Here is a 115,343-nt window from a genome sequence, read left to right on the forward strand (position 1 = left end):
ATTTTAATATTTCAAATGGCATTAACAAAATGGGACTGATAAGTGTTGCTATTGGTATTGGTATGGCAATATGGTGGAATCCCGTCGGTTGGGTAGCGATTTCAGCAACAGCACTCGGCTTGATTTTTAGTTTTGTTAAATCTGTGTGGGGATTTTTCTCTAGTGATTACAAAAAATCCCAGCAAAAGAAAAATGTTGATAGCAATCTACCAAAAGTCACTAAGCAAATGGAAAAAGGAGTTAGTAAGAATATTCAACAAATAACTCAAAATTTGATACAGGAAAACCAACAAATAAAGCAACAATTTGATAGTATTGTTGCTAATATTAAATCAGTCAATAAAAATTTAGAATCATCAATTCTTTCACTAACCAGACTATCTGCCAAACTAGATATTAACTAATCGGAGTGCTATCATGAATGACACTATTCAACTATATCATCAAAGACAACAAGCTTTGGGTAAATTAACAGAGAAACTAGCGAACTTTATTCAAAAAGGTCAGCAATTTGGTTTACAACCACCCAACAGTCTTAAAGAAAAAATTAAGGCTTCGGTTGATTTGAAACAAAATGAAAAACTAAAGATTGCCTTGATTGGTGGATTTTCTGAAGGTAAAACATCGATTGCTGCCGCTTGGCTTGGCAAAATTGATAAATCAACAATGAAAATTAGCGCCTCAGAATCATCAAACGAAGTAACGATTTATGAGATTGACGATGATTGTGTACTAATTGACACACCTGGCTTGTACGGCTACAAAGAGCAAAAAAGTTCTGATAATGAAGTTGAAAGATATAAGGACATTACCAAAAAGTATGTCAGTGAAGCACATATTGTGTTATATGTAATGAATTCAAGTAATCCAATTAAAGAAAGCCATAAGGAAGACTTAATTTGGCTATTTAGAGAATTGAATTTATTATCAAGAACTGTGTTCGTGTTAAGTCGTTTTGATGAAGTGGCTGATGTTGAAGATGAGACAGACTATCAAAACAGTTTAAAAATAAAAAGAGATGATGTTACTAAGCGTTTAAACGATTTTTTAAATTTATCTATTGAAGAAAAAAATGCGTTACATATTGTTGCGGTATCCGCTAATCCTTTTGATGAAGGTGTGGAGTATTGGCTTGAGAATCTAGAAGAATTTCGCCAATTATCACATATTGATACTTTGCAACAAGCCACTAAGGATATTGTTGTACAAAACGGTGGGCTCGATAATGTCGTAGTACAGACTCAAAAGTCAATTATTAACGATATTTTATTGCAAGAAGTGCCAAAGATTGAAGAAAAAAATCATGAGTTGGTAAAAATAGGTAATGAGTTAAATGATTTATACGATTTAAAGTATAATAAACTTCAGCTTTTAAGCAAAAAAATTCAGCAAGCACGTGTGAATATTAAAAGTAGCTTAAGAAATTTATTTGATGATATTTTCATACAAGCCGATGGCGTTAGTATAGAAACAGCACAAAATTTTTATAATCTAAATTTTGGCAAAGATGGCTGTTTAGTGCAAAGTGCTATCAATCAAGTTTTGCTGAATGAAACAGCGAGTATTACCAATGAACTGAACGATCAGGTAATTAAATTCAACGCTGATATTGATAATATTGACAGTGCTGTGAATAAAATGGCAAAGCAAGGACTAAACCACCTTGTAAAAAATGTAAAAATAAATAATGCTCACGTTTTGGCAGTCAGAGATGGTATTCGCTCTATGGCTAGTATGGCAGGTCTTGATTTTTCCAAGGCATTAAAATTTAAGCCTTATGGAGCAGTTAAGTTTGCAAAAAACCTAAATGGTGCCATTGCAATTTTAGGCGTTGCAATGGAATTTTATGATTCGTATAAAAAACAAAAAGCAGAAGAAGCATTTCAGCTTGCAATGGAGGCCCTAAGAGATGATTTGCAGTCACAACAAAAAGATTTATTGGCTTTTATTGATAGCAATAAATTTATTCCGATGTTTTTTGATGGATTTTTTGATTTGGATAAGGCGGTGAATAGCTTAAAGCAAGAGCAGGACAATATTGTGAATCAACAAGCCAATTTCAATCAGTGGAAACAAGAAGGTGAGATTATTGAAGGTGAGTTCCGTGAGCTATGAAAATATCTACACCCAATTTACCAATGACAAACCCAACCGTCCCGACAACCTAAACCTACGCCTGCATCGTGCTCTAAGCTGGCTACAAAAAGCAGAAAACAGCCAAGATGATTTGGACATACAGTTCATCAGTCTTTGGGTCAGCTTTAATGCTATTTATGCCAGAGAACTTGGCACACATAGCTCTGATAGGTATAATTTTGTAGAATTTTTGCGTCATGTCTGCCAGTTGGATAAAGATAAAAATATTTATCAGCTCATCTGGCAAAAATTCTCTCAAAGTATTCGTACCATGCTAAACAATCGGTATGTCTTTCAGCCATTTTGGGATCATCATAATGGCAAAATTAGTCAGGCGGCATGGCAGGAAGATTTTACAAAATCCAACAAAAAAGCCTATCAAGCCTTGTCTAATAAAGATACTGATGCAATGATGATTGTGATTTTTGATAGGCTTTACACCCTAAGAAATCAAATCGTTCATGGTGGTGCGACCTATGACAGCAGTATTAATCGCAAACAGCTCCAAGATGCCTGCCAAATTCTAAAGAGCATCATTCCAATCGTCATACAGATCATTCTGGACAATCCACACAGAAATTGGGGCAAACCATTTTACCCTGTGGTTATTGATTAGCCACTTGATAAACCAATCCCCTTTTGGTAATTTTCACCAAAGGGGGGGGTTTATGATTGATACAATCAATTTCTATCAGGCAAATACTTTGTCCGCCGTCGCTTTAAACCGTGCAATTGTTCCATCAACATCGGTCAGCTTATCAAGCCCAAATAGCCCAATGCGAAAACTCTGATAACCTTCAGGCTCACCCACTTGTAGTGGCGTACCTGCAGCAATCTGCAATCCCTGCTCAGCAAATGCCACACCCTTATGCACCGCCTCGTTTGGTGCATGGCACACAACCACGCCACTTGCTTGATAGTCTGGGTGAGCAACACTGCTGATGCCTTTATCATTTAGTACCTTTAAAATACCCTGACCCAGCTTGATTTGGGCGGATTTTAGGACATCATAACCAACCACCCTTGCTTCAAAAAGAGCATCTCTTAGCTGTCTTAGCCCATCAGTAGGCATGGTTGCATGATAGGCATGACCGCCCTTTTCATAGGCCATCATGATATTTAGCCATGCTTTTAAATCCAGAGCAAAACTGCTTGGCACACTTGCCAAAACCATTTCACAAGCCGTTTCATTCATCATCACAAGACCAGCACATGGTGTGCTAGACAGACCCTTTTGGGGTGCACTAATCAGCACATCAACCCCAAGTGCCTGCATGTCCAGCCACATACAACCTGAGGCAATACAATCAATCACTAAGACACCACCCACTTCATGTATCGCCTTGCCTAATGCCTTGATATAATCATCTGTCAGCATCATGCCAGATGCAGTCTCAACATGTGGAGCAAATACCGCTTGTGGCCTGTGCTTACCAATAAATGCCACCACCTCATCAATATCAGCAGGAGCAAATACCGCTTGTTCGGCCTTGTCATGGCTGGCACAAAACGCCTTGCTTGACTTTGCCACGCCCGCTACCTCCAAAATCTGCGTCCAGCGATAACTAAACCAGCCATTGCGGATAATCACAACATCTTTATCCTTAGCAAAGACCCTCGCCACCGCTTCCATGCCAGAAGTTCCAGAACCAGGCACAATGGCAACCGACTGAGCATTGTATAGTGATTTTAACTCACTTGATAAATCACACATGACAGCTTGAAATGCCTTGGACATATGATTTAAAGCACGGTCCGTATAAACCACAGAGTACTCAAGCAATCCATTTGGGTCAATATCTTTTCTTAAAGCAGGCATCATCTTCTCCTAAAATAATCAAGCCGTCTTGTCAGTCAATTTATCAATCTTATGGACAAAAATCAACCATCAAATCAGGCAAATGCCAAATTTGCACAAAATCTTGATCATTTATTAGATGAATGACCGCTCAATAAAAGATTTAAAAAAATCAATCACGATAGGCGTGGTTTAGCGTGTGCGTTATCATATCAAGCACATCAGGTTCGGCGGTTTGAGCGGTATGGCGAATCAGCTTAGATGGAGCGTGCACAAGTGTCTGTGTGAGAGTGCGCGCCAACTCCGTCATCACTTCGGTGGCATCATCACCATCAGCCAATCGAGCTAAGGCGATGTTCAGTAGGCGTTTTTTGTGATTTTCGGCGGTTTGGCGATAGCTGGCGATCTGCGTGCGTGAAGTCCGCACCTGCATTTGATGCTCAATATCAAGCACAAGCTGACTGACCAAAAGCTCCGCCTCTACTGCTGCTTGCTTTCGCTCTTCTAGGTTGCCTGCGATGACATGTTGCAAATCATCAACTGAATACAAATACACATCATCAAACTCACCCACAGATGGCTCAATGTCTCGTGGCACGGCCAAATCCACCATCAACATAGGCCGATGGCGACGGGTCTTTAAGGCGGATTTTACCATCTGATGCGTGATGAGTGCATTCATGCTGCCGCTACAACTGCTCACCACATCTGCCTGAGGCAAATAATCATCAAGTTGATTGAGTGGCACAAGCTCAATCTGCATGGTGCGATTGGCATTTTTTGCCATATTCGCCAATTCCATCGCTAGATTTTCAGCACGCTCACGACTACGATTGGCAATGATAACACGGCCCACGCCAAGTGATGCCACATTGTGTGCCACCAGACGATTCATCTCACCTGCTGCAACCAGCATGAAAGTCAGTTGATTTGGCTCATCAAAAATTTGTGTAACCAACTTGGCGGTAGCAAAACCCAATGTTACCGCCTGTGCCCCCACCTTGGTATCACGGCGAACCGTGCGTGCAGCAGCAAAGATTTGCTGAGTCAGCCAATCAAAACCCTGCCCCATGCCCCCATACTCACGAGACAAAGCAACCGCTTGACGAATTTGCCCCAAAATCTGTGGTTCGCCCAAAATCATCGAATCAAGTCCTGCTGCTACGCGTAGCCAATGATTTAAAGCTCGGTTGTTTTCATAAATGTATAAAAATGGTGCAATCTCATCAAGGCTCAAGCCTTTAAAATCCGCCAGCCAATGGCGTAACTTTTGTACAGCTTCGCTCATCAAATATGCATCATCATCGTCCTCACCAACCGTATTTGCATCACTGGGCAGTTTGGCATAAATTTCGCTACGGTTACAGGTTGAGACAATGACCACACCGTCTGTCAGTGCTTTTAGCTCATCAATCGCACACGGCAAATCCTGCCCAAACGACAACTTCTCACGAAGCTCGACAGGTGCGGTTTTGTGATTGACTCCGATGACGGCTAATTTCATCTCATTACTTTACTTTTGACTTGATTAAATTGATGGCAGACGGCAATTTTTGCCAAAAAACAATAAAATAACAATAAAACCGCTATTATAACAGCTTTTGGGCAATTTGTGATAAGATTGATGGTAATCACTGATAAAAGCATGGATTTGGCGAAATAAAACCAAAACAAACCACCATGCAATAAACATCATTTCCCCTTGCACTTATTAAAAATCCTCTTATAATAGATGAGTCAAAAAGCCCACTCTTTTGTTGCAATGTCAAGCACCAACCAAATAAAGCCCTAAACCACAATGAAATTACAATTCTGGCAGCATCTTTACCCCACCAAAAAAGACAGTCAACCACCGTCTTTGGGTGCCTTATTTGCCAAAACAAAACGCTCAAAAAGCGTGGTTACTGCCATATTTTGTTGTGCCATACTGCTACCAAACATCACACCTGTATATGCAGGCGTATTTGACCCATTATTAAAGATTTTATTGCCACTTTATAAAAAAAATAATCAAAACGATAAAGATGATGATTTGGCAGAAGAAGAGCCAGTTCAGCTCATTGATGATGGTAAAGATGATGACTATGTACCTGCACACCACAGCCTAACTGACTTGCTGGCTGATGATATCTCAACCAAAGAAGATGTGCCAACGCTGGATACGCCAGACTTATATGCACTGTTGATGGCAGAGTTTGCTGTTGACCGTGGCAATATTGAGCAGGCTTTGGCGATTTATAAAGCCGAATCATTCAAAGCCAATGCCACCGCAGTTTTTGAGCGAGCACTCAGCCTATCTATTGAATATGAGCAACCACAAGAATCTCTTGTCTTTGCAAATACTTGGCAGGCCAAAAATCCTGATCACATTCCTGCATGGTTTTATATAACACATCTGGCATTAAAGGCATATGATTATAATCAAGCAGCAAGAATGCTTACGATGATTTTAAAATACGACCCCAAAGCAGATTTGACACAGATTTTTGGTAGCATTTTTCCCAACGAGCCCACAGACCAACAAGCACTTTTGCACGCTTTGCGGGAGATTGACAGCAAGAACACTTCGGTGGCAGCACTACGCTCAGGTCTGCTGATGCGACTTGGCGAGTATGAATTATCACTGTTTCATATTAACAATGCTTTAAAAGCTGAGCCGAATAATCTGGCTTTCATCAACCTAAAAATTGACATCTTAAACATCGCAAAACGCAAAGATGAGCTGTGGCAATTTTTGCACGCCAAACGCAAAGCCCTACCCCAAGAAACATCGCTGTACTTGTACGAAATTCGTCATTTCATCAGCCAAGGCAACCTACAAGACGCTTGGCGGTTACTATTGACTGCCAATAAAAACACCCAAAACCCTGATGTTACGCTCTTAGCAGGGCTTGTAGGGCTTGACATCGGCAAACACAAACAAGCCATAGAACTGCTCACACCATTGACCAAAAATCCTGACTTTGCCAGTCAGGCACACTATTATCTGGGCATTGGTTATGAGCGATTGGGTGATGCCCTGCACGCACGACAGCATTATGAAAAAGTTAAAAATGACGATAATGTCCTAGAAGCACGCACCAAAGTTGTAGGTTTTTATTTGCTTGACAACAATGTTGAGGCCGCCATGTCTACACTCGTGCGTCTGCGTGATGAATACGAAATTTATGCCACCGACAGCTACATCTTGCAAGCTGAAATCCGTTTACGCCAAGGCGATACTGAGTCTGCCAAGGACATCTTAACCACAGCAAACCGCCAATACCCCAATGATGACCGCTTACTTTTTGCCAGCTATCAATTGCTTGAAAACGAACTTGGCGATGATGAAAAGCAAGACATCATCGCCAAGTTGGTCAAATTAGACCCACACAATCTGGCCTATCAGCTTTCTTTGGCCAAGCTGAATTTACACGCCAATCCAAACGATGAAAACGCCCTTGCTATCGCCAAAGCCATCAGCCAGACTCGTGCTGACGATCCTTTGTATGACAAAGATTTGCAACTAAACGCACTCATTTTACTGAGTGAAAACGCCCTATTAAACAACGACTATCAAGCCATCATCAGCCACCTACAAGCACCTTATGAAGTGTCGCTTGATTTGAATGCAGGGATTTTGCTATTGCGTGCCTATCAGGGCTTGGGCAATGAGGACATGGTTCAAAAAATATTAGCAGAGTTGCAAGCCAAATACGACTTTAACAACCCAAACGATAATAACCCAAACAATCGGCCCAACACCAATATTACCCAACTTTATTGACAAGATGGGCAAATGATCTGCTCACTAATATTACAGGACATTCAAAAAATATTCATGAACAACACCAAAAAACCCCATCGCTTGTTTGCCCCATTGTGTGTGGGCATTTTATTTGTCAGCACAGTATTTTTGGCAGGTTGTCAAACAATTCTGACCCCTTTGCCCCCATCAATTGACCACAACATCAATGCACCAATACAGTTTGATATCAGTGGCAAAATTGGCATCGCCAGCACATCAACTGGCAAAACTCAATCAGGTTCAGCATTTTATTCGTGGAAACAAGCAGGCGAGCGATTTGCGATTGGTTTGGTCGGTGCATTAGGGATTGGCACAACAACCATCAGCTTTGATGGACGCACTGCCACTGTTGATAATGAACTGACAGGCCCAATCACCGCCGATACCCCAGAACAGCTACTACAACAAGCGACAGGTTGGCAAGCACCGATCAGCCAATTGCCACATTGGATAGTTGGGCAAAATGCCCCAAGTGACAGCAGTCAGGACACAGATGGGCAAAATAGACTCATCAAAGCCATCAATGGTGATTGGGCGGCGTATTTTGAATACAAAGATCAGGATAAAACACCGAGTCGTTTACGCATTACCCATACCGACGGTCATCGCATCATCATGACCATCACTCATCACAAATGACCTTATTTGGTCGGCTCATACATGAATAATTTTGACATGCAAACAATTCGCCTAATTTCTCCTGCCAAGATAAACTTATTTTTACACATCACAGGCAAGCGTGCCGATGGCTATCATGATTTACAAAGTGTATTTCGTGCAATCAATTTTGGCGATGAGCTCAGTTTTATGTTATGTGATGGCAACGAGCTATTACAACTTCATGGTGCCAATCATCTGACGGACACTCTTAACGATAATCTTATTGCTAAAGCCGTCTACACACTTGCCAAACATTATCCAAACCATGCCAAATCTGTACGCATTACCCTTAAAAAACATATCCCCACAGGAGCAGGTCTTGGAGGAGGCTCATCAAATTGTGCAAGCACACTCATCGCCATCAACCTACTCTGGCAGCTTAATCTATCCACCCAACAGCTGATTGGCATCGCTGCCACTTTAGGAGCTGATGTACCATTTTTTATCTTTGCCCATACTCATCGCTCAGACGCCATCGCCACAGGTATCGGCGAGAAACTATCAAGCATTGATTTGCCAAAACGCCATTATCTATTACTCATGCCAAACGCACATCTTGCCACTGCACATTTTTTCAAACACCCAAATCTTAAAAAAAATACTCATCTGATTCATGATTTACAGCAACAATATGCAGCATTTGACGCCAAGCTCACCCCACCATTTCACAACTGCTTTGAACACATTGCCAGCACCGACAGCCCGCCTGTCAAAATCGCACTTAACTACTTAGACGCTCTACCCAGCACCTCAACACCACGCATGACAGGCACAGGCAGTGCAGTATTTTTGCCATTAGCTGATGATGATTTGGTGCACGCCGAGCGATGGCGAGATAGTGCACCGTGCCGTGCAGTCATTTGCAGTAGCCTTTATGGTTCATGATCACCAAACAAAAGAAAAATTTAATCAATAAATTTTTTTAGATTTTTTTAAAAAAAATACTTGCATAATATAAATTTTTCGGTATAATTATCCGCCTATATAGGGGCGTCGCCAAGTTGGTAAGGCATCAGGTTTTGATCCTGACATTCGTTGGTTCGAGTCCAGCCGCCTCTGCCATTTTTAAACTTTTTTTAAAAGTTTATCTAGGGGTATCGCCAAGTTGGTAAGGCATCAGGTTTTGATCCTGACATTCGTTGGTTCGAGTCCAGCTACCTCTGCCATATTCAAGCCTAGCTTGAAACAAAAGCCAATTCTTCGGAATTGGCTTTTGTTTTATCCAGCCTTGACCTAATTTTCACACCATATAAAAACCAACAGCCTGCATCAGTTACAAGAAAATCAACCAAAGCGATGCAAATTTTGTATAAAAATGTTAAAATAAACACTAAGATTTTTTCTTTTATTTCTTTTAGCCTTTTTATAGGATTATCATATGTCATACATGGCCATCTTCTCAGGTAGTGCAAATCCACAGCTTGCTCAGATTGTCGCTGACCATCTTCATATCCCTCTAAGTAAAGCCGACATTACCCGCTTTTCTGATGGTGAAATTGCCATCGAAATTAAAGAAAATGTGCGTGGTAAAGATGTATTTATCCTACAGCCTACCTGTGCACCAACCAATGATAATCTCATGGAGATTGTGCTATTGGCTGATGCACTTCGTCGTTCAAGTGCAGGTCGTATCACAGCGGTAATTCCTTATTTTGGCTACGCCCGCCAAGACCGACGCCCTCGTTCGGCTCGTGTGCCCATTTCTGCTAAGGTGGTTGCTGATATGCTGTCAATCTCTGGTATTGACCGTGTGATGGTGGTGGATTTGCACGCAGACCAAATTCAAGGCTTTTTTGATGTGCCTGTGGACAATCTGTACGGCACGCCTGTATTGCTCAGCGATTTAAAACAGCAAAACTACGAAAATCTCATGGTTGTATCGCCTGATGTGGGTGGCGTGGTGCGTGCTCGTGCCATGGCAAAGCTGCTTGGTGATACCGACCTTGCCATCATTGACAAGCGTCGTGCTCGTGCTAACGAATCACAAGTCATGCACATCATCGGTGATGTCAACGCTCGTGATTGCGTCATCATTGATGATATTGTAGATACCGCAGGCACGCTGTGCAAAGCCGCTCAAGCCCTAAAAGACAATGGTGCACGCCGTGTGGTTGGCTATATCACTCACCCTGTCCTATCAGGCAAGGCGATTGACAACATCAGCAATTCAGCATTGGACGAAATTGTTGTTACAGACACCATTCCGCTATCAGATGCTGCCAAAGCCTGCCCAAAAATCCGCCAAGTAAGCATCGCATCGCTACTGGCAGAAAGCCTACGCCGTATTAACAATGAAGAATCCATCAGTGCACTGTTTGACTATGGTGCATAAGGTTTTTATCAATTTTAAAAACCCATCAAGCCGATGGGTTTTTTATTTATACCTTTTATACTACACTACCGGTCTTTACTATTAGTCTTTCAATCACCCATGAATAAAAAAACACCGTCAATGCGGTGTTTTTTTTATGGATCGATATCTTTATTTTAAGATTTTTTCCATTTGTTCAAAACGCTCAACAATGTAGGCTTTTGGTGGTGCTGTCATCAAACTTACCACAACAGTTGCAATGGCACTAAACACAAAGCCTGGCATGATAGAATAGATGGCATCATTGGCAGGCTGGCCATTAATTTCAAAACCGCCATATACCCAGATAATCACCGTCAAAGCACCGACAATCATACCAGCCAACGCCCCATGGCGGTTCATGCGTTTCCACATCAAACTAAACAATACCAAAGGACCAAATGCCGCACCAAAGCCCGCCCAAGCGTGCGATACCAGTTTTAATACCGAACTGTCTTTATCACCTGCAATGATGATGGCAACGATTGACACCACAACGACCGAGATACGACCCACCAAAACTTGGCGTGCCTCCGAAGCCTCTTTATTCAAGAATAACTTATATACATCACGAGTAAGTGAGCTTGACACTACCAAAAGTTGGCTTGAAATGGTACTCATGATCGCCGCCAAAATTGCAGCAAGCAAGAAACCAGAAATCAGTGGGTGAAATAAGATTTGTGAAAATACCAAGAAAATGGTTTCTGGATCATCTAAGGTCATGCCTTGGTTATGAATATATGCCAGACCAGACAGACCCACCATCAACGCACCAATCAAGCTCAAAATCATCCAGCTCATGCCAATGGCACACGCTGTTGGCACATCTTTGTGTGAGCGAAGTGCCATAAAACGCACGATGATGTGTGGCTGACCAAAATAGCCCAAACCCCATGCCGCCAAAGAGATTGCTCCCATGACACTCACACCACTCATGATATTAAGATAGTCAGGATTAACTGATTGTGCTACCACAAACCCCTCAGAAATACCACCGATTTGGGTAAACGCCACAAATGGTACAAGTAACATAGCAACCAACATGATGATGCCTTGCACAAAGTCAGTCAATGACACCGCCAAAAATCCACCAAATAATGTATAGGCCACAACCACGCCTGCCGTTACCCATAGGCCAAGCTCATACGACAAACCCAATGAGTTTTCAAACAGCTTACCACCACCAACTAAGCTTGCTGCCGTATAAACCGTGAAGAACAAAATCACCACCAACGCAGAGCCCAAACGCAATGCGTGTGATGAGTCATCAAAACGATTGGCAAAAAAGTCAGGCAATGTGATTGCATTGTCTGCCAATTCGGTATAGATACGCAAACGAGGTGCAACCAATAGATAATTGGCAAATGCACCAACCATTAAACCGCCTGCAATCCAAAAACTGACAATACCAGAGGCGTACATATAGCCTGGCAAGCCAAGCAACAACCAGCCTGACATATCCGACGCACCTGCCGACAATGCAGCCACCGCAGGGCTTAGATTACGACCGCCAAGCATATAGCCTTCAACATCGTTTTGTTGTCTAAAATAAGCATACACCCCAATAGCAATCATCAATAGAAAATAGATTGCCAGAGAAATCCATACGCCAGAAGCCACATTGCTCATGACATTCTCCTTAAAATTTTTTAACCGTTAAAAGCATTTTTTTGCAAACTTAAAAGCTTAAGCAAAAATTCAGTCTTGTCGCCTTGTTTTTTTGCTGATATGAGCCATATCATTACAAACATCATTCAAGGCGTGTTATTTTTGTAACAAACTTATCTATTATATAACAAAAACCTCCAAAATAGATAAAGAATATGAGACTTGTTCTCAATAATGGTGGATTTTTTAAATATTTTTACCAAAATTAACCATGAAACAACCATCTTTTCTTGGTAATAAGCTCAAATCAGCACAAAAACCTTTGCCAATGATAAAAATTTTTAGTATAATTGATGGCTAATTTTCCAAGCATAAAGCGAAGTTATCCTTCTTTTTTGCCAACTGCCTTGGAAGATGATTAGGCTGGTCGCAAGCCTAAATCTTTCATTCATTTCCCATTTAAGGAATCATCATGAGTTACACTCTAAATGCCGTAGCACGCGCTACCGAACAGCAGGGCAAAGGTGCGAGCCGCCGCCTGCGTAAAGAAAATCTAATTCCTGCCATCATCTATGGTGGTGAAGGTGAGCCAGTTTCTATTTGCGTAAAAACAAATGAATTAGTTAAAGCCATTTCAGAAGACGCATTCTTTTCTAGCATCATCAGCATTGAGCTAGATGGTCAAAAGCACGAAGTGGTCATCAAGGCACTACAACGCCATCCGTCAAAGGGTTTTCCGCTACACGCTGACTTCCAACGCATTGTTCGTGGTCAAGAGATGAACTTTAATGTACCTGTACAGTTTGTTAATGAAGAAGCATCAGCTGGCAAAAAAGCTGGTGGCGTACTTACTCAGCTGATGAACGACATTCAAGTAACTTGCCTACCACGTAACCTACCTGAATTCATTGAAGTTGATGTGGCTGCACTAGAAGTGGGCGACAACATTCGCCTAGGCGATGTTGTACTACCAGAAGGCTTGACATTGGTTCTACATGACGACAGCGAACTAGACAACGCCGTTGTTAGCATGCAAGCACCAACTGTAGAAAAAGTTGAAGAAGAGAGCGAAGAAGAAAGCACTGAAGCACAAGCTGTTGAAGCACCTGCTGAAGATGCACAAAGCCAAGAAGAAGAATGATACAACCATCAGAGTAAATCATTCTAATGATTCAAAAGCCAGCAAAATTTTGCTGGCTTTTTTGTTACCAATTTATTTTCATTTTATTAAAAATTAACTATAATAATCGGTAATTTTTTTACTCATAAAGACAAGACATGACCATAAAACTCATCGTTGGACTTGGCAACCCTGGCAACGAATACAAAGACACTCGCCATAATGCAGGATTTTGGTTTATTGATAAAATTGCCGAGCAATTTAACATCAACCTAAGCCATGATAAAAAATACCACGGTCATGTTGGTCGTGGTATGATTTTTGGTCAAGATGTACGCCTATTAAAACCCGATACCTTCATGAATCGCTCTGGGCTTGCTGTCGCTGCCTTGGCAAAATTTTATAACATTTCACCAAATGCAATGCTTATCGCTCATGACGAATTGGATATTGATGCAGGCAGTATCCGCCTAAAAACAGGTGGTGGGCATGGTGGGCATAACGGACTAAGAGATATAGTACCGCACATCGGTGCTGATTTTCATCGCCTACGCATTGGCATTGGCCACCCTGGGCACGCCAGCAAAGTCAGTGGTTGGGTGCTGTCCAAGCCAAGTTGCAATGACTTCATCAGTATTGATAAAGCACTAGATTGTGCCATCGATAATCTGAAGCTTATCATGTCAGGCAATCTTGATAAAGCCCAAAATAACATCAACAGTTTTAAACTTTAACTCACATACAAGCTTGACGCTCCGTGCTATTGTTAGCCATGACACACATCAATCAGGCTGTTGATCACAAATATTTACATACAAAACAGATAGTCAGGCTCTTATTATTTATTTTTTAAAATTGTTGCTTGATTTTCAATATTTGTCATGCTAATCTAAACAAACCAAGAGTTTTGTATCATTTTACTAAATGAGCACTTTTGGTAATATTTGTCTTAAGACCCTTTCTTGCCATGACTGCTTTTTTCAAATTTACAGACACCGCTAGGACTGGTTTACTTGTTAAGGAGAACCGAATTTTTATGCTTAAGATAACCCCCCACACCAAACTTAAATCTACCTCAAAATTTTTATTCATCTCCATTCTGGCAGCTTTGGCAATGCCTGCTCACAGTGTGTGGATCAGCACTCCAAATGTCCGAGATGGTCTACAATTATATGTTGGTGGTAGTGTCAATCCTAGGCTCAGCACCACTTCAGATAAGTTTAACTATACCATGGCAGACCCTGCCATTTATGGTAAAGATGGTACATTAGCAGATGTACTGGCTGACCAAGACCGTAAAGATGCCGATGAGCGTCTCAAAGCAGAAGGTCTTGATGATGCAGGCATTGAGCTGTATGTTACTCAAGCATTGACCAAAAAACTTAAATTAGGCGGCACCACTTATCTGTATTACAACCAAAATTCTAGTACTAACTACGGTGCGCTTTGGGGTGTATCACTCGATTTTGGATCATTTGGAGAATTGGGTCGTGTTACTGTTGGTGATGGCTGGACTCGTTTGCCTGTCAAGCAGACCGATGTTGACAATATTCTCCAAAGCAGAGGTACAAATATCTCAGCTCGCTACACCAAAATACCCAACTTAACACTGGCTGGCTACCATTTATTTAATGCCTCGCCTGATGTCAACAGTCGCTATCAGTTTGGTTTGCATAAAAGTAGCGGTGTCTCAGCGGGATATGAGTTTGATTTTGGGGCAAGAAACAACTTAACGCTGGCGGCAGGCTATACCAAAAGCGAAGGACATAAAGACCCTTATTATGCTGAGGAAATCAGTCAGGGAGAATCTTATCTTGTGGGCATCGGTTTGCAGGACAATAATCTAAAACTTGGCTTAGATTATGGCCAAAGAAACAACAAGTACAATGGCGTTTGGTGGGACAACTTAAATACCAAAGTATATGGTGTTAAAGCAACCTATGAATTTACGCCTCGCCTGAGTGGCACTCTAAGCTACGCTCATAAGACAGACACCAATGGCAAAGCTGTTAGTTTCAAAGATTTGGCCAAACACCAAAATGTAAACGAAGCTCAATTTTTTGAAAAAGTTAAACAAGATCGCTATCTTGCCAAGCTAGAATATCAGCTATATAAAAACATCAGCCTAAATGGTGAGGTGTCAAACACCCAAACCAAGAACTATGTTACAGAGGGTGAATTTAGTAAGCGTGATAGACTTTATACTTCTGTTGGTGCTTCTTTCTCATTTTAATTTTAAAGGACTTTTTATATGAATAATACAGCCACTTTTCGCTTAACCAAACTTGCTTTAACCCTCAGTGTCATTGGTCTTGGCATGAGCAGCCATGCTGTGTATAATTTGTACACCAAAGACGGTCTAAGCCTTGACATCAACGGTCAGATTGATATGCAAGCCACCAACCAAGATGCCAAGCACCATATCCTAAACGATGGTGATGGTGAAGATTGGCACAGCGATGGCGGAGTATCACCTGTAGAGACTCCAAAAGATGCTACAGACAAACAAACCAGATTGGGACAAAATCAAGGGGTTTCTTATGTGGAATTTCGTGCCTCTCAAAAACTGCCTAATGACTGGCGTACCACTGCCAACATTGGTCTAGGATACAGCGACAGTCGCAATATGTATCTATCAAACTCAAGCTTATCAATTGACAAAAAGGGCATTGGTGCAGTCAGCTTGGGTCGTCAATACCTACACACCAATTATGTCAATCGCACAGGCACTGACACACCACTTGACATATTTAGCACCTCAGCACTTCGCTTAGACTACTATGGCCAAAAAGGACTGCACGCCAGTGCTTATTACAGCTTCTCTGGTGTGAATGATGTACGAAAAGATGATAACTCTGGCATCAAATCAGGCTATGGTGCTTCGCTAAGCTACCGCTACCCAATCAAAGCAGACCACAGTGTTCGTTTTGGTTTGGGTTATAGCCAAAAAGAGGCAAATCCAGCATACACGCCTATTGTTTTAAACTCAGGTGGCAATCGGGTTGATTTTGGGTGGATTAATAACACCCTAAACCAACACCCCGCCCAAACCCAAAGTGTGGCTGGCTCTGTTGAATACCAAGTAGGCAAATTGCTGGTTGCTGCTGATATTGGTCGCAAAAAAGAGACTTTCTCAAAAGATGAAAAAACGCCACTTGACACCAAAACCAGCGACTACTTGGGTGCAAAAGTTGCTTATGACATCAACCCTATTTTCCAAGTCAGTGCAGGTCACGGCATCAAAAAAGCCAGCACGCAGCTTAAAAAAGGTGCCAAACCTTTAAGTACAGACCTTAGAACCCTTGATCCTAATGATCCCAAGCAATATTATTCTTATGTAGATGGTGATGAAACTCATCTGTTTGACAATGCCGATACCAAAGAAAGCTATGTTCAGCTTGACTACCGTGTGCGTCCTAATGTGCGTCTATACACCCGTTATGATATCGAAGAGACCACATTTAAAGTTGCAAGCAAAGACATCAGCCGTCTTAGCGATAAGAATGTTCGTGCTGGACTTGTCTTCACTTTCTAAGACCCATCACATGACCATCAAGAGCATTTTTACAATGTGATTGATGGTCATATTGAGGGACTGACTTATAGGAATAATTGTAAATGAAACCAACTCAATTAAGCACGCTTTTTCTTGCTTTGGCTGCTTGCCTATCTGCAGGTATGGCCCATGCAGAAGATGACAAAAACCAAGTAAAAAAATTAAACTACCCACACACACCCATTCATCAAGAACAGCTGGATCCATTTTTGTATGGCGAATTTGGCATATCAGCCAATACAGCTTCTACAAGAAATGCCGTACACAGCTCCAATCCTCATGCACCTGATGATGGCATTGACCATTATGCTGCCGCAACTCATGTTGATAAATATCGCTGGTTGGAAGACTACGATAATATTGATGCTCGTATTGCTAAAGAGAGCAGTAAAGACAGAGAACGCAACCTCATTGGCACCATTCAAGAAGACGACAAGCCTCTTACCCAAGCAGTTGTCGAGTACTTGCAAACCGTTCCAACACCAACCTCAAGCCGTGTCAATGACTGGGTTAATGCCCAAAATGCCGTCACTGAAAGCTACATTCAACAGTTACCTGTTTATGAACAGCTCAAAAAAAATGTCGACGCTCTAAAAAATGTCGAACACACCGTTGAGAGAATCTATCGCAAAGACATTGGTGAGATTCGATCGTATCGCCACAGCGATGGTTATTTTCGCATTGAGCGAATTGCTCCTGATGGTACACGGACCGAGCTTGTCAATGAGGCAAACATCTCTGCTGATGGCGAGAAAGCACCTGATGGCAAAGCAACCATTCGTGGCAGTGTCAAAGCCAGCAAAGACGGTTCTTACATTTCTTTTTTTGTAAGACAAGGCAGTGCTGATGTTGACCCTTGGTTCCTGCACATCATCAACACCAAGACAGGTGAACTTGCTACCCCAATCATCGGTCGCATCAATCGCACAAACCCTGCTGCAGAATGGTTCGATGATGATACCATCTACTATGGAGCGGTTGAAGAGCATCGTTCATTGGTCTTTTACCGTGACATTGGCAAAGAAAAGTTCATCGATCCTGTCGCCATACCTCTTTCGCATGTTGATGGAGCTAGTATCAATAGCATCTCCTTTGAAGGCAAGGACAAACGCTATATCGTCATGGACACTTGGAACAGTGCTGACTCCGTTTATATTAAAGACCGTCAAACAGATTTAAGCTATCGCCTGCACAGCAAGAAATTCTTTGATGAAGTGTTCAAAAATAATCCATCTTTTAATAATAACATCTTAGCAAAACTGGTTCATTTTGATCCAGAGACACGCGATGCCTATATCATCAGCGGTGAGAATAACCGCAAGGGCGAGATCATCAAAATCAATCTTGACAACCTAAATAAGCGTGAGGTATTTTTAACCACACCGCCTGAATACGACATCATGCGTGAGGCCTACTATCACAAAGAAGGCGATGGCTACTTCTTGGTGAGCTATCTAAAAGATGGGGTGAGTCGCCTGATTCTTATAGACATCAAAACAGGAGAAAGTAAAGATCTGACCCCAGCACAAGGTGCAGGATATATTTCCAAGCTTTCAGGCAATGTCGTTGATGACTCTTCAGATGAGGAAGAAGACGCTGAAGCCAAAAAGCATGACCCAGAAGCCTCAGAAAACTATATCAAATTCCGATTTAGCAATCCAACTTTACCATCAACAGACTACAAGTATAGTATTGCCAAAGGAAAGTTCTTGGATATTCGTCGCTTCGACCTGACGCCTTTTGATGACAGCCAGTTTGAAACCAAGTTGGTATTTTACACCGCCAACGACGGCACAAAAATCCCAATGAACATCAGCTACAAAAAGGGCATCAAATTAGACGGCAAAAACCCAACATTACTATATGGTTATGGTGGTTATGGGGTTATCTATGACCAAGTGTTCGGTTTTCCTGCCAATGCCATCTGGCTAGAAAACGGTGGTGTGTGGGCACACGCCTTCATTCGTGGCGGCGGTGAATACGGTGATGCGTGGCAAAATGCTGCCAAACATGATAAACGCTTGGTAGGCTACGATGACTTCGCCTCTGCTGCTGATTATCTAAATAATGCAGGTTATGCCAACCCTGATCATTTGGGCATCATTGGTGGCTCAAATGGTGGTTTGCTGGTTGGTGCAGCGATGGTTCGCCACCCTGGCAAATACCGAGTGGCATTCCCACAAGTTGCTGTACTTGACCAACTTCGTCATGAAAAAGCTGGCATCACCCAATTTTGGATGGAAGAATACGGCACACCTGAGGAAAGTCGCCATGTGTATGATGTTTTGATGAGTTATTCACCTTATCAAAACCTAAAATCAGGCAATTGCTACCCATCTACACTCATTCAGACCTCAAAACGAGACGACCGAGTCGTACCTTCACACTCCTACCGCTTTGCTGCCAAGCTACAAGAGGTTCAAAGTTGTGACAGACCTGCTTTGTTAAGTGCTTCTGAAGATCATGGCCATGGTCCTAACACCTATGCCGAACGCGTAGAGAATGAACTAACAACTGTGGCGTTTGCATTGAATGAAATGGGCATTACCAGTGTGCCAAATCTTGAGCAACGCCCAACTGCTGATGAGATGAAAACTGCTAAATGGCGTGCAGAAGATGCCAAAAAAGAGCAGGAATATTTAAAGCATAGACAATAAGTCAAATAACCTGTACTAAAAAAAATAAAAACCGCTCGTGATGGGCGGTTTTTATTTTTTTAAACCAAAATCATCATTGTTAGCACAACTGCCAGAGCATAGCCCCCATCTGATCATCACCAGCAAACCAAACCTCCATCTATCACCCATATCAAAACCGCAAAATCAGCACCATAAAAAACACACCGCTAAAAAAAATGAGCAAATCACTCTTTTAAAACATCTTAGCAAATATTATCCGATAAATTGATAACCCATTAAAAGCAAGGTATAATAATCCAAACATACCAACTAAAAACAAATGCTAAAAAAAGGGGCGAGCCATGAATCCTTATGCCAATCATCAACCTCTACATTTTAGCGATGTACACTTTGATGAGTCCTTAATTAAAAAATACAACCGACAAGGTCCAAGATACACCTCCTACCCCACCGCACTTGAATTCTTGCCCATCGCTGATGGCGTAGAACAACAAATTTTAGCAAAAAAAGATCCCAAAACACCCATTTCACTGTATTTTCACATTCCATTTTGTCGTCATCTATGTTATTACTGTGGCTGTAATAAAATCATTACCAAAAAAAATAGCGATGCTGGCGATTATTTAGATTATCTCATCAAAGAGGTCAAGCACAAAAAATCCTATTTAAATGGCAATCCAATCGTCAAACAGCTACATCTTGGTGGGGGTACACCGACTTTTTTTAGTGATGATGAATTGGTGGCACTTTGGGAGTTTTTACAAGATGAGTTTGAGTTTGCCCCAGATGGTGATTATTCAGTAGAAATAGACCCACGAGAGCTTGGGGAGCATACACTAACCACACTCAGACAGTTGGGATTTAACCGCCTAAGCTTTGGCGTGCAAGATTTGAATGAAAAAGTACAGATTGCTGTCAATCGTATCCAGCCAGAGTCTTTAATCCGCCAAGTAATGGCAGATGCTCGCAAACTTGGATTTTGCTCAATCAACATTGACTTAATTTACGGCCTGCCACACCAGACAATAAAAAGTATGGCAGATACAGTAGCACGAATCATCGACATCAGCCCTGACCGCCTATCGATTTTTAATTATGCACACCTGCCAGAGCGGTTCGTCGCCCAGCGTCGTATCAAAAACGAAGACTTGCCAAGCCCTGCTGATAAATTGGTCATGTTTGGCAATACCATCAATACACTCAACGATGCAGGCTATCAATACATCGGTATCGATCACTTTGCCCGTCCAGATGATGCCATGGCAATCGCTCAACGAGAAGGAAAACTGCATCGCAACTTTCAAGGTTATGCCACCCTTGGTGAATGTGACTTACTTGCCTTTGGCGTATCCTCCATCAGTCAAATTGGCCAAGATATTCTTCAAAATCACACCGACCTGACTGAATATAAACACATGATTGATGATGGCAAATTGCCCGCTGTCAAGCACATCAAATCTAACGCCAAAGACAAACTTCGCCGTTATGTCATCATGAATCTTTTATGCCATGATCGCCTAGATTTTGCCGATATTAACGCAAAATTTAACATTGATGCAAAAAGTTATTTTAATAATGAGCTGATTCAGCTTGCCGACATGGCAGATGATGAATTGGTTGTCATCAATGAATCAGGTGTTGAAATCTTACCAAAGGGAAGGATTTTAGGACGCAGTGTGGCCATGCTGTTTGATGAATATCTCACACAAAAACACACCAACCGATTCTCAAAGGTCATCTAAAAAAAGCGTTCATGATGAATTTCATGAACGCTTTTTTAGCACAATCCATTTTATTTATTCAAACCCTTACGCCTTAATGAGGCAAAAAGACCTTCATGCTCAAATTTTGGCACCTTTAAAGTCATGGTGTTGGACAAAATATCATGCACCGATAAACCACGACGATTGAACCAGCAAAATACATAATTAAACATCAAGCCAAAAAAAGCACTCAGCAGAATCGCCAAACGAGAACCATTGACCATTGCACCTATCAACGCAAATAAAAATGGCACAGCACACGCACCGATAATACGCTTAAAGCTATCACCCCAAGTCAAAAGTTGACCATCTCTTGTAACGGTTTTTAGTCGCCAAGTCTGCATACCGAGCGTTTGTCCAGACTTTCGCCAAAATATGCCATAAAACCCCACCAAAGTCAGTACAAAGGCAGGGGTCATCACGCCGTTTTGATACCAAACTGGCAAAGATTTTGCATCAGCAGCACTGCCTCCCACCTCAAAAAACATCAGCGTACCAACCACTGATAATACAAGCCCCATTAAAAACAACATCGCCAAAATCAGCATGCCATCATACAACATGGTTAATAAACGAACCACAGGGCCTGAGATAACAATTGGCTCATCTTGAACAGTTTTGATTTTTGGTGATTGAGAAATTTTTTGGTGTTGCTTCATAAACTTGGTCATGATGTATGATGAATTAAAATTTCGTTTTATTTTAGCATGAAACAACAAGAAATTCCCCAAACATTTTAATTAAAGTCTTTGCTACATTTCACCAGATTTTTAGCACAAAAAAATCACCAAAACTATTTTGTTTTGATGACTTTTTGTTATATGGCGCACCCGGAGAGATTCGAACTCCCGACCCCTTAGTTCGTAGCCAAGTGCTCTATCCAACTGAGCTACGGGTGCGTATTGTCAAGATTTAACATCAACTGCTTTCGTCTTGATGGTGTACTATTATACTAAAATAATTCAGTAAGTCAAGTATTTTTTTAATTTATTTTCAGAGTAACTCAAAAAAAATAAATGGCGGTGACGGAGGGATTCGAACCCTCGATACAGTTTCCCGTATGCATCCTTAGCAGGGATGTGGTTTCAGCCACTCACCCACGTCACCGTTTTATTTGACAAAATGCGTGTAAATCACAGCATGTTGTGGGCGGTAATTATAACAAAGTTTTAATATTTTGCAAGCAATTTTTGACAAAAAAGCTAAAATTTTCAAAAAAAGCATATAAACCTATGAAAAAATCCGTAGAATTTGCTATGATATCATCAATCTAGCAAGCTCTATGATAAGGATTTTTATGGCCATACATACCATGCGTCCCACCGTGCTGTGTTTTTCTGGGCTTGATCCATCAGGTGGGGCTGGATTGCAAGCTGACATCGAGTCTATCGGTGCATCAGGTGCACACGCAACGGTGGCGTGCACAGCCATTACAGTACAAAACTCTCAAGCGGTGCTTGGCTTTGAGCCAGTATCAAGCACGCTACTAAAAGCTCAAGCACAGGTCGTACTTGATGATTTGCCCGTCAAAGCCATTAAATCAGGCATGTTAGGCACGGTAGACAATATCGCCATGCTCACCGATTTATTTGTCAGCAACATCATAGATGCAGGCACGCCATTTGTACTAGACCCTGTTTTGGTGGCAAACTCTGGCGGTCATCTTGGCGACAAAGACACGCTAGTCAAAGCATTCGCCCAACTATTACCTCACGCTACGCTCATCACACCAAACACACACGAACTGCGTGCATTAACAGGATTTGACGACCTACACGATTGTGCCAAGGCATTAAATGGTACGGGCGTAAAAGCTGTACTGGTCAAGACTTCACATGATTTTGAAAGTGGTAACATTGAACAATTTTTATATATCAATGAAAAAATTGCTCACACAAGCATCATTGAACGGTTAGATGGCGAATTTCACGGCTCAGGTTGCTCGCTGGCCAGCTACATTGCAGGAAGATTGGCAATAGGGGACGACTTAATTGGTGCGGTCAAAAATGCTGATACATGGATCATCAACACCCTAAAAAATGCCGACAGACCACACCCAGACAATCCAAAAGCACAGCTTATCCCCAATAGATTCATATAATAAAAATAAAAAAGCACAATTGATGATTGTGCTTTTGATGAAATTTAGATGTTAAACCTCTGATTGTGGGCAATAAGCTACTTCTAGCAGATAAATGAATCGCCCCTCTACATCAATGACCGTGATCTGCCAATCATCAATCTGTACCATCTCGCCCTCAAGATGGCCTACCGAACCAAGTGCCTGCATGACCAACCCACCCATCGTATCCACATCTTTGTCATCAAACTGTGAACCAATGGTTTCATTACAGCTACCAATCAGTGTTGATGCTTGAATCAGCCACACACCCTCTTTGGTGGCGTGCGGAACAATATTATTAATATCGCTGTCTTCATCAATATCATCATGCTCATCAACGATATCACCGACAATTTCTTCTAGCAAATCTTCCATTGTCACAATGCCTGATACCGAACCAAACTCATCAAGCACCACCGCCATATGAACTTGTGCCTTTTGCAATAGGCGAAGAAGGGTATCTGAGCGTGCTGATTCGTTGATATACAAAGGCTTTCTGACAATATCTTTTAATATAAACGGCTCATCAATGCCTTTTGCATGCTTGGCAAAAATAGGTATCAAATCCTTAGCAAGCAAAATCCCAATCACTGCATCATTATCATGGCTATCAAATACAGGATAACGGGAGTGCTCTGTATCAAGAAGCAATGCCAAAATGTCAGCGATACTGTCATTGCTATTTACAGCAGCAAGCTGTGGGCGTGGTGTCATGATTTCACGCACTTGGGTTGCTGGCAAATCAAGCACACCTTCAAGCATATCTACTGTATCAGGCTCCAAAAATTGGCGTGAATCCTGCACCAACTTCAACAAATCATCACGAGTTTCAGGGGCAGTGGAGAGCCAACGCTTTAGCCCTCGCCTCCAACTGCCCGATTGACTGTCGTCAGACATTGCAAATCCCTTAGAATTGATAGAAAGTTTTGTTTAATTTAGCGGATTTATCAAGATTATTCAAGCGTTAATTCAAATAATTTTTGTTGATTTCGCAATAAGCATACATCGCTTTTAGACTTTCACCCAGCGAATCACTCTTTCTTCAATATCTTCTTCGTCAAATAAGCTTTCAGACACACAGCGACCACGCACACCAACATCACTCATCGCTTTATCGTGCATTGTCTGCCCTGCAACAAGATAGTGCCAATATGGCAGTTGTCGCCCCAAATGCAGTCTTTTATAGGCACAATGCCTTGGTAGCCACATCATATCTACCACCATGTCAGCGGTCAGACGAATACAGTCAGGAACATATTGTTTACGATTAACATAATCAGAACAATGCCCAGTTGTGCAGTCAAGCAATTGACAGGCCACATCAGTATATGTGGTAAATTTTGGATCATCATCGTCCAAAAATTTTACCAAACAGCACACACCGCAACCATCGCACAGCGCTTCCCATTCATCATCATTAAGCTCGCTTAAAGGATATTTTTCCCAAAATCGCTCTCTGAGTTGGTCGGTTTGGCTGTTATGGTGCATTATCATGACTGGTGAGTGAATAAAAGATTTATATTGTTACAACAAGAATGATTTTTAAAAATTCAAACAAAAGTTAGGCTTTTTTGGGTGCGTTAGCTAAAATCTGCGTAAGCAACTGCCAATAAGTATTCACGCTATCAATATGTACCATCTCTTGTGGCGAGTGGGCATTTTTAATGGTTGGCCCGATAGAGACAATATCCATCTCAGGGTGGCTTTGCTTAATCAATCCACATTCTAGTCCTGCATGAATGACCTTTACCTCTGGCTCATGCCCCAGTATTTTGGCGTACAATTCATTGGTCAAGCGTGTGATTTTTGAATACTCATCAGGATTCCAGCCCACATAACTGCCCACAAATTCAGCACTCGCCCCTGCCAATGTTGCCAAGCTATTGATGGTCTGGCAAACAGCATCTTTGCCAGACTCCACCAAAGAACGAATCAATAAATTGGCATTTAGACCCAGTTCATCAAGGCTTAGCACACCAAAAGACAATGAAGTTTCTACTGTATTATTTGCCATGTCAGAGTTTCGTACCACGCCATTTGGTAGGGCATTCACCAGATGAATGATGCGTGCCGTATCTTTTATGCCTAGTACTTTATTTGCTTTTGCTGTTTTTTTAATCACACAAACAGCTTTTGGCTCTGCCTTTTTGATTTCATCAAACACCACATCAAAAGCCGATTGTAACGCCGTCATCAAGTCGCCTTGTGTCATTTCATCACACGCCAAAGTAATATTTGCTTCTCTAGGAATGGCGTTTCTAAGTGTGCCACCTTTTAGATTTGCAATAGCAAACTTACCATCAAATTTTGGCAAGACCATCGCCAAAATGCGAGACAAAATTTTTATGGCATTGCCTCGATTCTTGTGAATGTCGATACCAGAATGACCACCGCTAAGACCTTTTATGGCAAAAACAAAACTGCTGTCAAAATGATTGTCAATCTGCTTGCAAGGTAGTTGTACATTGGCATCTATACCGCCAGCACAACCAACATAAACCTCACCAATCTCCTCAGTATCAGTGTTGATCATCAGCTTTGATTTAAGCTCTCCTGCTTGCAATCCAAACACACCCACCATGCCTGTCTCTTCGGTCATGGTAAGCAGTACCTCAATGGCAGGGTGAGCCAAATCATCACTTTGCAACACCGCAAGACAGCTGGCCATGCCAATGCCATTATCCGCTCCCAAAGTCGTACCAGTCGCCATAAGCCAATTTGGATTTTCAGGGTTTGTTCGCAAAATAATAGAATCTTGTGTAAAGTCATGCAGTGTATCAGCATTCGCCTGTGGCACCATGTCAAGATGTGCTTGTAGGGCAATTGACTCACGGTCTTCCATGCCACAAGTGGCAGGTTTGGTGATGATGACATTGCCCACGCCATCACGGCGAGCGGACAGCCCACAAGATATGGCCCAATCCATGATATGATTGGCAAGTGCCTCTTCATGATGGCTTGGGTGCGGAATGGCACAAATTCTAGCAAACCATTGCCAAAGCAGGCTTGGTTTTAGATGTGCTACGACAGATGCATTGCTCTGATAAGCCGTCATATTTAGCATATTCTCACCTTCCTTTTGGTTTTAGATGCACCCATTTTATCACATTTAAGCATAAATCTCATGCTTGCCCTCATCTCATCGTAACAAATTCTTCTGAACCTGTTGGGTGAATGGCAACTGTATCATCAAAATCACGCTTAACCGCCCCCATCTTAATGGCGACAGCAAAGCCTTGAATCATCTCGTCCACACCCAAGCCCACGCCATGTAGGCCCACCACTTTTTCATCATCTCCCACGCACACCAATTTCATGCGACATGGCTCACGATGGGCAGTGATGGCAGAATACATTGGCGTAAAGTTTGATTGATAGACCTTTACTTTATCTACACCAAACTGAGCCACCGCCTCACTCTCGGTCATGCCGACTGTGCCAATTGGTGGGTGGCTAAATACAACTGTAGCAACATTGCTATAATCTAAGCGTTCGTTAGGCTTGTTATTAAAAAGTCGCTCAGAAAGCCTACGCCCTGCAGCAACTGCCACAGGGGTCAATTCAATACCATTTTCAATGATATCGCCCACAGCATAAATACCATTGACATTGGTATTTTGAAATTCATCAGTGATGATTTGCCCTTTGACATTCGTCGCCACGCCCAGAGCTTCCAAGTTGATTGTATCAGTAGCAGGAACACGGCCTGTCGCCCAAATTAGGCATTCAACATTCAAATTCTCGCCACCATCTAGATGAACGGTTAAACCCTCGCCTTTTTCAATCTTTGTCGGATTGACGCCCGTATGGAAGGTGATGCCATCTTTTGTCATGATATCAGTTAACACCTCAACGATGTCATCATCAAAACCCTTTAAAATGCCACTACGCACACAAAGGTGCGTCTGCACACCCAGTGCATTCATCACGCCCGCAATCTCAACACCAATATAACCGCCGCCTATAATAGCAACGGATTTGGGCAATTTGGTCAAATCAAAAAACCCATCTGAATCAATGCCAAATTCTGCACCCTCAATGTTAGGGCGGTAAGGACGGCCACCTGTGGCAATTAAGATATGATCGGCTGTGATGACCTCACTGGTACCATCTTCATGGTTGATCTCCACCGATTGAGCATCAACAAATTTAGCGAATCCATTGATTAAAGTAACACCATTTTTTTCAAAAGTATTTTTATAGGACTGATGAATACGGCCAATGTAGGCTTGTCTATTTTTGACAAGCGTGGCAAAATCAAAATCCTGAACATCTAATTTAAAACCATAATCAGGAGCGTAGTGATGGATTGCAGCTGCCATGTTTGCACCATACCACAGCACTTTTTTTGGGACACAACCAACATTAACACAAGTACCGCCGACATGCTTAGCCTCAATAATGGCAACTTTTTTGCCATACATAGCAGCACGATTTGCTGATGCAATACCGCCAGAACCACCGCCGATGGTGATGTAATCAAAATGTCTGGTCATGACTTTTTTCCTTATAAATTTTAATTAAAACTGCCCAAAAAATTAGCTCATTTTATCACAAAATAAAACCACCTCATCAAGAAAGCGGTTTTATTTTGTTAATGATTCGGTTCGTCAAAATAGTACCCGTACTCGAATTGTCTCAGCGACAGCACGCAAGCGAGTCATTGCTTTTTCAGAATCATTATCATCTACATCCATTACTAGATAACCGACATCACCCTTAGTCATGAGTGATTGTGCGACAATATTAATACCAGCATCAGCAAATGAGGCGTTAATTTGCGACAAAACACCAGGGACATTCTTATGAATGTGTAGCAGACGGTGCGTACCTACAATAAATGGGATTGAAACATTCGGAAAATTGACTGCACTGGTCGTATCACCTTGGTCAGAATACTTAACAAACTTCTCAGCGACTTCCAGGCCAATATTTGCTTGTGCTTCTTGAGTTGAGCCCCCTACATGTGGCGTCAAAATGACATTATCGAAAGCACGAAGCGCAGAGACAAATTCTTCATTGGCAGATTTAGGCTCTTTTGGAAACACATCAATTGCCGCACCCAAAATTTTGCCACTTTCTAGAGCCTTTGCCAATGCATCAATGTCCACACAGCCACCACGAGCTGCATTAATAAAGAATGCACCATCTTTCATTTTAGCAAATTCAGCCTTGGTCATCATGTTACGCGTACTTGGTAAATCAGGCACATGTAGTGTTACCACATCAGCGTTGGCAAGCAACTCATCTAAACTGGCAACTTGAGTGGCATTACCCAAGGGCAATTTGGTCATCGCATCATGATAAATCACTTTCATGCCCAAACCCTCAGCAAGCACTGACAATTGAGAGCCAATAGAACCATAGCCTACAATGCCCATCGTCTTACCACGCACCTCAAAGCTATCTTTGGCAGATTTATTCCAACCACCACGATGCACAACCGCATTCTTCTCAGGTATGCCACGCATCAGCATGATTGTCTCAGCCAGCACCAGCTCCGCCACCGAGCGAGTATTGGAATAAGGAGCATTAAACACAGGAATGCCCAATTCCAAAGCAGCATCTAAGTCTACTTGGTTGGTACCAATACAAAAACAGCCAATTGCGATCAACTTCTCGGCAGATTCTAACACCTTGCGAGTTAATTGTGTGCGTGAGCGAATACCAACAAAGTGTGCGTCCTTGATTTTTTCAATCAGCTCAGCCTCATCAAGTGCAGATTTGATGTATTCAATATTATGATAGCCTGCATCATTTAGTACTTTTAAGGCGTTATCATGCACGCCTTCAAGAAGTAAAAAGCGAATTTTGTCTTTTTGGAGCGATAAAGTCATAAAAAATTTCTCACATATTAAAAACAAGGCGGAATATAGTTATACACTGATTATATCAATTTTGCAACCAATTGCCTTTAAAAAGCAATACAAAAATCTCTCAAACCAATCAAAAAGCCTTTGTAAATAGCAAGTAATCATCAGCTTTTTCAATAAATTCATTTAAAGTCAGTATCATGCTTGGCACTAAAATCGGTATCATCATACCATAAAATACCATAAAAAAAGCTCACCATCAGTGAGCTTTTTTTATATTTTTAGCTGTCTTGACCCAGCTCATCAGCAAAGGCCTTGGCAAAGCTGTCCTCTGTCGATAAAGCATCGCTTGGTGCTAAAATATCATCAAGCGTGATATCGTCATTGGTTGTTGTATTTTCCAAGGCAAGCTCTGCTTTACGCTTGCGGTTTTGGTGATAAGCAAGTCCAGTACCTGCTGGAATCAAGCGACCCACAACAACATTTTCTTTTAGACCTGTTAAGTCATCAACCTTGCCCATTGTCGCAGCCGCAGTAAGCACTCGGGTGGTCTCTTGGAATGATGCTGCCGAAATGAAGGATTCGGTTGCAAGCGATGCCTTGGTGATGCCAAGTAGCTGACGCTCAAACTGTACTGGGAACTTATTGTTTGCAATCAGCTCTTCATTCAGTGCACGAATCTTCGTATATTCAGCCTGATCACCTTTGAAGTAGCTAGAATCGCCACCATCGGTGATTTCAACTTTACGCAGCATTTGACGCACAATGACTTCAATGTGCTTATCATTGATCTTAACACCTTGTAGACGATAAACTTCTTGCACTTCATTAACGATGTAATTGGCAAGTGCTGTTTCGCCTTTTAAGCGTAAGATATCATGCGGATTTTGTGGGCCATCAGACACCACCTCACCACGCTCAACAGTTTCACCTTCAAACACATTGATCTGACGCCATTTTGGAATCAATTCTTCATGAACATTACCATCTTCATCAGTGATGATAAAGCGGTTTTTGCCTTTGGTTTCTTTGCCAAAAGAAACCACACCGCTCATTTCTGCCATAATAGCGTGATCTTTTGGACGGCGTGCTTCAAATAGGTCAGCAACGCGTGGCAGACCACCCGTAATATCTTTTGTGCCTGAGGTAGCTTGTGGCACACGACCTAACACCGAACCTGCAGTAACTTGCTCGCCTTCTGACACACGAATGACCGTCTCAGCAGGTAGGAAATAAATCACTTCCTTGCCATCAGCAGTATCCAAAATGATTGCAGGACGCAAATCTTTTGCGATACTTGGGCGGTCTTTACTTGCCAAAATTTCAAATGAACTCATACCTGTGGTTTCGTCCACTTTTACGGTTGCTGTCATGCCATCTGTGATATCGCTAAATCGTGCCACCCCTGCAAACTCTGTGATGATTGGGTGAGTATGCGGATCCCACTTGGCAATCACATCGCCTGCCAATACCTCAGCACCATCACGGAGCAATACATTAGAACCATAAGGCACTTTATAGCGTTCACGCTCACGACCTTGTGTGTCTGCAACGCCAATTTCTGCCGAACGAGACACCACCACCAAATGACCATCAGCATGTTCTACAGTTTTCATGTTGTGGAAACGAACAGTACCGTTGCTACCTACAGAAACACTGTTATCAACAGCTGCTGCACTTGCTGCACCGCCCACATGGAAGGTACGCATCGTAAGCTGTGTGCCTGGCTCACCAATTGATTGAGCCGCCATCACGCCCACAGATTCACCAATATTTACCAGATGACCTCGTGCCAAATCACGGCCATAGCACTTAGCACACACACCATGACCTGACTCACAGGTAATCACCGAACGCACATAAACCTCATCAATTGCGTTGGCATCTAGTTTTTCAACCATACGCTCATCTATCAGCGTACCAGCAGGGGCAATAACCTCGCCATCAGCGGTTAATACATCTTTTGCAGTAACACGACCAAGCACACGATCGCCCAATCGTTCAACAATTTCGCCACCATCAATCACAGGCGTCATACGCTGACCAGACTCTGTACCACAGTCATCAATGGTAATGACCAAATCTTGTGCCACATCAACCAAGCGACGAGTCAAATAACCAGAGTTTGCGGTTTTTAAGGCGGTATCAGCAAGACCTTTACGAGCACCGTGTGTCGAGATAAAGTATTGCAATACTGTCAAGCCTTCACGGAAGTTTGCCTTAATTGGTGTTTCAATAATAGAACCGTCTGGCTTTGCCATAAGTCCACGCATACCAGCAAGCTGTCGAATCTGGGTGGCACTACCACGAGCACCAGAATCTGCCATCATATAAATTGAGTTGAATGATTTTTCACGCTCAGTCTCACCATCGCTATTAACAACCTCATCGGTTGATAAATTATCCATCATCGCGTTGGCAATCTTATCTGATGTACGAGACCAAATATCAACAACCTTGTTATAGCGTTCACCTGCAGTTACAAAACCTTGCTCAAATTGTTGCTCAATTTCTCGCACTTCTGCATCAGCTGCTTCCATAATTTCTTTTTTGGCAGGTGGAATGACCATATCCTCCATACCAATTGAAATACCAGACAAGGTCGCCTGAGCAAAACCCAAGTACATCAAATGATCGGCAAATAGTACAGATTCTTTTACGCCCAATTTACGGTAGCACGAGTTCAGCAACTTAGAGATGTTTTTCTTGGTCATCTCCTGATTACATTCACTAAACGCCATGCCTTCTGGCATAATATTCCAAATAAGCAAACGCCCAGCTACAGTATCTTTAACTTCGGTTTTGGTGGTTTTTTCGCCTGTTTTTTCATCAATGATGGTTTCTGTAACACGCACCTTAATCTTAGCATTTACAGACAAATCATCAGAGCCAATCGCACGCAAGGTCTCATTAACGGTGCTAAACACCATATTTTCGCCTTTGGCATTCACATGGCTACGACTGATATAATACAGACCCAAAACAACATCTTGTGATGGCACAATGATTGGCTCGCCATTTGCTGGCGATAAGATGTTGTTAGTAGACATCATCAAGGCACGAGCTTCTAGCTGAGCTTCAAGTGTCAGTGGCACATGCACCGCCATTTGGTCACCGTCAAAGTCGGCGTTAAATGCCGCACAAACAAGTGGGTGCAACTGAATCGCCTTACCTTCAATCAACACAGGTTCAAATGCTTGCAAACCCAAACGGTGAAGAGTTGGTGCACGGTTGAGCAGTACTGGATGTTCACGAATGACGCTTGCCAACATATCCCAAACGGCTGGTTCTTCACGCTCTACCATTTTTTTGGCAGATTTAATGGTTTGAGCAATGTTGTTTTGCAACAACTTAGCATAAGTAAATGGCTTGAACAGTTCTAGTGCCATTTTTTTAGGCAAACCACACTGATGTAGACGAAGCGTAGGACCTACCACAATCACCGAACGACCCGAATAATCCACACGCTTACCTAGCAGGTTCTGACGGAAACGACCTTGTTTACCTTTGATCATGTCAGCAAGTGATTTTAGTGGGCGTTTGTTAGAGCCAGTGATTGCACGCCCACGACGACCATTATCCAATAAAGCGTCCACCGCTTCTTGGAGCATACGCTTTTCATTTCTGACAATAATATCAGGGGCATTTAATTCTAAAAGGCGTTTTAGACGGTTGTTACGGTTAATAACACGACGATATAAATCGTTCAAATCACTTGTGGCAAAACGACCACCTTCAAGCGGCACCAATGGACGCAAATCTGGCGGTAACACTGGTAATACTGTCATTACCATCCATTCAGGCTTATTGCCAGAATCACAAAAAGATTCCAACAACTGCAATCGTTTTGACATTTTTTTCAGTTTAGTTTCTGAACTGGTCTGTGGAATGAGTGCACGCAGTTCGTCAATTTCACCATCAACATCAATATCTTTTAGTAGATCTTGAATGGCCTCTGCACCCATTTTTGCAATAAATTCATCGCCATATTGTTCAAGAGCAGTAAAATATTCTTCATCGTCAAGCAACTGATATTTTTCAAGAGCGGTCATACCAGGGTCGGTAACAATATAGCTTTCAAAATATAGTACTCTTTCGATATCACGCAAGGTAATATCAAGCAGTAGACCAATACGGCTTGGCAATGATTTTAAGAACCAAATATGAGCCACTGGACTGGCCAGCTCAATATGCCCCATGCGGTCGCGACGAACTTTGGCAGTGGTAACCTCAACGCCACATTTTTCACAAATGATGCCTTGAAATTTACGGCGTTTATATTTGCCACACAGACATTCAAAATCTTTGACAGGGCCAAAAATCTTGGCACAAAACAAGCCATCACGCTCAGGCTTAAAGGTACGATAGTTAATCGTTTCTGGTTTTTTAACCTCGCCATGCGACCATGACTTGATGGTATCAGGACTTGCCAAGGAAATTTGAATGCTGTCAAATTCTTTAATGCCGTTATCGGCAGGGCCTTTCATGATGTCTAATAAATCTTTCAAAAGGATTCTCCATTATGTTCGTCAAATCGGTATTCGTTAATTCATTCACCTAGGCAATGACAAGCCTAGATGAATGTGATTTCTCGGGTTTGACTTATTTTTTCTTTTCTTTTAAATCAATATTAATACCCAACGAACGAATTTCTTTGGTCAGTACATTAAATGACTCTGGCATACCTGGGTTCATATATTGCTCACCATCAACGATATTTTTATACATACGAGTACGACCTTCAACATCGTCTGATTTGACGGTAAGCATTTCTTGCAAGGTATAAGTTGCCCCATACGCCTCCAATGCCCAAACCTCCATCTCACCAAAACGCTGACCACCAAACTGGGCTTTACCACCAAGCGGTTGCTGGGTAACAAGGCTGTACGAACCAGTTGAACGGGCGTGCATCTTATCATCAACCAAGTGGTTTAGCTTAAGCATGTACATATAGCCTACAGTTACAGGACGGTCAAACTTCTTACCAGTACGACCATCGTATAGCGTCTGCTGGCCCGATTTATCAAGACCCGCAAGTTCCAACAGCTCTTTAATTTGTGTTTCTTTAGCGCCATCAAAGACTGCCGTACCCATCGGTACACCTTTGCGTAAATTTTCTGACATCGCTAAGATATCTTCATCAGATAGGCTATTTAAATCAACTTGCTCGCCACCAACTTTATTGTAAATCTTATCTAAAAATTCACGCAATTCGCTGACAGCCGCCTGAGCACGCATCATATCATTGATCTTATCTCCAAGACCACGAGCTGCCATGCCCAAGTGAGTTTCTAACACCTGACCGATGTTCATACGCGACGGTACACCCAGCGGATTTAGCACAATGTCCACAGGATTGCCATTTTCATCATAAGGCATATCCTCAACAGGCATAATGCGTGATACCACCCCTTTGTTACCATGGCGACCTGCCATCTTATCACCAGGCTGAATACGACGCTTAACCGCCAAATAAACCTTAACGATTTTTTGTACGCCATGAGCCAAGTCATCACCTTGCGTTAATTTGCGTTTTTTCTCAGCAAATTTGTTATCAATTTCTTTTTGCTTGTCGCTAAGATACTCAGCAATTTGATTAAGACGCTCAGACACATCTTCTTTGGCTGGCTGAATATCAAGCAGACTTTCAAGCGATAAGCTTTCCATATCAGTACCACTTAGTATCGTACCTGCTTTAAAGCCTGCACCACCACTGATGGTTTCACCTTCTAGCAAATGTACAATACGACTGCGAGCTGCTGCCTCAAAGATGACCAACTCTTCTTTTAAGTCTTTGCGATAACTGTCAAGCATGGCTTTTTCAATTGACTTGGCACGGCTGTCTTTTTCCAGCCCATCACGGGTGAAAACCTGCACATCAATGACCGTGCCTTTTGTTGATGAAGGCACACGAAGAGAGGTATCTTTCACATCGGCTGCTTTTTCACCAAAAATCGCACGCAACAGCTTTTCTTCTGGGGTTAGTTGACTTTCACCTTTTGGTGTTACTTTACCCACTAAGATATCGCCTGCATCTACTTCTGCACCGATATAAACAATACCTGCCTCGTCTAGATTGGCAAGTGCTGCCTCACCCACATTAGGAATATCGCCTGTAATCTCCTCAGGTCCTAATTTGGTATCACGAGCCACACAGGTTAGCTCTTGAATATGAATGGTGGTAAAGCGGTCTTCTTGTACCACACGCTCAGAAAGCAAGATAGAGTCTTCAAAATTATAGCCATTCCAAGGCATGAATGCCACACGCATATTTTGACCAAGAGCCAATTCACCCAAATCAGTTGATGGACCATCTGCCAAAATATCACCACGAGCAATGGCATCACCTTGGTTCACAATAATACGCTGATTGATACAGGTATTTTGGTTCGAGCGAGTGTATTTGATCAGATTATAAATATCAATGCCCGCCTCACCTGCGGTCATTTCATCTTCGTTCACACGCACAATCACACGGCTGGCATCTACTTCTTCAATCGTACCACCACGCTTGGCAACCACACACACGCCAGAATCTCGTGCGACATGACGCTCCATGCCAGTACCAACCAATGGCTTATCAGAACGCAAAGTAGGCACAGCTTGGCGTTGCATGTTTGCACCCATCAAAGCACGGTTGGCATCATCATGCTCCAAGAAAGGAATCAAGCTAGCAGCAACAGAGACAACTTGGCGTGGCGATACATCCATGTGTGTTACTTTATCCACGCCCATGCGTACCGATTCACCTTGATGGCGTACCATGACCATTTCTTCAGTCAATTCACCCTTGTCATTCATTGGTGAATCTGCCTGTGCAATTACAGAACCAACCTCTTCAATGGCACTCATATATTCAATATCATCGGTTACTTTGCCATCAATAACCCGACGATACGGCGTTTCTAAAAAACCAAAATTATTGGTTTTGGCAAATACCGCCAATGAGTTAATCAAACCAATGTTTGGACCTTCAGGTGTTTCAATTGGACAGACACGACCATAATGAGTATTATGCACATCTCGCACCTCAAAGCCTGCTCGCTCACGAGTTAGACCGCCAGGACCAAGTGCAGACACACGGCGTTTATGGGTAATCTCAGATAATGGATTGTTTTGATCCATAAACTGCGATAACTGTGATGAACCGAAAAACTCTTTAATTGCCGCTGCAACAGGTTTTGAATTAATCAAATCCTGCGGTGATAAACTGTCTGACTCAGCTGTGGTCAAACGCTCTTTTACTGCACGCTCAACACGAGCCAGACCGATACGAAACTGATTTTCGGTCATCTCGCCCACCGAGCGAATACGGCGGTTACCCAAATGGTCAATGTCATCAACTTCGCCACGACCGTTACGGATTTCTATCAACTCTTTTAGTACATCAACGATATCTTGGTTTGATAATACGCCTTGTTCACGCTGTGCATTGATATCATCGGTTTCAATGAACTCACGCCCCAAACGACGATTAAACTTCATACGGCCAACATTAGATAAGTCGTAACGCTCTTGGCTAAAAAACATTTGTTCAAACAACTTTTCAGCCGTCTCTAGCGTTGGTGGCTCACCTGGACGCATGACTTTGTAAATTTCAATCAAAGCCTCTTCACGACTAAGCACCGTATCGGCGCGTAAAGTATCGGCAATATACGCACCATGATCAATATCATTTGTAAATAAAATCTTGAATCCTTTGATATTCTTATCAGCAAGTTTTACCAAAAGTTCATGATCAATCAACGTATTTGCACGAGCAATCACCTCATCATGATAAACAATATCTTCTGCCAAAATACGCTCATACAAATACTCATCAGGCACAGCCAGCTTAGTCATGCCAGATGCCATGATTTCTTTGATGCGGCGAGCATTAATACGCTTGCCCTGCTCAACAATCACCTTGCCCTCTGGCGACACAATATCAAATTGTGCCATCTCACCTTGCAAACGCTCTGCCACCAATTGCACTTCAAAAGATTCTTCACCTTTATATACTTCAATGGTTTCAAAGAAAGTATTTAAAATATCGGCAGTATCCATACCAATGGCACGCAAGATGATGGTTGCAAGCAACTTACGGCGACGGTCAATACGAGCATATACCAAGTCTTTGACATCAAATTCAAAATCAAGCCAAGAGCCACGATAAGGAATGATACGAGCATTATAAAGCACCTTACCACTTGAATGCGTTTTACCTTTATCATGATCAAAAAATACGCCAGGTGAACGATGTAATTGAGAGACGATGACTCGTTCAGTACCATTAATAATAAATGTACCATTATCTGTCATCAATGGGATTTCTCCCATAAATACACTTTGCTCACGAATGTCTTTGATGGCAGCCTTGCTATCTTTGTCCTTATTGTCTTTATCTTTTAAGACCAAACGGATTTTTACACGCAGTGGTGCAGCAAAAGTCGAGCCACGCATGATGCATTCACGCTCATCAAATTCTGGTTCACCTAAATAATATTCAACAAACTGTAATTCAGCATTACCTGAATGGCTGGTAATTGGGAAAATTGATGAAAAAGCTGCCTGTAAGCCAACATTTGCACGCTCTCTTGGCTTTTTATGCTCTTGCAAAAACTGCTCGTAAGAATCCACTTGAATGGCCAATAAATATGGCACATCCATGACGTCTGGAAGTCTAGAAAAACTTTTACGAATGCGTTTCTTTTCGGTATAAGAATAAGCCATTAAGATTCCTTACGTTAATTTGGAAGGGCCCATTGCAAGAACAAGAGCCAACCTTTAAAAATGAAAAACTGTCAATAAAAAGGACGGCTGTCAAACGCCCAGCAAACCCATGAAACCACCCAAACACACACGATGTGCCCAAACTGTAAGCCAACCACACAAACACGACAAAGTGCCAAATGCCATATCGGCACTTAGCTAAATCTTTGGTTATTGCTGAACAATGTCGTTTTGCATAGAGCGTGTTTGTCCTTTTAGGTTGTGTTACCCGATTGACAATTCGGATAGACACAAAAGGTCAAATACTAAATTATAATAAAAAAAAGCCAAAATTGCAAGTGCAAAATTGGCTTTTTAATAAATAATTTCATTCAGCTATTAACTAGATATTAATAGCTTGAACAGACTAAATTATTTAAGTTCAACAGAAGCACCAGCTTCTTCAAGTTTTTTCTTAAGCTCTTCAGCTTCAGCTTTAGATGCGCCTTCTTTAACAGTTTGTGGAGCACCTTCAACTAGGTCTTTAGCTTCTTTTAGACCTAGGCCAGTTACTTCACGCACAACTTTAATAACAGCTACTTTCTTGTCGCCGCCAGAAGTTAGAACAACATCAAAATCATCTTTTTCTTCAGCTGCCGCTGCTTCGCCGCCAGCTGCTGGAGCTGCTGCTAGAGCTGCTGCAGATACACCGAATTTTTCTTCCATCGCAGAGATAAGCTCAACGATTTCCATGACTGATTTTTCTGCGATTGCATCTAAGATTTGTTCGTTAGTTAGTGACATAGCAATTATTCCTATGAAATAAAATTATGAATTGAATAAAACGGATAATTTTCAAAAAAATTAAGAATATTAAGCCGCTTCTGCTTGCAATTTGTCGCGAAGTGCAGCAAGAGTACGCGCAAGTTTGCCTGCTGCTGCTTCTTTCATTGTACCCATTAGGCGGGCGATGGCCTCGTCGTAAGTAGGTAGGGTAGCAAGCTTATCGATTGATTTAGCATCAATAAATTCGCCTTCAAAAGCCGCGCCTTTGATTTCGAACTTGTCGTTGCCCTTTGCAAATTCTTTAAACAGACGCGCTGCCGCACCTGGATGTTCATTAGAAAATGCAATTAAAGTAGGACCAACGAATACATCATTCATGCAAGCAAAATCAGTATCTTCCAAGGCACGGCGTAATAAAGTATTACGCACAATACGCATGTCGACACCTGCTGCACGAGCTGATTTACGAAGTTCGGTCATCTGTGCCACTGTTACGCCACGAGAGTCGGCGACAACAGCAGAGAGCGCACCTTTGGCAGTTTCATTTACTTCAGCAACAATTGCTTGTTTGTCTTGAAGATTTAGTGCCATGGGTTGTCTCCATATTTATTATCTAAAAAAAGATAATAAGCAAATTTCACAAATCTATACAGATTTGCACCAATATACGGCGACTTATCGTCTTTCCGTCTGCGTAGGCTCATAATTTTATTTATAATTTAGGTGACTGCTTGATAACAAGCAATCACACCTACGGTCTTAGACAGCACAACCCGCTGTGCTGAACTAATAAAAATCGTTGTATTAATGAACTGTTACGGGAAATCATTAATCAATCGGTCATTATAAGTGAAAAACCACAAAAAGCAAGGATTATCTCAATTTGGTTTTTCACCAGTCATGACATCAATCATGAAAATTATTTGTTGGCACGATGTGGAACTGGATCGATTGCAATACCAGGGCCCATAGTGCTAGACAAAGTAATTTTCTTAATATAAACACCTTTAGAAGTGGCTGGTTTAGCACGCTTCAAATCATTCAACAACGCAGTTGCGTTTTGTTCAATCTGTTCGCCAGTAAAGCCAATTTGACCGATAGAAGCATGGATAATACCTGCTTTATCAACACGATATTGAGCCTGACCTGCTTTGGTATTTTTAACCGCAGTAGCAACATCAGCTGTCACTGTACCAACTTTTGGGTTTGGCATCAAACCACGCGGGCCAAGGATAGTACCTAGTTGACCAACCACACGCATGGCATCTGGAGATGCAATCACCACATCAAAATCTAGATTGCCAGCTTTGATACTGTCTGCCAAATCTTCAAAACCAACAACATCAGCACCTGCTTCTTTGGCAGCTTCAGCAGCTGCGCCTTGAGCAAAAACAGCAACACGCTTGGTTTTGCCAGTACCTGCAGGTAGGTTGGTAGCACCACGAACCACTTGGTCAGATTTACGAGGATCAACACCTAGGTTGATAGCAATGTCGATAGACTCTTTGAATTTTGCCGCTGGCAAATCATTTAAAACCGCAACCGCCTCTTCAATGGTGTATAGTTTATTACCATCAATTTTTTCATTGATTAGCTTTTGACGCTTAGTTAGCTTAGCCATTACACACCCTCCACATTCAGACCCATTGAGCGTGCAGTACCTGCAATGGTACGAATACCCGCTTCAAGTTCAGCAGCGGTTAGGTCTGCCTCTTTGGTTTTTACGATTTCTTCTAGTTGTGCACGAGTTACAGTACCAACTTTGTCTTTATTAGGTACGCTAGAACCCTTGGCAATGCCTGCTGCTTTACGCAGTAGAACGGCCGCAGGTGGCGACTTCATGATGAAAGTAAAAGACTTGTCGCTAAAAACAGTAATAACAACTGGGATTGGCAGGCCTGGTTCAAAGTTTGCAGATGCTGCATTAAACTCTTTACAAAAAGCCATGATATTTACACCTTTTTGACCCAAAGCTGGACCAATTGGTGGTGATGGATTCGCCTTACCAGCAGGCACTTGTAGTTTGATGTAACCATCAATCTTCTTTGCCATAAAATTTCTCCAATGGTGGGTGATGACGCTAAAAAAACTTAGCTCCCCAAGGTTAAGAATTAAAAAACATTTAATTCAACGAAAAGCTCCAAGCATAGCTTAGAGCCAAAAAAATAATTATATCAAAATCAGTTTAATTTTTCAACTTTTGTAAATTCAAGTTCAACCTCTGTCGGACGATTGAACACGCTGACAGTTAAGTGTAACTTAGATTTATCATAATCCACTTTTTTCACCAGACCTTTAAAGTCGGTGAATGGACCATCAATCACCAACACCTCTTCACCTGGCTCAAACATTGTTTTTGGACGAGGTGCTTCACTGCCTTTTTGAATGCGATTTAAAATACGGTCAGCTTCAATTTGTGTGATGGGTGCAGGATTTTCTGGCGTACCCCCAATAAACCCTGTAATATTTGGGCAACTTCTTACAATATGCCAAGTATCTTCTGTCATGTCCATATTAATAAGCACATAACCTGGAAATAACTTATGCTCAACGGTGCGTTTTTTACCATCACGCATCTCTATTACTTCTTCGGTTGGCACAAGCACATCACCAAAAGATTCGACAAATTCACTACGCTTAATACGCTCTATCAAAGAACGCTGAACTTGCTTTTCATAGCCAGAAAATGCTTGGATAATGTACCAACGCATCACATCACCTTTAAATTAGTTAAGGATTAAACCAATAATTTTATTAAAAATATTATCTAACAACCAAACCACCACACCAAAGATAATTATCATCAAAATGGTTTGCCATGTATAACGGAAGGTTTCATCTTTGCTTGGCCAAGTAACACGACGAAGCTCAATGCCTGCGTCTTTTAAAAGCGTCTTAAAAGCAGAACCTTGGTTAGTAAAAGCCAGACAAATAAGAGCAAAAATAACCAATCCTGCCGTGTTGGCCAACTGCACCCAAATATTATTGGCTGCTGGCAGATATCTGGGCAGATATTCTGATACCAAGGTCGCACCAATTAAAGCCAAAATTGCCAAACTCCATAACAAATAATCTTTTGCTGAGCGAGTTTTAGCAACTTCGACTACATTCTCTTTGGAAACGGTAACCGCCTTTTTTTGCTGAGCTGAGCCATTTGACGCCACAGTCTCTACTCGTGTATCAAAATTATCTTTATTATCGCTCATGCAGAAGTTTGCCTTGGAGTGACCAATTTTTATAAAATTAAAAGAATGGTTTAGAAAATATAAGATGGCAGGCGATGAGGGACTCGAACCCCCAACCCTCGGTTTTGGAGACCGATGCTCTACCAATTGAGCCAATCGCCTAAGGTGTTAAGGGCTGTTATTATAGCAGATTTTTTCTGCCACGCAAGTATTTTTTTCGATATTTAATTAATTTTTCATATCCCCTACACCGACCGCTTGATCATAATAAAAAGTCACTTAAACTGGCATAATTTAGTCGGTTAAGTTTAAGTTTAACAGCTCTTATATTTACCACATCACAATGATTCATCGCAACCTAGCAATATGTTTTATCATTTTAAATAAAGACTCAAAACTTAAAATTTAGTAGGTGAATTCTATTAAATCATTAGCAAGCTGCTTGCCAAGCTGAGCATAGCCAGCATGAGTAAAATGCACGCCATCTTTAGCGGCTTTGCCATCACGCATCCATGTCGCCATCGAACACTCACCACCCATTGCTTGTTGCCAATCCCAAAATAAAGTTTGCTCACTCATGGCAACATCTTTTTGGGCCTGCTGAATCTGCGTAAGACCACTTGGACGAGTACCACACTGCCCCGAGGTACTTTTTAATGTCTCAGGCGATGAAACAATCATCACGGCCGCACTTGGCACAGCTTGACGAATGCTACGAACTTTCTCTTGTAGCACCTGCTGTACTACTTTTGGCTCCCTGTCGTTATACGCTTCATTCGTTCCATACGCCAGAATGATTAGGTCAGGAGCAACATCTTTCAGCTCATTTTGCCACGCCAAATCATTCCAACGATTCCAATGAGCCAACTCAGCACCATTAATGCCCAAAGCTGACACCAGTGCCCCCGCTCGATTTGGCTCAAAAGCCCACCAGCCGCCAAGATAAGAATCACTCATCACCCCTTGTGCTGTAATGGTAAATGGCAACTTAGCTTGAATGTGAGCGGTTTGCCAAGTGCCATTTTTCACTGGTGCCTCTAACAAAAAAGACCTACCGTAAGCATCAATACCACTAAAAAATCCATCGCCATCGCCTTGCTTGATACTCACCACAATATGCTGTTCTGGTTGATCTTGTCTGGATTTAATGGTCAGCTGGCTACCCATGCCATTTGGTTTGGCCAAAAGACCACCAATGGTATAATCTTCTTGATGATTACGGCGGCTAGAAATGGGGGTCCAGTCTTGTTTATCGTAGCCAAATTTTAACAATCTTTGACCACTAAAATACATAGGCATTGACCAGCCCATACCACCATTGCCATACCTACTTTGAAGCTCATCACGAAGTGTGCCTGTCATGCTGTCGCCTGCGGTATGCGAATCCCCCAACTGCACAACATGAAAGCTATGTCGTCTCATCGCTTCAATCAACTTGGTGGCATTTGGTTCATTATAGTTGCTAAGATAGTTGGCAAAGCCATGCGTACTGACAGACAATACCAACAAACCCATGAATATTTTTTTCATCTTTCACCCCAATCATTAATCAAAGCAGTCACTTAATGAGAACCTAAGGAACAATGCTCAGATGCTGCTCCAATACTTGTGCCAATAATTTTTGCCCCTGAGCCGTAAAGTGGATACCATCAGAGCTACGCATTTTAATCTGCTCACCATCTTTTACAAGATAATCATTGTAAATATTGTTACTACCCCCTACCAAGGGGCGAGTATCAATAACCAAGGCATTGTGCGTTTTTAACTCAGCTTGCATGATTTCATTAAGATGAATCATTCGCTCGTTAAGACTGACCTTTTTCATGTTTGGTGGCGTCATCCAAATCACCTTGACATCATAGTTTTTGGCAGTATTTAAAATACTCGCCATGCGTTCACGATAGCTCATGTCCCACTCTGGTGTACCATATTTTAAAAATTTACCACCTTTCAAATTTGGCATATCCCAAGGGTCATTTGGTCCCAAAAATACCACTAAAATTTTAATCTTTGAATTATTTGCCAAAGTTTCCTCAATGGTTTTTGGCCAATTAAAAAAACTTGGATAAGAAAGCCCTGTACTTTGCTTACTCAGATTGACCGACTTGATGTTGTGAATTTTTTGTAAAAATTGCTGCGTATGAGGCGCCACTCCTTGCATCATCGAATCACCAACAAAAAAAATTTCATCGCCAGCAGAGATGGATAGTGCGTACTGATTTTTCGCCTCAATTTCTTTGGACTGCTCATCAACCAGTGTTGCTTGCTCAGCGACAAGACGCATTTGCTCAGCAATTTTAGCCTTGTATTTAGGTGTATAAGCATGATGCTCATTAAAATAAACCACCATTTGCTCATTGGCGGACACAATCGCATCGGTAAACCTTCCATGATACCAATACAATTGATCGCCGATTTCTCCACCAGTACGCCATAGCTGATGATGCTCCAACATCGTCAAGGGGCTAGGCTTGTGGTATGTCTGCAAGTAGTAAGCATTGACTGAGTTTTGCATGATCCAAAGACCTAGTACAAAAAATGTACTCAGCACACCCAATAGATAGGCTAAGGTTCTACCATGCTGATAAGCATCGTTTGCCTGTGTTTGCGATTGGCCTTTTGGTTTGATGATGCGATTAAAAGTTTGCATAAATAAACCCTGGAATTCCTGATGGTGCAAAAATCAACACAATCACAAAGCCAATAAACAACAGCCCAACGCATAGCACCTTAGGAAGTCTGTCCGCTTTTTTTACCCAAACAGGCAAGCGAGGGTATACCAATCCATAAATTGGCCATGCCAATAAAAAAATAGCAAGCATATACAAAGGATTGTTATGCCAAATAACATCATGACGATTGCCAAACAACGCCATAAAAACCTGCATGGACTCCGACCATGTTGTCGCTCTAAAAAACACAAAACAAATACTGACAAAAGTAATTGTAATAAAAATACTCAATGCTTTACCCATGAGGCTGCGCTTATACAACAAATTGCGAGCATCTTTGGTAGAAAGCTGATAATAATTTTGGCAGAATTTGTCCGTACAATTTAACCAAATAATCGCCAGTCCATGCAGCAACCCCCACACCAGAAAATTCAAGCTAGACCCATGCCAGATACCTGATAAACCCATAGCAATCAATAGGTTTAACTGCGTGCGTGCAAAACCACCTCGACTACCCCCCAAAGGGATATAAATATAATCACGAATCCAAGTGGACAAGGTGATGTGCCAACGATCCCAAAAAACACGAATATTATGAGCAAGAAGTGGTGCTTTAAAATTTACAGGCAAACGAAAACCAAGTAACAACCCAAAGCCAAGCATCATCTCACTATAACCTGAAAAATCCAAAAACAACTGCAAGGTATAAGCATAAATCGCCACCAATACTTCTAAACTATGAAATTGCATGGGGTTGGCAAAAATGGGATTAACCCAATGGTCTGCCAGCCACCCTGCCAGCCACCATTTTTTAATCAGTGCCAACAAAATCAGTGCCAAGGCCACTGTCGGTAACAATATTCGTCTTGGGGCCTGTTGGCGAATTTGCACACTCATGCTTACTGGATTATCTTGCAAGTCTGTCAATCCTGACGCTGATTGAGCTCGTGCAATCGGCCCTGCACTGATGGTGGCAAAAAATGAAAAATGCGTTAATAGCTCAAACAAGTTAAATGATGGGACTTCGTTCTCATCATGATAGCGACTCACCAAATAACTGATTGCCTGAAATGAATAATAAGAAATCCCCAGAGGAAATAAGATGTTTGCCATCAGATGAGATGAATCTAATTGCAACAAATCCAAACCATATTTGATATTTTCTCTAAAAAAATCATAATATTTAAATACGCTTAATTGTAGCAATGTCATGATGACGCCAACAACCAAGAATATCTTTTTATGATCATGATATTTATTCATCAACTGACTGATCAGATAAATCAGTATGCTAAAACAAAATAACACACCAATTGCCACAACGCCCGCCATCAGATAAATAATCGCATGGCTGATCAAAATAAGTAAGAGGTTTTGCCATTGTGGCTTTTGGCGAAATGACCAATAGATACCCAAAAATACAATCAGCAATAAGGAAAATTCTACAGAGAGAAAGGAAAACATATCAAACACAAAGAGGTGATCATAAAGAATGCAAAATTATATCACACAGTCTGTGCTATTGCATGGTCATATCAATAGGTCGTTTTTGTTTTGGCGGTTCAAACTGGCGAATACTCATATCAAAAAAAGGTGGTCAGACGATCTCATAGAACACTCAATACCAAACACCCACAAACTTTAACCAACCAAAAACCCCCACCATCAAGGCAGGGGTTTTTGGTTTTAGATTCGTGCTTTGGCACTATTGTTAAAGATTAGCCTTTAACATTGGCAACAACACCAGCACCTACGGTACGGCCGCCTTCACGGATAGCGAAGCGTAGACCTTTGTCCATGGCGATTGGGTGGATAAGCTCAACGCTCATCTCAACATTGTCACCAGGCATAACCATTTCAGTACCTTCTTGTAGAGTGATGGCACCAGTTACGTCGGTAGTACGGAAGTAGAACTGTGGGCGATAGCCATTTAGGAATGGCGTATGACGACCACCTTCTTCTTTTGATAGTACATATACTTCTGCATCAAACTTGGTGTGCGGGGTGATTGAACCTGGCTTAGCAAGTACTTGACCACGCTGAACCTCTTCACGCTTAGTACCACGAAGAAGAACACCACAGTTCTCACCTGCACGACCTTCGTCTAGTAGCTTACGGAACATCTCAACACCAGTACAGGTGGTTTTGGCAGTGTCTTTGATACCAACGATTTCAACTTCATCACCAACTTTGATGATACCAGACTCAACACGACCAGTTACTACAGTACCACGACCTGAGATTGAGAATACATCTTCAATTGGCATTAGGAATGGACGGTCAATGTCACGCTCTGGCTCTGGAATGTAGCTGTCTAGAGTGTCTAGTAGTTCAAGAATGGCTTGCTCACCATATTGACCTGCATCACCGTTTAGACCCAAAAGTGCAGAACCTTTGATGATTGGTGTATCGTCACCTGGGAAGTCATAGTCAGATAGAAGCTCACGCACTTCCATTTCAACAAGTTCAAGAAGTTCTTCGTCATCTACTAGGTCACACTTGTTCATAAATACCATGATGTATGGTACACCAACCTGACGAGACAGTAGGATGTGCTCACGAGTTTGTGGCATTGGACCATCAGTTGCTGCAACAACCAAAATGGCACCGTCCATCTGTGCTGCACCAGTGATCATGTTTTTAACATAGTCAGCATGGCCTGGGCAGTCTACGTGTGCGTAGTGACGAGCTTGTGTGTCATACTCAATGTGAGAAGTGTTAATGGTAATACCACGCGCTTTTTCTTCAGGTGCTGAGTCAATAGCAGCATAGTCTTTTGCTTCACCACCGTGATGCTTAGCAGCAACAGTAGCGATAGCAGCTGTTAGAGTAGTTTTACCGTGGTCAACGTGACCGATGGTACCAACGTTGACATGGGGTTTGTTGCGTTCGAACTTGGCTTTGGCCATGGGTATGATTCCTTTTAAAGTACCAAAAATAAAAAAATACTTTGGCAAATGATTAAATGGTTTAATTCACGCTCTTAGTCATATACTAAGCCACAACTAAGAGCATCTGCTTTTAAATATTAAGTTAAATAAACAATGAATTACTCATCATCGTCATCTTTGGCAGAGAATTTCTTAATGATCTCATCAGCAACATTCTTAGGAGTTTCTTGGTATTTAGCAAATTCCATAGAATAAGTTGCACGACCTTGAGACATAGAACGCATCTGGGTTGCATAACCAAACATCTCTGCCAATGGGACTTCTGCACGAATGGCTTTAGTACCACCAGGCAAGTCATCCATACCTTGAACCATACCACGACGACGGTTTAGGTCGCCCATGATATCGCCCATGTAGTCTTCTGGTGTCTCTACCTCAACTTTCATGATAGGTTCAAGTAGTGCTGGAGACGCCTGCATGAAGCCTTTTTTGAACGCCATAGAGCCTGCCATCTTAAATGACAATTCGTCAGAGTCAACATCATGGTAAGAACCATCGTATAGGGTTGCTTTAACATTGACCACTGGGTAACCAGCCAAAACGCCATTTTTCATGCGTTCTTGGATACCTTTATCAACCGCACCATGATATTCTTTTGGCACAACACCGCCAACGATTTCTTCTGCAAATTCATACTCTACATCGCCTGTTGGATCAAGTGGTTCTAGGCGTAGCCATACATGACCAAATTTACCACGACCACCAGTTTGGCGAACAAATTTGCCTTCAACTTCAACAGTTTGGCGAATGGTTTCACGATATGCAACTTGCGGTGCACCGATATTTGCTTCAACACCAAATTCACGCTTCATACGGTCAACAATGATGTCAAGGTGCAACTCGCCCATACCTGAAATAATGGTCTGACCAGATTCTTCATCAGTGCGTACGCGGAATGATGGATCTTCTTTTGCAAGACGGCCAAGTGCGATAGACATCTTCTCTTGGTCAGCTTTGGTTTTTGGTTCAACAGCCAATGAAATGACTGGATCTGGAAATTCCATACGCTCAAGCGTAATGACATTGTCATTATCACATAATGTATCACCAGTGGTTACATCTTTTAGACCTACAAGTGCAACGATGTCACCTGCACGGACTTCATCAACCTCATTTTGTGAGTTGGCATGCATCTCAACAATACGACCAATACGCTCACGCTTCATCTTAACTGGGTTGTAAACACTATCGCCTTGTTTTGCTACGCCTGAATACACGCGCACAAATGTCAAGTTACCGACATATTTGTCGTTCATGATTTTAAATGCTAACGCAGCAAACGGTTCATCATCAGAAGATACACGACTACCTTCAGACTCGTCTTTGTCATCTAAGATACCTTTAATGGCATCAACATCAGTAGGTGCTGGTAAGAATTCAATGACAGCATCAAGCATTCTTTGCACGCCTTTATTTTTAAAGGCTGTACCACATAGCATAGGCTGGATTTCGCACGCAAGAGTACGAGTACGCAAGCCTGCTACGATATCCTCACGGCTCAAATCACCTTCTTCTAGGTATTTGTCCATCAGCTCTTCTGAAGACTCGGCAGCTGCCTCAACCATATTGTTACGCCATTCTTCGGCAACATCAGCCAAATCAGCAGGGATTTCACCATACTCAAATTTCATACCTTGAGATTCTACATCCCAAATGATGGCTTTCATTTCTAGTAGGTCAACAACACCCTCAAAAGTATCTTCTGCACCAATTGGCACAACTACTGGCACAGGGTTACCACCTAGACGGCTTTTAACTTGCTCAACCACACGGAAGAAGTTGGCACCAGTACGGTCCATTTTGTTAACAAATGCCAAGCGTGGCACTTTATATTTGTTAGCTTGACGCCATACAGTTTCTGACTGTGGTTGAACACCACCAACGGCACAGTAAACCATACACGCGCCATCAAGAACACGCATAGAACGCTCAACTTCAATGGTGAAGTCAACGTGGCCGGGGGTGTCAATTAGGTTGATGCGGTGTTCTGGAAATTGGTTAGACATACCTGACCAAAAACAGGTTGTTGCAGCAGAAGTGATGGTGATACCACGCTCTTGTTCCTGCTCCATCCAGTCCATCGTTGCAGCACCTTCATGCACCTCACCAATTTTGTGGCTTTTACCTGTATAAAACAGGATACGCTCTGATGTGGTGGTTTTACCTGCATCAATGTGAGCCGAGATACCGATATTACGATATCTGTTTAAAGGGGTTTTACGAGCCATAATTTTTCCTAGAAAAATTCTGATTAAATTGGGTGCCTGATGCGTAGATTTTATTAAAATTGACTAAAATCACAGCATCAGACTGATTGGAATTAAATTGGGCAATTAGGTAATTGACTTTTTCCAATTTAATTTAATACAGCTTTAAAAAAAGCCTAAATACACCTTGAATTAGAAGCGGAAGTGTGAGAACGCTTTGTTTGCATCTGCCATACGGTGAACATCATCACGCTTCTTAATGGCAGCACCTTTGCCTTCTGCAGCATCATTTAGCTCGCCTGCTAAACGAAGTGCCATTGATTTTTCAGAACGCTTGGCAGCAGCATCAGCCAACCAACGCATTGCTAGGGCTGTACGACGGGAGGGACGCACTTCCATAGGCACTTGGTAGGTAGCACCACCGACACGGCGAGCTTTAACCTCAACCGTTGGACGAACACTTTCTAATACTTCTTCAAAGAAAGCCACAGGATCTTCAACATTGCGTTTGGTAGCAACAGTCTCTAGTGCACCATAAACAATTTTTTCTGCAACTGATTTTTTGCCATCAACCATGACATGGTTGATGAATTTTGCGATGGTTTGGCTGCCGAATTTTGGATCTGGTAGGATTTCACGGGCAGCAACAACACGACGTCTTGGCATAATAGTTCCTTATATCTTCAGGATAATCTGGTATAAAAGCTAGCTTAACCAGCCTTACTGCGTAAATGGGCTTGACACACCAAACCCCAAGTACGCAAATGATGTCTTAGGCTTATGCCTTAGGACGCTTAGCACCGTACTTAGAACGGCCTTGCTTACGATCTTTCACGCCTGCACAGTCAAGTGCACCACGCACGGTGTGATAACGCACACCTGGTAAGTCTTTAACACGACCACCACGGATTAGCACAACGCTATGCTCTTGAAGGTTATGGCCTTCACCACCAATATAGCTAGATACTTCATAGCCAGAAGTTAGACGAACACGGCACACTTTACGCATGGCTGAGTTAGGTTTTTTTGGAGTCGTAGTATATACACGAGTACACACACCACGGCGTTGTGGGCATGCTTGTAGTGCAGGTACTTTCGACTTTTCGGTAATGGTCTTACGACCCTTACGGATAAGTTGGTTTGTGGTTGCCATTGGCAATTTCTCCCGTTATTAACAAAATGGCTAATTTTTTTATAAAAAGCCGACTATTCCCCACTTGGGGGCAATACATTATATGTGTAAAGAAAAAAAAATACAAGAGTAAAACAAAGAATTTCGTTTTACTCTTGCGGTTCTTATTGACGCCCATTTGCTCAATATTTATTTTTCATGATGAACGACTTAAGCGTTTGGTGATTGTTCGGTATGATCATTCAATAATTTTGGGTTTTCTGGACGGAAAGTCGCCATCGCAGTACCAAGCACTTCCTCAATCAACTCATGGTTGTAATACACGCCCACACCTACCGATGTGACCGGTAAAATACGCTTAAACCAGCTTGTATTAAGCTTATCAATGTCAATAAAATTTGACAAATCATCAAGCTGTTTGGCGAAAGTGTCGCCTGTGCGATATTTTAAACCTACTTTTTCAAGTTCTTGTTTTAGGCTTGAATCCTGAGCGTTGATAAAAAAAGCATTGCCAAGTGCCAGTGCTGTCAAGAGAACTTGCTTTTCTTGCAATTTGCTCAAATTGGCACCAGACAACACGCCATAGGCAAGTTTTACGCCATCTGCACCCAGCAGTGGCTTATCATAAATGAGTGCCAGCTGATAAACAGATTTTAATGACACCATAAGTAGCCAAGCGGTATCAGCGATGACACCTTTAATGCCAAACAGTCCTGACAACCCACCCATCACCGCCAAGGCACGATTTTGGTTTGCGACATCACGAGCAAATTCATCACGCTCAGCTTCACTAAGCGTTGTTAGTTTATCAAAACGAGCATCTTTGCTCAGATCCTTTTCTGCCCACTTATTCGCCCAATTTGCCACTTTATCAAACACAACTTGTGAAATGCTCTGAGCATTGGCATTAGGAGCCACCTTACTTACCAAAGACTGTGCGGTAGCAAGCTTTCCACCAAATAGCTGTGAACCAATGGTTGCTACCTGCGCTCTAAACGCATCTTCACCAAAATCTTCATTATTCAAATCCACTGACGAAAAGTGCGTTTGCTTAGCATCATTCATGCCAGCAAAATATGTGCCAATTTTTGCCAAAATACCTGAATTTGACTGCAAAGCATCATCGGATTTGATGCGTTCAACATCGCCAGAAAGACTCTCCGCCTTATCTTTGGCAATTTGTGTCAATTGCTCTACTTTATCTTTAACTTCCTCGGTCAGCTGTTCAGCTTTGTTTTTTAGCTCACCAACTTTTTCTTGAGCATCAACTTTTAAGGTCTCGGTTTTTTCTTGTGCATCAGCCTTGACATGGTCAAATTTATCTTTGACATCACCGATGACATCATGAGCAACTTCTTTGGCGTTATCAATGGCGTCTTGGACTTGTTGTTTTAACTCAAATGCTTTATCTTTAGCAACATCAAGAGCATCGCCTGTCTTGTCTTTCAACTCTTCAGCTTTATCTTGAATATCACCCTTAATGATTTGTGCCTTATCTTTGGCATCTTGCAAGGCTTGCTCGGCTTTTTGCTTGACCCCATCAACAGCATCTTCACCTTTTTCCTTCAGCTCTGCCACTTTTTCTTGAGCATCCGCTTTTAACTCTTGTGCCTGATCAACCACCTCTTCTTTGATGTCCGCCACTTTTTGCTGAGTATCCAGCTTAGCTTCTTCCACCTTGTCCTTGGCGGCTTCTACTTTGTCATGGACGGTCTTTTTTACTTCATCTTTTACCTCATCAAATTTTTCTTGGGCGTCTTTTATGACTTTGTCATCAAGGTCATCGCACTGCTTGTCATCATCTTTTTTAAAAGAACCTTTTACCACCAGCACATCTTGTACCGACTTGTTGGCGATATCAACATGACCCACCACTTCCATGTCATCAGCATTTTTAACACTTTCTGCAAGCTGGTTAAGATTTTCGTTTTTTGCGTTTGACACCATCATCTCCTTTAACATTTTTTCAATTTCCAATAATTACATCGGACTGGCTAAGATTACCACAAAACCATCAGTTTCATCAAATAAAAAGTTAGGTAAATTGTTACCATGTCAAGCAAATATTACTAGAGTATGATACAAAATAGTGGACAAGTGAAAAATTATGTAAAAACGCTTAATCTTGCATGAAAAATTGGTAAATTTTTTTAGAAAATTCTTCCATATATTAAATAATTTGTTACAATAGAGTCAAAATACAAGTGTAAACTTTTTATTGAATTGATTAAAAAAAGCAAATAAAGGAACATCTTATGAAGCGTGTTGTCATCACAGGCATGGGCATTGTCTCTAACATCGGCAACGACCTAGCTAGCGTAACCAAAAGCCTACAAACAGGTCAATCAGGCATCATTTTCAACCAAAGCTATGCTGATCACGGCTTCAAATCCTGCGTATCAGGCTCAATTGACCAAAGCCTACTTGACACCCATGCCATTGACCGCAAACTAAAACGCTTTATGTCAGATGCAAGCCTTTACGCCTATGTCTCAGCCTTATCTGCCATTGAAAATGCTGGACTGACCATAGATAGTGTTGCAAACAACACACGCATAGCTGTGGTAGCAGGCTCTGGTGGTGCCAGTACTGCTGATGTGGTGAGCAGTGTGGATAATATGAAAGAAAAAGGACTGCGTGGGGTAGGTGCGGTTGCCGTACCCAAAATCATGAGTAGCACGGTATCTGCCACATTGACTACAGGTCTAAAAATCAAAGGGGTCAGCTATTCTTTATCATCTGCATGTGCAACTTCTAGCCACTGCGTAGGTCACGCAATGGAGCTGATTCAACTTGGCAAGGCGGACATGGTGATTGCTGGGGGTGGCGAGAGTGAGCATTGGACACAGTCATGTATGTTTGATGCGATGGGGGCAATGAGCACCCAACATAACGATACACCCACCACTGCCAGCCGTCCTTATGACAAGACTCGTGATGGCTTTGTCATCGCAGGGGGTGGTGGCATGGTTATCTTGGAAAGCTTAGAATCCGCCCAAGCTCGTGGGGCAACCATACTTGCTGAAATCGTGGGCTATGGGGCAACATCAGACGGGGCAGAAATGGTTGCTCCAAGTGGAGAGGGGGCGACTCGCTGTATGCAAATCGCTCTTAACCAAGCAGGGCTGGACACTGTAGACTATATCAATTCTCATGGAACAAGTACGCCACTAGGAGACATTACCGAACTTAATGCCATTGCTGATGCATTTGGAGGTGTGGACAAAACCCCGCCCATCAGCTCAACCAAATCGATGACAGGACACAGCCTAGGGGCAGTGGGCGTACAAGAGCTGATTTATTGTGTGCTGATGATGAATCATGACTTTATCGCCCCAAGCATCAACATCACTGCGTTGGACGAAGGTGCAAAAGGCTTTGACATCGTAACAACCACTCGCCAAACCGACATCAAAACCGCCATGAGCAACAGCTTTGGCTTTGGTGGGACAAATGCAGCATTGGTGGTTAGAAAATTTGAACAGTGATATGAATGCCATAGGGGGTTAGAGTGAGGTCAGAAGTAGTGGCGGCCACACACAACCACAAATTTAATCACATCGGTGAATCTGTCATAGAAGATTGAACAGTACAAGCTCACTTTTCTCTTTTCACCTTCTACATTTTGCTTTACAATTTGCTTTTTTATCGTTATTTTAAAAATGCTTACACATCGCTTTATTACGCCACGCACACCAAGCCAGATGACCTCGCTCATCGCTATACACCGCCCCCATTGGCAGGTGTGTTTTTTAAACAACACTTGCCACCCCATCATTGGCATTTGCCCTGCGGTGTCATGGACAGCGACTTTTTCAGGCAATCTAAACATTCACAAAAACAATCGCCAAAACCAAAGTCAAACCTACCCATCAACCTACACCGATTGGCAAAATGAGCTGATTGCCTACAGCAAGAATTTTAGCACACATTCTGGTCATGGCGATTATACAAATGGCTTGATGGGTTTTATTGGCTATGATTTATCCGCCCATCATCTAAATCCCACCATCTCCATCAAGCCCAACCAACCTTGTGCCTATTTAGGACATTATGATATTTATTTAAAATTTAATAAAAATGGTTTTGACTTGGTTGGGGTAAATGATGATGACGATGACGCTTTTGCTATTTTGCTGACACACATCAAAAACAACCTTGAAGGTTTGTTAACCAAGCACCTACCAACGCCTAAACCAGCCCGCTTTACCCCAACTTGGACACAAGCAGATTATCAAATCGCTTTTGACCAAACCCAAGAATACATCGAAGCAGGCGATACTTATCAAATCAATTTGACACAAAAATGGCAGGCAAATTTGGACAATTTGGCAGTTCATCTGCCTCATTTACAAGGCACCATGAATGCTCCATTTGCTGGGTTTTTAAAAATAAATGATTTTGAAATTTTATCAGTATCGCCAGAGCTATTTTTTGAGTTTTATCAAGAAAATGGCAGTATTCATTTAATCACCAAACCCATCAAAGGCACACGCCCACGCCACAATGATGGTCAGATTGACGAGCAACTAAAAAACGAGCTGGCAAACAGCGAAAAAGACATCAGCGAAAACTTAATGATAGTAGATTTGCTCAGAAATGACTTGGGAAAATATGCCAAAATTGGTGCAGTCAAAACACCCAAACGCTTTGCGATTGAAAGCTTTAAAAATGTACATCACATGGTCAGCACCATTTGGGCAGAGCTGGACAATACACACGCCCTTGCCGTGCTTTTTGGTTCATTACCAGCAGGATCAATCACAGGTGCACCAAAAAAGCGTGCCTGCGAGATCATTCATGAGCTAGAAGTCGCACCTCGTGGGGCATATTGTGGGACCATGGGCTATATGAATTTTGATGGTACTGGCATTTGGAATGTGCTGATTCGCACTGTACAAAAATCAGATCAAGCTGAAATTTGGGCAGGTGGTGGCATCACTATCCAATCTAAATCAGATGAAGAATATCAAGAATGTATAGATAAAGTGGGGGTGATTTTGGCGTGTTTTGACAATTCAAAACCCGCCAAATCATAATAAATTTGTCAATCGGTCAAAATTCTGCTACACTCAATACCAAATTCTTTTACCCATCAAACCATGAATATTCGTGCTTTTCTTGGTGGCTCTTTTGACCCTGTTCATTCATCGCACTTATCAATGGCACTGAGTGTACACACCTCACTGATGAGCTTTGCGAATGCCAAAAACATCACCGTAAGCCTAATGCCCACCAAAGGCAATCCTTTTAAGGATAAGCCCACTACTGATGAACATCGCCTTGCCATGCTACATCTTGCCACAAAAAACACACCGATTAATATTGAACCATGCGAACTTAATCGCACACCGCCCATTTATACAATACAAACCGTACAACTACTAAAACAGCTTTACCCCACCGATAGGCTGATTTTTATTCTAGGACAAGACAGTCTATACACTCTGCCAAGTTGGAAAAATGGCAATGAAATCTTAAATCACATCAATATCTGGGCCTTTTGGCGTGGTGAGTTTCAACAAAATGGTGAATTTTCGTCATCAATCTTAACAAATTTGACCGATGATTTGAGTGAGTTTTTAACTCATGACGGCAAAATTTACCAAGACAATACGCCCATTCCACCCATGTCATCAAGCCACATTCGTCACTTAATCGCCAACAAAGATCCCGAATCTGCAAAATTTTTACCACCAGAAGTATTGGGCTACATTCACAAAAACACACTTTATGACACAACTGTGCTATAATCTTGAGTTTATCTCATTCAAATTTGACAAAAAATATGAACAATCAACACAACACCAAAAACCTAAGCCTGGATGAGCAAATACAGCTTGCCACAAATGCCCTAGACGACCTAAAAGCAAGCAACATCACCGTCATGACTGTTGAGCATTTGACCGAAGTCGCTGAACGCATCATCATCGCTAACGCAACCTCTAAACGCCATGTCAAGGCATTGGCAGATAAATTGGGTGCCAAAGCCAAAGAAGCAGGACTCATGCCATTAGGTCGTGAAGGCGACAAAGACAGCGACTGGACACTGGTGGATTTGGGTGCGGTAGTAGTGCATATCATGACACCACAAGCTCGAGAGTTTTATGATTTAGAAGGCTTGTGGTCATCGCCAGAGTCTTTACGAGCATTGGCTGTACAAAAAGAGTAATCTACTGGCTTAAAAAAGTCGCTTGATATTAATATCATTAATATCAGGTGGCTTTTTGTAACTATTCTAGTCTAAATTTTGGCAGTTTTAGCCAAATGCGTAAAATTAAATTATAATAGTGCTTTTAACATCAGAAGGCCACATGGATTTGAACCACTCACAAAAAGCACAAATCTTTGACCGCACCCATCTTTGGCATCCGTACGCCAGCCTGCCCCCAGCTTATGACAATCATTTGATTGGCCATGCTCATGGTGTACACCTGCATATGGCAGATGGTACGGCACTCATTGATGGTATGTCGTCTTGGTGGGCAAGTGTTCACGGCTATAATCACCCTACTTTAAATCAGGCCATCATAGAGCAACTTGGCAAAATGAGCCATGTCATGTTTGGCGGGCTAACACACGAACCTGCCATCAAGCTTGGCGAGAAATTGCTTGGCATTACCCCAAAAAGCCTAACCAAAATATTCTACGCCGACAGTGGTAGTGTGGCTGTGGAGGTCGCTTTAAAAATCGCACTACAATACCAATTGGCTCAAGGTCTGCCACACAAAAACACCTTTGGTAGTACACATTCTGGTTATCACGGAGACACTTGGCACGCCATGAGTGTCTGCGACCCCATCAACAGTATGCACGCCATCTACGGCAAACAACTTCCAGTACAGCACTTTTTACCATCGCCGCCGATGGGTTTTGATACACCACTAGATGACGCTACTCGCCTGAGCATGGATAGGTTTTTTGGGCGATACCATGACAAATTAGCAGGGTTTATCATTGAGCCGATTGTACAAGGAGCAGGTGGCATGAGATTCTACTCGCCTGCATATTTGTCCCATTTGCACGCACTTTGTCAGTATTATGATGTGCTACTTATCTGTGATGAGATTGCCACAGGTTTTGGCCGAAGCGGTGAAATGTTTGCGGTAAATCATGCCAATATCTGCCCTGATATCATGACATTAGGCAAAGCTTTGACAGGTGGATATATGAGCTTTGGGGCAACCATGAGCACCGACAAAGTAGCTGATACCATTCATGACAGCGACCACGCCTATCTTATGCACGGCCCAACTTTCATGGGCAACCCACTTGCCTGTGCCACAGCCACGGCAAGCATTGAGTTAATTTGCCAAAATGACGCGCCCAATATCGCCAAGAATATGCAAATTAAGTTGAATGATCATCTGCAAGTCATTCAATCATGGAGTATGATTGCCGATATTCGCACGCTTGGGGCAATCGCAGTCATTGAAATGACCAAGCCGATTAATATGCCAATTTTTCAACAGCTTCTACCCAAATATGGCATTTGGGTACGGCCTTTTGGCAAGCTGGTTTATCTCATGCCTGCTTATGTGATGAGTGATGAAGATTTGAAGAAATTGTGCGAACAGCTGATTAAACTTTTAGAAGAGTATTTTTACATCACAGAAAAATCATTCAAATGACTACTTATTTCATCACAGGCATAGACACCGACATTGGCAAGACTTATGCCACAGGTATTTTGGCTCGTCAGCTGATGGCGTATGGCAAATCGGTCATCACCCAAAAACTGATACAAACAGGGGTAACAGGCGACATCGCTGATGATATCATCACGCACCGACAGCTCATGGGCATGACACTACACACGCTTGATATCAATGGTACAAGTTGCCCCATTGTCCTTGCTAAGCCTGCCAGCCCTCATCTATCAGCACGCTTAGAAAACCGCACGCTAGACACAGACGCCATCACAGATGCCACCGCACGGCTACATGAGCACTTTGACATCGTTTTATTAGAAGGGGCGGGTGGTGTTCTGGTGCCATTGACTGACAAGCTACTGACGCTAGATTATGTTGCCAAGAAGCACTATCCTATCATCGTGGTAACATCAGCAAAGCTAGGTAGCATCAATCATACTTTGCTGACACTAGAAGCAATCAAGGCTCGTGGACTTAACTTATTTAGCGTAATATTTAACCATCATTTTGATACCGATACCGACATCAGTAGTGATACACAGCTATTTTTGCAAAAATATGTGGCAAAAAATCATTCAGGCACGCTATTTTTACGATTGGTCAATGGAAAGATTATTAGCGCTCATGAAAAGATGGCGGATTTTATGAATAAATTTTAGATTTAAATGTATAAAAAACACTCTCAATAAGGTGAATCAAATAGATTTTTATTCATCACAAACAGCACATCAATTAAATACCAAATCCATCTTGTTTAACAATTCGGTAATACCATTCATACTGTAAGCCAAAGCCAATTTTCATCAAATTTGCCAAAATTCGCCCAGTCAAACCCCAGATAATCTCTGTCATACCATCATTGTTTACATCATAGACCCATGCAAGGGTGTGTAGCTTGGCTGTTTGGTCAGTCAATTGCCCATCAAAGACGTAGTTAGTGGGGGCAGTTTTTAGCAACTCAAAGGGCAACCAAAATACTCGTGCTATCTCATCATCATTTGGCATAATCTTATCCACGACATCAGTGGGGATTGATACCACCACAGGTCGTACAAGCAGACCTTTTTTAGAAATTTGCATCGGCAGATAGCCGATGATATCCACCCCCAACCCATCAAGCCCCACCTCCTCATACGCTTCACGCAAAGCAACATCAACAGAACTTTTGTCTACCTCATCACGCTTACCACCCACAAAGGATACCTCTCCAGCGTGACTGCTCAACCTATTTGATCGCCGTGTCAGCAGCAGCCTAGGGTTTGGCTCGTCTGTGATGGCAACCAGCACGCAAGCCTGCGGCAAAGGATTTTTCTCTAACAAATCCTCATCATGCTCCGCCGCCTGTTTACCAGTCAATCCTGTCGGTAGTTCATTATTGTTAGCATACAAGCAAATATCTAATCCCTGATAAGCATTTATCTTGACAGATAAATCATAAAAGCGGTGGTCAGTTGGCAGGCAAACAGGGGCTTTATCTATAAAATCGTTTGTTATTTTAAGCATTTTCATTTAAACTTACCCAGTCGGCATTGACATTACTTTTATTATAACACCAAAACAACACCCAGCCATGCCCTACTGCTTAGAATGTGGTCATCAGGCCACACACATCATTCCTGATGGCGACACCAAAAAACGCCTTGTTTGCCCTGACTGTGGTCATATCCACTATGAAAACCCCAAAGTGATTTGCGGGGTGCTTGCTGTACACAAAGACCGCATTCTACTATGTCGGCGTGCCATTGAGCCACGCTATGGTCATTGGACCTTACCAGCAGGATTCATGGAGCTGGGCGAAACAATGGCACAAGGGGCTGTTCGTGAAACAGCAGAAGAGGCAGAAGGTTTGGCAGTAAACTTAAAATTATACGCCCTGTTTGACCTGCCAAATCTAGGGCAGATTCATGCCATGTATTTGGCAAATTTACAAGACGGAGCATTTGGTGTGGGGGCAGAAAGCCTAGAATGCAAGCTATTTTTTACACATGAAATAGACATGAAAAACCTTGCTTTTGAGACTGTCCGCCAAACCATTGAGAAATATTTAGCAGACAAAGCAGCATTAGAAAAGCTCGGCAAGGACAGCGGTAATTTCAATCACTATCCATTACACGAAATATGTATTTGTCGTTAATTCACCAAATAACAAAAAACCACAAATATTTTGTGGTTTTTATGGTTTATGTTTATTATCAAATAATACCTCTTGCCTTTAAGAACGCTGTCACAGTCGGCTTTCTACCCATAAATTGCTCAAATAGCACCATTGGCTCATTTGAACCACCTTGTGACAAAATCGCATCAACAAAATCCTGCCCAGTCTTACGATTGAGCAATCCTTCATTTTCAAAGCGGGTGAAACCATCGCTTGCCAGAACTTCCGACCACAAATAACCATAGTAACCAGCTGAATAGCCACCAGAAAATATATGACTAAAACTGTGTGCCATGCGTACCCAATCAGGTTCATTAAGCAAAGAGATATTTTGGCGAATATTCTCACGAATTCTTGCAATCGCATTGTCATCGCCTGATTGATATTCAAAATGCAACCTAAAGTCAAACAACCCATACTCAAGCTGACGGACGATGCTGGTTGCTGACTGATAATTTTTCGCTTCAAGCATTTTATCAATGATGTCTTTTGGCAAAGGCTTTCCTGTCTGGTGATGCTTGGAAATGATCCTAAGCGTGTCTGCATTCCATGTCCAGTTTTCAAGCAGCTGGCTTGGAAACTCCACAGCGTCCCAAGCGACACCGCTGATGCCTGATACTGCTTGTACATCAACTTGGGTCAGCATATGATGCAGGCCATGCCCAAATTCATGAAACAGTGTTTCTACATCGCCATGTAATAATAAAGCGGAATCGCCAGTACCCGCAAAATTACAAACAATCATGGACACAGGCAGTTGAATTTTTCCTTCCGCAGTTTTGTAACGCCCCATAACACCACTATGCCATGCACCACTTCGTTTATTTTCTCTGGCAAACAAATCCAAGTAAAAAGACGCAATGTGCTTATCATCTTTAAACATCTCAAAAAATCGCACATCTGAATGGAGTATAGGCACGCCCATCTTTTCACGCACCGACACACCAAACAAACGCTTAACAATCTCAAACATTCCAGACAATACATGATTGACAGGAAAATAAGCTCTTAGTGCTTCTTTGTCAATGCTGTAACGCTCTTGTTTCAACTTTTCGGACACATAAGCAAAATCCCAAGGCATGAGTTCATCAGATTCTGCCAAAATTCCTTTTTGCTTACCATAAGTTTTAAGCTCTTGAATTTCTATTTGAGATTTTTTATGGGTTTTTGTCAGCAAATCATTTAAAAAATCAAGCACCTGTGCTGGGCTTTGTGCCATCTTTGTGGCAAGTGAATACTCAGCATGCGATGCAAAACCAAGTAATTTTGCACGCTCCAATCGGAGCTCCACCAGCTCGTTCATGATGGGTGTATTATCCCATTTTCCAGCATTAGGTCCTTGATCCGAGGCACGAGTACGAAATGCTTCAAACATTTGATGTCGCAATTGACGGTCATCGGCATAAGTTACGATGGCGGCATAACTTGGATAATCCAAACCAAAACGGTAGCCTAGCTTACCTTGTGATTCTGCTGACTTTTTAGCATTCGCCAACGCCGTTTCACCCAGCCCTGCCAGCTTTTCTTTGTCATCAATGAGCATTTCAAAACCCATCTCTGAGTCAAGCACATTGTTGCTAAATTGAGTAGACAGCTCAGACAGCCTCGCAGACACCTCAGCATAACGCTTGGCTTTAGCCCCCTCTAAGGTTACGCCTGACAATCTAAAATCAAGCAAGGCGTTATCAATCGCTTTTTTTTGGGCTTGCGAAAACCGAGCATACTCCCCGCTCTGTTTAAGCTTATTAAAAGCATCATAAAGCGGTCGATACATACCAAACCATGTATCAAATTCTATTAAAGATTTTTGTGCATCGTCATAGACCGCTCTTAGCTCATCAGAATTTTTCAAAGAGTGAAGCTGATTGACCACCGACCACACACGCTCAATCTTATTTTGAGCGTCTTCTAAGGGTGCATAAAAATTCTGCCAAGTGATGTCTTCTTGTGCAGTTATTGCTTTGACAACATCGGTATTGTATTTGATGACATGAGTTATGGCAGGTTTGATATGCTCAGGCTTGATGACAAAAAAGTTAGGCAAGCTTGCAAAATCCAGCAAAGGATTCTTTTGCAATTCCTCACTTAGTGTCAATGGTAAAGAGCTGGCCATGCCAAATTTTGGCAAACTGATGGCAAGCACACCACCAAGCCCATATTGCAAAAAACCTCGACGCTTCATAAAATCTCCTTATTTGTTTATATTTCATCTAATAACTTTGATAATATTTAAATCCGCTCAAAGCAGTGATTAGCCTATGCAAAACCCATCAATAAGTCAAGATTTTCTTATGAAAAGTTTACAAAAAATTTTTCATCTTCAATCTATAAAATCCACCAACCAAAAACCCCTACCATCAAGGCAGGGGTTTTTGGTTTTAGATTCGTGCTTTGGCACTATTGTTAAAGATTAGCCTTTAACATTGGCAACAACACCAGCACCTACGGTACGGCCGCCTTCACGGATAGCGAAGCGTAGACCTTTGTCCATGGCGATTGGGTGGATAAGCTCAACGCTCATCTCAACATTGTCACCAGGCATAACCATTTCAGTACCTTCTTGTAGAGTGATGGCACCAGTTACGTCGGTAGTACGGAAGTAGAACTGTGGGCGATAGCCATTTAGGAATGGCGTATGACGACCACCTTCTTCTTTTGATAGTACATATACTTCTGCATCAAACTTGGTGTGCGGGGTGATTGAACCTGGCTTAGCAAGTACTTGACCACGCTGAACCTCTTCACGCTTAGTACCACGAAGAAGAACACCACAGTTCTCACCTGCACGACCTTCGTCTAGTAGCTTACGGAACATCTCAACACCAGTACAGGTGGTTTTGGCAGTGTCTTTGATACCAACGATTTCAACTTCATCACCAACTTTGATGATACCAGACTCAACACGACCAGTTACTACAGTACCACGACCTGAGATTGAGAATACATCTTCAATTGGCATTAGGAATGGACGGTCAATGTCACGCTCTGGCTCTGGAATGTAGCTGTCTAGAGTGTCTAGTAGTTCAAGAATGGCTTGCTCACCATATTGACCTGCATCACCGTTTAGACCCAAAAGTGCAGAACCTTTGATGATTGGTGTATCGTCACCTGGGAAGTCATAGTCAGATAGAAGCTCACGCACTTCCATTTCAACAAGTTCAAGAAGTTCTTCGTCATCTACTAGGTCACACTTGTTCATAAATACCATGATGTATGGTACACCAACCTGACGAGACAGTAGGATGTGCTCACGAGTTTGTGGCATTGGACCATCAGTTGCTGCAACAACCAAAATGGCACCGTCCATCTGTGCTGCACCAGTGATCATGTTTTTAACATAGTCAGCATGGCCTGGGCAGTCTACGTGTGCGTAGTGACGAGCTTGTGTGTCATACTCAATGTGAGAAGTGTTAATGGTAATACCACGCGCTTTTTCTTCAGGTGCTGAGTCAATAGCAGCATAGTCTTTTGCTTCACCACCGTGATGCTTAGCAGCAACAGTAGCGATAGCAGCTGTTAGAGTAGTTTTACCGTGGTCAACGTGACCGATGGTACCAACGTTGACATGGGGTTTGTTGCGTTCGAACTTGGCTTTGGCCATGGGTATGTCCTCTTGTTGTGAAGCCCAGACCCTAATGGGTAGGCTAGTTGTTGTCAAAATAACTCATGAAAAATGATAAAATTTTTCATATATTGCCAATTATACCACAAAAATCTGGTTTTGATACAACCCTATTTATGTGTTTTTCTTAACATTTTACTAAGTTTTTCAAAAAACTCACAAATTATTAACAATGTCAGACTCGTGAATATAGCATAAATATGAATGACATACACGGTATTGGTCAAAAACCCTTGAAATACTCATTTCAAGGGTTTTTTATATGGAGCTCTTATCGAGAATTGAACTCGAGACCTCTCCCTTACCAAGGGAGTGCTCTACCGCTGAGCTATAAGAGCAAAATTTTAATAATGGAGCGGGTGGCGGGAATCGAACCCGCACCATCAGCTTGGAAGGCTGAGGTTCTACCACTAAACTACACCCGCAGGGTAGTAAATATAAGGCAGGAATAATGGTGGTGGGGGAAGGATTCGAACCTTCGAAGCTTTCGCGACAGAGTTACAGTCTGTTGGGTTTGACCGCTCCCCAACCCCACCAAGATGGTACAGATAATTTTATTATAAAGATATCTGAATAAGTTTTTTTTAGGATTGGTGCCGGCTGCCGGAATCGAACTGGCGACCTACTGATTACAAGTCAGTTGCTCTACCAACTGAGCTAAGCCGGCGGTACTTCCTAAGTGGTGCGTATAATAACATATTTTTGATATTATGCAAGATTTTTTTTTATTTTTTTAAAATAATTTTTTTAAGCTATTGTTTTTATTATTATTTTAAAATAATAATATTTTGATTTAAAAATAACCAGCAGGCATGGTCCACTCATCGGCATTCCACACTCAGACCACCTGCATTTTACCTTAATCGTGGTTTTTATTCATTGCGATTAGCATTAGCTTAAATTCTACTGCAAAATCAACATCAATAATTCACAGCATTAAATCAATCAAATATAGTGGCGGGCTCAATTTCAATCAAAATAAGATAGTAATTTTAATATCTTATCCAAAACAGTTTCAAAGATTACTGGCTGGCGAATTTAAAAGAGTATGATTTAAAGTGATCGTAAAGCGATAAAATCTAAATACCCTCTTGATATAATAAACAAAAAAGCGACATTGTCGCTTTTTTGTTGTGGCTAATATCGTATATTTAGCATTAAAAATTCTGTACGATGCTAGCAAATCCCATAACATCTGGTTTGTTTTTACCCAATTGCTTGGTCGCATGGGCACCCACTTGCAGTGCTGTGTGTTCAAATTGACCGTTAATGGCTAAATGATAATTAACAGCATGCTCTTTATTGGCATCAACAACAGTATTAAAGCCCTTGCTGTACTGCTGAATCGATGTCAATGACGCATTGATGGCTTGTTTATCATTGATGAATTCATGCCCATAGCTAACCCCACCCACCATAGAGACAGCTGGGCTAATGGCATAACCAACATCAACACCCACCTCACCTTGTAGCGATTTGCGTTCTTGCTCGCCAAACCTCATGGCAGTAGACAAATTAGGCTTACTTTCGGTTAATGTGTGAATTTTTAATTTTTGAGCGTTGGCACCAATATGTGGACGAATTGTGGCCTGACCAACATCAACACCATAACCAATTTTTACGCCACCATGAAGGCGTCTGCCAGATGTATCAGCTGTATGAGCACGAAATTCACCTTCCCAATCAATGCGGCGATTTGTGCTGATGGACAGTTTGTCAACGCCAACATTGGCGTTTAAAGACAAATTGCCAAAATTGTGGCGATGATACAACGCAATGCCAGTAATACCAACATCTGAATCCATATTATTGCTTAGTTTATAAGCATATTTTTGACGATTCAGATAAGTACCTGTATGACTATTTTCGCCAGCAAAATCAAGACCAACATTTACCGAATGTTTGTTATTAGAACTGGTAGAAACATCTGCCCAAATACCGCTTGTCTTTTTGCTGAATTGGTCAATTTGACGATTTAGATGACGGTCATTGACACCAGCTGAGCTTAGGATTTTTTGAGGCAATTGACCTACTGTGGCAGGCGTATCAATAATAGAGCGGTAATATTGAGCTAAGATTCGATGCGTACGCCCTGCTGGGTGAATATCATCAGCAAAAACATAAGTTTCGTTTGCAGTTGGCGTTTTCCAAAATTCTTTTTTGCATTGTGTTGATAGTGGCAAAAGAGATGATACATCTTTACAAGCATAATCATTGGCATTTTGAAAACCAAAGGCTTCTTTATGTGCAACGGTTTCTTGTAATAAGGCAAATGTATTAGCAGGGACGACATTCGCTTGGCTTTTATTTAAGCCTGTAAATAGCATATTGTTGTACAATGTGGCAGCCCTGGTCGACTTCATCGAGCTCTCTGAGTCTTTGAGCATTCTTGGCGTTAGGCCCACATCAGGCAAGTTTGGTACCAAAATGGTGCTCGCACCTGCATCATGTAAGCGATTGATAGATGAAATTTCAGATGTTGCCGCCTCTGTTAAAATGGCAACAGCCTGTTTTATATCCCTTTGATTACCGGCCTCTATCAAATCATTTGCACCAATCCATACTGTGTATAAAGCCTTAGGGTCGGCCTTATTATTAGCTTGCAGATGGTTATTTATTTGCTTTTCAACCGATGGAACAGTAAACAACACAAAATCCGCATCTTTCTTAGCCTTGGCACCACCAAAGGCATAATTGGTACCTTTTAAGGTCTCATTGTCATTGGGGTCTGCGGTATGCCCATAAGATGATGCCAACACGCCCGCCCAGGTCGTATCTGGATTGGTGATAAAAGATGGCTGAGCCTCGCCAAGTATAGGGGCTTTATCAGCTATCGTCTTAGCAAATGCTCCTGTATCTGACAAGCTATCACCAAATGTTATCAATTGGCTATAAGTTGCAGCGTGTGTAAAAGAAGCGTACAAAGCCAATGACAAGGTCAAAGCAAGCGGAGAGTATTTGGTCAATAACGATTGTTTCATGTGCAAATCCTTTTAAAATTAGACTTATAATTCTATAGGCATTCTGATAGCAATACAAGTGTTTTTTTAGCCGCTGGCAAAAATTTATGGCCAATATCATTGATAAAAAAAACCTTCTTAGCCTCAGCCAACCCAATTTGATTGACTTAATTTAGCCTGACCAAATAGAAGTCTTTTATCAATCGATGCCCACCGTCAAATTCAAAGCCAAGAGTTTGTCATATCAAGTTAAACTTCCAGCCCCTCGCACGCCATCTCCACCGCCTTAACAATAGCAAGGGCTTTTTTGTTGGTCTCGTCCCACTCTGCCACAGGATCGGAGTCTGCCACCACACCTGCCCCCGCTTGAATGTGTACCTGCCCATCTTTAAGGACCGCTGTGCGAATGGCAATTGCCGTATCCATATTACCAGCCCAACCCAGATAACCAACCGCCCCACCAAACACGCTGCGACGGACAGGCTCAACCTCATCAATAATCTGCATGGCTCGAATTTTAGGAGCACCCGACAATGTCCCTGCTGGGAAAGTCGCACAAAAAACATCAAGTGCATCTTTATCCGCCGATACCACACCCTCAACATTGCTGGCAATGTGCATCACCTGAGAATAGCGTTCAATAAACATTTTGTCGGTAACTCGCACCGTGCCAATGTCACATACCTTGCCGATGTCATTACGCCCCAAGTCAATCAGCATCAAATGCTCGGCGATTTCTTTGGTGTCAGCAAGCAGCTCTGTTTCCAATGCCAAATCCTCGGCCGAATCTACGCCACGCCGTCTTGTACCTGCAAGCGGTCGTACCGTTACTTTGCGTTCATCGCCCACCGTCTCAATGCGTGAGAGAATTTCAGGAGATGCACCAACGATGTGAAATGGCTCATCATCTAAAAGCTCGCCTTGAATGAGAAAAAGATATGGAGATGGGTTTAAATATCGCAATGCACGATATACCGCCAATGAATCACCCTCAAACTCCCCACTCAAACGCTGAGCAGGGACGACTTGCATGACATCGCCCGCCCTGATGTATTCTTTGATGCGATTAACATCGTTGCAAAATTTATTTTGCCCTGTTTGTGAAACAAAATGAGGCAGAGCCTGTTTTTTTACAATCAAATCAGGCTTATGATTGAGCAGGCTTTCAATGATTTCTAAGTTTTTCAATGCTTTTTTAAAGCCATCTTTTACATTTGTGTTGGCATAAACCACAATGGATAAAGTATTTTGTAAATTATCAAAAACCACCACTTGATCAGATAAGGTGAGCCACATATCAGGCAATGCCAAAGGGTTGGGAGAATTAGAATCGCCCACACTTGGCTCAATAACTCTTATCATGTCATAGCCAAAATAACCCACCAGACCACCACTAAATGCAGGCAAATCGGGCAATTCTTTATTTGTTGGCGTTTTATAATTTGCCATAAATTGCCGAATAAAATCAAAAGGATTTTGTTCGCTTTGTGTCATGGTGTCGCTACGCTTATCTTTTAACAAAACTTTGCCATCGTGATAGCTGATGCTGATGTCCGAACCTAGCCCAATCATCGAATATCTTGCCCAACGCTCACCCCCCACCACTGATTCAAACAAATAAGCAGACGAAAAAAATTTACGCAAATTAGCAAATACCGAGACAGGGGTGGCGTCGTCCATTAGGCGTTTTTTGATGAGCGGGATATGCGTATACCCTTGTTCAGCAAGGACATTAAACTCTTTTAAGGTTATCATGGTTCTTCCTAATTTGTCATAAAACCGACCAAGTGGCATTAATTGGCCGATCATCGTATTTTATCACAACTGCTTTCACATGATAATACGATAAGACATAAACAACTTAAATTAAAATCATGACTATGTAGCCGGCCAACTTTACTCAAGCACTAAGCCTTACCGCATCATCAATGAGCCTTATCCCAGCTGTCTCCTATGCCGATCTCCACCAAAAGTGGTACAGCAAAATCAACATTCCAGCCCAACTCTTTGGCAGTATGAGTAAGAACATTTTGCATTGCCGTTTTGATCATCTTGCCAATTTCTTCTGCTTTATCATCATCTACTTCAAAAACAAGTTCATCATGCACTTGCAATAATAATTTGGCATGGTCTTTTGGCAAAACTTTGTCCACTGCCATCATCGCAAGTTTAATGATCTCAGCCGCCGAACCTTGTAAAGGTGCGTTAATGCTTGCTCTTTGAGCCCCCTGCCTTATCATGGCATTGCTGGCATTAATATCAGGAGTATAAAGCTTACGACCCAATATGGTAGTAACACAACCTGCTGTTTTTGCTTGATTTTTGGTATCTTCCATATAATCATTAATCGCAGGGTAGCGAGCAAAATACCGTTTGATATAATCTTTGGCAACATCATTACTCACGCCCAACTGTTTGGCAAGTCCAAACACGCCCATACCGTATAACAATCCAAAGTTTACCGCCTTAGCTGAGCGTCTCTCGCTGGGCGTTACTTCTGATAAGTCTTTGCCCATAATCTCGGCAGCAGTAGCAGTATGAATGTCTAGATTTTGCTTAAAAGCACTGATTAGGCCTTCATCACCGCTAAAATGAGCCATAAGTCGTAGCTCAATCTGCGAATAGTCCGCTGCCAATATCACACGCCCCTTTGGAGCAATAAAAGCCTCACGAATGAGCCTACCTGTGTCGGTACGAATGGGGATATTTTGCAAGTTCGGATCGCTCGATGACAATCGCCCTGTACTTGTTAATGCCTGATGATAGCTTGTGTGCACCCGCCCATCTTTGTCCGCTGCCTTTGCCAATGCGTCTGTGTAGGTGCTTTTAAGCTTAGATAAGCTACGATGTTCTAGCACAACCTCTACAAGTGGATGCTCAATCTTGGCAAGCACGGCTTCTGAAGTGGAGTACTGCCCTGTTTTGGTCTTTTTTCCACCTTTAACGCCAAGTTTTTCAAATAAAATCTCGCCCAACTGTTTGGGGCTGGCGACATTAAATGACTCTCCTGCTAGGGTGAATGCTTGATTTTCAAGCAGGCTGATTTGATTGTCAAAAGCAAGTGATAATTGGCTCAAAAATTCGGTCTTAATTAAAATACCATCATGCTCCATTTGTGTGAGTATTTGAGCAGTTGGTAGCTCTAATTTATCCAATAAATGCTTGGCGTTATGATCATTTTTTAAATACTCATCAAATACGCTAAATAGGCGATAAGTAATGTCTGCATCTTCACAAGCATAATGGCCTGCCGTTTTTATATCCACTTTATCAAAGGTAATTTGTTTGGCACCTTTGCCTGCCACCTCTTCAAAAGTGGTGGTTTTAACACCCAAATAGTGCTCTGCCAAACTGTCCATATTGTGCCGAGTGGCGACTGAATTGATGACATAGCTGGCCAACATCGTATCCATGTGCCAATTGACCAAATTAATGCCATAATTTTTAAAAATATGTGCATCGTATTTAATGTGCTGACCAATTTTGCCAATGCTCACATCTTCTAAAATGGGTTTGAACTCATTTAGAACAAAATCCCTATCAAGCTGATTTTCTAATAAAATATCAAAATCGCCCGTATGTCCCACAGGAATATAATAAGCTTCGTAATTGGCAGTGGCAACACTTATACCAACCAGCTCTGCTTTTTGCCAATTGATATCAGTGGTTTCAGTATCAATGGCAAAATAAGAAACGGCTTTTAATTGGTGAATGAGCGCCAAAAAATCAGCCTTATTATCAATCATCTGATAAGTGGCTTGTTTAAGCGGCAAGGTTTTGACAGTCAGCTCATGATTGACATCATCATTTATAGGATCTGATGGGTTTGTATTGTCATCTTCAAACAAACCACTCGTCGTGGGCGAATCAGCAACGCTCAGCAAAGCTTTTTGTTCTGCCATTTCTTTTTTAAATTCTAATTGCTCAAATAAAGGATAGAGCTTTTGAGCTCGTTGGGTCTGGATTTGTTTGCTGTTATTTAATCTGATGTCATTAAACGACACAGATAAATCAAGATTGGTGACAATAGTTGCCAGCGTACGATTTAAAGGAATGGTGTTGGCATATTCAGACAAATTTTTACCTACCATGCCTTTGATTTGTGATAAATTGGCCAAAATGCCCTCAATATCGCCGTATTCATTTAACAATTTGCTGGCTGTTTTTTGCCCAACCTTAGGAATGCCTGCGATGCCATCAGACGCATCACCCATGAGTGTAAGATAATCAGCGATTTGAGTATTTGCCACACCAAATTTTTCTATCACGCCCGCCATGTCAGTTACTTTATCTTTAAAGCTGTCTTCCAAAATGACACACTCATTGACAAGCTGTGCCATGTCCTTATCGCCTGTGGATATGACCACAGGATAGCCATGAACACAAGCGGTATGGGCAAGTGTACCGATGATGTCATCGGCTTCGTAGCCATCAATTTTGATCAGTGGTATGCCCAAGCTTTCAATCATCTGATGAATATAAGGAATTTGTACTCGTAAATCTTCATCCATTGGCGGACGATGAGCCTTATAAGCATCTGACAGCACATGGCGAAAAGTAGGAGCTTTGGTATCAAAAGCAACCGCCATGTGCGTAGGTTCATACTTCTTAATCAGCTTATTTAACGCATTTAGTACACCACGAATGGCATTGGTGGGCAATCCGTCTTTGTTGGCGAGTGGTGGCAACCCATGAAAACAACGAAACAAATAATACGAGCCATCCACAAGTATGACTGGCGGTTTATCTTTATCAATTAAAGTTGTATCAAAGGTGGCAAGATTGGGAATGGTGGTGTAATCGGTTAGGTTGGTCATGATATCTGCATTGGTTTTTTTAAATTGAATCTATTATAACCAAAAATCCAATACTTTGGGAAAGTCATTACAAAAAACCAATCCGCAAGCACATCTGTTGGTTAATTATCCCATCAAAACATGATATAATCATAGACTTTATCCACTTTTATTCATATTAATTAGTATCATGACCAACCTCAATCAAGAAATCGCCAAACGCAGAACATTCGCCATCATCTCGCACCCCGATGCAGGTAAAACCACCATGACCGAAAAACTGCTACTTTGGGGGCAGGTTATCCAAAAAGCAGGCGAGGTAAAATCTCGCAAAACTGATAAACACGCCACCTCCGACTGGATGAGCATGGAACAAGAGCGTGGGATTTCTATCACAACCTCAGTCATGCAGTTTCCTTATAAAGACCACATGGTGAACCTGCTAGACACCCCTGGTCATGCTGACTTTTCAGAAGATACTTATCGCACGCTGACCGCTGTGGATTCTGCCTTGATGGTGATTGATGGTGCAAAAGGTGTAGAAGAACGCACCATTAAACTCATGGAAGTTTGTCGTATGCGTGATACGCCCATCATTTCATTTGTGAACAAACTTGACCGTGAAATCCAAAATCCACTCGCTTTACTGGATGAAATTGAAAATGTACTAAAAATCCGCTGCGTGCCCATCACATGGCCGCTTGGCATGGGACAGGATTTTGTGGGGGCGTATCACATCGCCGAAGACAAATTATACATGTATAAAAAAGGACATGGTGGCGAAATCACCGACATAGAGATACGAGATGGCTACGACCATGCTGACATCAAAGAAAGACTTGGGGATTTGGTTTTTAATGAATTTAAAGAAACATTAGAGCTTGCCCAACTGTCTGCCAGCGACTGGAATGAAGAAGATTTCTTAAATGGTAAAATCACACCTGTACTGTTTGGTACAGCCTTGGGCAACTTTGGTGTTAATATGGTGCTAGATGTATTAACACAATACGCCCCTGCACCAAAAGACCACACCGCTGTTGAACGCATCGTCAAGGCAGATGAGCCCAATTTCACAGGGTTTGTTTTTAAAATCCAAGCCAATATGGATCCAAAACACCGAGATCGGGTTGCTTTCATGCGTATATGCTCTGGCAAATATGAAAAAGGCATGAAAATGAACCATGTGCGACTTAATAAAGAGGTGCGAGTATCGGACGCTCTTATGTTCCTAGCAGGCGATCGTGAAAGCCTTTTGGAGGCCTATGCAGGCGATATTATCGGCCTGCACAATCATGGTACAATTCAAATTGGTGATAGTTTTACCGCTGGCGAAACCTTGAATTTTACAGGCATTCCACACTTTGCCCCAGAGCTGTTTCGCCGTGTCGTACTAAAAGACCCGATGAAATCCAAACAATTACAAAAAGGGTTGCAGCAGTTATCTGAAGAAGGTGCAACTCAGGTATTCATGCCTCAAATCAATAATGATCTCATCTTAGGTGCGGTAGGCGTATTGCAATTTGAAGTGGTAGCACATCGTTTGCTAGAAGAATACAAAGTACAATGCAGTTTTGAACCAATTTCCATCGCTACCGTGCGTTGGGTGCACTGCGATGATAAAGTGGCCTTTGAAAAATTTAAGAAAAAAGCTCACGATCAATTGTCTGTAGATGGCGGTGGCTATCTGACTTACCTGGCACCAAGTCGTGTCAATCTGCAACTCATGCAAGAGCGCTATCCTGAGGTAGATTTTCGTGCAACTCGTGAGCACTAAGACCATTGGGCTTAGATAAAACCCTCAATCCTTTGCCTTACTGCCAGTTACCAACAACAAAAGCCCACCAAGTTGATGGGCTTTTGTTGTTGGTGATACTTTGAGAATCAGCTAAAGCACAAGCTCGCCCACATCTGCCACACTCAAAAAAAGCTGACGCACTTGCTTTAATAATGCCAAACGGTTGGCTTTTAAATTCACATCATCGGCATTTACCATCACATTGTCAAAAAACTGCGTCAATGGCGTATCAAGGCTTGCCAGCTCATTTAAAGCACCTTTATAATCCGCCTGTGCAATGCGTGGATTGGTCGCATTTTTGGCATTGACCAAAGCCGTAAACAAGGCTTTTTCGGCAGGCTCTGTCAATAAACGCTCGTCAATGTCCGCCAAAATGCCTTCATCGGCTTTTGCCAAAATGTTCGCCACGCGTTTGTTATTTTGTGCCAGCGTTTTGGCAGACGGTTCATTCTTAAAGCCTTGTACCGCCCAAATACGGTCATCAAAATCAAGGGGCATATGCGGATTGACCGCTTGCACCGCCAAAATCGTATCCACCGCCACGCCCTGCTCTTCGTACATCGCCCGATAGCGTGCATTGATAAATTCCATCACATCGGTAAAGGTTTTGGCAAGATTGGGCAGTTTGTTGCCATAGCCTTTTAGGGCTTGTTCAATGAGTGCCACAAGGTTTAGGGCGATTTTCTTTTCAATCAAAATCCGCAAAATCCCAATGCTGGCTCGGCGTAGGCTAAATGGGTCTTTGGAACCTGTTGGCACTTGCCCAATCCCAAAAATCCCAACCATTGTGTCAAGGCGGTCAGCGAGTGCCAAACACACGCCAATGTCGGTTTTGGGTAAGTCATCGCCTGCAAAGCGGGGTAAATACTGCTCGGCGATACTTTCTGCCACTTCACTTGGCTCATTGTTTAGCCGTGCATAATAAGTGCCTGCAATGCCTTGCAATTCTGGAAATTCGCCCACAAGCGTGCTTGCCAAATCGCATTTTGACAAAAGTCCTGCTCGTGTGGCGTTGTCCACATTGGCGTGGGTTTGGGTAGCGATAAAGGCGGATAATTTGGCAATGCGTTCGCACTTTTCCCAAATCGTGCCTAGTTTGTCTTGAAAAATGCGTGTTTTTAGGTTTTCGGATAAGGCAAACAACGGGCGTTTTTGGTCTTGCAAAAAGAAAAACTGGGCGTCCGCTAGGCGTGGGCGTACCACTTTTTCATTGCCTTTGATGACTTGGCTTTTGTCCTTACTATCAATATTGCTCACAAACACAAAATAAGGCAACAGTTTGCCTGCATTATCAGTCAGACAAAAATATTTTTGGTCGGCTTGCATTGTGCTAATCAATGCCTCTTGTGGCACTTGCAAAAAGCCCTCATCAAAGCTTGCTCGCAAGGCAACAGGATAATCCACAAGGGCGGTAACCTCGTCCAATAAATCCTCTGGCACGATGGCGGTCGCCCCCACTTCATCGGCAAGCTTTTTGACCTGTTCGGTAATCACCGCTTGGCGTTTGGCAAAATCGGCAATCACTTGATGATTTTCAAGCAATTTTTCATAATTATCAGCATTGTCAAGCACAAAAAATGCTGGCGAATGATAGCGGTGTCCACAAGTTTTGTTGTCCGTTTTTAGCCCTTGAATTGTCGCAGGAATTACCACTTCATCACGCATCAAAACCACCCATTTGACAGGTCGCACAAACTCGTGCTTGTCCTCCCCACTTCGCATACGCTTGGCAATGGGTAGCTCATCAAGGGCTTTTTGAATAATTTTTGGCAAAATATCATCCACTTTTTCGCCTTTGACACTCATCTCATAAGCGATATACTCGCCTTTTTTGTCGGACACAGTGATTAAATCGTCTTTGGTCAAGTTAAGACCCGTTGCATTTAGCCCTTGCAAAAAGCCCTGCCCTGCTTTTGTCAGCTCGCCTGCCTCATCAAAACTTGCCTTAATATTGGGGCCTTTTTTGATTTCCATCTTATCAGGCGTAGCGGTCGCCACTTTCAAAATTTGCACCGCCAAACGCCGTGGGGCAGAAAATGTTTTAATCTCATCAAAGGCGATGTTTTGCTCGCCCAAAGATTGGCTAAGATTATCTTGCAAGGCATTTTGCAAGGTTTTGAGTGATTTTGGCGGTAATTCTTCACAGCCAAGTTCAAAAAGAATAGTGTTCATTGTTTGACCTTTTTAATGATAGCTTACAAATTAAGTTTCTTACGATTTTTTTGCTAAGCGTTTTTGTAGAATTTCCAAAAACTCATCAACACTTGACTGTTCTTTTTTGGGTGATTTGATTTGTACGGGTTTAACATTTTCTAAATCATACAAAAACGCTTCAATCGCTTTTTCATCTGTTACCACAAAATTTTTAAAAAATGATGAAGTTGGCATTTTTTAATCTCTCTTATTTAAAAGAAATTTGCATTTTTAACTTAATTGGTTGTAGGAAAAATTACTGGTTCGCATCTGATGATATTTGCAATTTCGTCAATCGCTCACTGGCATTGTCATAAGCCTGATTGCGTTCTCGTTTACCTACCGCCAAAACAAAAACCACCACCGTTTCATCTTCCACTTTATAAACCAAACGATAACCTGATGAACGCAGTTTTATTTTATAACACCCATTTAACTCACCGTGCAGACGATTGTTTTCAATATGCGGATTTTCCAAAACTTTTTCTAGTTTTTTCTTAAACTGCAAGCGAATAGTTTCCCCCAATTTTTTCCATTCTTTAAAAGCCCGCTCATCAAAGTCAAGATTATAACTCATCAAGCGTAACTCTTATGCGTGGAGCAGGATTTCTTAGGCGTTCTTTGGCAAGTGTAATAATATCATTGTCATCATCTTCAAAATAATTGATAAGCAACGATGTGATAATATCAAGCTCGGATTTCCCATTTTGGATTGCCATTGTTTTTAAAGCAGGTTCAATGCTTTTGGGAATGGTAATGGTTAATTGCATTTTTACTCCAATTTTTGGATAGCCGTATTATTGATTAGCGAAACACTTTTTAGAATAGACTTCCTGCGAAACCTTGAAATAAGGAAAACCGTTCGTGGTGAACTTGTCAAACCATAACGGTTTTCCGCCACCCTTCGACAAGCTCAGGGCGAACGGAAAACCTAGTATCGCAGGAAATCTAATTTTTAACATTTTATTAATGCTTGGTTATTTTGGCATTGTTTTGTTCACTCATCACTCTCTTTTGGCAACCACTTCTCCAACGCTTCTTGTCTATGCGCTTCGTCCGCCAATGGAAAGCCCAATTTGGCTCGTGCCACGGTGTAGCTTTCGGCGACTTTTTTTGCCAAAGTGCGTACTCTTAGGATAAATCTTTGGCGTTCGGTAACGCTAATCGCCCCACGAGCATCAAGCAAATTAAAGCTGTGAGACGCTTTTAGCACCATTTCATAGGCAGGCAAAGGCAAATTCACAGCAACCAATCTGTCCGCCTCTTGTTCATAAAAATCAAACAGTTCAAACAGTTTATCCACATCGGCATATTCAAAATTATAAGTAGACTGCTCCACTTCATTTTGGTGGAACACATCGCCATAAGTCACCCGCCCAAACTCGCCGTCCGCCCACACCAAATCATAGACGCTGTCCACGCCTTGAATGTACATCGCCAGCCGTTCAAGCCCATAAGTAATCTCGCCTGTTACAGGAAAGCACGCCAAGCCCCCCACCTGCTGAAAGTAGGTAAACTGGGTAACCTCCATACCGTTTAGCCACACCTCCCAGCCAAGCCCCCACGCCCCAAGCGTAGGACTCTCCCAGTTGTCCTCCACAAAACGCACATCGTGGGTCAGCGTATCAATGCCAAGTGCCTGCAATGACCCCAAATACAGCTCTTGGATATTGTCAGGATTGGGTTTTAGCACCACTTGAAATTGGTAATAATGTTGTAAACGGTTGGGGTTGTCGCCATAACGCCCATCGGTGGGTCGCCGAGACGGCTGAACATAGGCGGCGTGCCATTTTTCGGGCGTTAAGGCTCTTAAAAAAGTGGCGGTGTGAAAAGTCCCTGCCCCCATTTCCATATCATAAGGCTGTAAGATGACACAGCCTTGATTTGCCCAGTAGTTTTGTAATGTTAAGATGATTTGTTGAAAAGTCATGATGAATAATACCTAATAAAAATAATTTATTAAAAAACTCATTAATGTACACAAAAACCGTTGATTTGGCAACTTGTTTTTAATGAAGCAAACAAGACAGCCAAGTTGCACGATCAAACCTTAGCACTAAAAAATATTGATAATAAATAGTGAATAGATTCTAACCATATCTAGCAACACAGCCCCATTTTGTTGATGAGATTTGATTGCAAAAATTCATGTTTTTACATCTTACAGTCAAATATTAATATTGCCCTTAAACACTCAATTTCATAATAAAAAACACGCCTATTTTGAACCGCACCCCAAAAGTTAGACATCAACTTTTGGGGTGCGGTTCATTCATTGGGTGTTTTTATGTAAAGCATTATCAAAGCTTTAATGCTCTAGGCATAAGATGCTGGCGTCGCCTCTGGCATGACAAACCACAAAATAAGATAAGCCAGCATAGCCATCGGCAAGGTAACGCCCGCACTTAAAATAATGACGGCAAAAAACAGCATACGAACCATATTTGGTGACCACCCCAAATATTCAGCAATACCACCCAGCACACCCGCAAAAACACGATACTTAACAGAGCGATGAAGTTTCATCATTTTTTTCATGATATTTTCCTTAGTTAGTGTGTCAGCCCAACAAACAATGACCGATGAGTAATGATTTATGGCTAAGTTTTCTAAATTTCAATAAAAAAGCCTGCCCAGTTTACCAAAGTAACACAATTTTTTTAGGTCAGGCATGTGATGTTAAATTTTGTAACTTCACCCAAAGGTTGTCATGCCTTATTCATATTCGTAATGACGCCTATTGTAATTATTAGAAGCAAGTACTAAAACCGTTCAATAAGTTTGCTATAATACTGTTTCTCCAACCACCAAACTGGATAAAAACATGAAGACAAGCACAGGATTGCTCATTGGGCATTTTGAGCCACTACATTTAGGGCATTTAAGGGACATCAATACTGCCGCAGGTCAATGTGACACCCTACACATCATCATCACGCCAAAGCTAGGCAACAGTCGCTTTCGCCCCACCATGCAGGATAAGGCTCGTTGGGTACAGGTAGCTTGCCAGCACTTTGACTTCATCAAAGTACATACAACAGATGGCCTTCATATAAATGCACTGGGCGATTATGGCAAAACCCTCCACCTTGATGAGCTGATTGTTAAAAAATTGGGCATAGATGATAACAACAATCACCTAAAAATTTTCATCAAAGATGGCGTAAGTTTAGACGAAAAGTTTTCAAAGGTGATTTTGCCAAATTGGGTTTATGATGATGACAAGATTTATCAAAACCCCATCGCACATTTTTATGACATTGCAGCACCTGCCAGACCCAACTATGTGCAGACGGTGTGTATCGTGGGTGGCGAAAGCTCTGGCAAAACAACTTTAGTGCATAAACTGGCAAACCATTATGGTGCAAGCATTGCCCTTGAAATGGGTCGGATATACACATACAGCAATTTAGGTGGCACAGAGCTTGGATTGCAATACAGTGATTATACACCAATTGCCATCAGCCATGCACAAGCGATTTTTGACGCAAAAAAACACGCCACTGCACCGATTGTACTGGTTGATACTGACTTTGCCACAACACAAGCATTTTGCGAAGAGTATGAAAATCGTCCCAATCCTGTGGTAGCCGCACTTAGCAATGACATACGCATGGATTTTACCATTTACCTAGATAATAATGTCGAATGGGTGGCAGATGGCATCAGACGGCTTGGTGGCACCGCTGAGCGTACACGCTTTGCAAATAGAATCTTAGAAATGCTGGCTCGCCATGACATCACACCTTTTGTGATTGATGATGCCGATTATCACGCACGCTACGAACAGGCGATGAAGTTCATTGATGAGAATGTATTGTGCCAAGATGCGGCGTGACCTGACAATATTATAAAAAATAAAAAAAGCGGAGTATGATTGCATGAAAATTGCATTTTTAGACAACATCACAGGCCATGGTGAAAAAGACTGGACAGCACGATGGATCTTAATCTGGTTTACTTTGGGTGCGATGGCGTTATTTACTGGTTTTTGGCAGACGACAGAGCGAGCACCGCTTGATTGGTTCTATTTTGGCGTATCCATCATCGGCCTTTTGTGTGTGGTTGGCTTGTCTTTTCGCAAAAACTTGCTTGGCAATGGGCTTGGTATGGCTGCCACCGCAGGCGAAGTAATTGTACAGGGTACGGCTGGGGCGGTTGGCCTGATGCTTGCACCGATTTTTAACTTTTTTACGCACGCTTATGGCATGATAAATTGGCGTGAACACACCGACAAAAATGGCAACATGACCCCCAAATCTGCCAACAAATACATCTGGGGTATTACCGTCATATTTATTACCATCGGTCTGGCATCATTCCCACATATCAATGAATGGCTCATCAACCAAGGCTACGGTGTGATTGAAGATGATGGCGGTAGGTTTTTGGGCATTGTTAGCTTTTTTTGGATCAATGTCATTGCTTTTGTACTGTCCATCACCGCCCAAGTAACGATGATTTTACGATATTCCTTTAATTGGTGGCTGTGGATTTTGGTCAATATTGTATGGCTGATTGTCAACATCATGTCAGGCAATGTCATTTTTGCCATTCAGACAATGATTTACCAAGTCAATGCCATCATTGGGTTGTATGGCTGGCAGCGAAGCGAAAGCCAATGACTAAACTCTTAATGACTCATTGATGGCAATTAAACCCTAAACCAAATCTCAAATGATGGGTTGTGAGTACTTATTTGATCATTAGGGCTGTTTTAAATATGGCCAAGCCGCTCTTAGATAAATCATCATTGACCACAATGTCAGTAGCACCGCAATCATCATCAACACATAGCCAATGACATCAAGACTTTGCCAATTTAAAAGCAATACAGAGATGGCTATCATCTGAAAAGCTGTTTTTAACTTGCCTACATATGACACCGCCACACTTGTGCGTGCACCAAGCTCTGCCATCCATTCACGCAATGCCGACACCGCAATCTCTCGAGAAATAATAACAATAGCACAAACCGCCATGATGATATTGGCATGCCACTGCACCAAGACAACCAAAGCAGCAGCAACCATCAGTTTATCTGCCACAGGATCTAAAAACCGCCCAAATGCTGATGTGATGTTGAGTTTGCGTGCCAAATAACCGTCTAGCCAATCCGTAATCGCCGCCAAAATGAACAAAAAAGCCAATAAAAAATGACGAAGCATACTGTCACTGTATTCAAGCATACCAAGGCGTGCAATCGCATTGTTGGTGATGGCTGGTACGCCAATCCCAAGTGCAGGCGGCCAATAAGCAATGGCAATAAACAGCGGAATCATTGCGATGCGTGCGATGGTCAAGTTATTTGGCAAATTAAAAATTGTGTGCTTGGCTTGGCTTGGCTTGGTCATGGTGGTTTTATTTTGACTTAAAATCAATAAAATTAGCAATTATCAATGATGATTTTAGAGATTCTTAGATGTTTGGATAATTACTGTATCATTGTACTGTATACTGTATGATACCTTAATTTTGCTATTTTTTGGCGATTATTTGTGTGCTTTAAACAAACTTTTTCAAAATTTTTAAAAAAAGTTTGAAAAAATGGTAAATTTTTCAAAAATTTTGAAAAAAAATATTGACACCTGCTAAAAAATCTATATAATACGCTCCCATGCAATGATGTATGTCATCTTAAATCAAAGATGAAAAATTGCGGGAATAGCTCAGTTGGTAGAGCACAACCTTGCCAAGGTTGGGGTCGCGAGTTCGAATCTCGTTTCCCGCTCCAAGTTTTCAAATACACATTGAATACCAAAACATATGACCATATGCGGGAATAGCTCAGTTGGTAGAGCACAACCTTGCCAAGGTTGGGGTCGCGAGTTCGAATCTCGTTTCCCGCTCCAAATTTTAAAGTCCAATTCAAAAGAATTGGGCTTTTTATTCATTCAATTTTTTTTACATTGACTACTGTTCAAATGCCATCATTTAACATGAACTGATGATTGTTACGGGTCGTTTTCTGCCCAACCCACCCGACTATGGGTTTGAATTTAATAAGCTTTTTTGACACCCTCTTTGCATATTAATAGATGTTTTATTCATCAACACACCATCACGCCTTTCTGCCTCTTCTAAACACAAATTCATCTTCATAAAACGACAGACTTGCATTATCCCAAAAGAACGGTACGCCCAAAATTGGTAGTGGAGACAAATCTTTTGGTGTTGCTCTATCAACCAACCAATCACCCAATTCTTTGCTTAGCCTATCATCAAGGTCAGTTAATTTTTCAGTCAAACTTTTGGCAAAAAAATCATCACCAACCTTGATAATCCAAGTATGACTACACAGAGGCTTTCTAGGATTGATGAGCTGTTCAAGCAAGGCATGGCCAAAAATAAAAGCTTGTGCTTTGTCATCATCTTTTGGTTGGGTGGGATTACACCAAAACCGCCTTGGGGCAACCAAAGTATTGTGCCAATCAAAATCTCTTAAAGACTTGCCAATATTTTCATCACTCACCACCAAAATCGCTCCATTTTCATCAAATACCGTAATGGCATCACGCACACGATTTCTTAAGCCCTTATCGCCATTATTTGCCATTTCACGAAGATGCACATGATTTAGGATCGCTTTTGATTTGGGAAACACTGACCAAATACACGCACCAAACCAGTCGTGTAAGTTATTTCTGGTAGGAATGTGTGCTGTGGCAAAAATATGCCTTTCATAAGCTGTGCCATGCGGCAAATCATCTTGGCTGACAAAATATAGCGGTCTATTTGTACCATACAAGGCTGGTGCGATGTGGTTTTTGGCAAAATAATCATTCAGCCAATCAGCCAGCTCGCCTGTATGCTTGCACTCACTAAAAGCATGATGAATGTGTGCATAAGGCTCCAGCCAAGGTGCTGATCGGTCAATGGTTGCAAATAGGATAGAAAAATCACTCATAAGAAAAAATAGCTTAATTTTTGGTTTATTTTACAACTTTTTAATGTTTTACGCATGAATTTATATAATACATCAACCCACGAGCAATAAAAAAACGCCCAAAGGCTGAGCGTTTTTTTATGGATATCAACAAAATCATTTAAGCAACAACTTATTGATGCGTTTTAAATAGCCTGCTGGGTCATCAAGCTGACCACCATCAGCAAGCAAGGCTTGATCAAAGATGACCTGTGCCAAGTCATCAAAATCACCATCATCTTCCAAGCGAGTGATGAGTGGGTGCGTCGGATTAATCTCCAAAGTCGGCTTGATATCAGGCACGGCCTGCCCCATCGCCTTTAACATTTGTACCATTTGTGGAGACAACTCACCATCTGCCACCACAAGACAAGCTGGACTATCCACCAAACGACTAGACACTCGTACATCTTTGGTTCGTTCGCCAAGTACAGATTTGAGGCGTTCAACCACAGGTTTTAGGCTCTCTTCTTGTTGCTTGACTGCTTCTTTTTCAGATTCGTCAGTCAGGTCGCCCAAATCCACCGCCCCTTTGGCAATATTTTGCATTGGCGTACCATCAAACTCGGTCAAAAAGTTCATCGCCCACTCATCGACTTTTGAGGTCATTAGTATCACCTCAATGCCTTTTTTATTAAACAATTCAAGTTGCGGAGAATTTTTGGCACTTGCCATATTGTCAGCAGTCAGATAATAAATTGCCTTTTGCCCATCTTTCATGCGTGCCTTGTAGTCTGCCAAACTTGTGGCAATCTGGCTGTTTGTGGTGGTGGCATAGCGAAGCAGCTTGGCAATTCGCTCTTGGTTTGGTACATCTTCCCCCAAGCCTTCTTTTAATACATCGCCAAATTCGGCATAAAATGCTTTGTATTTGTCTTGCTTTTCTGCATCTTCAGAATTGGCCAAACTCGCCAATAGCGTTAAAATACGGCGGGCATTCCCATCACGAATTGCCTTAACATCTTTGCTTTCTTGTAAAATCTCACGGCTAACATTCAGCGGTAAATCCTGACTGTCAATCACACCTTTGACAAAACGCAAATACATCGGTAGTAATTGCTCGGCATCGTCCATAATAAAGACACGCTTAACATAGAGTTTAAGTCCACGCTGCTGCTCTCGTGCATACAAATCCATCGGTGCCTTAGATGGAATATAAAGCAGCTGCGTATACTGCACACGCCCCTCAACTCGATTGTGCGTCCATGTCAGCGGATTGGCAAAGTCATAACTTAATGTCTTATAAAATTCATGATATTCATCAGTAGTAATGTCATTTGTAGGGCGTGTCCATAGTGCCGATGCTTTATTAATTGTTTCGTATTCCTCTGTTAAAACATACTGCCCCTTGCCCGCCATAACTTCGCCATTTTCATCTAGCTCATCTTGCCATTCTTGCTTACGCATTTGGATTGGCAGGCTAATGTGATCAGAGTACTTATTAATCAGCGATTGAATTTTATGGCGATCCAAATAGTTTTGCTCGCCTTGTACATACTCATCTTTTAGATGTAATGTAATCGCTGTACCGTGCGTGTCTTTGTTAATGATTTCTGTGGTGAATTGCCCTGTACCGTTTGATATCCAGCGTACGCCTTGATTGGTTGGCTCGCCCGCCTTACGACTTTCCACAACGATTTTATCCGCAACAATAAAGCCAGAATAAAAACCCACACCAAACTGACCAATTAACGCACCGTCTTTTTTGTCGCCATCAGATAATTTGTCCAAAAAAGCTTTTGTGCCCGACTTGGCAATCGTACCTAAATTGTCAATCGCATCAGCTTCGTTCATGCCAATGCCATTATCACTGATGGTCAATGTCTTGGCAACAGAATCAATATCAATTTTTACTTTCAGTTCACTGTCATTTTCATACAGACTGTCATCACTGGTTGCCAAAAAGCGTAATTTATCACAAGCATCTGACGCATTAGACACAAGCTCACGCACAAAAATATCAGCATTGGAATACAACGAATGCGTTACCAAATGCAACAACTGTTCAACTTCGGTTTCAAAATGATGCTGGGTAGGATTGGACATGATTTCTCCTTGATTGATAAAATGACCAATTGATAAAATAGCCAATTGATAAAATAATAATGTTGAAAAAATAAGGATACTTTAAAAATTTTCAAGACATCTTACTCAATCCATATTCTTTTAATCAAAAAAAAATACAATGTTTTGTGATTAATGTCATGTCCTTGACAACAAATGCAACAACCTAAAACCAAAATCAAACCAAAATCTTTTTAAAAGTGCCAGCAACACCGATGCTTTTGATTTGGACATTGTTAATTTGATATTATTAAAACACAATTCAATACTTGCATTTGTGCCATATATTTTTTAAGATACGCCAAAATCAATACACCATAACCAACACACCAATGCACAAATTCCACCGCCATCAGGCATTGCTTGCCAACCTAAAAGCCACAGACAGTCTACGCCAGTTACGCCTCACCCCTCACAAGATGCTCAATTTATCCAGCAACGATTACCTTGGCGTGGCAAATGACTTAGACCTTAAAAATCAATTCATTAATACCCATCAAGACCATGCCGACTTCGTATTTGGCTCGTCGTCATCACGGCTTTTGACAGGCAATTTCACCGCTCACGATGAATTAGAAGACACACTGAGTACAGCCTATGGTCGCCCTGCCCTGACTTTTAATAGTGGCTATCACATGAATATTGGCATTTTGCCTGCCATTGTAGATGATAAGACGCTCATTTTGGCAGATAAGTGGGTACACGCCAGCATGATTGATGGCATCCGCCTTGCCAAACAATGCGGAGCAAAATTTTATCGCTTTAATCATCAAAATTTTCATCAATTAGATGAGTTACTCACCAAGCATCACGCCCATTATCGCCATATCATCATCATGACAGAATCGGTATTTAGCATGGACGGTGATATCACAGATTTGGCCCTATTGGTAGCCATCAAGCGTCGATTTGACAATGTCTCTTTGTATGTTGATGAAGCACACGCTGTGGGTGTATTTGGTGAGCGTGGACTTGGCGTAGGCGAAATGATGGGTGTGATGAATGAGATTGATTTTTTAGTAGGAACCTTTGGCAAAGCATGGGCAAGCGTAGGCGGTTTTATCATTTGTGATGGCACAATTAAAGACGCATTGATTAACACCGCAAGGCCTTTGATTTTTAGTACCAACATTCCGCCTGTTAATGCACTATGGTCAAATTTTATCGTCAGACAATCTTTGTTGATGACAAAAAAACGTCAGACTTTGCTTGATAATAGCCAGTACTTCGTTCACAAAATTTGTCAACTGGGTCTTAGCTGTCCAAGCACCAGTCAAATCATTCCCATCATCATCGGCAACAACCAGCAAGCCATCAATCTTGCACAAAGCCTACAAACACAAGGCTTTTACGCATTGCCCATTCGCCCACCTACCGTGCCCATGAACACTGCACGCATCAGGGTATGCTTAACAGCAGACATCACACGAATGCAGATTGATGAGTTTTGTCACATCTTAGAACACACATGGCAGGGCGTGCAATGACCACCAAAAACACCCATATTGATAGTCAAATGGTTGCTAAAAACTTCGCCAAAGCATATCTAAGCTATGACAAAAATGCCATCATTCAACAAAAAATTTGTCAAGAGCTGATACGACGATTACCAAACATCAGCCCAAGCTCTGTTCTAGAAATTGGCTGTGGCACAGGCAGTCTAACCAATCTTTATGCACAAAGATGGCAATTGGACAAACTGTATCTTAGTGATTTGCATGACAGCGTCAAAGCCAACCTTGTTTATTGTCCAACCGAATATCTGATTGGTAATATAGAACACTTACCATTGCCAAAGATTGATGTGGTGCTGTCAAGCTCTGCCTTGCAATGGATTAAAAATCTGCCATCTTTAATGGCTCGCATTCATCACGCTTTGCATGATGGCGGTATATTTGCATTTAGCAGCTTTGGCATGGATAATCTCAAAGAGATCAGGTCATTAACGGGTAAAGGCTTAGATTATCACGCCCTAGACGACATTAAATTCATGTTAAAGCAAGCAGGTTTTAAGGTGATGTACGCTTGCCAACGGTACCACACACTCAACTTTACTCACCCAAAAGATGTTTTACACCACATTAAAGATACTGGTGTATCGGTAGGTGGCGGTGTATGGAATAAATCATCGTTGCAGACATTTTATGATGACTACCACCAACGCTTTGCCATTCACCAAGAGGGCAAAGAGAATCGATGGCTATACCCCCTTACTTATGATGCACTGATTTTGGTTGCCAAAAAAGCCCACCAACTCCATCAATCCTAAACGCTTGCACCCACACTTCTGGCCAAAGCGATACCATCTTCAATGCTCATGTAGGTCTTTTTGCTTGGCGTGTCACAAAATACCACTTCACCTTCACAAAATACCAAACATTCATCAACAGCAATCTGTTGCCATTTTTCATTGGTGGTCAAAGGAATCGTTACCAAAATTGTTACCCTATCCTTGTTGGTTGTCATGTCGCCAAAGTTCACACTCACCTCACCATCGGTCAAGTGTGCCTCACCAAACGGTGCTTTGCGAGTCAGATAAAACAGCAGACTGCCTGCATAAGCCAGCTGCCAATTACCATTGGAAATCAAGCAATTAAACAGGCCATTGGCCGATAAATAGCGACACTGCGCCGTCAAAAATGCAAACAACATCTCATCAGATGGGCGAGTTTTGAAGGTGGCTTTTAGGCGATTTAAAAGATAACAAAATGCCAATTCACTGTCCGTCGTCCCTACGGGTGAATAATATTCAGCATTGCCATTAGTGTGCAAGCGTTCAGTGCGACGGATAAAACTGTTGGTCATCTGGCCATTATGTGCAAACGCCCACTGCTCGCCCCAAACCTCACGCACAAAGGGGTGTGTGTTGGCAAGGTTATTTTTTTCACCTGTGGTTGCCTTACGAATATGAGCAATGACATTCATCGCCTTGATGGGATAATGATTAATCAAATCTGCCACAGGCGATAGATGGCTTGGTTGATTATCATGAAACTGTCGCAAACCAATCCGACCTGATTCACTTTGCTCAAAAAAGGCAATCCCAAACCCATCAACATGATGGTCGGTCAACCCCCCACGCTGGCGAAACCCCTTAAAACTAAACCCAATGTCGGTGGGTGTGTTACAGTTCATTCCTAATAGCTGGCACATATCGGCTCACTTTTTTAGCTCAAATTTAAGTTTTGTGATTTTGCATTATTCCAATGCCAACTTGCCAAGCGTTTCATTAAGTCGGGATTTTTTACCATGATATCATCACCCGTCCGCCCTTGTTCACGATTATAGTGAATGACATTTAAGCGAAGTAGCCAAAAGATGGTTGCACTATAAGCCAGCATGATGGGCAGGGCAGATTGTTCGTCAGCGGTCAGTGGGCGGATACTCTCATAACCCTCGATAAAAGCCTTCATTTTATCCGTATTAAAATTCACGCTCTCGCCATCGGTTGCATCACCCCAAGTGGTACAAAAGTCATTGATGGTGATGGCAATATCCATCAAGTAATGCTCAACAGACACTTCAGTGAAATCAAGCAAGCCTGTCAGTTTGGCGACATGACCAGAAAAGTCCCACAGCGTATTGTCGGTAAACATATCCAAATGACACAAGCCTTTTGGTAAATTGGCAGGTAAGTTGGCATAAGCGTCCCAAATATCATTCATCAGCCGAGCCTCATCAGCAGGCATAAAACCAGTTTCACGCTGTTTGACCCTTGTCCAGTCATAAAGTGGTACACCATAATCTTCGGCAGGTTGCAAAGTTTGCAAAGTTTCGTGCAAAACAGCAAGAGCCTTGCCCATCTCAAAACACATTGGTTCATCGGTCGTTGTTGGGTGCTTGCCTGCCAGTTTTGGCACAACCAAAATCGCCTTGTTTTCATATCGCATCACACAATCTTCACCGACATTATTGCCCTTGGCGGTCAGTTTTATCAGCGGTGGTGCGATGGGCAACTTATCCTTCAAAGCGTGCATGACGGTTACCATTTTGATGATATCAGCAGGCACTCGCTCTTCATACAATGTGAATACATGACTAAATTCATCGCCAGCATCACCATCTGTCTGAATGAACCAATTGGAGTTTTTAATGCCCTGTGTGATGGGAGTGGCACGCTTAAATTTCACACCAAACAAGCCACAAAAAGCAAAAAATTCATCTTCGGATAAATGGGTATAAACAGACATGATGCTCTCGACAAAGTGATAGGATACCGTGATGGGATAAGTATGGCAATCAACCTATTTTAAAACTTTTTGGATCAATTTACCATCATTTATGTAAACATACCAATTCAACATCAAACCACGCCCCAAATCCAAACTAACATTCAATCAAGATAAAGGGCTGGCTTAGGTATGTGGTTTTTGTCTTGCGGATTAATGATTTAAAATCTTACTTAAAAATGACTGTGCTCGCTCGCTTCTTGCACCGCCAAAAAACTCATCACGACTACAATTTTCTACAATGTTGCCCTGGTCCATGAATATGATGCGATTTGCAACTTGGCGTGCAAAGCCCATCTCATGCGTCACGCACATCATCGTCATGCCATCTTTAGCCAGACTGACCATCACATCTAAAACCTCTTGAATCATTTCAGGGTCAAGTGCCGATGTCGGTTCATCAAACAGCATAGCGACAGGGTCCATTGACAAGGCACGAGCAATCGCCACACGCTGCTGTTGTCCTCCTGACAGCTCGGCAGGATATTTGTTGGCGTGTGCAGACAACCCCACTCGGTCAAGATATGCCAGACCTTTGGTATTGGCCTCAGACTCTTTGCGACCCAGCACCTTAATCTGGGCAACGGTTAAATTATCCTTGATGGACAAATGTGGAAACAGCTCAAAATGCTGAAAGACCATGCCCACACGACTACGCAATTTGGCCAGATTGGTCGCTTTATCACCTACCGATATATCACCTACCATGATTGTGCCAGCTTGAAACGATTCTAGTCCGTTAACCGTCTTAATCAAGGTTGATTTACCAGAGCCAGACGGTCCACAAATCACCGTTACATCGCCCTTATGCACATGGGCCGTGCAGTCGGTTAATACCTGAAAATCACCATACCACTTGGATACATTGCTGATTTTAATCATCATTTCATCAGTGGCATGCCCTGCGTCGGACACCAAGCCACCAAATTCATTTGTCCATGTGGTTGCATCAATTTGTTGTACGATTGTCATAATTTTTCCTTATTGTTAGCTTAAAATCTCAAACGGCGTTTTAGTGCATTAACCGCTGTGGAAGCTGTCAAGCTGATGATGAAGTACACCACGCCAGCCCCTAAAATATATGGCGTAAGTAGCCCCATCAAATCTCCACGCACATAAGATGCACGGAAAAAATCCACCAAACCAATGGCAAATACCAAGGTTGTATCTTGGAATAAGATGATACATTGTTGCAACACAAGCGGTAACATTCTGCGAAATGCTTGTGGCAAAATGATGAGTTGCATTGTCTGCTTATAAGTCATGCCCAGTGCATAAGCTGCCGAAACCTGACCCCGCCCAATAGACTGAATGCCTGCTCGCACAATTTCTGAAAAGTACGCCGCCTCAAATACCATAAACGCCACCACGCATGAGGTAAAGGCGGTATCTAATGTAAAAAACTTCCCCGTAATCCAGTTATACATCATTGGTACAGCAAAATAAAACCAAAGTAACACAAGTAGTAGCGGTACTGAGCGAAAATAATTCACATATAAAGTGGCAGGCACCGACAGCCATTTTTTGCCAGACAATCGCATCAGTGCCAGCACTGTACCGATGGCCAGACCACCAATAATGGCAAGAATTAGCACCTTTAAGGTTACCCAAAAACCCATCATCAAAGCAGGCATGGCAAGCTGTAATTCACTCATACTGCACCCCCAATCTGTCCTTTGATACGCACTTTTTTCTCCAAAACTGTCATGCCAAAAATCAGCGTCATATTAAAAATTAAGTAAATGATGGTTGCAAAAGTGTAAACCTCAAAATGATTTTGTGTGTATTCGCTGATTGTTTTGGTTTGACTGATCAGCTCTGCCACACCAACAAGCGATGCTACTGATGCATTTTTAAAACAGTTGGTCAACTCCGAACTCATTGGTGGCAATATCACTCGAAATGCCTGTGGCAAAAGCACATGACGATACACCTGAGCTGTATTAAATCCAAGTGCATAGCCTGCGTTCGCTTGGCCTCTTGGCAGTGATTCAATACCAGTTCTAACCTGTTCAATAATGCGTGCTGCGGTAAACAAACCCAAGCCGACACTTGCCGAAATGACAGCCGTCGTGTTAAAAGACAGTGATTTAAACCACCAATCCTGCATTGTTTGCGTCAAAAAACTCGGTGCCACATAAAACCAGAAAAATAACTGTATGAGCAATGGTACATTTCTAAAAAACCCCACATATACTGTGGCAATCGTGCGTGCCGTCTTGTTGGGCAGAGTTTTCATCACGCCAAGCACACTGCCGATGACAAGTGCAATCAGCCATGCTGCCGAGCCAATGACCAGTAACCAACCAAGCCCTGTTAGCAGCCAGTGCCAGTATAACTCACCACCCACACCAGTAGGCTGTAACAACACACCCCAATTCCAATGATAATTCATGCAAAATTCCTATCTATTCCAAAAAACCACTCAAAAAGAGTGGTTTTGTCAACGCTTTTGGTTGCATCAGGCAACCGTATTAAAAATTATTGCGGATCTGCTTTATCATGTGGGTTTGCCAATAGTTTTTTTAAGTTATCAGACATTGCAAAGTCCATATTGACATTTTTTGGTGGAATTGGTTGAGTGAACCATTTGTCATAGATGCCATTGATCTCGCCAGATGCGTAGACAGATGTCAAAGTATCATCTACAATTTTCTTAAAGTCGGCATCACCCTTACGAACCATACAGCCATAGATTTCAAATGATTGTGGCTCACCAACGATATGCCATTTGGCTGGTTCTTTTGACTTGGCACGCTCGCCTGCCAACAGCACATCGTCCATCATGAACGCATCAGCACGACCACTTTCTAACATTAAGAAGCTCTCGCCATGGTCTTTGGCCGAAACAATATTAATGCCAGCTTTTTTCTCATCGTTATATTGCTTGATGTAACGCTCAGATGTTGTTCCTGCGGTAGTTACCAAAGTTTTGCCATTAAGGTCAGCAAAATCATTGATGCCAGAATCGGTGGCGGTCAATAGACGCGTACCAATTTCAAAAAAACCAACTGAAAAATCAACTTGCTGTTGGCGTTCGGTGTTATTGGTGGTAGAGCCACACTCCAAATCTACTGTGCCATTTTGAATCAAAGGAATGCGAGTTTGAGAGGTAACCAGATTGTAGCGTACTTTCAAATCAGGCATTTGTAGTTGATTTTTAAGTGCTTCGACAACTTTTAATTGTAGGTCGTGTGCATACCCAACTGGTTGATTTGGATCATCTGCAATATAAGAAAATGGAATGGAAGAATCACGATGTGCCAAAACGATGGTGCCTGATTGCTTGATTTTATCCAGTGTACTTTGAGTGGTGGCTGGTTCTTTTGTATCAACTGCTGCATCTGTCGCAGGGGCTTTATCACCGCCACAAGCTGCCAACAATGCTGCCGATAGTGCCAAAACGGCAAATTTTGGTAAATGCTTCATAAAAATCCTCTTTTTATGCAAATAGTGTAAATAAATAGGTAAAACAGTCAATCTATCATGACCATATCACAAGACAGCATACAGCCAAAAATAAATTGCATGACTTCATCATAAAAGAAATTCACCCCAAGTGCAATATTTTTTTAACATTAATGATACTTTTGTGCAAAGATTGGTTAAATCAGCCGAATAAACATCAATTCTTGTCAATTCTTGTCGTTATCGATTCATCAAATGCTAAACCCAGTTGGCAGACTTTGCCAAGAAAATTTTTCTTAACAAAAAATAGAATATTAGGCATCTTAATGGTTGTGTAAATTTTTCTTTATTGTCATAATAGCCCACCAAATCCTCTTTGCTAAAGTAAAGGAAAATCATGCTAGCCAAACGCCTAATTCCCTGTCTTGATGTTGAAAATGGTCGAGTCGTCAAAGGGGTGAATTTTGTAGACATTAAAGATGCCGGTGATCCTGTGCAAGTCGCCACTCGCTATAATGACGATGGTGCAGACGAGATTACTTTTTTGGACATCACCGCAACATCAGACGGACGCAACACCACTTATGATATGGTTGAACAAATCGCCAAAAATATCTTTATTCCACTCACAGTGGGCGGAGGCGTGCGTAAAATTGATGACATTCGCAATCTTTTAAATGCAGGGGCGGACAAGGTTGGCATAAACTCTGCTGCCATCACTAACCCTGATTTGGTCAGTACAGCTGCCGCACGCTTTGGCTCTCAGTGCATTGTTGTATCCATTGATGCAAAACGCGTGGTCAAGGCTGATGGCAGTATTGGCTTTGAGATTTTTACACATGGTGGTCGCCATGCGACAGGCATTGATGCGATTGACTGGGCAGTACAAATGACTCATCGTGGGGCAGGAGAGTTACTCGTTACCAGTATGGATGGCGATGGCACAAGGGCTGGCTACGATTTGCTACTGACACGCACCATCAGCGATCTGGTAGATATCCCTGTCATTGCATCAGGCGGTGTGGGCAATCTGCAACATTTGGCAGACGGTGTACTACAAGGTGGTGCAGATGCGGTGTTGGCAGCAAGCATTTTTCACTTTGGCGACCACACAATCCAAGAAGCCAAAGAGTTTATGGCAAATCAAGGTATTTTGATGCGACTGATTAAGCAAGCCCAATAAGCAAACTTGCTTTAATTAAGGCAGTTTTGCTAGATAATCCACCAAATTATTTTTTTAGGTTGTTTTTAGGTGTTTTGAATTTTTAAATAAATGCTTGCAAAACCATCTAAAAATCGCCCTATTTTGATCAAAATATGCTATCATAGTCGGCAATTTTTTTAATCAATTTAAACGAGCAAAATATGAATTACACCACTCAAAAGTTCGCCGTCAGTCATATTGACGGTGCTTTGGACCAAAGCCAAGACCTACGCATTGGTATTGCCGTTGGTCGTTTTAACGGATTTTTGGTAGAAAGTCTGGTTGAGGGGGCGCTTGATGCTCTGCTGCGTCATGGCGTCAAAGGTGAGAATATCACAGTCGTGCGTGTGCCAGGAGCGTTTGAATTGCCATTGACCGCAAAACGCTTGGCGACATCTGGTAAATACGATGCCATTGTGGTGCTGGGGGCAATTATCCGTGGGGCAACACCTCATTTTGACATCGTAGCAAGCGAATCTGCCAAAGGCCTAAGCCATGTTGCCCTGCATCATGACATTCCTGTGATTAATGGCATCTTGACCACCGAGAATATCGAGCAAACCATTGAGCGTGCTGGCACCAAAGCAGGCAACAAAGGCTATGAAGCCGCCATGACCGCCATTGAAATGGCAAGCGTGCTAAAAGCCCTATAATCAACGCACCTCAGGACAAATTTAAGCGGTTTGCCCTTTTTTATTATTTAATAGCACAATCAGTCGTTTTGACACTCAGTTTCATCGTTCCAAGGTGTTTTTATCAATAACTATCCAAAAATTTCCAAAAAAGCTTGATGATAAAGATGAAAAAATAAGATTTTTGGTTTTTTGTTATGATCAATCAGCACCAAAACAGACACCCAAAAGAGCCATATCCATGACAGCCCAAAATACCGAATCCATCATCAAAAATGATGATTACAGCTATAAGACCAGCTACACTGCCGTGCGTAAGGCACGACGCTTTGCCCTACAAGGTCTTTATGAATGGCTGATGACCGATCATCGTTTTGCCAATGAACACCGTGATTTTTTAGGCGGTAACGAACCACACGCCATTGTCGCTCGCACCCGTGCAGATAACGCCATGCACACCGTACATTTGGGCTATTATCACGAGCTTATGCGTGAGATTCCAGAAAAAGCAGGCGAGCTGACGATTGAAATTTCGCGTTATCTTGACCGTAGTTTTGACCGCCTAGATCCCATTGAACGCGCAGTATTGCTCATCGGTGCTTATGAGCTTAAGTATAGCCTGCACATTCCTTATAAGGTCGTATTGGACGAAGCCATGCAACTGAACACTTACTTTGGGGCGACAGACGCACACAAGCTGATCAATGCCGTACTAGACCGCTATGCCAAACTGGTCCGCCAAACTGAGAAAAATGAAAAAATCACAGAGCCCAGTAAGACTGGCGATGTACCAAATTTGGGTTGAGTGTTTACAAAATGCGTCATTGAAAAATGGCGTATTTTTGATACATCAACACAAGCATCAAATCAGCCGTTGCATTCATCATTCAATTCAATTAACTTAGCTTAAACCTAACAAAAAACTTTATGAAATTGCCTTAAAATGTATTTTCCTTTAAATATATTTTAAGGCAATACAAAAGTCATCAATGGCTGACCATTTAATTCACCCATAGAAATAAGAACAATATTTTGGGCGTTCAATTTAAATCTGCAATTTGCAAGCCAAGTCTGCGAGTACCACCTAAAATGTCCGAATTTTCTTTGATTGACCGCCATTTTCAAAATGCCACCGCCTGCCACAAAAACACCGTGCTTGGCATTGGCGATGACTGTGCGATAAGCGTGCTACCGCCAAACTGTCAATTAGTTAGCTGTGTTGATGTGTCGGTGGCAGGACGGCATTTTGTCCACCAAACACCGCCCCACGCTATCGGCTACAAATCGGTGGCGGTCAATCTGTCCGACCTTGCCAGTATGGGGGCGACCCCTTATGCCATTTTGCTGGGGCTATCCCTACCCACGCATTTTGCCAATGACGCATTTTTGACGCCCTTTGCCCAAGGCATTGGCGACATTTGCAATGATTTTAAGGTCTCGCTCATTGGTGGCGACACCACAAAATCGGATATTTTAACCATTTCTATCACCGCTTTGGGCTTTATTGGACAAGGGCAAGCCATTCAACGAAGTGGGGCGAAAGTTGGCGATATTATTTGTGTCAGTGGCAATATTGGCACGGCAAGTTACGCCTTGCACCACATTCTTGACGATTTAAATGGCGACGGCAATGCCTGCCCAAATGCGTTGGCAAATCTGCCCACACCGCTCAAAACCGCCTTGCAATACCCAGTCCCAAAAGTGGTTTTGGGGCAACAGCTTATCGGTTATGCCAGCAGTATGATTGACATATCGGACGGTTTGGGGCAGGATTTGGGGCATATTTTAAAGGCAAGCGGTGTGGGGGCAAGATTGGATTTGGACAAAATTCCGTGTAGTGCGTTTTTGGACGCTCTGCCCTTTGCACAAAAATACCGCCATATTGTCAATGGGGGCGATGATTATGAATTGTGTTTTACCATAAATCCAGATAAATTTGCCAAATTTAATGCACAAAATCCCAATACCATTTATCCGATTGGACAAATTACACAAAATACAGGCATAAAGTTTTATTTTGATAACAAACCAGTGGATTTTGTGGTTAAAGGGTGGGAGCATTTTTGATGATTGATGTTATGGGCAACCCTATCAATATAGAAAAAACAGAACGGCTTATTCGTGAAATCAACCTCATTCACGCCAAATATTCTACTGATTATTTTGAAACAGGCAAAGTACAAAAAATCAATCTAAGCCATACCCTAAATAAAGTACCAATCGAGCATATTTTTTCTTATCGGCTGAATTTGCACGAAGCAATCAACGATTATTTATTGTTTGCTGACACCAAGGACATTGCTTTTTATTATCGGGTCAAAACCTCTGAAAGTATCCAAGATAAAATCAATCGCTATTTACAACGAGAAAATCAATATCCTGTCAATAATATTTTAAATGATATTTTTGGTGCAAGGATTGTTCTGCCATCTGCTGATATTGCGGTAATTTTTGATAATTTAGACCATTGGAGAAAAAAATACGGTTTAAAAAATTGGTATTTGCGAGATGTGGACGGCTATATCGGCATTCATATTTACTTTAAGAATGCCAGTAACTTTTATTATCCGTGGGAATTGCAGATTTGGGACGAAAAAGATGTACTAAGCAATATCAAAAATCATATTGCTTATAAAAGAGGATTTGTTAAATGACCAACCACAAACCCAATATCTACAAATCAAACCTTTGCCCCCCTTGTCCGCCTAGTGCCACCGCCTTTGACAAATTCATTTATTGGCTGGGCATTGGCTTGGGTTCTGGCTTACCCAAAAAAGCCCCTGGTACTTGGGGAACGGTGGGCGGTTTGGTTGTTGCAATGCCAATGCTTTTACTTGGATTTTGGGGATTTTTGACGATTACGATTTTGGGCGGATTGGTGGGCAGTTTTATTTGTGGTAAGACATCAGATTTAATGCAAGTTCACGATGACCCGCATATTGTTTTTGATGAATGGGTAGGAATGTGGATTGCGTTATTGCCAAGCGTATGGCTATTGGCAAATACACAAGATGAGAATAAAACAGGATTGGCATATCTGCACCCCAGTTTGCTTTTGTTATTTATCATACCCTTTGTCTTGTTTCGTTTTTTTGATATCATCAAGCCTTTTCCGATTAAATGGGTGGACAAAAATGTTTGTGGCGGATTTGGTATTTTGATTGATGATGTGTTGGCGGGGGTGATGGCAGGGGTGATTTGTTATGTGCTTTTTATGCCAGGGGGGTTTAGATAATTGAGGACAAGTTGAGTTTAGATTATTATTTGTTATAATATATTATTTTTTGGCGGTATCACATGACTTTTAAAAAGAAATTATTCATTGCTCTTATTATCATCGGTCTTTTTGTGGTGGTTTGGTTTTGGCAACGGCAACAACCGCCACAATTAGAATACTTAACCGAAACCGTAACGCTCACCGACATTGAAGAGACCGTGATTGCAGGTGGTCAGGTGTATGCTGAAGAGTTGGTTGATGTGGGGGCACAAGCGACTGGGCGAGTGGATAAACTTCATGTTAAACTTGGGCAACGGCTCAAAAAAGGCGATTTGATTGCCGATATTGATGCGACACAACAACAAAATACCCTAAAAGATGAACAAGCCAGTTATCAGGCGTTAATCGCCCAACATGACATAAAAAAATTACAACTTTCCCAATCACAAAACGATTTTAATAAACAAAAACAAGGCTTTGATGCAGGGATTGTGTCAGAAGTAGACTTGAACAAAGCCAAAAACGCCTTGTTGGTTGCTCAAAAAGAGTTATCTGCCAGCACATCACAACTTGAGCAGGCAAAACTCAAAATCGCCACTGCCAAAACCAACCTTGCTTATACTCGCATTACCGCTCCCATTGATGGCGTGGTGGTGTCGGTCGTTACCAAAGAAGGGCAGACCATCAATGCCATGCAGTCATCACCTACCATTATTAAACTGGCTCAAATTGATACGGTACAAATTAAAGCCAAATTCTCTGAAGCCGACATTCCCAAATTAAAAGTCGGTATGACGGCGAATTTTACTATCTTAGGCTTGCCAAATCAAAAGTTTAACGCCACACTAGAAGCGATTGAACTTTCCCCCATTGGCGATAGTTCGCAATCTGGTGCGGTGTACTATTATGGCTTATTAAGCGTGCCCAACCCCAATCACGAACTGTTTATTGGTATGACTGCCAATGTAACGGTGATGATTGCCAAAAAAGCCCAAACCCTTGCCATTCCACTCACCGCTTTGGGCAAACAAGTTGGCACGGACGAATTTGATGTGCAAGTCATAGACAATCAAGACAGCGATACGCCCACGATTAGCACTCGTAAGGTCAAAGTTGGTATCAACGATAAAATCAATACCGAGATAGTATCAGGCTTAAAGCAGGGCGAAAAAGTCATCGTCTCACAGTCAGACGGCAAAATAGCAACGCTAGATGTGGGGCTATAACATGAATACCCCCATTTTATCATTGGCAAACATTACCAAAAAATTTGGCTCTGGTGAAAACGAATTGCAGGTGCTACATGGCATTGATGTAGAGATTTTTGCAGGGGAAATGGTCGCTATTGTGGGTCAATCAGGCTCTGGCAAATCCACGCTGATGAATATTCTAGCGTGTTTGGACACCCCAACATCAGGCGATTATGCCATTGACGGCGTACCCACGACTGATATGGACAGTGATGCGTTGGCAAGTTTACGGCGGGATAAATTTGGCTTTATTTTTCAGCGTTATCAATTACTTGGCAGTCTAAATGCCCTAGAAAATGTCGCCATGCCTGCCATTTATGCAGGAACAAAAAACCACGAACGAGAACAAAAAGCCAAGCTATTATTGACAAAATTAGGCTTGGAGCAACGGCTTTATCATTATCCCAATCAGCTATCAGGTGGACAACAGCAACGAGTGTCTATCGCTCGTGCCTTGATGAATGGCGGTCAGATTATTTTTGCAGACGAACCGACAGGGGCGTTGGACAGCAAAAGTAGCCGTGATGTGATGGATATTTTAACCCAGCTTAATCAAGAAGGTCATACGGTGATTTTGGTAACACATGACCCAAAAATCGCCCAAAGTGCCGAGCGAGTGATTGAAATTTCAGACGGTCAAATTTTAACCGATACAAAAAAAACTCAAAGTAAGCCACTGAGTGTTTCGGCAAATTTTTCCCAAAAAGCCAAAAAAAACTTTAATATTCAAGCCATCAGTCGTATTAAAGAGGCATTTCGCATGGCGGTTTTAACCATGATTGCCAATAAGATGCGAACGCTTTTAACCATGCTTGGCATTATCATTGGCATTGCTTCTGTTGTGCTGATTGTCGCTTTGGGTAACGGCTCAAAACAGCAAATTTTAACGCAAATTAACAGTATCGGCTCATCAACGATTAGTGTTTCTACAGGGGTTGAAAATGGTGATGATAGCGTTAAGCCCAATGATTTAACCCTTGATGATATGTATGCACTTGAAAAATTGCCCTTTGTAGAGAGTGTGTCGCCTGATTTGTCAATGACCATGCAAGCCCAATTTGGTAATCACACCAAAAGCGTACAGGCGGACGGCGTGGGGATTAATCACCACCGATTACAAAATGTGGAATTTGTCGCAGGGGGTATGTTTCGTCAGTCGGACTTGGATAATTTTAGCCAAAAAATTATCATCAGTGAAAAAGTCAAACAAACTTTTTTTAAACAAAATGACGCCCTAGGGCAAGTGATACTGTTAAATGGTGTACCGACGACGGTTGTTGGCGTGTTTAAATACAAGGGCATTGAGGGTAATTATGACCGTGGTTTAAAATTTTGGTTGCCTTATCGCACATATCAAGCTCGCTTTGCAGGCGAGTCGCCACGGCTTAATAGCATTACGGTACTCTTAAAAAAAGACCAATCTTCTGCCTTGGCAAGCGAAAATATTAGCCAAGTACTCACCAAACGGCATGGTAAAAAAGATTTTAGCCTATTTAACAGCGATAGCCTTGCCAAAACGGTAGAAAAAACCGCCCAATCTTTGACTTTGCTTATCGGAGCGATTGCGGTAATTTCGCTACTGGTTGGCGGTATTGGTGTGATGAACATCATGCTGGTGTCAGTTACCGAACGCACAGGCGAGATTGGCGTGCGTATGGCGGTGGGTGCGACTTATAAAGACATCGTTTGGCAATTTTTGATTGAGGCAATGGTCGTTTGTGCATTGGGCGGTGTTTTGGGCGTATTATTGGCTGTTGGGCTGGGTATGCTTGTGCAACTATTTAATATTAAAGTGATTTTTTCCATTGCGTCTATTGTGCTTGCGGTGGGTTGTGCCAGTCTGATTGGGCTTGTGTTTGGCTTTATGCCTGCGCATCGTGCAGCAAAAATGAACCCAATTGATGCGTTAAACAAAGGATAATGACAATGACAATCAAATCTTTGAGCTTAGTATTGGCAATTTTGACCTTATCGGCTTGCCAAACCGTGCCAAAACAGATACATTTATCAGAAAATCTAAACAACTATCCTAAAAAATGCACAAGCATTGATGATGAATCTTGTAATAATAACTGGTGGCAAGCGTTTGACGACCCAGTGTTAAACCACTATATGCACCATGTCATCACGCATAATCGTGAATTATCTGTCGCCACGCTTACCCTACAAAAGGCGATTTTTAACCACCAAAAAATCCAAGACAACAAAAAAATTATGATAAGTAGCACTGCCCTTGCCAATCAGCGTGCACAAAAATCGCTTGCTACAGGTGAAACAAGCACAACAGGTGGTTTTGAGATGAATGTCAATGCCAGTTGGGAAATTGATTTATGGGGAAAACTGGCGTTACAACAAAACATCAGTGAATGGGAAACACACGCAAGTCATGCCGACCGCCAAGCCGTGTTTATGAGCCTTACTGCCACAGCTGTCCGAGAATATTTTAACTTTTTGGGCATTGTGCAAAAACGCATGGACAATCAGCAAGCTCTAAATCACCAACAAAAACAACGCCAATTTTTACAAAATCAGCTAAAATTAGGACTGATTGCCCCTGCTGACACCGTACCGATTGAACAGACAATCAATAACCTACGACAAACCGCCAATAATCTAGTGCAACAACAACACGAAAGCCTAACCACCCTGTCATTGTTAAGTCAAATTAATAAAAATGATTTGGAAAATCAGTTAAATACGCATCAATTTGCATTCAAATTACCAGAAAATATTCAAAAACTGCCCATGAATGTGATAAATAACCGTCCAGACATTCAAGCACAACTATCACGACTGACGGTCAGTTTGGCACAAAAAAATCTCATCAAAAAAAACCAATATCCAACGCTGGTATTCACAGCAGGGGCAAGCTCACAACACAGTCATTTATTAGATTTACTAAAAGTGCCTGTACTTAACTGGGGGGTTTCGCTAAATATTCCGAATTTTAATGCAAAAGATTATCAGCATCATTTAAATCTTGCAAAAATTGATGAGCATATTGCAACATTGCACTATCAAGACAGCGTGTATAAGGCGTTGGCAGATGTGCAAAACAAATTGAAAAATTTAGCAAATCTTAAACAAAATCATCAACTTATCTTAACAGCCGAACAGCTTGCCCAACAGCAACGCTCGCACCAACAAAAACGCTACGAATTAGGGTTTATCTCTGCCAGAGAACTAGAAGACAGTAAAGAACAAGCCCGCCAAACCCAAACAGCGGTTATTGATAGTTTGGTTAATCAAGCCCAAGCCCTAGTGAATATCTACCAAGCGGTGGGCGGTGTGGTTGATTTGTAAATGCTAACGCTTGTGTTATAATGATTTGATTACTCTATTTTTAATAGTGCAGGGAATTATTATGACACTTACCACCATCATCATGTCCGCAGGCAAAGGCACTCGTATGAAGTCTGCCAAACCCAAAGTCTTACAGCCCTTAGCAGGCAAGCCACTACTGGCTTATGTGCTGGCAACTGCCAAACAATTAGGCAGTCAAAAAACCATTGTCATTTACGGCTTTGCAGGCGAGCAGGTCAAAGACGCTTTTGCCTGTGAGCAGATTGACTGGGTGGAACAAAAAGAGCAACTTGGCACAGGACACGCTGTGATGATGACCTTGCCTGTATTGCCTAGAGACGGTAAAAGTCTGATTCTATCAGGTGATGTGCCGCTGATTGGGGTGGATACCTTACAAAGACTTACCCAAACGGACAGCCCATTTGCGATGCTAACGATGGACACAAAAACCCCCTTTGGGCTTGGGCGGATTATCCGTAGGGACGGACAAGTTGTTGCCATTGTAGAAGAAAAAGACGCAAGCCAAAGCCAAAAACAAATCACCGAAATCAACAGCGGTGTGTATTGTATTGACAATAAAATTTTGCATACCTATTTAAATAAACTTACCAATGACAATGCACAAGGCGAATATTATCTGACCGATATTGTTAAAATGGCGGTAGATGACGGCATTCACATTGCCACCGTATCGCCAACTTATGCCTTTGAGATTGAAGGGGTAAACGACCGTATTCAACTTGCCAACCTAGAACGCGCGTATCAAAGATTTCAAGCCCAAAATCTTATGAAATCTGGCGTGCATATCATTGACCCTGAGCGTTTTGATTTGCGTGGTCATTTGACTGTGGGGCAAGATGTTGAGATTGATATCAATGTGATTTTTGAAGGCGATTGCGTTTTGGGCGACAATGTCAAAATTGGTGCTGGCTGTGTCATCAAAAATACGACCATCGCCAGTAATACCGTAGTACAGCCGTACAGTATTTTTGACAATGCGGTGGTGGGCGAAAATAACCAAATTGGACCTTTTGCAAGGTTGCGACCCGATGCCATTACCGCCCAAGATGTCCATATCGGCAACTTTGTGGAGCTTAAAAACACCCAAATGGCAAATGGAGCAAAAGCCAATCATCTGGCGTATCTGGGCGACAGCACGGTAGGCGAGCGGACGAATATCGGTGCTGGCACGATTACCGCCAATTATGATGGCGTGAATAAATTTAAAACCACGATTGGGGCGGACGTGCGTGTTGGCTCAAATGCGGTGTTGGTCGCACCTGTAACATTGGGCGATAAAGTAACCATTGGGGCAGGCTCTGTCATTACCAAAGATTGCGATGATAACAAACTGGTGATTGCTCGTGGCAAGCAAGTAACCATTGAAGGGTGGGTAAGACCTGAAAAGCCGAAAAAATAGTTAAAAGCACATAATACTAAAAATGATTTTAAACTAAAAGTATAAATTTTGATTACAAAGTTTTTAGGTTTTATACACCCTTACAATCATCTTTTCAAGTTGTAAGGACATCATAAAAAAAATAGCAATAAGACTCATTACAAAAATAAAAATATGATCCCCGCCCCAAACACATCAAAGACAGCGTGCGCTATCGCAAAAGGCGTGATGGATTTTATTTTTTGGCGTAATGCAATAAAGACAACACCCATCATAGCAATCGCTACTGCCGACCACAAACCCTGATAAATATGAAAAATAAAACGAACAAACACGCTGCTTATCAACGCATAAAGGCGATGCTTGGGCAAGACAGCAAATGTCAGACCCATGAAAAACAATTCTTCATAAAATCCATTGACCACTGCGAACAATAACAATGCAATGCTAATATGTGCAAATAAATCAGTTTGTGCTTGGGTTGCGTCAGGAATAAAAGAATTACCCCCTGTTGATATGCCATAACTGCCATACAACACCAAATCTGTGGTCAACCCTCCCACGATGAGCAAACCAATGACCATCGGCAATGTCATTTTATTAACTGAAAAATCCAGCAATTTAACATCAAATTTTCGCCACCACAAATAAATACCAGCTGCCACTAAAAATGTCAGCTCAATCAGAATGCTAGACCAGTTGGCATCATCAGAAAAAGACGATGCCAAAATGGGGTCTGGTGCAGGCTCATGAATATAGCCCACAACAGAAACATAAGCAAAATACCCAAAAAATATGAATGACAAAACGACAAAGTCAAGATAAGTTAAAGGACGCTTTGCAGACTTCATAAACTTCACAAAAAAGTAGCCAAAAGCATCATTCTACAACAAAGTCTTTAAGGGTGTCAATTTGACCATTCACAGCGTGTCTAAGTTTGGTTTAAAACCCACATTAACAGCCATATTAACGCCGATCAAACAAAACCATATAAAAATATTCAAATATTTGGTATCATAAGCAAAATCAATTTAAACCATTTTAGTTAATTTAAAAAGAGAACAATATGACCGACCTAAACATACAAGTCATCAACCACCCCCTTGTCCGCCATAAACTTTCACTCATGCGTATGGCTGATTGCAGTACTTATAAATTTCGCACTTTAACCAAGGAGCTGGGCAGATTGATGGCGTATGAAGCCAGCCGTGATTTTGAAATTGAGACCTTTAAAATGCAAGGCTGGTGTGGCGAGATTGATGGTGAACAAATCAAAGGAAAAACCGTAACGCTTGTGCCAATTTTGCGTGCAGGCATTGGTATGCTTGATGGCGTCTTAGACCTATTACCAACCGCCAAAATCTCTGTTGTGGGTCTGCAACGAGACGAAGAGACATTAGAACCTGTGCCATTTTTTGAAAAATTTGTCAAAGACATTGACCGTCGCCCTGCTCTCATCTTAGATCCGATGCTTGCCACAGGGGGCAGTATGGTTGCCACTATTGATATGCTCAAAAAACACGGCTGTACCAACATTAAAGCTCTCGTGCTGGTTGCTGCACCAGAGGGCGTACGCTTGGTTAATAAGGCGCATCCTGATGTCAAAATCTACACCGCAGCACTTGATGACCACCTAAACGAAAACGGCTACATCATTCCGGGCTTAGGAGATGCTGGCGATAAAATTTTTGGCACAAAAGAACTTTAAGCGATTCAAACTTTAATCATAAAAAACACCTTCCATAACCACCCCAAAAACCATATGTTATTGGGGGTATGGAAGGTATCTTTTTATTGGGTCAGCTTACAATTTAAGCCAGATTACAATCTAGGCTAATTTTTTAATCACAAAACCAAAATCCTTCATCTTGGTTTCTTGTTCAAGTGGAGCAAGGCTGGCTTTGGTATGTGGTTTATCTTTAAGATATTTTTGAGCCACTCTTTTTAAATCATCAAGCGTTACCGCCAAAATCTTGGCACGCAAGGCTTGCTGGTATGCCTTATCACGCCCATGAAGCTCAGCAAAACAAGATTTGACCGCCTCGCCTGCAGGTGAGCCTGGCTTATCCATGCCAGCAATGATGCCCAAAATCGCCTCTTGCAATTGCGATTTGTCATGTTCATGTTCAATCAGCCAGTCAATGCTTGATAAAAAATGCTCAAAAGTCGCCTCACAGTTGGGATCTCGATAACTATAAAATTTAAATGACGCTGCATTGCCATCAAAGCTTGCACCACCGCCATATGCACCACCTTTTTCCCGAATGGCAGAATGCAGATAGCCATTACGCAAAAACGGTGCAAGCACCATAAGAGCAGGTGTATCAGGGTCATCTGATGTGGTCGCAGGATAGGCAGAAGCATTGTGATAAACATTGGTTGGAATAAGCCAAGCGATGTCCTTGTCATCTTTACCACCCTCATCATCTAGCAAGTCTGACAACTCATCAAAAGGAAGCGATTTGGTGTTTGCGGTGATGGGTCTTGCACCCACATTCAAGGTGTTGCTAATCTGAGCACTCAAAGTCTGTGCTACTTCTTTTTCACAAACCAAAATGACATCTTTTGGCAAATTGATCATCTGTGCATGAAGTGCCGATAGGCGTTCGGATAAGATTGTCCATTTTTCATCATTGTCATCTGCCAAAAATGCCTTTAATGCCACAAGTGCAGGCAATCCAGAAAATGCATATTCAATCTGTGCAAGCCTACTCATACTTCGGCTGGCGGTCTGCATGGCATAAGCATGACCCGACCCTGCTAAACGAGATTGCCAGCTGGTTTGCTTTTGTTGTAATAGCTCACGAATGCGGTCAGTTTCGCCAAATATCGTCTCATCAAGCACTTGATTAACCAGTTGCATCGCTTCTGTTTTGCGGTTTAACGCACGAGTCGCTAGCACAAAATAGCTGGTCATTTTATCTTTATCTATCATGTCAGTACGCTGACTGATACGAGCGGTCACACCTGATGAACACGCTGCCTGCACCGCTTGAAACTCTCGTGCGTCATACTTGCTTGTACCCACTTCTGACAGCAGTGTCAGATAAATAGGCAATAAAGGATTGCTTAAAATTTCATCTGCCTGATCACCCAACGGCATCACCACTTGATAGTAATACAAGCCGTTGGTTCCTGCGTGATATTGATACAAAGTACGCTTTTGACCACTCAAAGTGATGGGTTTTTTATCAGCGTGTATGAAATGAATGTCAGCTGGAATGTCTTGTAGTCCCACTTTTGGTAGCAGATCAACATCATCAGCCATCATTTGGCGAGCCTGCAAATCGGCCATTTTTTGACGAATGACCTGTCGCTCTTTGTCGCTTAGCTTTTCATCAAGTTGTTCAAGACTCGCCTGCTCATCAGCCACCAATTGACTTGCTTTGTCTTTATCTGGCAAGGCAGTCAGGCGGACACGATGCGGATTATCAATCAAATGTTTTTTGATCAGTTCTGGTACAAAGCTTGGATCGCTCGCTTGTTCCCTAAGCCAACTTAAATGCTCATCAATCTGCCAAACATCTAAGGGGTCTGCCCCATGAACTGCTGTACTAAATGCCTCTAGCATCAGTGTTAGGCCATATGGCATACCATCACCACCGATGTGCCTTTGATCAAGCTCTATTTGATGCAGTACAGTCTCAATGGTGTCATTATCCACACCCTGACTTACCACATCTTTGAGCAATGCCAAAATCCCCTGCTCAACATCATCAGCATATTCAGCATCAGAGCCACGCACACCAGCATAGAACACCATTTCATAATGACTGTCATCAAGTCCTAATAATGGACTTGGGGCGACAGCATGCTCATAGCTTTCTAAATACGCACGCAGCGGTGAACCAGAATGTTCTACCAATACCCCCTCCATAAGACGAAGTGCCAATCTTTGCTTTGGGTCACTGATGGTTGGTAGCAACCACGATAAAATATGATGGGTCATCTGCTCACCATCATCATCGGCAATATAAGTATCTTGCACACGAACTGGACTGGTTAATCGCTGTTCAGTAACCGAAGTAAACTTTTTGCCAACTTTTGGACGCTCAATATCATTAAATCTATCTAGCACATTGTCCTGCAAATACGCTTGAATGTCGCTTGCAGGAATGTCGCCAAAACTCATGACAATCGCATTTGATGGGTGATAATGCGTTTTGTGAAAGGCAACCAAATCATCATGAGTCAAATCAACGATATGTTTAGGGTCGCCCCCAGAATTATAATGGTAAGTTGTCGTTGTAAATAAATGTGGCATCAGCGAATGATAAATCTGATCAATCTCGCCACTCATCGCCCCTTTCATTTCATTAAAAACAATGCCATGATATTTGGGTTTATCATGCTCATCAAGCTCAATACGAATGCCCTCTTGAGCAAAATCCAACTCATGAATATTGGGAAAAAAACACGCATCAGCATAAACGGACAATAAGTTAAAAAAGTCATTTTTATTTTGAGTAGCAAACGGATATACCGTCCAATCTGCTGCCGTCATGGCATTCATAAAGGTTTGTAAAGAACGCTTAATCATGCTAAAAAACGGGTCTCTGACAGGATACTTTTCAGAGCCACACAGCACAACATGCTCTAAAATATGAGCCTCGCCACGAGAAGTCATTGGCTGTGTGGCAAAGCCTATCATCAGTGCATTTTCATCATGATCGCACGCCAAATGATAGTGGATTAGTCCAGTTTCAAGATGCCGATAGTGCATCACATCAATGTTCAAAGCATCAATTGTGGTTGTACTAATCAGCTCAAAAGCAGGATTTGTTGCACAATTAGTCATATCTCCCCCTATTATTTTTTTAGATATAAATTTAGACACAATAAGGGTGGTAGTTTAGCATAATTTACCATAAAAGATGATGGCCAGTGGATACATTTTTGGCAAAATATGCCTTAAAAAACAAAAAACCGTAAATTATTATTACGATTTTTTGTTACCAAGAGCTTTAAAGACTTTGACAAAATGACAAAATTGCACAAAATTTTTAAATCATATCAATCATCAATCATCAATCATCAATCATCAATCATCAATCTCACTTTTTAATATTTTGCCAGTTTTTGCATCAACAGATACATGATACTCAACGCCTTTTGCATTGACGACATCAACATCAAAATGTGCGCCAAGATGATGGTCATGATCAAACTCCACTTTTTTGACCGAAGTACCTTTGATGTGGGCTTTGGCAAGCTTGCTCGCTTTGGCAAGCGAAATGTATTGTGCTTTATTTTGTTCATAAATACGCATATCATCGTCTGCCATCGCAGGAGCGGCAAATGCTGTAGCAGTTAATGCAAAAATAGATAAAGCCAAAATGTGTTTCATGGATAATCTCCGTTGGTTACTTATTCAAATTACTTATTCAAAACAAAAACATAATAACAGCAAAAACTCAGCTTGATATTGAATATTTGCAACTTTTTGTAAAATTTTCAATCATTTTGTCAAGTTTAAAAGCACATTGGCTGATGTAGCAATTTGGCCACTGGTATTATTTATCATCAATTTAGCCAAGTTTGGCAAAAATAATTTGTTTAAGCTCAGTATCACTTTTATGCTGAACATCTGTGCGTCTGGTCGCATAAAAGATAACGCCAAGCACGATCCACACCGCCAAAGCATAACGAGACGGTGTGCTTAATGCACTGATGGAATTTGGCAACAACAAAAGCAGTAAAAACCCCACTGAAATGATCATGCCTAAGACACCCACAAATGCTTGCAAGGCACTCTTTGGTTGTACACGCATACCAAATACCACACCCTCACGCCCCAGTTTGTACGCACAAGCACAAGTATAAAAAAAGGTTATTGCGATACCGACGCTAGCCATATCAACAATCCACAATAACGCTCCTCTCCCAAACCAAGGGCTAATCATACACACCGCCATGATTGCGTAAAAAGCCACTGTTGGCGTTCCATGTACAAAATGCACTTTACCAAACACAGGTGGTAGCATTTGGCTGCGACTTAGCGTCAAGACCACACGACTGGCTGCCACATAAAAACCATTCAATCCTGTTAGCACACCCATACTGACCGCCAAAACCATCAGCACCAATCCAAATTTGCCCATCACCGATGCCATCACTGCACCTGTCGCCCATGAACTGCTTGCAAAATTTGACAAATCATCACCAAAAGCAAGAGCTGCTGCCACAATGATTGCAACATACAAACAACTTGCACTCAAAACACTGGCAAGGAGCAACTTCATAATCTTGGTACCACAAAAGCGAAACTCGCCAGCCAACTGCGGAATACCATCAAAACCCACATAAGCCCAAGGCACAAAAGCAACAATCGTTGCTACTGCCGACCAAAAACTCACGCCATTTGGCGGTAACAACAATGGCCCTACGCCATGATTGGTATAATGAATGCCTGCACCAAACAACACTGCCGCCACCGCAATAAACATCAACATGACTGCCAAGAATTGAACACGCCCAGAGATGGCAGTATTATTAGCATTTAAATACGCAAAAGCCACTAAAAATAGCGACGACACCGCCACCTCTGGTGCATAAATTTTCCAACCAGCGATCTCATACAGCTCCCCTTGCATCATCATCTCAGGGACAATCAACCTCAGTACAAGCGTTACCGCTGACGCATTGAGCGAAATGATGCTGATATAACCCAGCATGAGTGCCCAACCTGCAATAAATCCATGTATGCGTCCAAAGCTCGCCAACGCAAAAGCAATGCCACCACCTGTTACAGGCAAAGATTTGGTGGCATAACCATAGTTAATCGCAATAACGCCAATCAAAATCGTACCAATCAAAAAACCTGTAATCACAGCCATCAGACCTGCTGATGACAACCATTCGTAGGGCAACACAAACGCACCCCAGCCCACCGCAGAGCCAACCGCCATCGCATAAACCCAGCCCATCTTAAAACCTTGGTTGATTGGTACAATTTGGTTGGAATGATTCATTAAAATCCCTCATCACTGATGATTAAAATTTGATTAAAAAAGATTGATGGTTTGTTGTGAGGTGTATTATTTATCATAAGATGATTTTAATGAGCACGCTGACCGCACAGTCTACTCATCAATCAAGCCACATAATATGGCACATCGCCATTGATGGTGGCACGATGCATGATACGATGAGCATCACCATAGTCAAATAATGCCTTATGCTGCGTAACACGATTATCCCAAATTGCCACATCACCTTCTTGCCATTGCCAACGCAAATGAAATGCCTCTTTAACAGCGTGCTGAGTCAAAAAATCAAGCAGCTCACGGCTTTCACTTTCTGGCAATTCATTGATTTTGGTGGTAAATCCTTCACTCACAAATAATGCCAGCTTACCTGTGTCAGGGTGCGTGCGTACTACAGGGTGGGAGACGGGTGGATTTTTGCGGTAAATTTCTTCAAGCCTTGCTTTTTCTGCCTTGCTTGCACCACCAAATCGCTCCTTTGGAAAAGACAGGCGAATGTCGTGCGTGGCGGTCAGACCCTTGATCTTATCTTGAATTTTTATATCCAATGCATTAAATGCCGCCGTACCACTTGCCCACAGCGTATCACCGCCCGACTTAGGGACTTTCACTGCTCGCAAGACACAGCCCAATGGTGGCGTTTTGCTGAAAGTTACATCGGTATGCCAAAGTTCATTATCCCTTAGGTCTGTCTCATGACTATCTAAAACGATCACCTCAGGGAAATTTGGCACTGTTGGAAAAACTGGGTGAATGTGCAAACTGCCAAGCGACCTAGCAAGATTGACCTGTGCTGGTGTTTGTAAGTTCTGATTACGAAAAAATATCACTTGATGCCTTAATAACGCTTCTTTTATTTGAGCAAGCACCCTACCCTTAATGCTGGCACCATCAAGGTGGTTTAGGTCTACACCACTGATGATTGCACCAATGGTGTCTTTGATGGGCGTGATGGTAAAAGATTGTGATGTCATGATAAATCCTTTGGGCAGACCGCCCTAAAAAGCCAATGATATGGCAGCATGGTAATGACAATCATCAAAAGTTTAAAACAATAAAAATGAATTAACTAAGTATTGATTGGCATAAAACACGATTGGCATCAATCTTGTTTTATTTTGTGGATGAATTTCCCAATACTCATCACCAAAAGCACGCTTTTTAAAGGAAATAAGCTGACGATGGTCATAAATTTTGTTATACTAAAAATGTCGCAATCATCAGTTTTTGTATCTATGAGTCTTATGCTTACAAAGGGAGAAATATGATGTATCAGCATGTTTTATTGGTTACAGATTTGCAAGATGACACCGATTTGGTTGCCGCCAAGGCAAAATGGATTTTGAACGCCTCACCAAATGCACAGCTTTCGGTTTTGCACATTGTTGAAGAAACCATGCTTGGCTTTGGCTATGAACTGATTCCTGCATCCGCCTTGCATGAAGAGATTGACAACGAACGCTGTCAAGAAGCTCGCATACGCCTAGCACAGGTGCTTGCTAGAAATGATTTGCACGCACATAATATCAACATTAAAACCGCCATTTCGGGGAGAAAAGGCATTGTTGATTATTGCCATAATCATGCCATTGACCTAATCATTATTGGTCGCCACAAGCGTACAGGGCTTTCTGCATGGTTATCTGGTGCAACAGCAGACAGCATTTTGCCTGATGTAGATAGTGATTTACTCGTAGTACAACTTACGGCCGAATGATTTGTCTTTAAAAAACTTGGACGCATCTCTTTTGAGCAATCGTGTTAACTTTCGTTTAATTTAAACCAACTTAGGATTACCATGTACGACATCATCGCCATTGGCAACGCCCTTGTGGATACCGAATTTAAAATCACCGACCAAACTTTGGCCGCCACAGGGCTGACCCGTGGCAACATGACGCTTGCCGAACTCAACACCCAAAATAGCTTATTTGCCACATTAGATCAAGCAGGACATCAACCTGCTAAGCAAGCAGGCGGCGGCTCGGCAGCCAACAGTATGGTAGCATTTGCATCATTGGGCGGTCGTGCATTTTATAACTGCCGAGTAGGTGGCGATGACATGGGCGATTTTTATCTGGCCGACCTTGAAAAGTCAGGCGTAGCAACCGATGCTGATATTGCCATTGATGCCGATGGCACAACAGGCTCGTGCGTGGTATTGGTTACACCAGATGGTGAACGCACCATGCAGACACATTTGGGCACAAGCGGTCAGATTGATGAAAGCAACATCAGTTTTTATGCCCTAAAAGATACAAAATGGCTTTACCTAGAAGGCTATCTTGCAATGTCTGAATCCATCACAGATGGCATGGCAAAACTACGCACCCAAGCCAAACAAGCAGGCGTAAAAATTGCCGTCAGCTTTGCCGATCCTGCGGTAGTAAAATTTGCCAAAGACAAATTAAAGGCCATATTATCAGAGGGTATTGATGCAGTTTTTTGCAACCTTGAAGAAGCCATGCTTTATACAGGTGCAGACAGCCACGAATCAGCAGTGCGGGCACTAAGGCAGTTTTCTGATTTGGTCGTAGTAACCAACAGCGACAAACCAACCCTAATCGCTCAGCATGATGACATCATCAGCATACCCTCAGCCACCATCAAGGAAGTATTGGACACCAACGGTGCAGGTGATAACTATGCAGGTGCATTTTTATACGCTCTAAGCCACAACCACTCAATAGAACAATGTGGAAAACTTGCAGCTCATGTCGCAAGTCGTGTTGTCACACAATTTGGCCCACGGTTATCAAAACAAGACTACCAAGCCATTAAGCATGACATCTTGGGCTAAATCAAAACAAAAAAAATCGCTCAAAAAACTTGGGCGATTTTTTGTTTTTTTAATGATGAGTGTGTCATTTATAATAAGCATTCTGACTTTGACTATGGTCAGTCTCATCAACAACCTGCATCAGCTCTGGAATTTGCTGTTTTAGTTGCACCTCCACGCCTTGACGCAAGGTAACATCAACTGCCGAACAGCCTTGGCAACCACCACCAAATTTCAACACTGCCGTCAAACCTGCTTCATCTTCTATCAGGTCTATCAGCTCTACCATACCGCCGTGGCTGGCAAGATTTGGGTTAATCTCTGATTGCAAGACATAGTTAATACGCTCTTCAATGCTTGCATCAGCACCAACTTGTGGGACTTTGGAGTTTGGTGCACGAAAAGTTAATTGCCCACCAAAACGATCTTTATTATAATCAATCACCGCATCATGCAGATATGGAATGCTTGGTGCATCAATATAAGCATTAAATGCCTCAAACACAATTTGTAAATCCTCTTCATCAACCTCATCAGGCTGACAGTAGCTCATACAGCATTCAGCGCGCGGTGTGCCAGCGTATTCTACAAAAATACGCACACCAACGCCTTCAATGTCTTGTTTGGCAAGCAAATCTGCCAGATAGGCTTGGGCTGATGGCGTGATGATGATATTGCTGGTCAATGGGGCGTTATTGTCTTTGTCGTGCATGACTTGTCTCTTTATAAAAAAATAATCTTGACCAAATCGGTCGGTTTATTCTCGTTTATATGGTAACATAAGATGGTTTTATCAAGGCAATTTGATGAACTTTTTCTTGTTGTTGTGTTTTTTTGATCATTGTAGGTTTGTATGAATGATAAATTTGATTATTTGATTTTTATTGGGCGTTTTCAACCTTTTCATCATGGGCATGAATTTGTTGTCAAAGAAGCACTCAAAAAAGCCCATCGTGTCATCATGCTCATCGGCTCAGCCAACAGCCCACGCACCATCAAAAACCCTTTCACTTTTGATGAGCGAGCCAAGATGATTTTAAAAGCCTTTGATGATGAGTGTAGGCATCGCATTTGGTGTGCTCCTATTGATGACAAACTGTATAACGACCATCAATGGTTACAAAATGTGCAAACCGCCGTCTGCCATTTGGTAGAAAAAAATGCACGCATCGGCGTCATCGGACACACCAAAGACGACAGCTCTTATTATTTGTCATTATTTCCAAATTGGGAGGCGATTGAACTGCCCAATTTTGAAAATCTATCCGCCACACCGCTAAGAAAGCGTTATTTAAAAAATGGCGAAATTGATGAACAAATGCCAAAATCCTCACAAGAATTTTTGGCAAAATTTAAAAATACCAGCGATTATACTCATCTAGCTGATGAATATGCCCACATTCAAACTTTTCAGGACGCTTGGAAAAACACGCCCTACCCACCCATATTTAATACCGCTGACGCACTCGTCATACAATCAGGTCATGTTTTACTGATTGAGCGTAAGGGAGATTATGGGTATGGACTGTGGGCATTACCAGGAGGGTTTTTAAACTCTCACGAAAGTTTGCTTGATTGTGCGGTGCGTGAACTACACGAGGAAACTGGACTGACCGTAGACAAACACAGCTTAAAATACAGCCAAATCTTTGACGCACCAGAACGCTCTTTGCGCGGCCGTACAATCACAAGCGTGTTTTATTTTGAGCTGACAGGTGCCAGCTTACCAAAAGTTGTGGGCAAAGATGATGCCAGCCAAGCCTTTTGGTTGCCCCTTGCCAACCTTGATGGCAAAATG

93 protein-coding genes and 11 tRNA genes (2 of these 104 cut by a window edge) are annotated in these 115,343 nt (G+C 42.1%); 44 read left to right on the forward strand and 60 right to left on the reverse strand.

Annotation, left to right across the window (positions count from 1 at the left end):
- The 3 genes in view from R0123_RS04685 to R0123_RS04695 are tightly spaced (at most 13 nt apart) and all read left to right on the forward strand, a layout consistent with a single transcriptional unit that may run on beyond the window.
- A protein-coding gene (locus R0123_RS04685) for a GTPase (protein ID WP_323843278.1) crosses the window boundary here: on the forward strand, nucleotides 1-404 show its final stretch. Its footprint begins 1,957 nt before the window's first position; the window shows 404 of its 2,361 coding nt (coding positions 1,958-2,361); the start codon falls outside the window, past its left edge; the stop codon is at nucleotides 402-404.
- Nucleotides 405-417: 13 nt separating this feature from the next.
- Nucleotides 418-2,115 carry a LeoA/HP0731 family dynamin-like GTPase gene (locus R0123_RS04690; RefSeq protein ID WP_323843279.1) on the forward strand — a complete coding sequence of 566 codons (1,698 nt, stop codon included), beginning with the start codon at nucleotides 418-420 and terminating at the stop codon, nucleotides 2,113-2,115.
- Nucleotides 2,105-2,752, forward strand: a complete 648-nt coding sequence (locus tag R0123_RS04695; RefSeq protein ID WP_323843280.1) for a HEPN domain-containing protein — start codon at nucleotides 2,105-2,107, stop codon at nucleotides 2,750-2,752. The genes R0123_RS04690 and R0123_RS04695 overlap by 11 nt, the downstream gene beginning before the upstream one ends.
- Before the next feature lie 75 nt (nucleotides 2,753-2,827).
- Here the strand turns inward: R0123_RS04695 and R0123_RS04700 are convergent, their stop codons facing one another.
- Entirely contained in the window at nucleotides 2,828-3,955 is a 1,128-nt protein-coding gene (locus R0123_RS04700) for an aminotransferase class V-fold PLP-dependent enzyme (RefSeq protein WP_323843281.1), read from the reverse strand.
- A 151-nt stretch (nucleotides 3,956-4,106) separates the two neighbouring features.
- On the reverse strand, nucleotides 4,107-5,438 hold the full coding sequence (gene hemA / locus R0123_RS04705; protein ID WP_323841213.1) for a glutamyl-tRNA reductase: 1,332 nt from the start codon (nucleotides 5,436-5,438) through the stop codon (nucleotides 4,107-4,109).
- 294 nt (nucleotides 5,439-5,732) lie between these two features.
- Between hemA and R0123_RS04710 the strand changes: the two genes are divergently transcribed.
- From R0123_RS04710 to R0123_RS04730, 5 genes are all read left to right on the forward strand, one after another.
- Nucleotides 5,733-7,700, forward strand: coding sequence for a hypothetical protein (locus R0123_RS04710; RefSeq protein WP_323843282.1), 1,968 nt, complete (start codon nucleotides 5,733-5,735; stop codon nucleotides 7,698-7,700).
- 54 nt (nucleotides 7,701-7,754) lie between these two features.
- Nucleotides 7,755-8,360: a lipoprotein insertase outer membrane protein LolB gene (lolB, locus tag R0123_RS04715; protein WP_323843283.1), complete on the forward strand. Its 606-nt coding sequence runs from the start codon at nucleotides 7,755-7,757 to the stop codon at nucleotides 8,358-8,360.
- A 21-nt stretch (nucleotides 8,361-8,381) separates the two neighbouring features.
- The gene (gene ispE / locus R0123_RS04720; RefSeq protein WP_323843284.1) at nucleotides 8,382-9,266 is read left to right on the forward strand and encodes a 4-(cytidine 5'-diphospho)-2-C-methyl-D-erythritol kinase; all 885 of its coding nucleotides are present in this window, start codon (nucleotides 8,382-8,384) and stop codon (nucleotides 9,264-9,266) included.
- Between the two features lie 101 nt (nucleotides 9,267-9,367).
- Nucleotides 9,368-9,443, forward strand: a tRNA-Gln gene (locus R0123_RS04725).
- A gap of 28 nt (nucleotides 9,444-9,471) precedes the next feature.
- A tRNA-Gln gene (locus R0123_RS04730) sits at nucleotides 9,472-9,547 on the forward strand.
- 9 nt (nucleotides 9,548-9,556) lie between these two features.
- Here the strand turns inward: R0123_RS04730 and R0123_RS04735 are convergent.
- A complete protein-coding gene (locus tag R0123_RS04735) occupies nucleotides 9,557-9,766 on the reverse strand; it encodes a hypothetical protein (RefSeq protein ID WP_323841209.1) in 210 nt (69 codons plus the stop codon).
- On the opposite strand from R0123_RS04735, the gene R0123_RS04740 reads away from it, so the two are divergent.
- Complete coding sequence (locus R0123_RS04740) at nucleotides 9,760-10,713, forward strand: ribose-phosphate pyrophosphokinase (RefSeq protein WP_323841208.1); 954 nt, start codon at nucleotides 9,760-9,762, stop codon at nucleotides 10,711-10,713. The two genes, R0123_RS04735 and R0123_RS04740, sit on opposite strands and share 7 nt — an antisense overlap.
- A 150-nt stretch (nucleotides 10,714-10,863) precedes the next feature.
- Here the strand turns inward: R0123_RS04740 and putP are convergent, their stop codons facing one another.
- Nucleotides 10,864-12,360 carry a sodium/proline symporter PutP gene (gene putP / locus R0123_RS04745; RefSeq protein WP_323843285.1) on the reverse strand — a complete coding sequence of 499 codons (1,497 nt, stop codon included), beginning with the start codon at nucleotides 12,358-12,360 and terminating at the stop codon, nucleotides 10,864-10,866.
- A gap of 448 nt (nucleotides 12,361-12,808) precedes the next feature.
- Here putP and R0123_RS04750 point away from each other — a divergent pair, with 448 nt between their 5' ends.
- The 6 genes from R0123_RS04750 (at nucleotide 12,809) to hemN (ending at nucleotide 21,396) form a co-directional block, all read left to right on the forward strand.
- Nucleotides 12,809-13,480: a 50S ribosomal protein L25/general stress protein Ctc gene (locus tag R0123_RS04750; RefSeq protein ID WP_323841276.1), complete on the forward strand. Its 672-nt coding sequence runs from the start codon at nucleotides 12,809-12,811 to the stop codon at nucleotides 13,478-13,480.
- A gap of 137 nt (nucleotides 13,481-13,617) precedes the next feature.
- Nucleotides 13,618-14,193, forward strand: a complete 576-nt coding sequence (gene pth / locus R0123_RS04755) for an aminoacyl-tRNA hydrolase (RefSeq protein WP_323841206.1) — start codon at nucleotides 13,618-13,620, stop codon at nucleotides 14,191-14,193.
- Nucleotides 14,194-14,495: 302 nt separating this feature from the next.
- Nucleotides 14,496-15,692, forward strand: a complete 1,197-nt coding sequence (locus R0123_RS04760; RefSeq protein WP_323843287.1) for a hypothetical protein — start codon at nucleotides 14,496-14,498, stop codon at nucleotides 15,690-15,692.
- A gap of 18 nt (nucleotides 15,693-15,710) precedes the next feature.
- The gene (locus tag R0123_RS04765) at nucleotides 15,711-16,994 is read left to right on the forward strand and encodes a porin (protein WP_323841204.1); all 1,284 of its coding nucleotides are present in this window, start codon (nucleotides 15,711-15,713) and stop codon (nucleotides 16,992-16,994) included.
- Between the two features lie 83 nt (nucleotides 16,995-17,077).
- On the forward strand, nucleotides 17,078-19,672 hold the full coding sequence (locus tag R0123_RS04770; RefSeq protein ID WP_323843288.1) for a prolyl oligopeptidase family serine peptidase: 2,595 nt from the start codon (nucleotides 17,078-17,080) through the stop codon (nucleotides 19,670-19,672).
- A 323-nt stretch (nucleotides 19,673-19,995) separates the two neighbouring features.
- The gene (hemN, locus tag R0123_RS04775; RefSeq protein ID WP_323843289.1) at nucleotides 19,996-21,396 is read left to right on the forward strand and encodes an oxygen-independent coproporphyrinogen III oxidase; all 1,401 of its coding nucleotides are present in this window, start codon (nucleotides 19,996-19,998) and stop codon (nucleotides 21,394-21,396) included.
- 50 nt (nucleotides 21,397-21,446) lie between these two features.
- On the opposite strand, the gene R0123_RS04780 is transcribed toward hemN, so the two are convergent.
- From R0123_RS04780 to R0123_RS04790, 3 genes are all read right to left on the reverse strand, one after another.
- Entirely contained in the window at nucleotides 21,447-21,998 is a 552-nt protein-coding gene (locus R0123_RS04780) for an RDD family protein (RefSeq protein WP_416381495.1), read from the reverse strand.
- A gap of 241 nt (nucleotides 21,999-22,239) precedes the next feature.
- Nucleotides 22,240-22,316: transfer RNA gene (locus R0123_RS04785), tRNA-Arg, on the reverse strand.
- Nucleotides 22,317-22,434: 118 nt separating this feature from the next.
- Nucleotides 22,435-22,524: transfer RNA gene (locus tag R0123_RS04790), tRNA-Ser, on the reverse strand.
- Between the two features lie 205 nt (nucleotides 22,525-22,729).
- Here R0123_RS04790 and R0123_RS04795 point away from each other — a divergent pair.
- Nucleotides 22,730-23,518 (forward strand): hydroxymethylpyrimidine/phosphomethylpyrimidine kinase, encoded by a 789-nt coding sequence (locus R0123_RS04795; RefSeq protein WP_323843445.1) that lies wholly within the window; start codon nucleotides 22,730-22,732, stop codon nucleotides 23,516-23,518.
- Nucleotides 23,519-23,569: 51 nt separating this feature from the next.
- Here R0123_RS04795 and R0123_RS04800 read toward each other — a convergent pair whose 3' ends face one another.
- The 22 genes from R0123_RS04800 to R0123_RS04905 form a co-directional block, all read right to left on the reverse strand.
- Entirely contained in the window at nucleotides 23,570-24,436 is an 867-nt protein-coding gene (locus tag R0123_RS04800) for a CBS domain-containing protein (protein WP_323843291.1), read from the reverse strand.
- A 114-nt stretch (nucleotides 24,437-24,550) separates the two neighbouring features.
- Nucleotides 24,551-25,033 carry a YcgN family cysteine cluster protein gene (locus R0123_RS04805; RefSeq protein ID WP_323843292.1) on the reverse strand — a complete coding sequence of 161 codons (483 nt, stop codon included), beginning with the start codon at nucleotides 25,031-25,033 and terminating at the stop codon, nucleotides 24,551-24,553.
- Between the two features lie 67 nt (nucleotides 25,034-25,100).
- The gene (locus tag R0123_RS04810; RefSeq protein WP_323843293.1) at nucleotides 25,101-26,603 is read right to left on the reverse strand and encodes an aminoacyl-histidine dipeptidase; all 1,503 of its coding nucleotides are present in this window, start codon (nucleotides 26,601-26,603) and stop codon (nucleotides 25,101-25,103) included.
- A 70-nt stretch (nucleotides 26,604-26,673) separates the two neighbouring features.
- Nucleotides 26,674-28,035, reverse strand: coding sequence for a glutathione-disulfide reductase (gorA, locus tag R0123_RS04815; RefSeq protein ID WP_323841197.1), 1,362 nt, complete (start codon nucleotides 28,033-28,035; stop codon nucleotides 26,674-26,676).
- Between the two features lie 114 nt (nucleotides 28,036-28,149).
- Nucleotides 28,150-29,376 carry a phosphoglycerate dehydrogenase gene (serA, locus tag R0123_RS04820; protein WP_323841196.1) on the reverse strand — a complete coding sequence of 409 codons (1,227 nt, stop codon included), beginning with the start codon at nucleotides 29,374-29,376 and terminating at the stop codon, nucleotides 28,150-28,152.
- A 257-nt stretch (nucleotides 29,377-29,633) separates the two neighbouring features.
- Nucleotides 29,634-33,860: a DNA-directed RNA polymerase subunit beta' gene (rpoC, locus tag R0123_RS04825; RefSeq protein ID WP_323841195.1), complete on the reverse strand. Its 4,227-nt coding sequence runs from the start codon at nucleotides 33,858-33,860 to the stop codon at nucleotides 29,634-29,636.
- A gap of 94 nt (nucleotides 33,861-33,954) precedes the next feature.
- Nucleotides 33,955-38,064, reverse strand: a complete 4,110-nt coding sequence (rpoB, locus tag R0123_RS04830; RefSeq protein ID WP_323843294.1) for a DNA-directed RNA polymerase subunit beta — start codon at nucleotides 38,062-38,064, stop codon at nucleotides 33,955-33,957.
- A 411-nt stretch (nucleotides 38,065-38,475) separates the two neighbouring features.
- Nucleotides 38,476-38,847 (reverse strand): 50S ribosomal protein L7/L12, encoded by a 372-nt coding sequence (gene rplL / locus R0123_RS04835; RefSeq protein WP_323841193.1) that lies wholly within the window; start codon nucleotides 38,845-38,847, stop codon nucleotides 38,476-38,478.
- 69 nt (nucleotides 38,848-38,916) lie between these two features.
- Nucleotides 38,917-39,420: a 50S ribosomal protein L10 gene (gene rplJ, locus R0123_RS04840; protein ID WP_323841192.1), complete on the reverse strand. Its 504-nt coding sequence runs from the start codon at nucleotides 39,418-39,420 to the stop codon at nucleotides 38,917-38,919.
- Between the two features lie 328 nt (nucleotides 39,421-39,748).
- A complete protein-coding gene (rplA, locus tag R0123_RS04845; RefSeq protein ID WP_323843295.1) occupies nucleotides 39,749-40,450 on the reverse strand; it encodes a 50S ribosomal protein L1 in 702 nt (233 codons plus the stop codon).
- The gene (gene rplK, locus R0123_RS04850) at nucleotides 40,450-40,881 is read right to left on the reverse strand and encodes a 50S ribosomal protein L11 (protein WP_249101405.1); all 432 of its coding nucleotides are present in this window, start codon (nucleotides 40,879-40,881) and stop codon (nucleotides 40,450-40,452) included. The genes rplA and rplK overlap by 1 nt, the downstream gene beginning before the upstream one ends.
- A gap of 128 nt (nucleotides 40,882-41,009) precedes the next feature.
- The gene (nusG, locus tag R0123_RS04855) at nucleotides 41,010-41,540 is read right to left on the reverse strand and encodes a transcription termination/antitermination protein NusG (protein ID WP_323841190.1); all 531 of its coding nucleotides are present in this window, start codon (nucleotides 41,538-41,540) and stop codon (nucleotides 41,010-41,012) included.
- Nucleotides 41,541-41,555: 15 nt separating this feature from the next.
- Complete coding sequence (gene secE / locus R0123_RS04860; protein ID WP_323841189.1) at nucleotides 41,556-42,035, reverse strand: preprotein translocase subunit SecE; 480 nt, start codon at nucleotides 42,033-42,035, stop codon at nucleotides 41,556-41,558.
- Nucleotides 42,036-42,100: 65 nt separating this feature from the next.
- Nucleotides 42,101-42,176, reverse strand: a tRNA-Trp gene (locus R0123_RS04865).
- Between the two features lie 243 nt (nucleotides 42,177-42,419).
- Nucleotides 42,420-43,544 carry a GDSL-type esterase/lipase family protein gene (locus tag R0123_RS04870; RefSeq protein ID WP_323843296.1) on the reverse strand — a complete coding sequence of 375 codons (1,125 nt, stop codon included), beginning with the start codon at nucleotides 43,542-43,544 and terminating at the stop codon, nucleotides 42,420-42,422.
- A 43-nt stretch (nucleotides 43,545-43,587) separates the two neighbouring features.
- The gene (locus R0123_RS04875; RefSeq protein WP_323843297.1) at nucleotides 43,588-44,664 is read right to left on the reverse strand and encodes a DUF459 domain-containing protein; all 1,077 of its coding nucleotides are present in this window, start codon (nucleotides 44,662-44,664) and stop codon (nucleotides 43,588-43,590) included.
- Complete coding sequence (locus tag R0123_RS04880) at nucleotides 44,651-46,150, reverse strand: MBOAT family O-acyltransferase (protein ID WP_323843298.1); 1,500 nt, start codon at nucleotides 46,148-46,150, stop codon at nucleotides 44,651-44,653. Before R0123_RS04880 ends, R0123_RS04875 begins: the two co-directional genes overlap by 14 nt.
- A gap of 254 nt (nucleotides 46,151-46,404) precedes the next feature.
- Nucleotides 46,405-47,595 carry an elongation factor Tu gene (gene tuf / locus R0123_RS04885; protein ID WP_323841173.1) on the reverse strand — a complete coding sequence of 397 codons (1,191 nt, stop codon included), beginning with the start codon at nucleotides 47,593-47,595 and terminating at the stop codon, nucleotides 46,405-46,407.
- A gap of 140 nt (nucleotides 47,596-47,735) precedes the next feature.
- Nucleotides 47,736-49,865, reverse strand: coding sequence for an elongation factor G (gene fusA / locus R0123_RS04890; RefSeq protein ID WP_323841185.1), 2,130 nt, complete (start codon nucleotides 49,863-49,865; stop codon nucleotides 47,736-47,738).
- Nucleotides 49,866-50,036: 171 nt separating this feature from the next.
- Complete coding sequence (gene rpsG, locus R0123_RS04895) at nucleotides 50,037-50,510, reverse strand: 30S ribosomal protein S7 (protein WP_323841184.1); 474 nt, start codon at nucleotides 50,508-50,510, stop codon at nucleotides 50,037-50,039.
- 112 nt (nucleotides 50,511-50,622) lie between these two features.
- Nucleotides 50,623-50,997 carry a 30S ribosomal protein S12 gene (gene rpsL / locus R0123_RS04900; protein WP_029102685.1) on the reverse strand — a complete coding sequence of 125 codons (375 nt, stop codon included), beginning with the start codon at nucleotides 50,995-50,997 and terminating at the stop codon, nucleotides 50,623-50,625.
- Nucleotides 50,998-51,186: 189 nt separating this feature from the next.
- Nucleotides 51,187-52,920: an EcsC family protein gene (locus tag R0123_RS04905; RefSeq protein WP_323843299.1), complete on the reverse strand. Its 1,734-nt coding sequence runs from the start codon at nucleotides 52,918-52,920 to the stop codon at nucleotides 51,187-51,189.
- Between the two features lie 311 nt (nucleotides 52,921-53,231).
- On the opposite strand from R0123_RS04905, the gene R0123_RS04910 reads away from it, so the two are divergent.
- The 6 genes from R0123_RS04910 to bioD all read left to right on the forward strand — a co-directional run bounded on the left by R0123_RS04910 (nucleotide 53,232) and on the right by bioD (nucleotide 59,287).
- Nucleotides 53,232-54,464 (forward strand): beta-ketoacyl-ACP synthase II, encoded by a 1,233-nt coding sequence (locus R0123_RS04910; RefSeq protein WP_323841182.1) that lies wholly within the window; start codon nucleotides 53,232-53,234, stop codon nucleotides 54,462-54,464.
- Between the two features lie 174 nt (nucleotides 54,465-54,638).
- Nucleotides 54,639-56,015, forward strand: coding sequence for an anthranilate synthase component I family protein (locus R0123_RS04915; protein WP_323843300.1), 1,377 nt, complete (start codon nucleotides 54,639-54,641; stop codon nucleotides 56,013-56,015).
- A 63-nt stretch (nucleotides 56,016-56,078) separates the two neighbouring features.
- Nucleotides 56,079-56,729, forward strand: a complete 651-nt coding sequence (nadD, locus tag R0123_RS04920; protein ID WP_323841180.1) for a nicotinate (nicotinamide) nucleotide adenylyltransferase — start codon at nucleotides 56,079-56,081, stop codon at nucleotides 56,727-56,729.
- Between the two features lie 35 nt (nucleotides 56,730-56,764).
- A complete protein-coding gene (rsfS, locus tag R0123_RS04925) occupies nucleotides 56,765-57,148 on the forward strand; it encodes a ribosome silencing factor (protein ID WP_323843301.1) in 384 nt (127 codons plus the stop codon).
- 142 nt (nucleotides 57,149-57,290) lie between these two features.
- A complete protein-coding gene (gene bioA, locus R0123_RS04930) occupies nucleotides 57,291-58,607 on the forward strand; it encodes an adenosylmethionine--8-amino-7-oxononanoate transaminase (protein ID WP_323841178.1) in 1,317 nt (438 codons plus the stop codon).
- Nucleotides 58,604-59,287 (forward strand): dethiobiotin synthase, encoded by a 684-nt coding sequence (gene bioD, locus R0123_RS04935; RefSeq protein ID WP_323841177.1) that lies wholly within the window; start codon nucleotides 58,604-58,606, stop codon nucleotides 59,285-59,287. The genes bioA and bioD overlap by 4 nt, the downstream gene beginning before the upstream one ends.
- A 73-nt stretch (nucleotides 59,288-59,360) precedes the next feature.
- Here the strand turns inward: bioD and R0123_RS04940 are convergent, their stop codons facing one another.
- Nucleotides 59,361-60,137, reverse strand: coding sequence for a CoA pyrophosphatase (locus tag R0123_RS04940; protein WP_323843302.1), 777 nt, complete (start codon nucleotides 60,135-60,137; stop codon nucleotides 59,361-59,363).
- A 61-nt stretch (nucleotides 60,138-60,198) separates the two neighbouring features.
- Between R0123_RS04940 and R0123_RS04945 the strand changes: the two genes are divergently transcribed.
- A complete protein-coding gene (locus R0123_RS04945; RefSeq protein ID WP_323841175.1) occupies nucleotides 60,199-60,762 on the forward strand; it encodes an NUDIX hydrolase in 564 nt (187 codons plus the stop codon).
- A gap of 58 nt (nucleotides 60,763-60,820) precedes the next feature.
- On the opposite strand, the gene R0123_RS04950 is transcribed toward R0123_RS04945, so the two are convergent.
- The 9 genes from R0123_RS04950 to polA form a co-directional block, all read right to left on the reverse strand.
- On the reverse strand, nucleotides 60,821-62,965 hold the full coding sequence (locus R0123_RS04950) for a M3 family metallopeptidase (protein ID WP_323843303.1): 2,145 nt from the start codon (nucleotides 62,963-62,965) through the stop codon (nucleotides 60,821-60,823).
- A 228-nt stretch (nucleotides 62,966-63,193) separates the two neighbouring features.
- Nucleotides 63,194-64,384 carry an elongation factor Tu gene (tuf, locus tag R0123_RS04955; RefSeq protein ID WP_323841173.1) on the reverse strand — a complete coding sequence of 397 codons (1,191 nt, stop codon included), beginning with the start codon at nucleotides 64,382-64,384 and terminating at the stop codon, nucleotides 63,194-63,196.
- Between the two features lie 284 nt (nucleotides 64,385-64,668).
- Nucleotides 64,669-64,743 (reverse strand) — tRNA-Thr (locus R0123_RS04960).
- 13 nt (nucleotides 64,744-64,756) lie between these two features.
- Nucleotides 64,757-64,830, reverse strand: a tRNA-Gly gene (locus R0123_RS04965).
- 27 nt (nucleotides 64,831-64,857) lie between these two features.
- A tRNA-Tyr gene (locus tag R0123_RS04970) sits at nucleotides 64,858-64,941 on the reverse strand.
- Between the two features lie 55 nt (nucleotides 64,942-64,996).
- Nucleotides 64,997-65,072 (reverse strand) — tRNA-Thr (locus R0123_RS04975).
- Between the two features lie 490 nt (nucleotides 65,073-65,562).
- A complete protein-coding gene (locus R0123_RS04980) occupies nucleotides 65,563-67,386 on the reverse strand; it encodes an autotransporter domain-containing protein (RefSeq protein ID WP_323843304.1) in 1,824 nt (607 codons plus the stop codon).
- A gap of 228 nt (nucleotides 67,387-67,614) precedes the next feature.
- The gene (locus tag R0123_RS04985) at nucleotides 67,615-69,120 is read right to left on the reverse strand and encodes an anthranilate synthase component I family protein (RefSeq protein WP_323843305.1); all 1,506 of its coding nucleotides are present in this window, start codon (nucleotides 69,118-69,120) and stop codon (nucleotides 67,615-67,617) included.
- A 170-nt stretch (nucleotides 69,121-69,290) separates the two neighbouring features.
- On the reverse strand, nucleotides 69,291-72,182 hold the full coding sequence (polA, locus tag R0123_RS04990; RefSeq protein ID WP_323843306.1) for a DNA polymerase I: 2,892 nt from the start codon (nucleotides 72,180-72,182) through the stop codon (nucleotides 69,291-69,293).
- A 169-nt stretch (nucleotides 72,183-72,351) separates the two neighbouring features.
- On the opposite strand from polA, the gene R0123_RS04995 reads away from it, so the two are divergent.
- The gene (locus tag R0123_RS04995; RefSeq protein ID WP_323841169.1) at nucleotides 72,352-73,935 is read left to right on the forward strand and encodes a peptide chain release factor 3; all 1,584 of its coding nucleotides are present in this window, start codon (nucleotides 72,352-72,354) and stop codon (nucleotides 73,933-73,935) included.
- A 111-nt stretch (nucleotides 73,936-74,046) separates the two neighbouring features.
- On the opposite strand, the gene glyS is transcribed toward R0123_RS04995, so the two are convergent.
- From glyS to R0123_RS05025, 6 genes are all read right to left on the reverse strand, one after another.
- Nucleotides 74,047-76,128 carry a glycine--tRNA ligase subunit beta gene (glyS, locus tag R0123_RS05000; protein ID WP_323843307.1) on the reverse strand — a complete coding sequence of 694 codons (2,082 nt, stop codon included), beginning with the start codon at nucleotides 76,126-76,128 and terminating at the stop codon, nucleotides 74,047-74,049.
- A 39-nt stretch (nucleotides 76,129-76,167) separates the two neighbouring features.
- Nucleotides 76,168-76,344 carry a hypothetical protein gene (locus R0123_RS05005; protein ID WP_323843308.1) on the reverse strand — a complete coding sequence of 59 codons (177 nt, stop codon included), beginning with the start codon at nucleotides 76,342-76,344 and terminating at the stop codon, nucleotides 76,168-76,170.
- 61 nt (nucleotides 76,345-76,405) lie between these two features.
- Nucleotides 76,406-76,726 carry a type II toxin-antitoxin system RelE/ParE family toxin gene (locus tag R0123_RS05010; protein ID WP_323843309.1) on the reverse strand — a complete coding sequence of 107 codons (321 nt, stop codon included), beginning with the start codon at nucleotides 76,724-76,726 and terminating at the stop codon, nucleotides 76,406-76,408.
- The gene (locus tag R0123_RS05015) at nucleotides 76,716-76,919 is read right to left on the reverse strand and encodes a hypothetical protein (RefSeq protein WP_323843310.1); all 204 of its coding nucleotides are present in this window, start codon (nucleotides 76,917-76,919) and stop codon (nucleotides 76,716-76,718) included. The genes R0123_RS05010 and R0123_RS05015 overlap by 11 nt, the downstream gene beginning before the upstream one ends.
- Nucleotides 76,920-77,146: 227 nt before the next feature.
- Nucleotides 77,147-78,079, reverse strand: a complete 933-nt coding sequence (gene glyQ / locus R0123_RS05020; RefSeq protein WP_323843311.1) for a glycine--tRNA ligase subunit alpha — start codon at nucleotides 78,077-78,079, stop codon at nucleotides 77,147-77,149.
- Nucleotides 78,080-78,465: 386 nt separating this feature from the next.
- Nucleotides 78,466-78,687 (reverse strand): PspC domain-containing protein, encoded by a 222-nt coding sequence (locus R0123_RS05025; RefSeq protein ID WP_323843312.1) that lies wholly within the window; start codon nucleotides 78,685-78,687, stop codon nucleotides 78,466-78,468.
- A 286-nt stretch (nucleotides 78,688-78,973) separates the two neighbouring features.
- On the opposite strand from R0123_RS05025, the gene nadR reads away from it, so the two are divergent.
- Nucleotides 78,974-79,987 (forward strand): multifunctional transcriptional regulator/nicotinamide-nucleotide adenylyltransferase/ribosylnicotinamide kinase NadR, encoded by a 1,014-nt coding sequence (gene nadR, locus R0123_RS05030; protein ID WP_323843313.1) that lies wholly within the window; start codon nucleotides 78,974-78,976, stop codon nucleotides 79,985-79,987.
- 43 nt (nucleotides 79,988-80,030) lie between these two features.
- Complete coding sequence (pnuC, locus tag R0123_RS05035) at nucleotides 80,031-80,774, forward strand: nicotinamide riboside transporter PnuC (RefSeq protein WP_323841162.1); 744 nt, start codon at nucleotides 80,031-80,033, stop codon at nucleotides 80,772-80,774.
- An 81-nt stretch (nucleotides 80,775-80,855) separates the two neighbouring features.
- On the opposite strand, the gene pgsA is transcribed toward pnuC, so the two are convergent.
- On the reverse strand, nucleotides 80,856-81,503 hold the full coding sequence (gene pgsA / locus R0123_RS05040; protein ID WP_323841161.1) for a CDP-diacylglycerol--glycerol-3-phosphate 3-phosphatidyltransferase: 648 nt from the start codon (nucleotides 81,501-81,503) through the stop codon (nucleotides 80,856-80,858).
- 304 nt (nucleotides 81,504-81,807) lie between these two features.
- Here pgsA and R0123_RS05045 point away from each other — a divergent pair.
- A tRNA-Gly gene (locus R0123_RS05045) sits at nucleotides 81,808-81,883 on the forward strand.
- A 42-nt stretch (nucleotides 81,884-81,925) separates the two neighbouring features.
- Nucleotides 81,926-82,001, forward strand: a tRNA-Gly gene (locus tag R0123_RS05050).
- A 209-nt stretch (nucleotides 82,002-82,210) separates the two neighbouring features.
- On the opposite strand, the gene R0123_RS05055 is transcribed toward R0123_RS05050, so the two are convergent.
- Nucleotides 82,211-83,056 (reverse strand): DUF3025 domain-containing protein, encoded by an 846-nt coding sequence (locus R0123_RS05055; RefSeq protein ID WP_323843314.1) that lies wholly within the window; start codon nucleotides 83,054-83,056, stop codon nucleotides 82,211-82,213.
- Nucleotides 83,057-83,191: 135 nt separating this feature from the next.
- Nucleotides 83,192-85,120: a molecular chaperone HtpG gene (gene htpG / locus R0123_RS05060; RefSeq protein WP_323841159.1), complete on the reverse strand. Its 1,929-nt coding sequence runs from the start codon at nucleotides 85,118-85,120 to the stop codon at nucleotides 83,192-83,194.
- 350 nt (nucleotides 85,121-85,470) lie between these two features.
- Between htpG and R0123_RS05065 the strand changes: the two genes are divergently transcribed.
- Together R0123_RS05065 and R0123_RS05070 are read left to right on the forward strand one after the other, a co-directional pair.
- Nucleotides 85,471-86,625: an 8-amino-7-oxononanoate synthase gene (locus R0123_RS05065; RefSeq protein ID WP_323843315.1), complete on the forward strand. Its 1,155-nt coding sequence runs from the start codon at nucleotides 85,471-85,473 to the stop codon at nucleotides 86,623-86,625.
- Complete coding sequence (locus tag R0123_RS05070; protein WP_323843316.1) at nucleotides 86,622-87,407, forward strand: methyltransferase domain-containing protein; 786 nt, start codon at nucleotides 86,622-86,624, stop codon at nucleotides 87,405-87,407. The genes R0123_RS05065 and R0123_RS05070 overlap by 4 nt, the downstream gene beginning before the upstream one ends.
- On the opposite strand, the gene R0123_RS05075 is transcribed toward R0123_RS05070, so the two are convergent.
- The 6 genes from R0123_RS05075 to R0123_RS05100 all read right to left on the reverse strand — a co-directional run bounded on the left by R0123_RS05075 (nucleotide 87,404) and on the right by R0123_RS05100 (nucleotide 92,796).
- Nucleotides 87,404-88,291 carry a class II glutamine amidotransferase gene (locus tag R0123_RS05075; RefSeq protein WP_323841156.1) on the reverse strand — a complete coding sequence of 296 codons (888 nt, stop codon included), beginning with the start codon at nucleotides 88,289-88,291 and terminating at the stop codon, nucleotides 87,404-87,406. The two genes, R0123_RS05070 and R0123_RS05075, sit on opposite strands and share 4 nt — an antisense overlap.
- A 14-nt stretch (nucleotides 88,292-88,305) precedes the next feature.
- Nucleotides 88,306-89,328, reverse strand: a complete 1,023-nt coding sequence (locus R0123_RS05080) for a homoserine kinase (RefSeq protein ID WP_323843317.1) — start codon at nucleotides 89,326-89,328, stop codon at nucleotides 88,306-88,308.
- A gap of 192 nt (nucleotides 89,329-89,520) precedes the next feature.
- Nucleotides 89,521-90,249 carry an amino acid ABC transporter ATP-binding protein gene (locus tag R0123_RS05085; RefSeq protein WP_323841274.1) on the reverse strand — a complete coding sequence of 243 codons (729 nt, stop codon included), beginning with the start codon at nucleotides 90,247-90,249 and terminating at the stop codon, nucleotides 89,521-89,523.
- A gap of 110 nt (nucleotides 90,250-90,359) precedes the next feature.
- On the reverse strand, nucleotides 90,360-91,022 hold the full coding sequence (locus R0123_RS05090) for an ABC transporter permease subunit (protein WP_323841154.1): 663 nt from the start codon (nucleotides 91,020-91,022) through the stop codon (nucleotides 90,360-90,362).
- Nucleotides 91,019-91,762, reverse strand: a complete 744-nt coding sequence (locus tag R0123_RS05095) for an amino acid ABC transporter permease (RefSeq protein ID WP_323841153.1) — start codon at nucleotides 91,760-91,762, stop codon at nucleotides 91,019-91,021. The genes R0123_RS05090 and R0123_RS05095 overlap by 4 nt, the downstream gene beginning before the upstream one ends.
- 86 nt (nucleotides 91,763-91,848) lie before the next feature.
- Nucleotides 91,849-92,796, reverse strand: a complete 948-nt coding sequence (locus R0123_RS05100; RefSeq protein ID WP_323843318.1) for a glutamate/aspartate ABC transporter substrate-binding protein — start codon at nucleotides 92,794-92,796, stop codon at nucleotides 91,849-91,851.
- A gap of 373 nt (nucleotides 92,797-93,169) precedes the next feature.
- On the opposite strand from R0123_RS05100, the gene hisF reads away from it, so the two are divergent.
- From hisF to glmU, 10 genes are all read left to right on the forward strand, one after another.
- Nucleotides 93,170-93,958: an imidazole glycerol phosphate synthase subunit HisF gene (gene hisF, locus R0123_RS05105; protein ID WP_323841273.1), complete on the forward strand. Its 789-nt coding sequence runs from the start codon at nucleotides 93,170-93,172 to the stop codon at nucleotides 93,956-93,958.
- A gap of 182 nt (nucleotides 93,959-94,140) precedes the next feature.
- The gene (gene ribE, locus R0123_RS05110; protein ID WP_323841151.1) at nucleotides 94,141-94,632 is read left to right on the forward strand and encodes a 6,7-dimethyl-8-ribityllumazine synthase; all 492 of its coding nucleotides are present in this window, start codon (nucleotides 94,141-94,143) and stop codon (nucleotides 94,630-94,632) included.
- 220 nt (nucleotides 94,633-94,852) lie between these two features.
- A complete protein-coding gene (nusB, locus tag R0123_RS05115; RefSeq protein WP_323843319.1) occupies nucleotides 94,853-95,416 on the forward strand; it encodes a transcription antitermination factor NusB in 564 nt (187 codons plus the stop codon).
- Between the two features lie 284 nt (nucleotides 95,417-95,700).
- Entirely contained in the window at nucleotides 95,701-96,678 is a 978-nt protein-coding gene (thiL, locus tag R0123_RS05120) for a thiamine-phosphate kinase (protein ID WP_323841272.1), read from the forward strand.
- Nucleotides 96,678-97,265 carry a GTP pyrophosphokinase gene (locus tag R0123_RS05125; protein WP_323843446.1) on the forward strand — a complete coding sequence of 196 codons (588 nt, stop codon included), beginning with the start codon at nucleotides 96,678-96,680 and terminating at the stop codon, nucleotides 97,263-97,265. The genes thiL and R0123_RS05125 overlap by 1 nt, the downstream gene beginning before the upstream one ends.
- Nucleotides 97,262-97,846: a phosphatidylglycerophosphatase A gene (locus R0123_RS05130; RefSeq protein ID WP_323843320.1), complete on the forward strand. Its 585-nt coding sequence runs from the start codon at nucleotides 97,262-97,264 to the stop codon at nucleotides 97,844-97,846. The genes R0123_RS05125 and R0123_RS05130 overlap by 4 nt, the downstream gene beginning before the upstream one ends.
- A gap of 62 nt (nucleotides 97,847-97,908) precedes the next feature.
- Entirely contained in the window at nucleotides 97,909-99,054 is a 1,146-nt protein-coding gene (locus R0123_RS05135) for an efflux RND transporter periplasmic adaptor subunit (protein ID WP_323843321.1), read from the forward strand.
- Between the two features lies 1 nt (nucleotide 99,055).
- Nucleotides 99,056-100,999 (forward strand): MacB family efflux pump subunit, encoded by a 1,944-nt coding sequence (locus R0123_RS05140; protein ID WP_323843322.1) that lies wholly within the window; start codon nucleotides 99,056-99,058, stop codon nucleotides 100,997-100,999.
- A gap of 5 nt (nucleotides 101,000-101,004) precedes the next feature.
- Nucleotides 101,005-102,381 carry a TolC family protein gene (locus tag R0123_RS05145; RefSeq protein ID WP_323843323.1) on the forward strand — a complete coding sequence of 459 codons (1,377 nt, stop codon included), beginning with the start codon at nucleotides 101,005-101,007 and terminating at the stop codon, nucleotides 102,379-102,381.
- Between the two features lie 61 nt (nucleotides 102,382-102,442).
- On the forward strand, nucleotides 102,443-103,801 hold the full coding sequence (glmU, locus tag R0123_RS05150; protein WP_323843324.1) for a bifunctional UDP-N-acetylglucosamine diphosphorylase/glucosamine-1-phosphate N-acetyltransferase GlmU: 1,359 nt from the start codon (nucleotides 102,443-102,445) through the stop codon (nucleotides 103,799-103,801).
- A 137-nt stretch (nucleotides 103,802-103,938) separates the two neighbouring features.
- Here glmU and R0123_RS05155 read toward each other — a convergent pair whose 3' ends face one another.
- Complete coding sequence (locus tag R0123_RS05155) at nucleotides 103,939-104,631, reverse strand: CPBP family intramembrane glutamic endopeptidase (protein WP_323843325.1); 693 nt, start codon at nucleotides 104,629-104,631, stop codon at nucleotides 103,939-103,941.
- A 215-nt stretch (nucleotides 104,632-104,846) separates the two neighbouring features.
- Here R0123_RS05155 and upp point away from each other — a divergent pair, with 215 nt between their 5' ends.
- Nucleotides 104,847-105,488 carry a uracil phosphoribosyltransferase gene (upp, locus tag R0123_RS05160; RefSeq protein ID WP_323841143.1) on the forward strand — a complete coding sequence of 214 codons (642 nt, stop codon included), beginning with the start codon at nucleotides 104,847-104,849 and terminating at the stop codon, nucleotides 105,486-105,488.
- Between the two features lie 120 nt (nucleotides 105,489-105,608).
- Here upp and R0123_RS05165 read toward each other — a convergent pair whose 3' ends face one another.
- The 4 genes from R0123_RS05165 to tauD all read right to left on the reverse strand — a co-directional run bounded on the left by R0123_RS05165 (nucleotide 105,609) and on the right by tauD (nucleotide 111,740).
- On the reverse strand, nucleotides 105,609-108,578 hold the full coding sequence (locus R0123_RS05165; protein ID WP_323843326.1) for an insulinase family protein: 2,970 nt from the start codon (nucleotides 108,576-108,578) through the stop codon (nucleotides 105,609-105,611).
- Nucleotides 108,579-108,821: 243 nt separating this feature from the next.
- Nucleotides 108,822-109,127 carry a PepSY domain-containing protein gene (locus tag R0123_RS05170; protein WP_323841141.1) on the reverse strand — a complete coding sequence of 102 codons (306 nt, stop codon included), beginning with the start codon at nucleotides 109,125-109,127 and terminating at the stop codon, nucleotides 108,822-108,824.
- 181 nt (nucleotides 109,128-109,308) lie between these two features.
- Nucleotides 109,309-110,751 (reverse strand): APC family permease, encoded by a 1,443-nt coding sequence (locus R0123_RS05175; protein WP_323843327.1) that lies wholly within the window; start codon nucleotides 110,749-110,751, stop codon nucleotides 109,309-109,311.
- Nucleotides 110,752-110,873: 122 nt separating this feature from the next.
- Complete coding sequence (tauD, locus tag R0123_RS05180) at nucleotides 110,874-111,740, reverse strand: taurine dioxygenase (protein ID WP_323843328.1); 867 nt, start codon at nucleotides 111,738-111,740, stop codon at nucleotides 110,874-110,876.
- Nucleotides 111,741-112,033: 293 nt separating this feature from the next.
- Between tauD and R0123_RS05185 the strand changes: the two genes are divergently transcribed.
- Nucleotides 112,034-112,483, forward strand: a complete 450-nt coding sequence (locus tag R0123_RS05185; RefSeq protein WP_323841270.1) for a universal stress protein — start codon at nucleotides 112,034-112,036, stop codon at nucleotides 112,481-112,483.
- A gap of 81 nt (nucleotides 112,484-112,564) precedes the next feature.
- Nucleotides 112,565-113,566 (forward strand): adenosine kinase, encoded by a 1,002-nt coding sequence (locus R0123_RS05190; protein ID WP_323843329.1) that lies wholly within the window; start codon nucleotides 112,565-112,567, stop codon nucleotides 113,564-113,566.
- A gap of 64 nt (nucleotides 113,567-113,630) precedes the next feature.
- Here R0123_RS05190 and nfuA read toward each other — a convergent pair whose 3' ends face one another.
- Nucleotides 113,631-114,257, reverse strand: a complete 627-nt coding sequence (gene nfuA / locus R0123_RS05195; protein ID WP_323841137.1) for a Fe-S biogenesis protein NfuA — start codon at nucleotides 114,255-114,257, stop codon at nucleotides 113,631-113,633.
- Between the two features lie 141 nt (nucleotides 114,258-114,398).
- Between nfuA and R0123_RS05200 the strand changes: the two genes are divergently transcribed.
- Nucleotides 114,399-115,343: the 5' portion of a bifunctional nicotinamide-nucleotide adenylyltransferase/Nudix hydroxylase gene (locus R0123_RS05200; RefSeq protein ID WP_323843330.1), read on the forward strand. The gene runs 48 nt beyond the window's last position; 945 of the gene's 993 nt are visible here — the first part of the coding sequence; the start codon lies at nucleotides 114,399-114,401; its stop codon lies off the right edge, out of view.

Origin of the sequence: Moraxella sp. Pampa, assembly GCF_035181385.1 — a bacterium.
GTDB lineage: Bacteria > Pseudomonadota > Gammaproteobacteria > Pseudomonadales > Moraxellaceae > Moraxella.

Bases quoted from the DNA above. Each gene is read 5' to 3' on its own strand.
- R0123_RS04690 (WP_323843279.1), top strand. From the start codon at position 418: ATGAATGACACTATTCAACTATATCATCAAAGACAACAAGCTTTGGGT.
- R0123_RS04700 (WP_323843281.1), bottom strand. From the start codon at position 3,955: ATGCCTGCTTTAAGAAAAGATATTGACCCAAATGGATTGCTTGAGTAC.
- hemA (WP_323841213.1), bottom strand. From the start codon at position 5,438: ATGAAATTAGCCGTCATCGGAGTCAATCACAAAACCGCACCTGTCGAG.
- R0123_RS04710 (WP_323843282.1), top strand. From the start codon at position 5,733: ATGAAATTACAATTCTGGCAGCATCTTTACCCCACCAAAAAAGACAGT.
- lolB (WP_323843283.1), top strand. From the start codon at position 7,755: ATGAACAACACCAAAAAACCCCATCGCTTGTTTGCCCCATTGTGTGTG.
- ispE (WP_323843284.1), top strand. From the start codon at position 8,382: ATGAATAATTTTGACATGCAAACAATTCGCCTAATTTCTCCTGCCAAG.
- R0123_RS04740 (WP_323841208.1), top strand. From the start codon at position 9,760: ATGTCATACATGGCCATCTTCTCAGGTAGTGCAAATCCACAGCTTGCT.
- R0123_RS04735 (WP_323841209.1), bottom strand. From the start codon at position 9,766: ATGACATATGATAATCCTATAAAAAGGCTAAAAGAAATAAAAGAAAAA.
- putP (WP_323843285.1), bottom strand. From the start codon at position 12,360: ATGAGCAATGTGGCTTCTGGCGTATGGATTTCTCTGGCAATCTATTTT.
- pth (WP_323841206.1), top strand. From the start codon at position 13,618: ATGACCATAAAACTCATCGTTGGACTTGGCAACCCTGGCAACGAATAC.
- R0123_RS04760 (WP_323843287.1), top strand. From the start codon at position 14,496: ATGCTTAAGATAACCCCCCACACCAAACTTAAATCTACCTCAAAATTT.
- R0123_RS04765 (WP_323841204.1), top strand. From the start codon at position 15,711: ATGAATAATACAGCCACTTTTCGCTTAACCAAACTTGCTTTAACCCTC.
- R0123_RS04770 (WP_323843288.1), top strand. From the start codon at position 17,078: ATGAAACCAACTCAATTAAGCACGCTTTTTCTTGCTTTGGCTGCTTGC.
- hemN (WP_323843289.1), top strand. From the start codon at position 19,996: ATGAATCCTTATGCCAATCATCAACCTCTACATTTTAGCGATGTACAC.
- R0123_RS04795 (WP_323843445.1), top strand. From the start codon at position 22,730: ATGCGTCCCACCGTGCTGTGTTTTTCTGGGCTTGATCCATCAGGTGGG.
- R0123_RS04800 (WP_323843291.1), bottom strand. From the start codon at position 24,436: ATGTCTGACGACAGTCAATCGGGCAGTTGGAGGCGAGGGCTAAAGCGT.
- R0123_RS04805 (WP_323843292.1), bottom strand. From the start codon at position 25,033: ATGATAATGCACCATAACAGCCAAACCGACCAACTCAGAGAGCGATTT.
- R0123_RS04810 (WP_323843293.1), bottom strand. From the start codon at position 26,603: ATGCTAAATATGACGGCTTATCAGAGCAATGCATCTGTCGTAGCACAT.
- gorA (WP_323841197.1), bottom strand. From the start codon at position 28,035: ATGACCAGACATTTTGATTACATCACCATCGGCGGTGGTTCTGGCGGT.
- serA (WP_323841196.1), bottom strand. From the start codon at position 29,376: ATGACTTTATCGCTCCAAAAAGACAAAATTCGCTTTTTACTTCTTGAA.
- rpoB (WP_323843294.1), bottom strand. From the start codon at position 38,064: ATGGCTTATTCTTATACCGAAAAGAAACGCATTCGTAAAAGTTTTTCT.
- rplL (WP_323841193.1), bottom strand. From the start codon at position 38,847: ATGTCACTAACTAACGAACAAATCTTAGATGCAATCGCAGAAAAATCA.
- rplJ (WP_323841192.1), bottom strand. From the start codon at position 39,420: ATGGCACTAAATCTTCAAGACAAACAAGCAATTGTTGCTGAAGTAAAT.
- rplA (WP_323843295.1), bottom strand. From the start codon at position 40,450: ATGGCTAAGCTAACTAAGCGTCAAAAGCTAATCAATGAAAAAATTGAT.
- rplK (WP_249101405.1), bottom strand. From the start codon at position 40,881: ATGGCAAAGAAGATTGATGGTTACATCAAACTACAAGTGCCTGCTGGT.
- nusG (WP_323841190.1), bottom strand. From the start codon at position 41,540: ATGCGTTGGTACATTATCCAAGCATTTTCTGGCTATGAAAAGCAAGTT.
- secE (WP_323841189.1), bottom strand. From the start codon at position 42,035: ATGAGCGATAATAAAGATAATTTTGATACACGAGTAGAGACTGTGGCG.
- R0123_RS04870 (WP_323843296.1), bottom strand. From the start codon at position 43,544: ATGAAAAAAATATTCATGGGTTTGTTGGTATTGTCTGTCAGTACGCAT.
- R0123_RS04875 (WP_323843297.1), bottom strand. From the start codon at position 44,664: ATGCAAACTTTTAATCGCATCATCAAACCAAAAGGCCAATCGCAAACA.
- R0123_RS04880 (WP_323843298.1), bottom strand. From the start codon at position 46,150: ATGTTTTCCTTTCTCTCTGTAGAATTTTCCTTATTGCTGATTGTATTT.
- tuf (WP_323841173.1), bottom strand. From the start codon at position 47,595: ATGGCCAAAGCCAAGTTCGAACGCAACAAACCCCATGTCAACGTTGGT.
- fusA (WP_323841185.1), bottom strand. From the start codon at position 49,865: ATGGCTCGTAAAACCCCTTTAAACAGATATCGTAATATCGGTATCTCG.
- rpsG (WP_323841184.1), bottom strand. From the start codon at position 50,510: ATGCCAAGACGTCGTGTTGTTGCTGCCCGTGAAATCCTACCAGATCCA.
- rpsL (WP_029102685.1), bottom strand. From the start codon at position 50,997: ATGGCAACCACAAACCAACTTATCCGTAAGGGTCGTAAGACCATTACC.
- R0123_RS04910 (WP_323841182.1), top strand. From the start codon at position 53,232: ATGAAGCGTGTTGTCATCACAGGCATGGGCATTGTCTCTAACATCGGC.
- R0123_RS04915 (WP_323843300.1), top strand. From the start codon at position 54,639: ATGCTTACACATCGCTTTATTACGCCACGCACACCAAGCCAGATGACC.
- nadD (WP_323841180.1), top strand. From the start codon at position 56,079: ATGAATATTCGTGCTTTTCTTGGTGGCTCTTTTGACCCTGTTCATTCA.
- rsfS (WP_323843301.1), top strand. From the start codon at position 56,765: ATGAACAATCAACACAACACCAAAAACCTAAGCCTGGATGAGCAAATA.
- bioA (WP_323841178.1), top strand. From the start codon at position 57,291: ATGGATTTGAACCACTCACAAAAAGCACAAATCTTTGACCGCACCCAT.
- bioD (WP_323841177.1), top strand. From the start codon at position 58,604: ATGACTACTTATTTCATCACAGGCATAGACACCGACATTGGCAAGACT.
- R0123_RS04940 (WP_323843302.1), bottom strand. From the start codon at position 60,137: ATGAAAATGCTTAAAATAACAAACGATTTTATAGATAAAGCCCCTGTT.
- R0123_RS04945 (WP_323841175.1), top strand. From the start codon at position 60,199: ATGCCCTACTGCTTAGAATGTGGTCATCAGGCCACACACATCATTCCT.
- R0123_RS04950 (WP_323843303.1), bottom strand. From the start codon at position 62,965: ATGAAGCGTCGAGGTTTTTTGCAATATGGGCTTGGTGGTGTGCTTGCC.
- tuf (WP_323841173.1), bottom strand. From the start codon at position 64,384: ATGGCCAAAGCCAAGTTCGAACGCAACAAACCCCATGTCAACGTTGGT.
- R0123_RS04980 (WP_323843304.1), bottom strand. From the start codon at position 67,386: ATGAAACAATCGTTATTGACCAAATACTCTCCGCTTGCTTTGACCTTG.
- R0123_RS04985 (WP_323843305.1), bottom strand. From the start codon at position 69,120: ATGATAACCTTAAAAGAGTTTAATGTCCTTGCTGAACAAGGGTATACG.
- polA (WP_323843306.1), bottom strand. From the start codon at position 72,182: ATGACCAACCTAACCGATTACACCACCATTCCCAATCTTGCCACCTTT.
- R0123_RS04995 (WP_323841169.1), top strand. From the start codon at position 72,352: ATGACCAACCTCAATCAAGAAATCGCCAAACGCAGAACATTCGCCATC.
- glyS (WP_323843307.1), bottom strand. From the start codon at position 76,128: ATGAACACTATTCTTTTTGAACTTGGCTGTGAAGAATTACCGCCAAAA.
- R0123_RS05005 (WP_323843308.1), bottom strand. From the start codon at position 76,344: ATGCCAACTTCATCATTTTTTAAAAATTTTGTGGTAACAGATGAAAAA.
- R0123_RS05010 (WP_323843309.1), bottom strand. From the start codon at position 76,726: ATGAGTTATAATCTTGACTTTGATGAGCGGGCTTTTAAAGAATGGAAA.
- R0123_RS05015 (WP_323843310.1), bottom strand. From the start codon at position 76,919: ATGCAATTAACCATTACCATTCCCAAAAGCATTGAACCTGCTTTAAAA.
- glyQ (WP_323843311.1), bottom strand. From the start codon at position 78,079: ATGACTTTTCAACAAATCATCTTAACATTACAAAACTACTGGGCAAAT.
- R0123_RS05025 (WP_323843312.1), bottom strand. From the start codon at position 78,687: ATGAAAAAAATGATGAAACTTCATCGCTCTGTTAAGTATCGTGTTTTT.
- nadR (WP_323843313.1), top strand. From the start codon at position 78,974: ATGAAGACAAGCACAGGATTGCTCATTGGGCATTTTGAGCCACTACAT.
- pnuC (WP_323841162.1), top strand. From the start codon at position 80,031: ATGAAAATTGCATTTTTAGACAACATCACAGGCCATGGTGAAAAAGAC.
- pgsA (WP_323841161.1), bottom strand. From the start codon at position 81,503: ATGACCAAGCCAAGCCAAGCCAAGCACACAATTTTTAATTTGCCAAAT.
- R0123_RS05055 (WP_323843314.1), bottom strand. From the start codon at position 83,056: ATGAGTGATTTTTCTATCCTATTTGCAACCATTGACCGATCAGCACCT.
- htpG (WP_323841159.1), bottom strand. From the start codon at position 85,120: ATGTCCAATCCTACCCAGCATCATTTTGAAACCGAAGTTGAACAGTTG.
- R0123_RS05065 (WP_323843315.1), top strand. From the start codon at position 85,471: ATGCACAAATTCCACCGCCATCAGGCATTGCTTGCCAACCTAAAAGCC.
- R0123_RS05070 (WP_323843316.1), top strand. From the start codon at position 86,622: ATGACCACCAAAAACACCCATATTGATAGTCAAATGGTTGCTAAAAAC.
- R0123_RS05075 (WP_323841156.1), bottom strand. From the start codon at position 88,291: ATGTGCCAGCTATTAGGAATGAACTGTAACACACCCACCGACATTGGG.
- R0123_RS05080 (WP_323843317.1), bottom strand. From the start codon at position 89,328: ATGTCTGTTTATACCCATTTATCCGAAGATGAATTTTTTGCTTTTTGT.
- R0123_RS05085 (WP_323841274.1), bottom strand. From the start codon at position 90,249: ATGATTAAAATCAGCAATGTATCCAAGTGGTATGGTGATTTTCAGGTA.
- R0123_RS05090 (WP_323841154.1), bottom strand. From the start codon at position 91,022: ATGAGTGAATTACAGCTTGCCATGCCTGCTTTGATGATGGGTTTTTGG.
- R0123_RS05095 (WP_323841153.1), bottom strand. From the start codon at position 91,762: ATGAATTATCATTGGAATTGGGGTGTGTTGTTACAGCCTACTGGTGTG.
- R0123_RS05100 (WP_323843318.1), bottom strand. From the start codon at position 92,796: ATGAAGCATTTACCAAAATTTGCCGTTTTGGCACTATCGGCAGCATTG.
- ribE (WP_323841151.1), top strand. From the start codon at position 94,141: ATGAATTACACCACTCAAAAGTTCGCCGTCAGTCATATTGACGGTGCT.
- nusB (WP_323843319.1), top strand. From the start codon at position 94,853: ATGACAGCCCAAAATACCGAATCCATCATCAAAAATGATGATTACAGC.
- thiL (WP_323841272.1), top strand. From the start codon at position 95,701: ATGTCCGAATTTTCTTTGATTGACCGCCATTTTCAAAATGCCACCGCC.
- R0123_RS05125 (WP_323843446.1), top strand. From the start codon at position 96,678: ATGATTGATGTTATGGGCAACCCTATCAATATAGAAAAAACAGAACGG.
- R0123_RS05130 (WP_323843320.1), top strand. From the start codon at position 97,262: ATGACCAACCACAAACCCAATATCTACAAATCAAACCTTTGCCCCCCT.
- R0123_RS05135 (WP_323843321.1), top strand. From the start codon at position 97,909: ATGACTTTTAAAAAGAAATTATTCATTGCTCTTATTATCATCGGTCTT.
- R0123_RS05140 (WP_323843322.1), top strand. From the start codon at position 99,056: ATGAATACCCCCATTTTATCATTGGCAAACATTACCAAAAAATTTGGC.
- R0123_RS05145 (WP_323843323.1), top strand. From the start codon at position 101,005: ATGACAATCAAATCTTTGAGCTTAGTATTGGCAATTTTGACCTTATCG.
- glmU (WP_323843324.1), top strand. From the start codon at position 102,443: ATGACACTTACCACCATCATCATGTCCGCAGGCAAAGGCACTCGTATG.
- R0123_RS05155 (WP_323843325.1), bottom strand. From the start codon at position 104,631: ATGAAGTCTGCAAAGCGTCCTTTAACTTATCTTGACTTTGTCGTTTTG.
- upp (WP_323841143.1), top strand. From the start codon at position 104,847: ATGACCGACCTAAACATACAAGTCATCAACCACCCCCTTGTCCGCCAT.
- R0123_RS05165 (WP_323843326.1), bottom strand. From the start codon at position 108,578: ATGACTAATTGTGCAACAAATCCTGCTTTTGAGCTGATTAGTACAACC.
- R0123_RS05170 (WP_323841141.1), bottom strand. From the start codon at position 109,127: ATGAAACACATTTTGGCTTTATCTATTTTTGCATTAACTGCTACAGCA.
- R0123_RS05175 (WP_323843327.1), bottom strand. From the start codon at position 110,751: ATGAATCATTCCAACCAAATTGTACCAATCAACCAAGGTTTTAAGATG.
- tauD (WP_323843328.1), bottom strand. From the start codon at position 111,740: ATGACATCACAATCTTTTACCATCACGCCCATCAAAGACACCATTGGT.
- R0123_RS05185 (WP_323841270.1), top strand. From the start codon at position 112,034: ATGTATCAGCATGTTTTATTGGTTACAGATTTGCAAGATGACACCGAT.
- R0123_RS05190 (WP_323843329.1), top strand. From the start codon at position 112,565: ATGTACGACATCATCGCCATTGGCAACGCCCTTGTGGATACCGAATTT.
- nfuA (WP_323841137.1), bottom strand. From the start codon at position 114,257: ATGCACGACAAAGACAATAACGCCCCATTGACCAGCAATATCATCATC.